Source organism: Gemmobacter nectariphilus DSM 15620, assembly GCF_000429765.1.
Lineage (GTDB): Bacteria > Pseudomonadota > Alphaproteobacteria > Rhodobacterales > Rhodobacteraceae > Wagnerdoeblera > Wagnerdoeblera nectariphila.
The window spans coordinates 386,815-500,388 of the sequence record NZ_KE386949.1; the positions used below are offsets into that span (position 1 = coordinate 386,815).

Consider the following 113,574-nt stretch of genomic DNA (forward strand, 5'->3'; position numbering starts at 1 on the left):
GAGCCGACTGACCCGACGACTCCGACCGAACCCACGGAGCCGACTGACCCGACGTGTCCGACCCATCCGACGGAGCCGACCGAACCCACAACTCCGACCGAACCGACGGAGCCAACAACACCGACCGAGCCCACCTGCCCGACGACCCCGACCGAGCCGACGGAGCCCACGCATCCGACGGAACCCACCTGCCCGACCGAGCCGACCTGCCCGGTGGCGGATGTGGACCCTTCGGTCGACAATGCGGGGTCGACCTGGCTGATCACCGGCAATGATGCGGTTCAGCGCATCGGTGTGACCGGCTGGGCGCCGGCGGGCTCTGCGGTGGTCGTGGTGCTGGGCGGCAAGGCCGTTGCGGCGACGGCCGGGACCAATGGCCGCTGGGAAGTCGATTTCGAAGGCAGCACGCTGCCTGCGGATGGCACCTGGCGCGCCTCGGTCACGGTCACCGAACCCTCGGGCGAGGTCACGCATCTGGCCGGGCCGCGGGCGATCATCGACGTGACCCCGCCGGATCTGGACCTGACCGAAGGCACCGAAAGCGTCGGCCATGTGTTCGACAGCGCCGACCGCGCCGATGGCGTCGAAATCGGCGGCACCTCCGAGCCGGGCGCCAGGATCACCGTCACCATCGACGGGGTGCCGGGGGCGACGGCGACGGTCTGGGCCGGGGCGGACGGGCACTGGGACGTCACCTTCCCGCCCGCCACCTTCCCGCAAGGCGATTATGAACAGCCGATCACCGTGACCGCCGAGGATGCCTTTGGCAACGCGGTCACCACCCATGACGCGGTGGTGATCGACGCCCACGGCTGCGGCTGCGCCCATATCGCCATCGACCCGGTGACCGCCGACAACACGGTCAACGCGGTCGAGGACCAGGCCGGCGTCACGCTGAGCGGCTCTGCCATGGCGGGGGCCACCGTCAGCCTGGTGCTGCACCTTGAAGGCGGCGAGACGCTCGAGGCCACGACCACCGCGAATGCGGCGGGCGTCTGGTCGGCCCGGCTGGCCAAGGACCTGCTGCCCGACGGCGAATACGGCGCCACGCTGATCGCGACCGCCAAGGGCGCGAACGGTGTCGAAGTGCGCGACGTGCACGAGTTCCGGGTGGATACGCTGGTCAACACGGCAGAGATCCACGCCGATACCGTGACGGGCGATGGTGTGGTCAATGCGGCGGAACTGCTGGGCGGGTTCATCCTGACCGGCAAGACCGAAGCCGGCGCCACCTTGGTCGAGGTGCATTTCGAGGGCGTGCGCCGTGCAGCGACCGTCGCCGCCGATGGCAGCTGGAGCGTGACCTTCGGCCCCGGCGAGATCGAGGGCGGCGCGTTCACCTCGGCCGTCACGGTGCGGGCGGAAGATGCGGCCGGCAATGTGCGGATCGAGACGGCGATGATCACCGTCGACAGCATCGGCCCCGAAGCCGCCCATGTCTCGGGCGCGCTGCATGGGGCGGACGGGGTGCTGGGCGTTGGCACCATGGGCGGCGAGGGCGATCTGGAGATCAGCCTGATCGGCGCGGATGGCAGCCATGCCTCGCTGGACACGACCGGGTGCGAACACCCGCTGGCCGGCCAGATGCACTTTTTCGACGCGCCCCTGCCCGATGGCAGCGCGCTGGTGATCGGCAGCATGGACGATGCGGGCAACCGCACAGACACGCTGGTCGTGCTGGGCGATGACGGATCGACCCAGCTGGACCTGTCGCGGATGGATCTGAACGGCTTCCAGATTGCCGAGATCGACCTGAACTTTGCCCCCGAGGCGAACCTCGTGATCACCGAGGCGCAGCTGCGCGATCTGTCAGGCAGCACCGATGCGCTGGTGGTGCATGGCGACGCGCAGGACACCGTCACCGCGATCGGCGCCCAGGCGACCGGCGAGAACGTCCAGATCGAGGGCCACACCTACCACGTCTACACGCTGGGCGACGCAGGCGCGACGCTGATCGTGGGCGAGGACGTCAACGTCCATACCTCTGTCATCTGACGGGGTCTGACCGGCAGGGCCGCCCGCCCTGCCGGTGCTTTCCATGTGATGGATCGGGAAAGGGGATCGTGGCCATGGTCGATACGACATACCGCGCCCTGACACGGGGTGTATCTGCGGCGGTTCTGGCGCTGGCTCTTGCGGGCTGCAATGGCGGCCTGATCCGCGGTGCGGTCTCGAAATCCCCGCAATCCCCGGGGCAGGACGCGCTGGCCGCCCGCCCCGAACGCAAGGTCGACGGCTCGGCGGTGATTGCCGATCTGGCTGCGCGGCACAGCGTCATTCCCCCCGGATCGGGCTATGACCGCATCGCCCGCGCGGTGCTGGCGGCCGATGCCGGCACCGCGCGCGCCGATCTGCGCGTCAAGAAGCTGACCGCCGAGGCGCGCGCGCGCAACTGGTTGCCCTCGCTGGGTCCGTCGGTCAGCCTGACCTCGCTGAGTTCGGTCGCCACATCCTTGCTGCTGAACCAGACGCTGTTCGATTTCGGCCGCCGCAAGGCGGAACGCGAATATGCCGTTGCCGATGTCGAGGTGGCGGCGGTCAACCTGTCGGTCGATGCCAACAAGCGCGTCTATCAGGCGCTCAGCCTCTATGTCGATGCCGAAGCCGCGCGGGCCCGCGCGGGTGTTGCCCGCGATGCGCTGGCCCGGCTGGCCGAGTTCGACCGCATCATGGCGCTGCGCGTGCGGGGCGGCGTGTCGAACATGTCGGAACAGACGGTTCTGAAGCAGAAACTGAACGAGATGCAGGCGACCTTGCAGGCCGACCGCGATGCCGAAATGCTGGCCGCATCGGAACTGGACGCCATGGCGCAGGCGCCGGTTTCGGCATCGGCCGGGCTGACGGACCTGCCGGGCGCCATGCCGGGCGTGACGCCCCTGGCCGTGCATCTGGCCGAGGCGCAGAAGGAACGCACCTTGGCCGAACTGAAGGTCGGCCGCGCCGACTATCTGCCGGGGCTGGGCGCCAGCATCAATATCGGCAAGGGCGGCATCGGCGTTTCAGGCGGGATCGAGAACGGTCTTGGCCTTGGCAACAAGGCCGCGCTCGAGGCTGTGACCGCCGGGGCCGACGCGGCGACGGCGCGGGTCGCCCAGGCCGCACGGGACGCTGCCCGCAACAAGCAGGCGCTGGAGCTGAAGATCGCCAATCTGGACCGGCAGGAAGCGGCGCAGGCCGATGTCGCGCGCCAGATGCGGGCAAACCTCAAGCGGTTCGAGGAACAATACAAGGCCGGGGTCCGCCCGCTGATGGATCTGGTGACCCAGCACGAGAACCTCGCGGCGATGGAACGCGATCTGGTCAACATGCGGCACGAACGTGCCCGCGCCCGGCTGGAGATCGCACGCGATCTGGGCGTTCTGGCAGATGGGGCAGGCATATGACGAACAAGATCATTCCGTTCGACATGGAAGCCGGCCGCCGCGCCGGGCAAACCCTGATGACCCCGCTGGCGCGCGGCACCGCCCGTATCCAGCGCGCCCCGGCACCGCCCGAACCGCTGGACAGCCTGCAAGCGCCACCTGCCCCGCAACCCGTCCAGCCCCCGGCCCCGCGCATCTCGCGCACCAGGGCGCGGGCAGAGCTGCTGGCGGTCTATGCCGGATGGCTGGGCTGCGATGTGCCGCTGGCCGAGCTGACCGAATCCCTGACCCGCGATCATGGCGACACGCCGGTCGGGCTGGCGGAACTGGCCGCCGCGCTGCGGCCCTATGGGCTGGCCGCCGGGGTGCAGACCGTCCGCGCCCCCGATGCCGCGCTGTGGCCCGCGCTGGCGCAGATGACCAACGGGCAGCTGGTGCTGGTGCTGGCGCAGGACCGTGACACCCTGACGATCTATGACCCCACCCAGACCGACCTGCGGGCCGAGGTTCCGGTTGCCGATTTTGCCCCGGTGTTTGCCGGCAGCCTGCTGCGCGCGCGCCCGACCGTCAGCCAGCTGACCAGGACACACGCAGGCACCGGCAAGCCCCCGCACTGGTTCTGGGGCGAATTCCGCCATCACAAGCGCGCCTTTGCCGAGGTGGCGCTGGGATCCTTTGTCGCCAATCTGCTGGCCGTCGGCATCGCGCTGTTCTCGCTGCAGGTCTATGACCGGGTGATCCCGCACCAGTCGCAGGCCACGCTGTGGGTGCTGGCCATCGGCGCGGGGCTGGCGCTGGTGATGGAAGCCTCGCTGAAACTGGCCCGCGCACGGCTGATGGACACCGCCGGGCGGCGGATCGAGCTGTCGATCCAGACCCGGCTGATGGACCGCCTGCTGGGCATGAAGCGCGAGCCGGGCGGCGCAAGCCCATCCTCGCTGTTCCAGTCGATGCGCGAATTCGGATCGGTGCGCGAATTCTTCACGGCCTCGACGGTGGGAACGGTGGCGGATCTGCCCTTCCTGGTCCTGTTCCTGGCGCTGATCTGGTCGATCGGCGGGCCGATTGTCGCGGTTGTCGTGCTGGGCGGCATTCTGATGGTGATCCCCGGCTTTCTGGCGCAACGGCGCATGGTGCAGCTGACGCAGGAAACCCACGGCGCCGGCGCCCGCGCCGCCCGCCTGCTGCACGAGGCGATCTTCGAGGCCGAAACCGTCCGCACCCAGCGGGGCGAGGCCCGGGTGCGCCGCCTGTGGGCGGAACTGTCGGCGCTGACCTCGCTCAAATCCTCGGATCAGCGGCGGCTGGCCGCCCGGCTGACCCACTGGGCGCAAGGGGTCCAGCAGGCGACCTATATCACCACGGTGGTGATCGGCGCCTATATGGTCTTTGCCGGCGAATATACCGTGGGCAGCATCATCGCGATCGGCATCCTGACCGGCCGCACCCTGGCGCCGCTGTCGCAGCTGTCGGCCACCTTCGCCCGCTGGTCCAATGTCAAGACCGCGCTGGAGGGTCTGGAAACCATCGCCAGCGCCGAACAGGTCGAGGCAGACGACCGCAGCTACCTGCGCCGCGAGCGTATCGGCGGCGCGTGGGAGCTGAAGAACATCGCCTTCCGCTATGACAAGGACGGCAGCGCCACCATCGACATTCCGGCCCTGGCGATCACCGCAGGCCAGCGCATCGCGGTGCTGGGCCCGAACGGATCGGGCAAATCGACCCTGCTGCGGCTGCTGGCGGGGCTTTACGCGCCAACCGAAGGGCGGCTGATGCTGGACGGGGTGGAAATGTCCCAGCTTCACCCGCGCGATCTGCGCCGATCTGTCGGCTATCTGGGTCAAGAGGTGCGGCTGTTCGCCGGCACCCTGCGCGACAACCTGAACCTGAGCCAGCTGGAACGCGACGATACCCGCCTGTTTGCCGCGCTGGAATTCGCGGGGCTGGCGCCCTTTGTCAAAGGCCATCCCAAGGGCCTCGACATGGAAATCCGCGATGGCGGCGAAGGGCTGTCGGTCGGCCAGCGCCAAAGCATCGGCTGGGCGCGCATCTGGCTGCAAGACCCCCGGGTCGTCTTGCTGGACGAACCCACCGCAGCGCTGGACCAGACGCTCGAGGCCACCATCGTCTCGCGCCTTGGCCAGTGGCTGGAGGGGCGAACGGCCGTGATCGCCACCCACCGCGTGCCGATCCTTGCGCTGACCGACCGGGTGCTGATCTTGCAAAACGGCAAGCTGTCGGTCGATGGCCCGCGCGAGGCGGTGCTGACCCACCTGATGAACGGCAAGGGCAACGCCCCCCGCCCGCAAACCGAGGTGCGCGCCGGATGACCGCCATTTTCGAACAGGATCTCGAAGACCGCTCGCGGATGCCCAGCCTGACCATCCGGCTGGTGGCCGCCACCGTCGCGCTTTTCATCGGCTGGGCCGCCTTTGCCACCGTGGACGAGATCGTCCGCGGCACCGGCGAGATCATCCCGACCTCGCGCCCGCAGATCATCCAGAACCTCGAAGGCGGGATCCTGGCCGAACTGATGGTCCGCCAAGGCGATGTGGTGAACCCCGGCGATGTTCTGGCCCGCCTCTACGGCACCCAGTTTCAAAGCCAGGTCGATGATCTGACCGCGCAGATCGACACGCTGGAAGTGCGGCGCCTGCGCCTCGAGGCCGAGATCGAGGGCCAGCGCAGCTTTGACGTGCCCCCCAGCCTGCAACGCCGCGTCCCCGCGATCATCGCGTCGGAACGCGCGCTGCTGGCCGCCCGGCAGGCCGATTACCAAAGCCGCCGCGACGGGGCGAAAAAAGTGCTGGATCAGGCCGCCAAGGAACGCAGCCTGCTGGAAGACCTCTACAAGAAAGAGGTCGTCTCGCTGATCGAGGTGACACGCGCGCGCAAGGCCCATTCCGATGCCGAGAACCGCCACCAGGAGACGATCACCCAGACCCGGCTGGACCGCGCAAGGGAACTGTCGGACACGCTCAAGGAACTCGCCTCATTGCGCCAGACGCTGAAGGCCGCGCAGGACCAGCTGGACCGCACGGTCCTGACCTCGCCCATGAAGGGGATCGTCAACAACCTTTCCGTCACCACCATCGGCGGCGTCGTGCGGCCGGGCGAGGAGATCTTGCAGATCATCCCGCTGGACGAAGAGCTGTTCATCGAGGCCCGCGTCAAGCCGCAGGACATCGCGAACGTCAAGCCAGGACAAAAGGCCACGATCAAGCTGTCGGCTTACGATTACACCATCTACGGCGCCATGCATGGCGAGGTGACCTTCGTCTCGGCCGACACCTTCAAGGACGAACGCGCGCGTGACGACCAGACCTATTACCGCGTCACCGTCTCGGTCGACATGAAGCACCTGACCGAACGCCAAAGCGCGCTGGAGATTCGCCCCGGCATGCAGGCGACGGTCGAGCTGCACACCGGGTCCAAGACTGTCCTGCACTACCTGACCAAGCCGCTTTACAAATCGCGCGAGGCGCTGCGGGAAAAGTAGCGTGGCAACGCCGGCTTGCCGTGTAACCCGCGCGCCCGTGGCAGGCTGCGGGAGCCTCCGGCGGGGGTATTTGGAAAAAGGCAAAGCAAAAACGCGCCCCGCCCGCACGGGAGACACTGCAAGCCGTGCGACCGGGGCGACTTTGCCTTTTGCGGTCATCGGCTCCCCAGCCTGTACCGCATGCCCGGTCTAGCAGCTGTTGGTTAAGGGTAAGTTACCAGGCGCCGCGCTTTGCTGCTTTGCCTTTTTCCAAATACCCAAATCCGCACGCGCCACACGCGCCTCGGCCCCATCAAAGGCACACTGGCGGATGCCCTGCCAACGATGAGGCGCCAAGGTGGTGACCGGGACGCGCCGAACATCACATTCCAACACTTGAATTTGAATGCAGGAACGCGTATGTTGACCGGGATCGGCAGGCACCGGGCCTGCCCCAACTTTCGGATTTGCCATGACCCTCGATCGCGCCGTCCTGATGTTTGCCGGTTTCGTTGTCCTGATCAGCGTAAGCCTTGGCTATTTCGTCTCGCCCTACTGGTTCCTGCTGACCGCCTTTGCCGGGTTCAACATGGTCCAGTCCTCGTTCACCGGGTTCTGCCCGGCGGCCATCGTGTTCAAGCTGCTTGGCATCAAGGAAGGCTGCGCCTTCCGCTGATCCTGCGCCAGCACGCCCGGCAAGGGGTCGTCCGTTCCACGGGCGGCCCCTTTTCCTTTCCGGCCTTGCGCGCTAAGCGATGGGCATGAGCACCCTGCCCCAGATCTACGATGCCCGCGTCGCCGATGGCACCCTGCGCCCCGATCCTGCGCAACATGCGGTGTTGCCCCGGCTGGAAGACCTGCGCCACTGGCTGGAGACAACCGACGCGCGGCCCAAGGGCCTGCTGGGCGGGCTGTTCCGCAAGCCGCCAGCGCCCCCCAAGGGCCTCTATCTGTGGGGAGGCGTCGGGCGCGGCAAATCCATGCTGATGGACCTGTTCACCAAAAACACCGCCATCACCGCCAAGCGGCGGGTGCACTTCCATGCCTTCATGCAGGAAATCCACCACGGGATGCACGCCGCGCGCAAGACGGGGGTGGATGACGCGCTGGCCCCGGTTGCTGCCGCCGTCGCCAAGGATCTGCGCCTGCTGGCCTTTGACGAGATGCAGATCACCGACATCACCGATGCGATGATCGTGGGGCGGCTGTTCCAGATGCTGATGGATGCCGGGGTGGTCATCGTCACCACCTCGAACCGCCCGCCCGAGGATCTCTACAAGAACGGGTTGAACCGGGCGCTGTTTTTGCCCTTCATCGACTTCCTCAAGCAGCGGATGGAAATCCACCATCTCGAAAGCCCGAACGATTACCGTCAGCACCGGCTGGAGGGCGCGCAGGTCTATTTCTCGCCTGCCGATGCTGCGGCCGGCGCGGCGATTGCCACGATGTGGGACGACCTGACCGGCGGCGGCAAGGGCGCGCCCGTGAAGCTGGTGGTCAACGGCCGCGATCTGGTGCTGGAGCAGGTGCAGAACGGTGTCGCGCGGGCCAGCTTCTGGGATCTGTGCGGCCGCCCCAACGGTGCTGCCGATTTCCTGGCGATTGCCGAGGCCGTGCGGGTGCTGATCCTGGAAAACATCCCCCGCCTCTCCGCTGCCAATTACAACGAGGCGAAGCGGTTCGTCACGCTGGTCGATGCGCTCTATGAGGCCAAGGTCCGCCTGATTGCCTCGGCCGCCGACATTCCCGAACGGCTCTATATGGAGGGCACCGGGGCGTTCGAATTCGAGCGGACGGCCAGCCGGTTGCGGGAAATGCAGGGGGCGGATTGGGGCAAGGAATAAGGGGCGATCTGCAGCAATGGCGGGCTGTGCAAACAGCGTCGCCGCTTGGGTCCCATGGCAATCGCGGCACGCGCCCATGTGCCCGGGGACCGCAAGTCTGACCCTGACAGCACCTTGGCCGTGGTTGAGCGCCGCTCACGATGCGCGGCCCCATGCCCCCGCCATGCGGGTCCGGGACCGGGGGCAGAACTGACGGGCGCTTACTCTGACGCTTTCAGGGCTTGGCGGGCAAAGTTATCCAGGATGGACTGCCACCCGTCGCGCTGTTGATCCAGCGGATGCTCGGTTTCAGGATCAAAGGACACCCGGACGATGACAGCGTCTGACTGAGGCACGAATTCGACGACCGCATGCCGGCCACCAAAATCGTATTCGATCCGCTGGTTCGGCACGATCTTCGTATAGGTGCCCTCGAAGTCGAAGCCCATGCTTGCGTCCTTCGCCTCCATCCGGAACGAGAACGTGCCGCCCTCCCGAAGATCGCAGCTCGCACTCGGACAGCACCAGTCGTCCGATGCGAAGTTCCATTTTCTGATGTCCTCGGGGGAGGTGTAAGCCTGCCAAACCCTCTCGATCGGGGCATTTACGGCGGTCTCGACGGTGATCTGTTCTTGCGCCATCCGAATTCTCTCCGTCTCAGGGTGCGAGAGGGTCGTGCCAGCCTGCCCGCTTGACAGATGCCGGCCAAGGCAGTGTTCCGCAAAACCGTCGTTCGGCCAAGCGCGAACTCACGCGCGTTGCCAAACGCCCTCACACATGCTGCGCCCCGTTCACCTCGATCTCGGCGCCCGAGATGTAGCTGGATTGGTCCGAGCACAGGAACCAGATCGCATCGGCCACCTCGCGTGGCTGGCCAAGACGGCGCATCGGCAGGGCCTCGACGATTTTCTCCGTCCCCGGTGACAGGATGGATGTTTCGACCTCGCCCGGCGCGATGGCGTTCACCCGCACGCCCAGGGGGCCGAAATCATGCGCCATCTCGCGGGTCAGGGCGGCCAGCGCGGCCTTGGAGGTGGCGTAGGCGGCGCCGGCAAAGGGATGCACCCGGCTGCCGGCGATCGAGGTCACGTTGACGACCGATCCCTTGGCGGCCGACAGTTCATCCCTCAGCCCGCGCGCCAGCACCACCGAGGCGAAGAAGTTGACGTGGAACACCTGCCCCCAGGTGCGCAGGTCGGTATCCAGCGCGCCAAGGCGGCTGCCGCCCGGCCCCTTGGGGGAAATCCCGGCATTGTTCACCAGCGCATGGACCTTGCCATCCACCTTGGCCTTGATCGTCTCGATCGCGGCAATGGTCTTTTCGGGGTCCACCAGATCGAGCTGGATGTGATTCTCCTCGCCGCCCGGCCAGGGGCAGCGGGGGTCGAACGGCTGGCGCGAGCAGGTCAGAACCCGCCACCCTTCGGCCGAGAAACGCTTGACGGTGGCATGACCGATCCCGCGCGATGCGCCGGTCAGGACAAGGGTTTTCTGTTCGGCCATGATGCTCTCCGCTGATCGGGTCCAACCTAGGCCCCGGCGGGGAAAAGACAAGATGCCGGGCGGCGCTTGCCCTTGGCATACGGGCCGCAAGCCGTTACGAAAACCGCATCTGTCCACCGCGCCCCAGACGGAGGCCCCATGAAGAAGCAGCTTGCCATGACGCGCGACCCCGCCGCCACCGCCAAGACCTTGTCCGAGGCGCTGCCCTATCTGCAACGCTATGCCGGCGCCATCGTGGTGGTGAAATTCGGCGGCAACGCGATGGGCGATCAGGCCGCGATGGCCGAATTCGCCCGTGATATCGTGCTGATGCGGCAGGTGGGCGTGAACCCGGTTGTCGTGCATGGCGGCGGGCCGATGATCAATGATCTTCTGGCCCGCCTTGGCATCAAGTCGGAATTCGTGCGCGGCAAGCGCGTGACCGACAAGGCCACCGTCGAGGTGGTGGAAATGGTGCTGACCGGCCTTGTGAACAAGCGCATCGTGCAGGCCATCATGGACGAGGGCGGGCGCGCCGTCGGCCTGTCGGGCAAGGATGACGACATGATGGTCTGCGAACCCGACGACCCGGAACTGGGTTTCGTCGGCAAGCCGGTGGAAATGAACGTGCAGGTGCTGCGCGATCTGTTCAGCGCCGGAATCATCCCGGTTGTCGCACCGGTCGCCACCGGCATGAACGAGAACGAGACCTTCAACGTCAATGGCGATACCGCCGCCGGGGCGATTGCGGGGGCGCTGAAGGCCGATCGCCTGCTGCTGTTGACCGACGTTGCAGGCGTCAAGAACGCGGCGGGCGAGGTGATGACCCAGCTCACCCCCGAAGAGGTCCGCCAGATGACGGACGAAGGCGTGATCGCAGGCGGCATGATCCCCAAGACCGAAACCGCGCTGGCCGCGCTGGATCAGGGCGTGCGGGCGGTGGTCATTCTGGATGGACGCGTGCCGAATGCCTGCCTGCTGGAGCTGTTCACCGACCAGGGCGCGGGCAGCATGATCCGCACCACCGAACCGCGGGTGAAACCGCGCGAGGCATGAGCCTTGACGACATTGCCGCACGGCTGGCCGAACATCGGCTGGCCGTGTTCGGCGGCTTTCATCCTGGCGCGCAGGATGGTGCGCCGCCGGGCACCCGGACGCTGCTGCTGATCGGCCCGGACGAGCCCGGCTATTGGGCGCATCTGACCGCACAGCCGGAATGGCTGGACGGTCGGCCCGATCCGGTCGATCGCTGGTCGCGCCGGGTCATTGGCCGGATCGCCTGCGATCTGGGCGCCAAGGCGGTTTTTCCCTTTGGCGGACCACCCTTTGCCCCGTTCTATCGTTGGGCGCTGGCCAGCGGCCGCGCCTGGGCCAGCCCGGTTCGCCTGCTGGTGCATGACCGCGCGGGGCTGATGGTCAGCTATCGCGGCGCGCTGGCGTTGAAACAGCAGCTGGATCTGCCGCCTGCCGGGACGACCCCGTGTGATGCCTGCGCGCGACCCTGCCTGACCGCCTGCCCGGTCGGCGCGCTGACCGGGGCCGGCTATGACGTCCCCACCTGCCACGCCTTTCTGAACCGCGATGGCGCCGACTGTCTTGCCGCAGGGTGCCGTGTACGTCGGGCCTGTCCAGTTGCCCAAAGCTATGGCAGGCTGGCAGAACAATCCGCCTATCACATGAGCATGTTTCATAAATGAGCAACCTTCGTCTGATTCTGACCCGCCACGCCAAATCCAGCTGGGATGACCCCACCATGGCCGACCATGACCGGCCACTGAACCCGCGGGGCATCCGCGCCGCCGGGTTGGTCGGGGGCTGGCTGGCCTCGCGCGGGGATGTGCCGGGCGAGGTGCTGTGCTCGGACGCCACCCGCACCCGCGAGACATGGGAACGCATCGCGCCCCATCTGCCGGGCGCGCCCGAGGCGACGCTGAAATCCGCGCTGTATCATGCCGGCCCCGATGTGATGCTGGCGGTGCTGCGCGGCGCGACCGCGCCGGTGGTGATGATGCTGGGCCACAATCCCGGCATTGCGGAATTCGCCGAACGCCTGCTGGCCCGCGCGCCGGCCGACCCGGAATTCCGCCGCTTTCCCAGCGGGGCCACCATGGTTGCCACCTTCGAGGCGGAACGCTGGCAGGACGTGACCCTTGGCACCGGCGCCCTGCTGGATTTTGTTGCGCCGCGCAATCTGGAAGCGTGACGCCACTGACCTCGCGCTTCCGTGAGGTTTCCTCTGGACACTTCCGCCCCGGCCCCACAAACAGAGGGCTTGGGGATCACGGAGCAAGTCGAGGGGGCAGCAGATGGCGGGCGATCCGGGCCAGGCCAGCGCAGGCGGCGCACTGCTGCGCCTGTCGCTATTTGGCGGGTGCGAGATTGCAGGGCCCGACGGGCAGCCGGTGCAACTGGCCTCGCGCAAGGCGCGGGCGGTGCTGGCGGTGCTGGCGCTGTCCGATGGCATGGCGCTGGGGCGCGATCGGCTGTGCGGCCTGCTGTGGGCCGAGGCGGGGGAAGATCAGGCCCGCGCCTCGCTGCGCCAATGCCTCAAGCTGATCCGCCAGGCGCTGGGGCCTGCGGCAGACCCCGTTCTGCGGGCCGACCGGCTGACCATGGCGCTGGACCGCGCCGGGGTCGATCTGGATGTGACGCGGCTGACCGACCGGCTGGCGCGCGGCGATCTGGCCGATCCGGCGCTGTTGCGTCCAATGCTGCACGAAAGCCTGCTGGCCGGGTTCGACGGTATTGATCCCGGCTTTGACGCCTGGCTGGCGGTCTTGCGCGAGACGCTGCGCCGCCGCGTGCAGACCGTGCTGGAAACCGCGATGGCCCCCGGCCAGCCTGCCGACCGGCAGGAACAGGCGGCTCTGGCCCTGCTGGCACTGGACCCGGCGCATGAACCCGCGCTGCGCGGGCTGATGGCGCTGCGCATGGCGAGGGGCGACCGCGCCGGGGCGCTGCGCGAGTTTGAAACCTTTCGCACCCGGCTGATGGCCGACTATGACGCCGAACCCGATGCGGAAACGGCAGCGCTGTATGCCGCCCTGAAGGACGAGGCGACGCGCCCGCTTCAGGTGCCCCCTACCGCACCCGCAGCGCCCGTCACCGAGGGCAGCGTGACCGTGATCGCCGTGGTCGAGGAACCTTCGGGCGATGCGGCGGCCGATGCGGCCTGCCGGTCCTTCGGGCTGTCCTTGCGCGGGATGCTGGCGCGGTTTCGCCACTGGACGGTGATCGCCGCCATGCCTGGCAGCGATCCGGTGCTGCCAGCGGGGGGCCATGTGCTGCGCCTGACCCCCCTGCCCAGCGGCGCGGACCTGTCGCTGTCGGTCGTTCTGTCCGGCGCCGGTCCGCAGGGCGCGACGATCTGGACGCAGGTGGCCGACATCACCACGGCCCGCACCATGGCCAGCCAGGAAACCGTGCTGCGCGGCATTTGCGGCGCGCTGGATGTCTATCTGTCGCAAGCCCGCCTGTCGCAGCTGCGCCTGCGCGAGCCGCACAGCCTGAACGCGCTGGAAAAGTGGATGCGCGGCCAGCAGTTGATGGACCAGTGGGATCCGATGGCCGACAGCCGGGCCGAGACGATGTTCCTTGAAGCGATCCACGCCTGGCCCGATCATCCGACCCTTCTGGCCAACCTGGCCGATCTCTACAACTCGCGCCACCTGATCTATCCTGGCATCCATCGCAAGCCCGAGCTGGAGCGCAAGGCAATGCAGCTGGCGCGCCGGGCCGTGGCGCTGGACCCGCTGGACCCGCGCTGCCATGTAACGCTGGGCTGGTCGCTGGCGATGGCGGGGCGGTTCGAACAGGCCGGCCACAGCTTTTTGCGCGGACATGAGCTGAACCCGGCCGACCCTGCGATCGCCATGTCTGCCGCGCATGGCATGGGGGTTCTGGACCGCATGGACGAGGCAACCGCCCTGTGCAAGGCCGCGTTCGATTGCCACCCCTCGCCGCCCTGGACCTTCTGGGGGTTCGATTCCAACCTGCGGTTCCTGGCCCGCGACTATGCGGGCGCCGTCGCCTCGGCCGACCGCTCGGGCGAGGTCAAGACCAATATCCTTGGCTGGAAATGCGCGGCCCTGGGCATGCTGGGCGATCCCCGCGGGGCCGAGGATGCGCAGGAATTCCTGATCCGCATCCGCGAGGCCTGGGTGCCCGACACCCCGCCCACCGATGCCGAGGCGGTGGCCTGGTTCGTCAACATCTTTCCCTTTGCCCGCCCCGCGCAGCGCGCCCATCTGTGCGAAGGCCTGTCGCGGGCCGGGCTGCCCGTGGATCTGGTCGCGCAGCGCTGACAGCACCGCGAAACGGATGATCCGGCGGCACGGCCAAAGCTGATGCCACGGCGCCCGATGGCCCGGTCCAGCCGCCTGCCCCGAAAACGGAACCGCCCGGCGATCCCGCAGGATGCCGGGCGGCTGCCCTGGTCCGGGGTGGGGAGCCACACCCTTGCCCAAGGCGGTGGCCTAGGGGCGCGCCTGCCCTTCGGCCTAATGAATGGATGAAAATTTCTGCCTCAAAAGTCTCTCTGCCGCTGGGGACGGCAGAGCACCGGGACCGACTAGCGGCAATAGCTGAGCGTGTAATCGCCCACCCGGAATTCGTAGAACTGTTCCTCGGTCATGCCCGAGCTGCCCGACAGCCAGTCGCCATACTGCGGCGGCATCGGGTAATCGCCGCCCGGCTGGCGGAACCGGCAGATCGCGGCCAGCGCCATGTCGGCGCCCGGGTACATCGCGATGAAGGTCTTGGGCGGGCGCGGCTGAAACCGGATCGCCCAGTCGGCGGGGATCGGGATGCCGATATCGTCCAGAACCTCGCGCATCACCGGCTCGGGCACCCTGGCGGGGTCCAGCTCGCCCAGCGCCATCTTCAGGATCAGCCGGCCAAAGCGGGCAAAAGCGGCGGAATCGGGCACCTGCATCAGCAGGCTGGGGTCGGATTGCGTGCAGTCCAGCGCATAATCCTGCGACAGGATCGCGATGACCTCGTCCTTGGTCAGGCTGCCCGTCATATCGGGCGCATCGTTCGTCTGGCTGTCATTCATGGATCTGTCCTTCTGTCCTCGCGCCTTGTTTTTCGGCGACCACCGGGCGGCGCGTGCCCGATGGACCTGTTCTGTCACCCGGCCGCAAAGGCCACGAGTTCGGCCATGGTCGCGGGCATCGCCGGACCGGACGGGTATAGCTCTTGCCACAGGGCCGTGGCCGCGGTCCTCAGACTGACCTCGCCCCCGAACCCCGGATCGACAAGGCCCGAGGCAAAGGTCTCGGCCACGATCAGCCCGCCGACCGGGCCCAGCTTGTCGCCATCCGTAAAATGCCGCGCCTCGGCCAGGATGTAGAAGAAAAGCGGGCTGCGCTGCGCCAGAAAGGCAATGTCGGCCTCGGTCAGGCAGCGCTCGCCAATGCAGCCCGCGGTGCGGCCGGCGCGCAGCATCCGCTCCAGCGCATCCGTGGGAACCACGTCGCCCGCATTGATCCGCCCGGCCTGCACCAGCCGGCGCGCCAGCGCCTGGCCGGTGGGCAGACGCGCCATCACGCCCTTGGCCATCGTGCGCCAGCCAAGGCCAAGCCGATGGCCTGCCAGCGCAGGCAATTCGGCGGGCGGTGCGATGCGGGTCGCCGCATGGGTGCGCAGCGGCTCGGCAATCGTGGGACCAAAGGGGCGGGCGCGGTTCATCCGCACTGGCCGATCAGCCCCCGGCAGCGGGTCAAGGAACATCGACCAGTCGATCACCCAGGTATCGTCGGCCGGCAGATCGCGGGTCGGGTGCATCCCGAAGAAATCCATCAGCCGCTCCAGCCGGGCCTGGCCCGAAGGACCGCCCGCCGAATGCACCGCGCTGAAGTCGTAGACCGGCTGCACCATGGCATGGCCAAAGCGCAGCACGGCCAGTGCCGCCTCCAGCCGCACACCGGCTGCGGGCGCGGGGGTGTCCAGCACCGGCAGCGCAGCATCGGGCAGGATGCGCGGCAGGAAATCCTCGCGCAGGATGCGATGATAGATCGCGGTCAGGATGCAGCGCGCAGCCTCGAAGGGGCGGGCGAACAAGCGGCTGTGCGCCCGCCCGTCAGCCGCCAGACGATGCGCCGCATCGTAAAGCCGGTTGTGCGTCTTCATCATCAGCACGACGAGCTGGCTGATCATCAGGTTGTCCGCATTGCGGGTATCGGCCAGCAGCGGGTCGAACCGCTTGTCGCCGGGCGCCGCCCCCACATCGGGCCCAAGGGCCAGCCGGGGGATATCCTCTTGCCTGGTTGGCTGGCCAAGCCGCGCCGGATCACCACTGCTGTCGCGCATCCAGCCCAGGCGGAACCGGGCGCGGTGCTCGGTCTCGTCGGTGGGCTCGAAGAAGGCGGGGCTGCCGGCCGGGCCGCCCCCATACAGCGAGGCCAGATCCAGCGCCGCGCTCTGGATGCTGCCGAACTGGCGGCGCGGCAGGTTGCGGTCCAGCGTGGTGCGGAAGCTGGCAGTATTCACCAGATCGTGGATGGCGAACTGGCCAAGGTAGGTATAGCCCGCCGGCACCCGCCCGACACTGCCTGCCACCTTCAGCGCGCCGACATGCATCTGCGTCGCCAGCCGCGCCAGCATTGCCAGCAGATCGGGCAGCGCAACGCCGCTGGCCGGATCGTCCAGCAGTTCAGAGGGCTGATAGTCGAACATCGGCTCATACCGGTCGAACCCCGGCGCCGGCTCGGCGCGGTCGGGCGCGGGCTGGGCCGCAATCCGCAGCCATTCCTGAAAGACCAGATCGAACCCCTGACCGTGTCGCATGGTGCCCTCAGGTTCCCTTACATGCCGCGAAGCGCCGGCTCGGCCGGCTCGGGGCGATCAAGCAATGCCAGCGGCGTGGCCTTGGCGACAAGCGGTGGCAGATCGGTCGGCGGAAGCCCCAGAACCATATGACGCAGGCGCGCCCAGTCCAGTTGCGATACCGGCGTGTTGCGATCAATTTCCGAACGACACACCACATGGTGGAGTGAAGGGTAGCGCGCCCAGACATGGCGGATCAACTGGGCGAGTGCGGCAACCTGCCACGGCGACGGGGCGCCCCCCGGTGCCTGCGGGTCCGCCGCCAGCAGCACCGACAGCGTGACATGGTTCAGCCGGGGGCGCCCCGCAGCGATGGCGGGATGGGTCAGGCGGGCCGGCAGATGACGCGCCGCGCGGCCTTCGGGGGCAATCGCCCAGATAAAGCGGCCGTGCTGGTCTTCGGCCGCGGCAGGCACGATCCAGTGCCAGCTGGCGCGGCCCGCCTGCATCAGCGACAGGGCCTGATCGGTTCCCGCCTTGCGCGCGCAATGCACCACCAGCGCCTCGACCCCGAACACCGGATCCCCGGCCGAACGCAGGGTCGAGCGTTCCCATATCGTGCGGATCCCCGGATACGGCTCGACCGCAAGCGGCGCCGACAGCGGGCGCTGTGCGGCCGGCAGCGAAAACTGGGAGATACTCACACGGCTCATGTACATTGCAGGCCTTTCGAAGGGCGGGGCGCCGCGGCACCATCTTGCGGCAGGGACATGATTCGCACAGGGCGCGTGATCGCAGCGTGATTGCGCCGGCGCGGCAGGAGACAACGGTGAGGCCAGAGGATTTCGCAGCTGCTGCCATGGCGTTGCAGGCCGGCGCGGCCCAGGTGGCCATCGCGGGGTTTCCCGGCGGACTGGGCGCGGCAATGGCGGCTCATGCGGCCCTGGCCGGTGGCTGCACCGGGCTGTTCCTTGCCCGCCCGCCGCTGGCCCCTGGCGCGGTGATCTGCGGTGCCAGTCACGCGCCACTGCCCGGCCAGCGCGCCCATGCCGCCGGGATTGGCCCGACCCCGCAGGCCGCCTTTGCCCGCGCCATGGGCGAGGTGGCCGAGGCGCGGGCGCTGTATCGCCGCCCGGACGATCCGCGCCTTGCCGCAGATGGCCGCCTGCCCGTGATGGATGCGCAGTTGCGTCCGGCCGGGCGGATCGCCCCCGATGGCCTGCTGCGCGGGCCGGTCGGGGCTGCCGATGGCACGGGGCTTGGCGCCGGTCCCGACACGGCCACCGCCGCGCGATCCGCCCGGCACGAGGCCATCGAGCGCCACGCGATCGCCCTGTGGTTTGCAGCCAGGGCCCCTGCCCGCCCCCTGCCCGCGCCGCCCGCGGCCCTTGCGCTTGAAGCCGCGCTGCGGGGCGCCAGCCCGGCGCCTCGGCTGCGCTATCTGCTCTTGCCAGGTGCCTCGGCGGGGCTGGTGGTGATTGCGGCGCTGTCCGCAGGTCCCTGGGGGGTGATTCCAGGATATGGCTGCGCCGCCAGCCTCGCCGAGGCAGCCTGCAAGGCCGCGACCGAGGCCGTGATGGGCGAATTCGCCCTGCATCTGGAACAGCGCGCCTTGCACGAACAGGGCATTACACCGCCGCCGGGCGGGTTCGGCGCACGCGCCGCGCTGCTGGCGCGCCGGCCTGACCTGACCGACCCGGACCAGGGCCCTGGCCCCGTGCCGGGCCCCGATTGCCAGCCACGCTTTGCCGTCCTGTCGTTGCCCGGCGACGGGCTGGTCGTGCTGCGCGCGCTGGCACCAGGGCTGCTGGTGCCCATGGGGACCCCCGGCCCGGTGTGACCGCTCGGGCCGCGCGCGCAAGGGTCCGGCCCAGAGGCGGGCATTGCGCGAACCACGCGGGGGACGCGTCGGTCCCCTGCGATCCAGACCCGGATCCGGGGCAAAGCCCTGCCGCGCGATCGCGCCGCGCATCAGCCGTGCCACAAGGATCGTGCGCCGGTCACTGGAATCCCCCCCCCGCTTCGCCCCGATGCTGCCGTGCGCCCGAACCAATGATCCCGACAACATCTTGTGGGTGCCGCGCGGCCTTTGCCGCGTGACATCATCCTCTGGATCGTCCCCCGGCCGATCTGCCCCCCGTTCGGGGGGGGATGCGCCCCCGGATTTTCACGCTACCTTGGGAGGACGCGATTCTTGGATTCATTGACACCCCCATGCCCCGTTGGCTGACCTCTCCGATTTTTCTGCTCATGGCCGCCGTGGCCCCTGGCCTGCTGGCCGTCGCGGCAACGCTGGTGATCGCGCTTGGCCAACCCTGGCTTGGCGTGACACTTGGGCCCGATCCGGATGGAGGGGCGGTCAGGATCATCGAGGTTGACCCCACCGGCCCGGCCGGCCTTGCGGGACTGACGCCCGGAACACGGCTGATCAGTGTGGCGGCGGTGCCGCTCGATGGCGGGGATCTGATCGAAGAGCCCGACATGCTGGCCAGTTTCGCGGCCTATGATCGCTTCATCGCGCGTCAGGGCCAGCTGGCCGGTGCGCTGCGCGATCCGGCCGGGGTGCGGCTGACCACCGGCGCGGGGCCCCATGACTTGCCCGGCCCGCTGCCAACCCGTCCGTTCTGGACGCTGCCCGCCGTGTTCTGGATCCAGCTGTTTGTCGGCCTGTTCGGCTATTGCGCCGGAAGCTGGGTGCTGGGCCTGCGCCATAGCTGGGCCGAGCGGTTCCTGTGGCTGGCGGGGGTGGGGCTGATGCTGTCCGCCCATGCCGCAGCCGTCTATTCCACGCGCGAGCTGGCGCTGCCGGCGGCGGAATTCCGGATCCTGTCGGGGCTGAACCATCTGGGCGCCCTGATCTTCGGGGCCGGGATGATCGGGCTGTTCCTGTCCTACCCTGCCCGCCTGGTGCCCTCGCACTGGCTATGGACACCATCGGCGGGGCTGGGGCTGTGGTGGCTGGCGAACCAGATGCGGCTGCTGCCGGACCCGGCTTTGGGGTTCCAGTTGCCGGTTGTCATCGCGCTTGGCGCGATCGCGGTCTGCGTGGCGTTGCAGTATCGCGCCGCACGCGGCGATCCACGGGGCCGCGCGGCCTTGCGGTGGTTCGGGCTGGCAGTGCTGATCGGGGCCGGGGCCTTTGTCATCACCGTGATCTTTCCGATCCTGCTGCATCTGGATGCCCCGCTTTCGCAGGGCTTTGCCTTCCTGTTCTTCCTGCCGATCTACGGGGGCCTTGCGCTGGGGGTCGCGCGCTATCGGCTGTTCGAGCTGGAGGACTGGGCCTTTCGCATCCTGTTCTACCTTGGCGGCATGATGCTGCTGCTGATACTGGATGCCGCGCTGATCGTCATGATCGCGATGGAACGCGCGCCGGCCTTTGGCCTGTCGCTTCTGGCCGTTTCACTGCTGTATCTGCCCATGCGCGACGGCCTTGCGCGGCGGTTCATGCGCCGCCGGACCGAGGTTTCGGGCACGCTGTTCCGCCAGATCACCGATGTGGCCCTGACCCCGCCCGGCGCCTCGCGGCTGGAGAGGTGGCAGGCGCTGCTGACCGGGGTGTTCGACCCGCTGCACATCCGCCCGCTGACCCGCTCGCCCCAGGCCGCCACGCTGGCCGAAGATGGCGCCATGCTGGACATTCCGGCGGTCGACTCGTTGCCGGCCCTGCGACTGGAATGGGCGCGGCACGGGCGGGCGCTGTATTCGTCGCACGATCAGGCGCTGGCGTCGGAAATGGTCTCGATGCTGGATCAGGCCGCCGCCAGCCGCCGCGCCTATGAAACCGGCGTCACCGAGGAACGCGCCCGCATCGCGCAGGACATGCACGACAACATCGGCATCCAGCTGATGGGCGCGCTGCATTCGGCCTCGGCCGAGCGCAAGGATGCGCTGATCCGCGAGACGCTCAGCGATCTGCGCGACATCATCTCGAATGCCAACCGCGCCGATCTGGGGCTGGACGAGCTGCTGGCCGATCTGCGGGCCACCCTGGGCGAGCATCTGTCGGCGGTCGGCATCGCGCTGGACTGGTCGGTGCAAGGCGATGGGCCGGCCCGGCTGGCCCCCCGTCAGGCCCATGCGCTGCGCTCGATCCTGCGCGAAGGTGTCAGCAACGCCCTGCGCCATTCCGGCGCCGCGCGGGTGGCGGTGACGGTGCGGGCGGCCCCCGACCGGCTGCATGTGACGATCGAGGATGATGGCCGGGGCATGGCCGGCGCCTCGCCTGCGCCGGGGGGCGGCAACGGGCTGTCCAACATGCGCTCGCGCGCCGCCGGTCTGGGCGGCGAGATCAGCCTTGAGACAACAGCGCAGGGCGGAACCCGCGTGCGCGCAACCCTGCCCGTCACCCGCGTGGAGACCCCGGCATGAGATCGGTCCTGATTGTCGAGGATGTTGCCGAAACCCGCCGCTGGCTGGGCGCGATCGTGCATGCCGCCTATCCCGGCGCCCGCCTGACCGAGGCCGCGACCCTGCGCGCGGCCCAAGGCCACCTGCGCGACAGCTTCGATCTGGCGCTGATCGACCTTGGCCTGCCGGACGGTAGCGGGCTGGATGTGCTGCGCGCGCTGCGCAACCAGCAAAGCGGGGCGCTGTGTGTCGTGACCACCGCGATGGGCGACGATGCCAGCATCGTGGCGGCCCTGTCCTCGGGGGCCGATGGCTATCTGCTCAAGGAACAGCCCGCCGAGGTTCTGTCGCGCCAGTTGCTGCAACTGGCCACCGGGGTGCCCGCCCTGTCGCCTGCGGTCGCCCGGCGCATCATGGAACATTTCCGCCTGACCGGCCCTGCCGCCGCCCCCGACGCCAACCTGACCCAGCGCGAGACCGAGGTTCTGGGCCTGATCGGGCGCGGGATGCGCAATACCGAGGTCGCAGCGGCCCTTGGTCTGGCCGAAACCACGGTCGCCGGCTATATCAAGGCAATCTATCGCAAGCTGGGGATTTCCTCGCGCGCCGAAGCCTCGTGGCATGCGACCCGCATGGGCCTTGCCGCCCGCCCGGCGGGCGAGGGATAGATCAGGTGCCGCAACGGATTCCCTTTTTGGTCCGCCCGGCATAAGGTGCGCGCATGAATGCGCTGCCCGCCGTCACCTTTTCCGACGACCAGGCCGAAGCCCATGACCGGGTTTCGGCCCTTTTGCAGTCGGCGGGGGTCGATCTGGACAACGGGCTTTTGCTGCCTGCGGACGGGCCGGGGGGCGGGGTGCTGGCCGTCACCGGCAAGGCCGGATCGGGCAAGACGATGCTGCTGGCCACGCTGGTCAAGGCACTGACCGAGGCCGGGCTGGAGCTGGTCTCGGGCGATTACGAAGGGCGGCGCAAGAAAGACCGGCGCACGCTGGCCGTGCTGGCCCCCACCAACAAGGCCGCCAGCGTGCTGCGCTCGCGCGGGGTGCCGGCGACCACCATTCACCGCATCCTCTATACCCCGATCTACGCGCCGGAATATGAACGACTGGCCGAATGGCTGGCCGGCACGGGCGAGCGGCCGGTGATGGAGGAGCTGACCGATCTTGCGCTGGACCGCGCCAAGGCGTTCTACGAGACGGTCAAGTCGATCCCCGGCGCGCTGGCGGCCGCCGGCCTGCGCGGCAGCGATTTCATCAAGGGCTGGAAGCGGCGGGAAGAGCCGCTGGACATCGGCTTTGTCGATGAAAGTTCCATGCTGGACGAGCGGCAGTTCGAAGACCTGAAAGAGATCTTCCCCACCCTGGTGCTGTTTGGCGACCCGGCGCAGCTGGCCCCGGTCGGCCTGTCGGGCGAGATGGTGTTTGACCGCCTGAAACCCGAGCGGCGCATTCACCTCAATCGCATCCACCGCCAGCAGGACGGCAACCCGATCCTTGATCTGGCCCATGCGCTGGCCGATCCCGATCTTGGGTTCGAGGATTTCGAGCGCATGGTCGAACGCGCTGCGCGCAATGACGATCGGGTGCATCTGGCCCAGCGCGTGGACAGCGACCTGATGGCCCGCTCGCCCGTGCTGGTCTGGCGCAATGCGACGCGGATCCGGCTGATCACCGCCTTTCGCGCGGCGCATGGCGCACCGGAGACCGAACTGCTGCCCGGCGAGCCGCTGATATGCGACGGGATCGAGCTGCCGCTGAAGCATCGCAAGAAGCGCATCGACCTGGAGGCACGCGGGCTGATCAAGGGGGCGCAGGTCATCTATCTGGGCCCCGGCAAGCGCGACGGCTTTGCCCGCCTGCATGTATTTGGTGCCGAAGAGCCGCAGATCTCGGCCGCCTCGATCATCAAGATCGAAAAGCCGGACGAGGAAGAGCCCTTCATCCCGTCGGCCGCGCGGATGGGGGCGGCGTTCCTGCATGGCGCTGCGGTGACGATTCACAAGGCGCAGGGCAGCCAGTGGCCCGAGGTGCAGGTCTTTGCCCCCGACCTGTGGGCTGCTGCGGCGGCCGGGCGGTCCGAGGCCGGGATCCCGCTGTGGAAGCGGCTGGCCTATGTGGCGATCACCCGGGCGGAAACCCGGCTGCACTGGGTGGTCCGCAACCGGCTGGCCCGCCCGCAGCATCCCCTGTCGGTCGACGATCTGCGTGGCCCGGCGGCACCCTTTGCGCTGGAGGCGACAACCGAAGACCAGGAGTGATCGGGCGGTGCCGTGCGGCTGGTTGTCACCCTCGCAGGGGGCATTCTGCCCCCTCTTGGCCTTGCAGCCAATTCACCCCCGGAGGGTATTTGAAAAAAGGCAAAGAGTGGCGGTCGTTTCCCGGTCCTGCGATGCCGATTGGCGCTGGCGCCGATTGACCTGCAGGGCCGATTGATTCAGCATGATCCCGCGCGCGCGGCCGGGCACGGAAGGTTTCAGCCATGGAATTCAGCATCAACATTACCCGCCCCGAGGGCGATCCGAAATCGGGGCCGATCACTGTTGGGTGGTTCCTGAGCGAGGACAAGGGCGCGGTGATGTATTACCCGCCCGAGCGGGTCAGCTTTCGCCAGACCAACCGCACGCATTCCAAGTCGGCCGCCCGCTGCCCTGGGGTGATCCAGCTGGAAAGCCGCTATTTCATGGTGCGCTGCCCGTTCGATCTGCACATCGGCTTTGGCCGCGATGCCAAGGGGGTGCCGCATCTGATCAACCGCGCCGGGCCAGCGGGGGCTGTGCGGTCGAACAAGCTGGGGCAGGTGCTGACCCTGGTGAACGAGGTCGAATGGCGCTATCCCGACCGGCCGACGGTGCAACTGTCGCTGCCCTACTGCTTCGTGGCCGAGGAGATGTGCTATATCACCCAGCTGGACGCTTTTGCCCATTACCGTCCCGTGCCGCTGCCGGGCACCATCTTTGGCGGGCGCTTTCCGATTCATGCCTGGGTGCGGCCGCTGATGTGGGCGTTCGAATGGCACGACACCAGCAAGGATCTGGTGATCAAGCGCGGCGATCCGCTGTTCTATTGCCAGTTCGAGGGCGACGGCCCCGACCGCCCGATCCAGGTGGTCGAGGTCGAGCGCACGCCCGAGATCGAGACCTGGGTTCAGCAGATGTCGGGCGTGGTGAACTATGTCAACCAGACCTTCGGCCTGTTCAAGGCGGCCGAGGCGCTGCGGCCGGCAGAGCTGTTGAAGCCGAAGAAATAGCAACCCGCCGCCCGTGCCATTGAACGCGCGCCCGATCAGGCGCATATCCTGACGCCTGATGCGGAGCATGGAATGACACTCACCAGCCAGGACGATCTGGACGGTCTGCAAGAGGTCGGCCGGATCGTGGCCAACACCTTGCACGGCATGGCCAAGGCCATCGAGCCGGGGATGACCACGCGCGAGCTGGACGATATCGGCCGTGCCATGCTGGAGTCGGCGGGCGCCATCAGCGCCCCGGAACAGACCTATGGCTTTCCAGGAGCCACCTGCATCAGCGTCAACGAGGAAATTGCCCACGGCATCCCAGGCGATCGGATCATCCGGACCGGAGATCTGGTGAATATCGACGTCTCGGCATCCAGGAACGGGTATTTCGCCGATACGGGCGCGACATTCCGGTCGGGCCCGGTTCCCCTCGCGCTGGACAAATTGTGCCGCGATGGCAAGCGCGCCATGCAGATCGGCATCGCCCAGGTTGGCGCTGACAAGCCGCTGGCTGGAATTGGCGCCGCCATCGGGCGCTTTGCCTCGGCGCGCGGCTATACGCTGATCCGGAACCTGGCCAGCCACGGGGTGGGCCGGGCACTGCATGAATATCCCGAAGAGATCGCCACCTGGCCGAACCGCCGTGACCGGCGGCGCATTCACAAGGGGTTGGTCCTGACGGTTGAGCCATTACTGTCGATGGGCGGACTTTGGGCAACGCAGGGCGACGACGACTGGACGCTTTACGCCGAGCCGCGCGCCCCGGCGGTGCAATACGAACATACCGTCGTTGCGACGGATCGGGGCGCCATCATCGTCACCCTGCCCCATTGAAACGGGCTGGCGGCGACACGGCACGGATGGCAACCACGCCTCGGCCTTGGGCCGGGGTCTCGACTGCACCGCTGGGCCAGGTCGGGGGCCGATTGACCCGATCTGGCAAAATCGCCTCTGGCACACTGTCCGGGGTGTTGCATTTCCGCCGCGCCCTCCCCACTTGAGCCTTGAGGCCGACAGGCCCCGTGCCGGAGATCCGGGCGGGCGGGGGCGGCGCTTGAGAAAGGGAGATACCGATGAATTTGGAAAAGTTCACGGAGCGTTCGCGCGGGTTTCTGCAAGCCGCGCAGACCATTGCCATGCGGGAAGGCCATCAGCGGCTGGCCCCCGAACATCTGCTCAAAGCCCTGATGGATGACGATCAGGGCCTTGCTGCCAATCTGATCCGCCGTGCCGGCGGCGCCCCCGAACGGGTGGGCGAGGCTGTGGAGCTTGCCGTGAACAAGCTGCCCAAGGTCTCGGGTGGATCGGGCGAAGTCTATACCGATCAATCGCTTGTGCGCATCCTGACCGAGGCCGAGACGCTGGCCAAGAAGGCCGGTGACAGCTTTGTCCCGGTGGAACGCATCCTGATGGCGCTGACCATGGTGCCCAGCAAGGCCAAGGACGCGCTGGATGCCGGGGCCGTCACGGCGCAAAAGCTGAACGGCGCGATCAACGACATCCGCAAGGGCCGCACCGCCGACAGCGCCAGCGCCGAACAGGGCTATGACGCGCTGAAGAAATATGCGCGCGACCTGACCGAAGCCGCTGCCGAAGGCAAGATCGACCCGATCATCGGCCGCGACGAGGAAATCCGCCGCGCCATGCAGGTGCTGAGCCGCCGGACCAAGAACAACCCGGTGCTGATCGGCGAGCCGGGCGTGGGGAAAACCGCGATCGCCGAGGGCCTCGCGCTGCGCATCGTCAATGGCGATGTGCCGGAATCCTTGCGCAACAAGAAGCTGCTGGCGCTGGACATGGGCGCGCTGATCGCCGGGGCGAAATACCGCGGCGAGTTCGAGGAACGGCTGAAATCCATCCTGTCCGAAGTCACCGCCGCAGCGGGCGAGATCATCCTGTTCATCGACGAGATGCACACGCTGGTCGGCGCCGGCAAGGCCGATGGCGCGATGGATGCGGCGAACCTGCTGAAACCTGCCCTTGCGCGGGGGGAATTGCACTGCGTCGGCGCGACCACGCTGGATGAATACCGCAAGCACGTCGAAAAGGACGCAGCCCTTGCCCGCCGGTTCCAGCCGGTCATGGTCAGCGAGCCGACCGTCGAGGATACCGTGTCGATCCTGCGCGGCATCAAGGAGAAATACGAACTTCACCACGGGGTGAAGATCGCCGACTCGGCCCTGGTCGCGGCTGCCACGCTGTCGCACCGCTACATCACCGACCGCTTCCTGCCCGACAAGGCCATCGACCTGGTGGACGAGGCCGCCAGCCGTCTGCGGATGGAGGTCGACAGCAAGCCCGAGGAACTGGACGCGCTGGACCGCGAGATCCTGCAAAAGACCATCGAGGCCGAGGCGCTCAAGCGCGAGGACGACATGGCCAGCAAGGACCGGCTGGAGAAGCTGGACAAGGAACTGTCCGAGCTGCAACAGAAATCGGCCGAGCTGACCGCCCAGTGGCAGGCCGAGCGCGACCGGCTGGAAGGCAACCGCGAGCTCAAGGAGCAGCTGGACAAGGCCCGGGCCGAGCTGGACATCGCCAAGCGCGACGGCAACTTTGCCAAGGCCGGCGAGCTGCAATACGGCCGCATCCCCGAGCTGGAACGCAAGCTGGCCGAGGCTGACAGCCACGAGAACGCCAAGCTGGTGTCCGATGCCGTGCGCCCGGAACAGATCGCTGAAGTCATCGAACGCTGGACCGGCATTCCGACAGCCAAGATGCTGGAAGGCGAGCGCGAGAAGCTGCTCAAGATGGAAGAGGAGCTGGGCAAGCGCGTGATCGGCCAGCGCGAGGCGGTGGTCGCCGTGTCGAACGCGGTGCGCCGTGCGCGGGCCGGCCTGAACGACGAGGGGCGCCCGCTGGGCAGCTTCCTGTTCCTGGGGCCGACGGGCGTGGGCAAGACCGAGCTGACCAAGGCGGTTGCGGAATATCTCTTTGATGACGACAGCGCGATGGTGCGCATCGACATGTCGGAATTCATGGAGAAACACGCCGTTGCCCGGCTGATCGGCGCGCCTCCCGGCTATGTCGGCTATGACGAAGGCGGTGTGCTGACCGAAGCCGTGCGGCGCCGGCCCTATCAGGTCGTGCTGTTCGACGAGGTGGAAAAGGCCCACCCCGACGTGTTCAACGTGCTGCTGCAGGTGCTGGACGATGGCGTTCTGACCGATGGTCAGGGCCGGACGGTGGACTTCAAGCAGACGCTGATCGTGCTGACCTCGAACCTTGGCAGCCAGGCGCTGAGCGTCCTGCCCGAGGGGACCGACAGCAAGGCCGCGCGGGCCGAGGTGATGGAGGCAGTGCGGGGGCATTTCCGCCCCGAATTCCTGAACCGTCTGGACGAGACGATCATCTTCGACCGGCTGACCCGCGACAACATGGACGGCATCGTCGAAATCCAGTTGCGCCGGCTGGCGAAGCGGCTGGAAGGGCGCAAGATCGTGCTGGACCTGGATCAGGGGGCCAAGGACTGGCTGGCCGATGCAGGCTATGACCCGGTCTTTGGTGCCCGCCCGCTGAAGCGGGTGATCCAGCGCCATGTGCAGGATCCTCTGGCCGAGCTGCTGCTGTCGGGCGAGGTGCTGGACGGGGCAACCGTTCAGGTCACCGCCGGGCCCGAAGGGCTGTTGATCAACGGCCATGTCGGTGGTCGCCCGCCCCAGCCCCCGCGCGAAGGCGTGATGCTGCACTGACTGCAGAACGGGGGCCTTCGGGCCCCCGTTTACGTTTCAGCCCCGGCGCAGGGCGCTGCGGAAATCTGACAACCGGAAGGCGCCGATCACGAAGCCGATGCCGAAATAGGCGACAATGCCTGTGCCGCACAACACCGCCAGCGCCGCATAGCGCAGCCCCGCCATGCCCAGCATCGGCCCCAGCGCCACCTGCCCCAGCCACAGCACCCCGCCCATGGCAACCGAGGCCAGCGCGATCCGCCACACCCGCCCACGCAGCCGCGCATCGGCCCGCGCCTCGTCGCCCATGCCGCGGGTGCCCAGCCACAGCTGCACCAGCATGAACCAGCCCGAAACCGTGGTGGCCAGCGCGGCAGCAGCAAAGCCGATCAGCGGCATCATCCCCACGGCAAAGGTGACATTCACCACCATCGACACGACGGCATAGCGGAACGGGCGGCGCGTATCCTCGCGCGCGTAATACAGCGGTTGCAGCGTCTTTTGCAAAACAAAGGCCGGCAAGCCCAGACCATAGATCGCCAGCGCCAGCGCGGTGTTGGCCACATCGTCGGCGCCAAACTCGCCGCGCCCGAACAGCACCGAGATCAGCGGCATGGCCAGCACCACCAGCGCGACCGCCGCCGGCAGCGTCAGCGCCATCACGAATTCCGTCGCCCGGTTCAGCGAGGCACGCCCGCCATCGGCATCCCCCGCGCGCAGGCGGCGCGACAGGTCGGGCAACAGCACGGTGCCCACCGCAATCCCGACCACGCCCAGCGGCAGCTGATAGAGGCGGTCGGCATAGGACAGCCAGGCAACGGCGCCTTCGGTAAAGCTGGCCACTTGCCGGCCGACCAGCAGGTTGATCTGCACCACCCCGCCTGCCAGCACCGCAGGGGCGGCGATCACCAGCAGGCGCCTCAGCTCTGGCGTCAGGCGCGGACGGCCCGGCACCAGCGTGAACCCCGCGCGCGAGGCAGAGATCCAGGTAAAGGCGAACTGGGCCACCCCCGTCACCGGCACCGTCCAGGCCAGCGTCAGCCCCATGTCCCAGCCTGCCCGTTCGGCCAGCAGCATGGCGGCGATGAACATCAGGTTCATCAGCACCGGCACGAACGAGGCCTCGGTGAAGCGGCCAAAGGCGTTCAGAACGCCCGATAGCAGCGCAACAAGGCTGATGAACAGGATGTAGCAAAACCCGATCCGGCCATACAGCACGGCCAAGGTGAACCGCTCGTCCCCGGCAAAGCCGGCGGCCATGGCCCAGACCAGCCAGGGCATGGCCAGCGTGCCAAGGATGGAAAACACCGTCAGCAGCCAGGTCATGCCGCTGAACGCATCGCGCGCAAAGCCCGCCGCATCCTCGCCCGCTTCAAGCTTCTTGGCGAACATCGGCACAAAGGCCATGTTGAACGCCCCTTCGGCAAAGAAGCGGCGGAACATGTTGGGCAGCGAAAAGGCGACAAAGAACGCCTCGGCCGCCGGGCCGGCGCCCAGATAGGCGGCCATCATCACATCGCGCGCAAAGCCTGCGCCGCGTGACACCAGCGTCCATGATCCCACGACCATGGCGGAGCGGATCAGACGGATCGGCTTCATCCCTGTTTCGCGCGTTCCGCGCCTTCGGCGATGGCCTGACGCAGTTTCTTTTCCAGCGAATCCTGCCGGGCCTTCTGGTGCAGTTTCAGCCCGAAGGCATCCTTGACATAGAAGCTGTCGACCACCTGCGCCCCGAAGGTCGCGATCACCGCGCTGGCAATGTAGATGTTGTTCGCCGCAAGGGTCCGGGTCAGATCATACAGCAGGCCCGGCCGGTCGCGGGTATCGACCTCGATGATCGTGTAGATGTCGGACCCTTCGTTGTCGAAGGTGATCGTGGTGGGAAAGCGAAAGGCGCGTTCGCGCTTTTTCACCTTGTCGCGGTCCTTCAGCGCCTCGCGCGCCACGACCTCGCCGCGCAGGGTCTTTTCGATCATCTGGCGCAGGCGCGGCAGGCGGCTGACCTCATAGGGATGGCCATCGGCGTCCTGGACCCAGAACACGGCCGTGGCATAGCCATCCTTGGACGTATAGGTCCGCGCATCGACGACATTCGCCCCGACCAGCGCCAGCGCGCCGGCCAGACGGCTGAAGATGCCGGGATGATCCTCCAGCACAAAGGCGGCGCGGGTGGCGTCGTGGCCTTCCTCGGGGTGCAGGTCGATGCGCACCTCGCCCGCCCCGATCCCGCGCAGCAGCCGGGCAAAGGCGACATGCGTTTCGGTCGGCAGGCCTTGCCAATAGGGGCCATAATGCCGGTCGGTTTCCGCCTTGAGATCGGCGCGCGGCCAATCGGCCAGCGCATCGCGCAGCGCGCGCTTGGCCTCGTTCTCGCGCATGGACCGGCTGACCGCCTCGAGCCCGTTTTCCAGCGCATCGGCCGTGGCGCCGTGCAGCTGGCGCAGCAACGTGGCCTTCCAGTTGTTCCAGGTGTTGGGCCCCACCCCGCGGATGTCGCACACCGTCAGCACAGTCAGCAAATCCAGCCGCTTGCGCGTGCCCACCATGCGGGCAAAGCTGCGCACCGTGCGCGGGTCGGAAATGTCGCGCTTTTGCGCCGTGTCCGACATCAGCAGATGATAGCGGACCAGCCATTCGACCGTTTCGCAGTCGTCGGCGCTTAGCCCCAGCCGGGGCGCGACACGCCGGGCAATCTGGGCGCCAAGAATGGCGTGATCCTCGGGGCGGCCCTTGCCGATGTCATGCAGCAGCAGCGCGACATACAGCACCTTGCGGTTCACCCCGGCCTTGAGGATGCCCGAAGACAGCGGGTGTTCCTCGACCAGCTCGCCGCGCTCGATCCGGTCAAGGATGCTGATGCACTGGATGATGTGCTCGTCCACCGTGTAATGGTGGTAGACGTTGAACTGCATCATCGCGACGATCGGCTCGAATTCCGGCAAGAACGCCGACAGCGCCCCCAGCTCGTTCATGCGGCGCAGCGCCCGTTCCGGGTTGCCATGCTTGAGCATCAGGTCCAGGAAGATGTGCTGCGCCTCGGGGTCCTGGCGCATATCTTCGTCGATCAGATGCAGGTTCGCGGTGACCAGCCGCATGGCGTCCGGGTGGATCAGCAGGCCGGTGCGCAACCCTTCGTCGAAAAGCCGCAGCAGGTTCAGCTTGTCGGCGATGAATTCGGCAGGTTCCGCCACCGTCAGCCGGCCATGCAGCACCTTGTAGCCCGGCCGCACCTTGCGGCGCCGTTTCAGCAGCCCTTCGAGCAGCGGGGCCTTCTTGACGTGGCGCGCTTCAAGAGCGGTCAGGAAGATGCGGGTCAGCTCGCCGACGCGGGTGGCGTGGCGGAAATAGTCCTGCATGAAATGCTCGACAGCCCGGCGCCCGCCGGTGTCTTCATAGCCCATCCGCTCGGCCACCTCGACCTGCATGTCGAAGGTCAGCTGGTCCATCGCCCGGCCGGCGATGTAATGCAGATGGCAGCGCACCGACCACAGGAAGGTTTCGGCCGCACGAAAGCGGTAATATTCCTCGGGCGTGAACAGACCATGCTGCACCAGCCCTGCGGCGCTTTCCGATCCGTGCAGGTATTTGCCGATCCAGTAGAGCGTCTGCAGATCGCGCAGCCCGCCCTTGCCTTCCTTGACGTTGGGCTCCAGCACATAGCGCTGGCCGCCTTGCTTGCGGTGGCGCTCGGCGCGCTCGGACAGTTTCGCCTCGATGAATTGCGGGGCGGTCGAGGCGAACAGCTCTTTTTGCAGCAGCAGGTGAAGCTCTTGCGAAAGCCCCTTGTCGCCGGTGATATAGCGCCGCTCCAGCAAGGCGGTGCGGATCGTCATGTCCTCATGCGCAAGGCGCAGGCAGTCCTTGATGGTGCGGCTGGCATGGCCGACCTTGAGCCGCAGATCCCACAGCATGTACAGCATGGATTCGATCACGCTTTCCGCCCATGGCGTGATCTTCCAGGGGGTCAGGAACAGCAGATCCACATCGGAATGCGGGGCCATTTCGGCCCGGCCATAGCCGCCCACGGCCAGGACCGACAGGCGCTCGGCCATGGTGGGCACCGGCACCGGGTGCAGCTGGGTGGTTGCCATCTCGAAGGCGGCGCTGACCAGCAGATCGGTCAGCAGCGATTGCGCGCCGACCAGCCCCCGCGCCGCGCGCGGGGCGGCGGCAAAGGCCTCGGCCAGCCGGGCATTGCCCTGGGCCTGGGCCTGCGCCAGATGGCGCACCACGACCGCACGGCGCGCCGGGGCATCGGCCCCCGCAGTGCCGGCCAGATCGGACAGGATCGCGGCACGCAGCGCTGCCGAATCGATCAGATCTTCGGCAGCGCAGGGATTGCGGTTGTCATCGGACAGGATCAGCGGCAGGCGGGGTTCAGAACCCGGCGCCGCCGAAGCTTCTTGGGGCAGGATCAATCACGACCACCTGTCTGTTGCGGACCTCGGCCACCGCCAGCGCCCGTTCGTTGGTGCCGTCGGATTTGAGGCGGAATACCCCGCTGACCCCGGCAAAGCCAGAGGATTGCGTCAGCGAAGCGCCCGACAGCGCATCGCTGCGCCCCGACCGCACCAGCGCCCCGACAGCCGCGATCCCGTCATAGGCAAGGCCCGCGATCGGATGCGGTGCCGCGCCGTAAGCCGCCTGATAGCGCGCCTGGAAGGCCTGATACAGCGCCGGGTCCGGCAGCGCGAACCAGCCGCCCTGCACCCCCGGCAGCGCCAGCGTGGCCTGCGGGATGTCCCAGCGGGTCAGGCCGAGATAGCGCGCCTGTTCCGGCGAAAGCCCCTGATCGCGCAGCATCTGCGTCATCAAGGGCAGCGATCCGGCAGTGTCGGCGGTAAAGAACAGCGCATCCGCACCCGTCGCACGGGCATTGGCCACGATCTGCGGCGCGGCCTGGATCACCTCGTTCTGACCGAAGGCATAGCCCATGGTGGACACCAGCGTCGCCCCCGAGCCCGAGATGGCACGGGTGATGGCGGCGCGGCCGATCTCGCCGGCCGGGGTCTGCTCGTGGACGATCATCACCCGGCGCTGGCCCTGACGCGCCGAATAGCGCACAAGACGATTGGCCGTGTTTTCAAAGGTCGGGCCAAGGACGAAGACATTCGCCCCGGCAATGTCCGTGTTGTTCGAGAAGCTGAGCACGTTCACGCCCTGCGCGGCAACCGCGACGCCAGCCGCGTTCGCCTCTTGCGCAAAGACCGGCCCGAGGATGATCTTGGCCCCGTCGGCAACGGCACGCTGAGCGATCGCCCCGGCTTCGGACGCCTGACCCGACGTATGGTAGACCCGCAAGTCGATGCGCACGCCGCCCAGATCGGAAATCGCCAGCCGCGCGGCATTTTCCAGCGACTGGGCAAGCAGCTGATCGGTCTGCTGCCCGGACCCGCCGGGCACCATCAGGGCAACCGGCACCGGCGCACCCGTGTCGATCGCCGGACCCGTCGCCGACATCCCGACAGGTTCGCAGGCGGCAAGCGCAAGGGCGGTCAGGGCAAACCCTACTCGGCCCAGCGACTTGCGGGCACGGTGCAAAACGGCGATCATCTATACTCCCCCGGGGTAATGCGGTCGGTACCCGGAGCCTAGGCGCTTCCGGCTGCGAAGTAAACTTGCCACGACCGGAAGGACAGCATGACTGACGACATTCCGCCCAGCCGCGCCGGAGCGCGAAAGCCCGAACCCGGCCTGCATCTGGTGGCAACGCCCATTGGCGCGGCCCGGGATATCACGCTGCGCGCGCTGGATATTCTGGCCGGTGCCGACGTTCTGGCCGCCGAAGATACCCGCACGCTGCGCCATCTGATGGAAATCCACGGCATCCCGGTCGCCGGCCGTCCGCTGATCGCCTATCACGACCACAACGGCGATGTTGCGCGGCCTCGGATTCTGGCGGCGCTGGCCGAAGGGAAATCGGTTGCCTATGCCTCCGAGGCCGGAACCCCGCTGGTTGCCGACCCCGGCATGAAACTGGCGCGCGAGACCATCGCCGCAGGGCACCGTGTTCTTGCCGCCCCCGGCCCCTCGGCCGTGCTGGCCGCCCTCAGCGTTGCCGGCCTGCCCACCGACCGCTTCCTGTTCGCCGGCTTCCCGCCTGCAAGCGCAGGGGCGCGGCGCAGCTGGATGACCGAGCTGGCCGCAATCCCCGCAACGCTGGTGATCTACGAAAGCCCGAAACGCGTTAGCCGAACATTAGGGGAATTGCGCGAGATTATGGGGGGATCACGCATGGCTGCGGTGTGCCGGGAACTGACCAAACGATTCGAGGATGTAACCCGGGGGACGCTGGCAGACCTTGCTGATCGCTTTGCAGGGCAAGAACCCAAGGGGGAAATCGTCCTGGTGATCGACCGAGGCGCCGAAATCGTGGCGACCGAGGCGGATGTGGAACTGGCGCTGGCAGGCGCGCTTGCAGCGCCTGGTGCCCGGATCAAGGAGGTCGCGGCAGAGGTTGCGACGCGCTTTGGCCTGGCACGGCGCGATGTCTATCAGATGGCCTTGCGGGTGGCCGAGCGGGAGTAGACGGAATGGGCGGACTTGTCGGGTATCTTTCGGGTGTCGCTGCCGAAGGTGCGGTGGAACAGCATTACGAACGCGCGGGCCGCGCCATTGCCGCCCGGCGCTGGCGCGGCCGCTGGGGTGAAATCGACCTGATCGCGCGGGATGGCGAAACGGTGGTCTTCATCGAGGTCAAGAAGGCCTCGACCCATGCCCGCGCGGCGGAACGGCTTGGCCCCCGGCAGGTGCGGCGCATCTGGGCTGCGGCGACGGAATTTCTGGACGGTGAGCCGCGCGGCGGGCTGACCGACGTGCGGTTTGACGTGGCCTTGGTCGATTCGCTTGGCCGCGTCGAAATACGCGAGAATGCTTATGCTGCATGAGGCTTCCTTGCATCGCCCCGCAGGCTGGACCATCTAGGTGCAGGCGCATTGCGGAGGGAACGATGAAGGTAGCCTTGCAGATGGACCCGATCGGGTCGGTCAACATTGATGCGGACAGCACGTTCCGCATCGGCCTGGAGGCTCAGGCGCGGGGGCATTCCCTGTTCTATTACACGCCCGACCGGCTGGCGTTTTCCGAAGGGCGCGTCATCGCGCGTGGCTGGCCGATCGAGTTGCGCAAGGTCAAGGGCGATCATGTGACCTTTGGCCCCGAGACCGAGGTCGATCTGGGCGAGTTCGATGTGGTCTGGCTGCGGCAGGACCCGCCTTTTGACATGGGCTACATCACCACGACCCATATCCTCGAGATGATCCATCCGCGGACGCTGGTGGTGAACGATCCGTTCTGGGTCCGCAACAGCCCCGAAAAGCTGCTGGTGCTGCGCTTTGCCGACCTGACACCGCCCACCACGATCGCGCGCGATCTGGCGACGATCCGGGCCTTCAAGCAAAAGCATGGCGATATCATCCTCAAGCCGCTTTATGGCAATGGCGGCGCGGGCGTGTTCCGTCTGGACGAGAACGACCGCAACCTCTCGTCGCTCTATGAGCTGTTCACCAGCATGAGCCGCGAGCCGATGATCGTGCAGAAATTCCTGCCGGCGGTGTCCAAGGGGGACAAGCGGGTGATTCTGGTCGATGGCGAGCCGGTGGGCGCGATCAACCGGGTGCCTCAGGCGGGCGAGACGCGGTCCAACATGCATGTCGGTGGCCGGCCCGAGCCGGTGGGCCTGACCGATCGTGACCGCGAGATCTGCGCCCGTATCGGGCCGGTCCTGCGCGACAAGGGGCAGGTCTTCGTTGGCATCGACGTGATCGGCGACTGGCTGACCGAGATCAACGTGACCTCGCCCACGGGCATCCAGGAATTGGAACGGTTCGACGGCACCAACACCGCCGCGCTGATCTGGCAGGCGATCGAGGCGAAGCGGGCCGCGCAAGCGTGAGCCGCCGGCTGGAGCTGCTGCGCCTGGTCCTGCGGCGGCTTGCCCGGCCCCGCATGGCGCGTGTGGCAACTCCGGCTGAAGCGCGCCGCCAATTTCGGCGGGGGGCGCGGCTTTTCGCGGCGCCGCCCTTCCTGCTGCATCAGACCGCCGGTGCGCCCTTGCACCGGATCACCGCCGGGCCAGTATCAGAGGCGGCGGTGATCTTGTGGTTCCATGGCGGGGCCTACATGGTTGGCGGCCCCGAAACCCATGCCGCCATGCTGGGCCGACTGTCCCGGCTTTCCCGGCTGGCGGTGGTGGCCGTGGACTATGCCAAGGCGCCCGAGCACCCTGCCCCCGCCGCGTTCGAGGAGGCAAGGGCCGCCCATGCCGCCTTGATGGATCAGGGCTGGCAGCCATCGCAGATCGTGCTGGGGGGCGACAGTGCCGGGGGCGGTCTGGCGCTGGCGCTGCTGGCCGATCTGTGCGCGCGCGATCTGCAACCGGCCTGTTGCATCGCGTTTTCCCCATGGACCGACATGACGCTGTCGGGCGCCAGCCTGCGCACGAATGCCGCGCGCGACCCGCTGCTGCCTGTCAGCCGGATCGAGGAGGCGCGCGCCTATGTCCTGGGCGCTCTGGCCCCGGACGATCCGCGCATCTCACCGCTGCACGCGCAATTCCATGCCCCGCCCCCGGTGCTGATCCAGGTTGGCAGCGACGAGATCCTGCTGGACGACTCGCGGCGCATGGCCGAGCGGCTGCGCGCCGCTGGCGGCGAGGTCACGCTGGAGGAATGGCCCCGCGCCCCGCATGTCTGGCAGATGTTCGACGGCTGGATCCCCGAGGCGCGGGCCGCGCTGAAGATCGCCGCAGGCTTTGCCGCCCGTCACGCCGGCACCCCGATTGCCAGCCGGTAGCCGACCGCCTCGGCCACATGCGGCAGCCGAACGTCGGCTGATCCGTCCAGATCAGCAATGGTGCGCGCCACCCGCAGGACACGGTGATAGCCGCGCGCCGACAGGTGGAACCGCTCGGCCACCCGCACCAGCAGGGCCTTGCCTTCGGCATCCGGGGTGGCGATCTGTTCCAGCAGCGCGCCTTCGGCATCGGCATTCACCCGAACCGCCGGATGATCGGCAAAACGGGCCGCCTGCACCGCGCGCGCGGCCTCGACACGGGCCGCCACAACGGCCGAGCTGTCGCCCGAGGGCGGCAGGTCCAGATCGGCAAAGGCGACTGGCGGCACCTCGAGCCGCAGATCGAAACGGTCGATCAGCGGGCCCGAGATGCGGCCAAGATAATCCTCGCCGCAACCCGGGGCGCGGGAACAGGCGCGGGCGGCATCGGCCAGATGGCCGCAGCGGCAGGGATTGGCCGCCGCCACCAGCAGGAAACGGCAGGGATAGCGCACATGGGCATTCGCGCGCGACACCATGACATCGCCGGTTTCGATTGGCTGGCGCAGGGTTTCCAGCACCGGGCGGGGGAATTCCGGCAGCTCGTCCAGGAAGAGCACCCCGTTATGGGCCAGCGACACCTCGCCCGGTTTCGCCCCCCGACCGCCCCCGATGATTGCCGCCATCGAGGCGGTGTGATGCGGCTCGCGGTAGGGACGTGCGCGGCTGATCCCGCCATCCGAGAGCAGCCCGGCCAGCGAATGAATCATCGAGGTTTCCAGCGCCTCGACCGGCGAGAGCGGCGGCAAGATACCCGGCAGCCGCGCCGCCAGCATCGACTTGCCCGAACCGGGCGAGCCGACCATCATCAGGTGATGCCGCCCCGCCGCCGCAATTTCCAGCGCGCGCTTGGCCCGCTCCTGCCCCTTGACGTCGCGCAGATCGCGATGCGAGGGCGGGCGCGCAACCTCGCCGGCCGTGGCGGCGGGCAAGGCGATCTGGCCCGTGAAATGGCGCAGCACCTCGGCCAGCGTGCCGGCGCCCAGCACATGGGCCGCGCCAACCCAGGCCGCCTCGGCCCCGCAGGCGCGCGGGCAGATCAGGGTCTTCTCGGCCTCGGCCGCCGCCAGCGCGGCGGGCAGCGCCCCCAGCACCGGCACAAGCCGGCCATCCAGCGCCAGCTCGCCTAGCGCAACTGCCCCCTCGGCAGCCTCTTTCGGCACGATGTCCAGCTCGGCCAGCAGCGCAAGCGCAATGGCAAGGTCGAAATGCGAGCCCTCCTTCGGCAGGTCTGCCGGAGACAGGTTGATCGTCACCCGTTTGGACGGCAGCGCGATGGACAGCGCATTCAGCGCCGCCTTGACCCGTTCGCGCGCCTCGGACACCGCCTTGTCGGGCAGGCCGACGACCGCAAATCCCGGCATCCCCGGCACGGCGGCGCATTGCACCTCGACCAGACGCGCCTCGACCCCTTCGAAGGCCACCGTAAAGGTCTTGGCCACCATCTTGCGCCCCATACCCAATGGTTAACGGGTAAGCCGGAATGGTTGACGAAAGGTTAACCCCTTCTGTTGCAATAACTTCATACAGACTTAGCAGAACCGCCACACAGCCCCCCTAGCACTGGCCCCAGACGCCTGACCGTTCCGGCCGGGCGATCCGCCATTCGCTATGGAGCACGACATGAAACAACAGCTGATCGGCGCCCTTCTGGCCAGCGCCGCAATGACCGCCCCGGCCCTTGCGCAAACCGAGGTGCAATGGTGGCACGCCATGGGCGGCGAGCTGGGCACAAAGCTGGAGCAGATCGCTGCCGGCTTCAATGAAACCCAGAAGGATTTCAAGATCGTCCCGGTCTACAAGGGGAGCTACCCCGAGACGCTGACCGCCGCCATCGCCGCGTTCCGCGCCAAGGAACAGCCGGCCATCGTGCAGGTGTTCGAGGTTGGCACCGGCACCATGATGGCCGCCAAGGGCGCGGTCTATCCGGTCTACAAGCTGATGGCCGATCAGGGCAAAACCTTTGACAAGGCCGATTATCTGGCGCCGGTCGTCGGCTATTATTCGGACCCCGAAGGCAACATCCTGTCGCTGCCGTTCAACTCGTCCACACCGATCATGTATTACAACAAGGACGTGTTCGCCAAAGCCGGGCTTGACCCCGAAGTCGCCCCGAAAACCTGGGCCGAGGTCGAAAGCTTCTCGAAGAAGATCGTCGACTCGGGCGCTGCGAGATGCGGGTTCACCTCGGGCTGGATCAGCTGGGTTCAGCTGGAAAACCTGTCGGCCCTGCATGACGCGCCCTATGGCACCAAGGAAAACGGCTTTGCCGGGCCGGACACGGCATTCACCTTCAACGGTGACGTGCAGGTCAAGCACTGGGGGAACCTGAAGAAATGGGCCGATGCGGGCCTGTTCCAGTATGGCGGCCCGGTGGGCGGCAACGATGCCCCGCCGAAGTTCTACACGCAGGAATGCGCGATCTACATGAACTCCTCGGCCAGCCGCGCGGGCGTGATCAACAACGCCAAGGACTTCAAGGTCGGCTTTGCCCCGCTGCCCTATTATGACGATGTGATCGCGGAACCGAAGAACTCGATCATCGGCGGCGCGACGCTGTGGGTGCTGAACGGCCGCCCGGCGGCTGAATACAAGGGCGTGGCTGCCTTCTTCGACTATCTGTCGAAGGCCGAGGTGCAGGCGGACTGGCATCAGTTCACCGGCTATCTGCCGATCACCCACGCGGCTTATGACCTGGGCGTCAGCACGGGCTATTATGCCAAGACCCCCGGCGCCGACGTCGCGATCAAGCAGATCACCCGCGGCACCCCCAGCGCCCATTCCAAGGGTCTGCGCTTTGGCAACCTGACCCAGGTGCGCGACGTGATCGACAGCGAATTCGAAGCCCTGCTGGCCAGCAAGAAGACGGCCAAGGAGGCGCTGGACAGCGCGGTTGCCCGTGGCAACACCATCCTGCGCGACTTCGAAGCCGCCAACAAGTGATCTGATCACGCTCTTCCGGGGCACGCGCCAGCCGCGCGTGCCCCGGTTGCATTGCCGGAACCTGCCATGCAGACAAAACGCACGATCTTTCCGAACAAGGGCCTGCCCTGGCTGCTGATCGGGCCGCAGATGATCGTTACAGCGGTCTTCTTCCTGTGGCCCTCGGCGCAGGCGATCTGGACATCCTTCCGGCGCGAGGATCCCTTTGGGCTGAACACCACCTTCGTCGGCCTGTCGAACTATGCCCGCCTGTTCGAAAGCGGCGAATGGCTGGAGGCCGCAGGGCGCACGGCGGTGTTCGCCGTCTCTGTCACGGCGCTGTCCATGCTGGCCGCGCTGACGCTGGCACTGGCGGCCAACCGGGTGCTGCGCGGATCGCGCATCTATACGACGCTGCTGGTCTGGCCCTATGCCGTGGCGCCGGTCGTGGCTGGCGTGCTGTGGTGGTTTCTGTTCAACCCGACCATCGGCATCCTGCCACTGGCGCTGTCCGCGCTGGGGATCGACTGGAACCACCGCATCAACGGCGATCAGGCGATGATCCTGATCGTGATCGCCGCCGCATGGAAGCAGGTGTCCTATGATTTCCTGTTCTTCCTGGCCGCGCTGCAATCGGTGCCCAAATCCCTGATCGAGGCCGCAGCCATCGACGGTGCCGGCCCGTTCCGGCGGATGCGCGACATCGTGCTGCCGCTGATTTCCCCGACCACGTTCTTCCTGCTGATCGTCAACATCAACTACGCGATGTTCGACACCTTCGCGATCATCGACGCGACCACATCGGGTGGGCCGGCGGGGGCGACAAACATTCTGGTCTACAAGGTCTATGCCGACGGGTTCCTGGGGCTGAACCTGGGCTCGTCCTCGGCACAGTCGGTGGTGCTGATGCTGATCGTGGTGGCGCTGACCTTCGTGCAGTTCCGCTATGTCGAACGCAAGGTGCAATACTGATGATCGAGAACCGTCGCTGGCTGGATTTCCTGACCCATGCCATCCTGATCCTAGGGGTTGCCATCGTCGCCTTTCCGGTCTGGGTCGCGCTGGTTGCCTCGACCCATCCGGCGGGCACCTTTGCCACCGGACACATGCCCCTGCTGCCTGGCGGCGCGGCGTGGGAGAATTACAGCACCGTCCTTGGGTCGGGCATGCGCGGCGCGGGATCCGAGCCGCTATGGCGGATGCTGGTCAATTCGGCCGTCATGGCCGTGCTGATCACGGTCGGCAAGATCGCCATCTCGCTGACCTCTGCCTATGCGATAGTGTGGTTCCGCTTTCCGCTGCGGGTGGTGTGCTTCTGGCTGATCTTCATCACCCTGATGCTGCCGGTCGAGGTGCGGATCCTGCCGACGTTCAAGGTGGTGGCAGATTTCGGGCTGCTCAACAGCTGGGTCGGCCTGACCCTGCCGCTGATCGCCTCGGCCACGGCAACCTTCCTGTTCCGGCAGTTCTTCATGACCGTGCCCGAAGAGCTGGTCGAGGCCGCGCGCATCGACGGCGCGGGACCGATGAAGTTCTTCCGCGACATCCTGCTGCCCCTGTCGCGCACCAACATTGCCGCGCTGTCGGTGATCCTGTTCATCTATGGCTGGGTACAATACCTGTGGCCCACCCTCGTGACCACCGATCCGAAATTCTACACCATCGTCATGGGCATCAAGCGCATGGTCGCGGTGGCCGAGGCAGACCCCCAGTGGAATTTCGTCATGGCCGCCGTGGTGCTGGCCATGCTGCCCCCCGTTCTGGTGGTGATCTTCATGCAAAGGCTCTTTGTGAAGGGTCTGATCGAGACGGAGAAATAACATGGCCCGCATCCAGATCGGCGCCCTGCGCAAGACCTATCCGGGCGCGAAAACCGACACGCTGCACGGCATTGACCTGACCATCGAGGATGGCGAGATGGCCGTTCTGGTCGGCCCGTCGGGCTGCGGCAAATCCACCCTGCTGCGGATGATCGCGGGGCTGGAAAGCGTCACGTCCGGCGACATCCGCATCGGCGAGCGGGTGGTCAACCAGCTGGAACCGGCCGAGCGTGACATTGCCATGGTGTTCCAGAACTACGCGCTTTACCCGCACATGACGGTGCGTGGAAACCTGGAATACGGGCTGAAGAACCGCCGCACCCCGCGGGCCGAAATCGACGCCCGCGTGACCGAGGCCGCCCGCGTGCTGGAGATCGAGCCCTTCCTGGACCGTAAACCCCAGGCCCTGTCGGGCGGTCAGCGCCAGCGCGTTGCCATGGGCCGCGCCATCGTGCGCAAACCGCAGGCCTTTCTGTTCGACGAGCCGCTCTCGAACCTTGATGCCCGGTTGCGCGGGCAGATGCGGGTGGAAATCCGCCGCCTGCAGCGCCGCTTTGCCACCACGTCGATCTATGTGACGCATGATCAGCTGGAAGCGATGACGATGGCCGACAAGCTGGTGGTGATGAACGCAGGCCGCATCGAACAGGTCGGCAGCCCGATGGATCTGTTCGATGCGCCGCGCAGCCTGTTCATGGCCAGCTTCATCGGCGCGCCGGGCATGAACCTGCTGCCGGTCGATGACCTGCGCGGGGCGGGCGTCGATCTGGGCGGGCTGCCGGGCAACACCTCGGTCATCGGGATCCGGCCCGAACACCTGACGACCGATACCGTCGGGGCGGGCATCGTGCTGGACCTGACAGTCGAGGCGGTAGAGCTGGTCGGGTCGGAAACGCTGGTGCATCTGGGCGCGGCCGGTCTGTCGGCCCCGCTGGTGCTGCGCCGGCCCGGGGCGCTGTCTGTCGCGCCCGGCACGCCGCTGCGCGTGGCGCTGCCCGCCGGACACCTGCATGGCTTTGACGGTCATGGCCTGCGCATTGGCGCGGCCAGCCGACAGGGACAGCCGCAGACAGCTGCCATGTCCTGATGTGGCGGCGGGGGGACAGAGGCGCAGCCCCCGCCCCCCTGCATGTCATGCCGCGACAAACCCGGCCAGACGGCCGCGGATGATCGCCTCGGCGTCGCGGACCATGCGGCCGATCAGGTCTGCGCAGGTCGGAATGTCGTGGATCAGGCCCTGGATCTGGCCAGCCCAGATCAGCCCGGCATCCAGATCGCCGGTCGTCAGCGCCTGACGCCCCCTGGCCCCCGACACCAGCGGCTGCACATCGGCAAACACCGCACCCGGGCGCGCGCCGATCTCGGCCACCTGTTCAGACACCGAATTGCGCGCGACGCGGCCGGTGTTCTTGAAGCCGCGGAAGATCAGTTTCGTATCCCGCTCGGTGTTCTTGACCAGGAATTCCTTGACCGCCGGATGGATCGGCGCCTCGACCGTGGCGCAAAAGCGGGTGCCCATGTTCACCCCTTCGGCCCCCAGCGCCAGCGCCGCCGCAAGGCCACGCCCGTCGCCAATCCCGCCCGAGGCAAGCATCGGCACCTTGATCTGATCGGCCGCCGCCGGGATCAGCACCAGACCGGGCACGTCATCCTCGCCCGGGTGGCCGGCGCATTCGAACCCGTCGATGGAAATGATGTCGGCGCCCATCTTCGCGGCCGAGACCGCATGACGCACGGCGGTGCATTTGTGCAAGACGGTGATGCCATGGGACTTGAAGTCGTCGACATGTTCTTGCGGCTTGGCCCCGGCGGTTTCGACGATGCGGATGCCGCTGTCGATGATCGCCTTGCGGTATTCGGCATAGGGCGGCGGGCTGACCGACGGCAGGATGGTCAGGTTCACGCCAAAGGGCTTGTCGGTCATGCTGCGGCAGCGGTCGATCTCGCGGCGCAGATCGTCGGGGGTCGGTTGCGTCAGCGCGGTCAGGATGCCCAGCCCGCCCGCATTGGAAACGGCTGAAGCCATCTCGGCCGTGCCCACCCACATCATGCCGCCCTGCACGATCGGATGTTCGATCCCCAGCATCTCGGTGATGCGTGTCTTGATTGCCATGTCCTGCAAACCTTCCTCAATGTGCAGGCGGGGCCCTGCGGCCCCGCCCTGTCGCGCCGGGCCTCAGCCCTGCTGCGCCTTTTTCCAGTCGCGCTTGACCTTCTTGGCCAGCGACCATTTGTGCACCTCGGTCGGGCCGTCATAGATGCGGAAGGCGCGGATTTCGCGGAACACCTGTTCCACGATGGTATCGGCCGTCACGCCCTGCCCGCCCATCATCTGCACGCAGCGATCCGCCACCCGCATCAGCGCCTCGGACACCGCGACCTTGGCCATCGAGCTTTCGACCGTGCCCAGAACGCCGGTGTCCAGCACATCGGCGCACCAATAGGTCATCAGCTCGGCCTGTTTCAGGTCGATGAGGTTGTCGGCCAGCATGAAGCCGACGCCCTCGTGATCCACCAGCGGCTTGCCGAACGCCATGCGGCGGTTGGCATAATCGCCCGCGATCTCGTTGGCGCGCACACAGGCGCCCAGCCAGCGCATGCAATGCGACAGCCGCGCCGGCGACAGACGGATCTGCGCATAGCGGAAGCCCTCGCCGCTCTGGCCCAGCATCTGATCGGCCGGAACGCGCAGGTCCGTGATGGAAATCACCGCATGGCCGCCAGGCATCGAGCTGTCGATGGTGTCCATGACACGTTCGATGCGGATCGCCGGATTGGGCAGATCCACCAGGAACATGCACGCCCCTTCGTCGGACTTGGCCATGACAATGCCGACACCCGCGCCATCCGCCCCGGTGATATAGGTCTTGCGACCGTTGATCACCCAGTGGTTGCCATCAGGCCGGCAGGTGGTCAGCATCATCGACGGATCGGACCCGGCCCCGCCATCTTCGGCCGGCTCGGTCATGAAAAAGGCCGACCGCTTCTCGCCCGAAACCATCGGGGCAAGGAACCGCTTCTTCAGCTCGGGGCTGCCGACATGACCCAGCAGATACATGTTCCCCTCGTCCGGGGCGGCCGTGTTGCACGCCAGCGGGCCCAGCGGCGACAGGCCGCTGCGGATCAGCACCGCGGCGGTTTCGCGCTGGGTCAGGTGGCTGCCATCGGGCAGGATATGCGGCGTCAGCACACCGGCCGCGCGGGCCAGGCCGCGCAGCTCCTGCACCATCTCGTCCGTCGGGCCATGGCTGGTGCGGCGCGGGTCCTTTTCATAGGGCACGACCACCGTGCGCACGAACGCCTCGACCTTGTCCGCAAGATCGAGGGCGCGGGCGGAAATGCCCGCCCGTTCCAGAAGCACGCTCATTTCGGGGCCATGCGGATGGCGCCGTCCAGGCGGATGACTTCGCCGTTCAGCATCGGGTTGGCGACGATCGCCTGCACAAGGTTCGCATATTCCGCCGGATCGCCCAGACGCGAGGGGAACGGCACCTGACGGCCCAGGCTGTCCTGCGCGTCCTGCGGCAGGCTGGCCAGCAGCGGGGTCAGGAACAGGCCCGGCGCAATGGTCATCACGCGGATGCCATAGCGGGCGAATTCGCGCGCGATCGGCAGGGTCATGCCCACAACGCCCCCCTTGGAGGCCGCATAGGCCGGCTGGCCGATCTGCCCGTCGAACGCCGCGACCGAAGCGGTGTTGATGATGACGCCGCGTTCCTCGCCCACCGGGTCGGCGGTGTGCAGGGCGGCCGCGAACTTGGACAGCACGTTGAAGGTGCCGAACAGGTTCACGTTGACGATGTTGGTGAATTCCTTGAGCGGAATCGCCTTGCCGTCGCGGCCGATCACCTTGCCGGGCGGCCCGATGCCGGCGCAGTTGACCAGGATGCGCGCCTTGCCGTGCAGCCCTTCGGCCTCGGCGATGGCTTCCTCGACCGCCGTTTCGTCGGTGACGTTCACCTTGATGAACTTGCCGCCGATGGCCGCCGCATGCTGCGTGCCCAGCGTCTCGTTCATGTCAAAGATCGTGACCTTTGCCCCGGCCTTGGCCAGCATCTCGGCCGTCGCGCCACCAAGGCCCGAGGCCCCGCCCGTCACGATGGCTGCCTGTCCTGCGATCTGCATCTGTCGTCTCTCCTCCTTGGAAGTCGTTGAAATCAAATGGCGGGCGCGATCACGGATCGGCCCTGCCGCGCATCCCGTCGATCAGCACGGACACGGTCATCCGCGCGGTTTCCGCAGCCCCCACCGGGCCATCGGGCCGGAACCAGGTGCCCAGCCCGTTCAGCGCCGATCCGGCCGTAAAGGCGGCCACGCGCACATCTGGCACCGACAAGGATCCATCGGCCACACCTTCGGCGATCATCTGCCGCACCAGCCCGTCAATGTCACGCTTGAGCGCGCGAAAGCCCTTGCGGCTTTCCGGCGACAGCAGATGATCCTGGGTGCGCGCAACGCAGATCCCGAAATCATCCATCATGGTCATCGCATAGGCGATCAGCATGGCGCGCAGCCGGTCGGCCGCCGTGCCGCCCTGTTCGGCCGGCCTTCGGGCAGCCTCGGCAATCTCGTTCAGGCCGCGCCGGGTGCATTCGTACAGGATCTCGTCCTTGTTCGCGAAGTAATGGTAGATCGTCGGCTTGGTCACGTTCAGCGCCGCTGCCACATCATCCAGCGACGTGGCATGATACCCGCGTTCGTTGAAGAAACGCGCTGCCGTGCGCAGGACCGCCTCGCGCTTGGCCTCGCGTTCCTTTTCGCGCTCGTCAGGGCTGGACCAGGGCGAGGCCGCCCGGCGGGTCGTTCGCGGCATTGTGGCGTGGCCGGCATTACTGTTGCGTCCCGTCTATACTGGCAAGTATATTACCTACTCACAAGACCTTTCGTTGACGGAGCGCCGCATGTCCCTTGTCCTGACCGAATTCGACCCATCCAGCGGCATCGGCCGGCTGACCCTGAACCGACCCGAGGTGCTGAACGCCCTCGATGCCCCGACCGCGCGGGCCTTTCTGGCCGCCGTGCGCCAGCTGACCACGACGCCCGGCCTGCGTGTGATCGTGCTGACCGGCGCGGGCCGCGCCTTTGCCGCCGGCGGCGATGTGGCCAGCTTTCTTGCCAACGGGATCGAGGGCGCCCCGGCGGTCATCAACGAGCTGCTCGATGCGCTGAACCCCGCCATCGTCGCCCTGCGCCAGCATCCGGCGCCGGTCATCACCGCCGTGCGCGGTGCGGCGGCCGGGGCGGGCCTTGCGCTGGCGATTGCCGGAGACATGGTGATCGCCGAAGAACGCGCCCGCTTCGTGATCGCTTATGACAAGATCGGTGCCCCGCCGGATTGCGGGCTCAGCTGGTTCCTGCCCCGCCGCGTCGGGCGCGGGCTGGCCTTCGAGATGATGCTGACCAGCCGCACCCTGACCGCGCCCGAGGCGCTGGCCTGCCGCCTTGTGGACCGGGTGGAGCCCGAGGCCAGCTTTGACGCCGCCGTCAACGAGCTGGCAGCGCGCATCGCCAGCGGCCCGACCCTGGCCTATGGCCAGTTCAAGCGCCTGCTGGACAGCGACACCGACCTTGCCAGCCAGCTGGAGGCGGAACGCCTGGGCTTTGCCACCACGACCGCGACGGCCGATTTCGCCGAAGGCGTCGCCGCCTTTGTCGCCAAGCGCCCGGCGGTGTTCACAGGGCGCTAGGCCCGGCTGTCAGGCGGCAACAGGGGCGCGGGCGCCATATCCAAGCGTCAGCGCCCCGTCCGACGGCTCCAGCCGGGCCAGCCCCGGCCCGCGCAGCAAAGCCTCGCGCAGCAGTCCGAACTGGACCTGCGGCGGTGTCAGATCGTGTCGGGCGGCCGGATCGGTCAGCAGATCGAACGGCAGCCCCTCCAGCCGCAGGCGGCGCCCGGTGGCAGCAAAGGCCCACCCCTCGCCCCCAAGGGTCACGACGATAGAGCCACCCAATGGCAAGGCCGGTTCCAGGCACATCAGCGCCAGAAAGGCGCGCTGCACATCGGCCCGTGCATGATCGCCCGCCGCGCGCCAATCCACCGACAGCCGCCCCCCGGCGGTCCAGTCGGTCAGCAGCCCCGTGATCTCGGGCGAGCCCAGCCGCTGATCGGTGCTTGCAACGCCAAAGGCCACCCGCAGAAAGCGGATGCGCGCATTCGCACTGGCCACGCTTTGCGCGATCAGCGCGACTTCTGGCCGGTCGGCGGCGCCGTCCAGCATCAGCAATTCGACCCCGTTGCCGATTGCCCCCAGAGGGCTGATAAGGTCATGGCACAGGCGCGAGCCAAGCAGGGCTGCAAGGTCTGTCTGGTCGGTCATCACGCCCCTTTCGGCACAGGAGCCTCGAACATGCGAAGCCTGAACGACATGCTGGAACCCGGAATGCTGGTCCGCCACCCGCACCAGCCAGACTGGGGGCTGGGACAGGTGCAGTCGAACATCGCCGGTCGTGTCACCGTGAACTTCGAGAACGCTGGCAAGGTGGTTCTGATGTCGACCCATGTCATGCTGGAACTCGTGCACCGTTAAGTCATCGCAAGATAGCACCGCAAATCTCTTGCGCAACCTTGACGTGTTCAGGTTCGGGATTCAGTTGCAAAGTGGCCCGGCGTTGGTAAAAGCCGCTCACACCGCCGGAACCACCCGGCCCCGCCCGGACCCGCCTGCCGCGATGACCCCGACCGAGCCTGACTTCACCATCCGCCTTGCGCGCGACGACCGCGATCTGCGCGCAGCGCAGCGCCTGCGCTACAAGGTCTTTGTCGAGGAACTGGGGGGCAGCGGCCCGCTGGTCGATCATGCCGCCCGGCTGGAGGCGGACGAGTTCGACCCATGGTTCGACCATCTGCTGCTGATCGACACCCGGCGCGATGCGGCAGCGCTGGAGGATGTGGTCGGCGTCTATCGGCTGCTGACCAGTGACCGGGCCGCCAGGCTGGGGCGGTTCTATTCCGAAGGCGAATACGATCTGACCCCGCTGAAGGCGACGGGCCGCAAGCTGCTGGAACTGGGCCGGTCCTGCGTTCACCGCGACTATCGCGGCGGCACGGCGATGTTCCATCTGTGGAATGCACTGGCCGATTATGTGCTGGAGCGCGAGATCGAGATCCTGTTCGGCGTTGCCAGCTTTCACGGCACCGATACGGCACCGCTGCGCCAGCCGCTGGCCTATCTTTACCACAATCACCTGGCCCCTGCGGATATCCGCGTCAGCGCGCGCCCCGAACACCGGCAGGACATGAACCTGCTGCCCGCCGATCAGGTCGACCGCCGCGCGGCGATGGCGGCGACGCCGGCCCTGATAAAGGCCTATCTGCGGCTGGGCGGCTTTGTCGGTGATGGCGCCTGGATCGACCATGACTTCAACACCACCGATGTCTGTCTGCTGATGGACACCGGGCGCATGTCCGCCAAGCATCGCGACTTCTATGTGCGCAAGCAAGGAGCGCCGGGGTGACGACCTTCTGGCAGGGTGCGGCAGACGAACCCGATCCGCCGCAGATCGGCCCGATGGGCTGGCTGCGGGTCGTCGTGCGGGGGATGCTGCTGGGCGGCGTGACCTATGGCTGCCTTGTGCTGCTTTTGCTGCTGCGGCTGGTGGAACGGCCCTTGTTCGGCCTGCAACGCCCGCTGACCCCCTGGATCACCCAGTTCGTCTGCCGCACGGCCTTTGTGATCCTTGGGATCCGTTTTTCCACCCGCGGCACGCCCATGAAGGACCGCGGCGCCGTGGTCGCAAACCATGTCAGCTGGCTGGACATCTTCACCCTGAACGCCCCGCAGCGGATCTATTTCGTGTCGAAATCCGAAGTGGCGGGCTGGCCTGCCATCGGCTGGCTGGCCCGCGCCACCGGCACCGTGTTCATCCAGCGCAAGGGATCCGAGGCGCTGGCCCAGAAGAACCTGTTCGAGGCCCGCCTGCGCGCCGGGCACAAGCTGCTGTTCTTCCCCGAAGGCACCTCGACCGACGGGCTGCGGGTGCTGCCCTTCAAATCCACCCTGTTCGCCGCCTTCTTTGCCGACGGGCTGGACCAGATCCTGTCGGTGCAACCCGTCTCGCTGGTCTATACCGGCCCCGATGGTGAAGACCCCCGCTTTTACGGCTGGTGGGGCGAGATGGGCTTTGCCCCGCATCTGCTCAAGGTGCTGGCCGCGCGCCGGCAAGGCCGTGTCGAGGTGGTGTTCCACCCGCCCGTGCGCGTGGCAGACTTTCCCGACCGCAAATCGCTGTCGGCCCATTGCGAAGCCGCCGTCCGGTCCGCCTTTCGGGCCTGAGACCGCGCGCCGCGCCTGTCTGCTTCGGCCCTGCCGTTTTCGTGTCACCGGCTGAATTTTCCGGTCGAAATTTTGGGCATTTCACACAAGCCGCGCGATTCTGCAGCGCGGCGCTTGCTCCATGTCCGTCTCCTCCTTTCGATGGAGAACAGTCAGATCGCCGGACCAAATGGCGGCAACAGGGAGCGTTTGAAGACATGAACAAGGCAAGTATCGCGTTCGCCGCAATCGTCGCAGTCGCCACGCTGCCCGCTGCCGCGATGGCGCTGGACAAGGTCAGCTTCGGCACCAACTGGCTCGCTCAGGCCGAACATGGCGGCTATTATCAGGCCGTCGCGGATGGCACCTATGCAAAATACGGGCTGGAGGTCACGATCCGTCAGGGCGGCCCGCAGGGCGCCAACCGCTCGTTGCTGGTGGGCGGGCAGATCGACTTCTACATGGGCGGCACCGCCCTTGCGCTGGATGCGGTGCCCGCCGGCATTCCCACGCTGACGCTGGCGTCGATCTTCCAGAAGGATCCGCAAATCCTGATGGCGCATCCCGATCAGGGCTTCGACACCTTTGCCGATCTGGCCAAGGCGTCGAAATACATCCTGTCGAAGGATGGCTATACCTCTTACTTCCCGTGGATGCAGAAGGCCTATGAGGGCTTCGTCGATGAAAAATACGAACCCTACACCTTCAACCCTGCCCCGTTCATCGCCAACAAGACCGCGATCCAGCAAGGCTATCTGACCTCGGAACCCTTTGCGATCCAGCGCGAGACGGGCTGGGAGCCCAAGGTCTTCCTGCTGGCCGATGCGGGGTATGAGCCCTATTCGACCACCATCGAGGTGATGAAGCCCTGGTATGACAAGAACCCCGATGTGGCCAAACGCTTTGTCGAGGCAACGATCATCGGCTGGTACAATTATCTTTACGGCGACAATGCCGCCGCGAACGCGCTGATCAAGAAAGACAACCCCGAGATGACGGACGATCAGATCGTCTATGGCATCTCGAAGATGAAGGAATACGGCATCGTCATTTCCGGCGACGCCGAAGACAAGGGCATCGGCTGCATGACCGATGAGCGCTGGAAGACCTATTACGAATCGATGGTCGCGGTCGGCCGCTTTGCGCCCGGCATCGACTATACGCAGGCCTATACGACCGATCTGGTCTGCAAGGGGCTGGGCAAAGATCTGGTGAAATGACCTGCCGGGCCGGGCGGCGGTGCCGTCCGGCCCCCAAGGCCGGAAGTCGGAACGATGGATCTGAACGCCCCCTCCCCCGCCGATCTTGCGGCACGTCCTGTGGTGCGGATGCAGCACGTCACCAAGGTGTTTTCCAACGGCACGCTGGCGCTGTCGGACATGACGCTCGAGGTGCGGGCCGGCGAGTTCGTGTCGCTGCTGGGCCCTTCGGGCTGCGGCAAATCCACCGCGCTGCGCATCGTCGCGGGGCTGGGCGATACCACCACCGGCAGCATCGACTGGCCGTCCTCGCGCATCCGGCCGAACGGCCTGCCCGAAGATGACATCGGCTTCGTGTTTCAAGAACCGACTCTGATGCCGTGGGCCACCGTGTTTGCCAATGTCTGGCTGCCGCTCAAGCTCAAGGGTGTCAGCAAGCGCGATGCGCGCCCCCGGGTGATGGAGGTGCTGGACTCGGTCGGGCTGGCCGATTTCGCCACTGCCTATCCGCGCGAGCTGTCGGGCGGGATGAAGATGCGGGTTTCCATCGCCCGCGCGCTGGCCACGCAGCCCAAGCTGCTCTTGATGGACGAACCCTTTGCCGCGCTGGATGAGATCACCCGGCAAAAGCTGAACGACGACGTGCTGTGGCTGTGGCGTGAAACCGGGATCACGGTGATCTTCGTGACGCATTCGGTGTTCGAATCCGTCTATCTGTCGAACCGCATCGTGGTGATGAAGGCGCGTCCCGGTCAGGTCTTTCTGGACATGCCGCTGGAGGTCCTGACCAAGCGCGATGCCGATTACCGCCTGTCGGACGAATATGCCGCCAATACGCGCAAGGTCAGCCAGGCGCTGCAACAGGCGATCCAGAAGGGGGCCGAGGCATGACCGACCAGACGGCAAGCGCCCTTGGCACCGACGAGGCCACAGTGATCCCGCGCGCGCGCAGCTCGGGTATGGAAAAGCTGCTGCGCATCGCCATCCCCGTTTCCATGCTGGTGCTGGCGGTGCTGGCCTGGCACATCATCATCGTGGTGAACGAAATCCCCCGCTATATCCTGCCAACGCCGGTGGATGTGGCGAAGTCGCTGTATACCGACTGGCCGACGCTGTTCCCCGCCCTGCTGGTCACGCTGCGGATCACCTTTACCGCGCTGTTCCTGGCGGTTGTCGGGGGCGTGACCATCGCCATCATCCTGGTGCAAAGCCGCTGGATAGAACTGGCGCTGACCCCCTATGTCGTCATCTTGCAGGTCACGCCGATCATCGCGATCGCGCCCTTGCTGCTGATCTACACCTCGGCCAGCACGACGCTGCTGATCTGCGCCTTTCTGGTCGCCTTTTTCCCGATCCTGTCGAACATGGTCACCGGGCTGAAATCGGTCGATCACAACCTGCTGAACTTGTTCGAGCTTTACGGCACCTCGCGGTGGGAGACGCTGATCAACCTGAAACTGCCCGCCTCGATGCCCTATTTCCTGACCGGGCTGCGCATCGGGGGCGGGCTGGCGCTGATTGCGGCGGTGGTGGCCGAGTTCACGGCAGGAACCGCCGGGGCCGGGTCGGGGCTGGCGTTCCGGCTGCTGGAATCGGGCTTCCGGCTGAACATACCGCGCCTGTTTGCCTGTCTCGTGCTGCTCTCGGCCACCGGGGTCGCGATGTTCGGGCTGACCTCGTTCATTTCGTGGTTCATCCTGCACCGCTGGCACGAAAGCGCCTTGAAGCGGGAGAATTGAATGTTCAACGGCATCTTTACCCTTCGCAACGTCTCGGTCCCGGCGTCGGCCCTTGGCCGGGTCGATGGCAGCGTTGCGCGCCATGACATCTCGGTCACGGACGGGATCATCACGGCCATCGGCCCGGCCACGACCGGTGCGGGCGATCTGGGCGGGCGGCTGGTGCTGCCCTGCTTCACCGACATTCACACCCATCTGGACAAGGGCCATATCTGGCCGCGCAAGGAAAACCCCGACGGGACGTGGACAGGCGCCTTGCAGGCGGTGCTGTCCGACCGAACCGGACGGTGGGTGGCCGACGATGTGGCGCGGCGGATGGATTTCTCGCTGCGCTGCGCCTGGGCGCATGGCACGGCGGCGATCCGCACCCATCTCGATTCCAACCCGCCGCAGCACGATATCAGCTTTGCCGTGTTCGAAGAGATGCGCGCCCGCTGGGCCGGGCGGATCGAGCTGCAGGCGGTGGCCCTGTTCGGCCCCGATGTCATGCAGGACCGGGCCGCGCTGAATGCCGTCGCTGCCCGCGCCAAGGCGGCCGGCGGGTTGCTGGGCGGATCGCTTGCGGTGTTCGAACAGTCGAAACAGGCCATGCTGGCGCTGGTCGAGACGGCGGGCAATCACGGGCTGGATCTGGATCTGCACACCGATGAAACCGGCGATCCTGGCGCCCATGCCCTGCGGCACCTGGCCGAGGCGGTGCTGGAAACCGGCTACACCGGCCGGGTGATGGCCGGGCATTGCTGCGTGCTGACAGTGCAGGATGGCGAAACCGTCGCCCGCACCATCGACACGGCGGCGCGGGCGGGCATCGCCGTCGTCTCGCTGCCGATGTGCAACATCTACCTGCAGGACCGCGCGCCGGGCCGCACCCCGATCCGCCGCGGCGCCACGCTGCTGCAGGAAATGAAGGCCGCCGGCATGACCGTCGCCGTTGCCTCGGACAACACGCGCGACCCGTTCTATGCCTATGGCGATCTGGACGGGATCGAGGTGCTGCGCGAATCCGTGCGCATCCTGCATCTGGACCACCCGCAGGACATGGCCTGGGACTGGCTGCGCGCCATCACCTCGGCCCCGGCCGCCCATGGCGGCTTTGCCCATACCGGCACGCTGCGGGTGGGCGGGCCGGCCGACATGATCGTGACCCGCGCGCGCAGCTGGACGGAACTGATGTCGCGCCCGCAGACCGACCGCGTGGTGATCCGCGCCGGGCAGCAGATCGACACCACGCCCCCCGATTACGCCGAACTTGACGACCTGATGGGGGCGGGCGCCCCCGAATGAAAAGGCACTGACGATGGACATCAAGGGTTTTCGCGCCGCACTGGGCGATATTCCGGTGATCGACGACCCAAAGGCCGTGCAACTGCGCAGCCGCGATTATTACTGGTATTCCCCGATCCTGAAACGCCAGCTGGATCACGTGACGGCCGATCTTGTCGTCTCGCCCCGCACCCAGGACGAGGTGGCCGAGGTTCTGGCCGCCGCGTTTCACCACAAGGTGCCGCTGACGCCGCGCGGGGCGGGCACCGGCAATTATGGCCAGGCGATGCCGCTGTCGGGCGGGGCGCTGCTGGATCTGATGTCGCTGAACCGCGTGCTGCACCTGCAATCCGACCGCGTGCGGGCCGAGGCCGGGATCCGGCTGGAACGGCTGGACCGCCATCTGCGCGCCGAGGTGGGATCCGAGCTGCGGTTCTTTCCGTCCACGAACAAACTCGCCTCGCTGGGCGGGTTCATCGCGGGCGGATCGGGCGGGGTGGGGTCGGTGCGTTGGGGCGGCCTGAGGAACATCGGCAACATCCTTGGCCTCAAGGTCATCACCTGCGAGGCATCGCCGCGCGTTCTGGAACTGGAAGGCGCCGACATCCTGAAAGTCGCCCATGCCTATGGCACCAACGGCGTCATCGTCGAGGCGGAAATGCCGCTGGCCCCGGCCTATGACTGGGTGGACATGATCGTCGGCTTTGACGATTTTCTTGATGCCTGCCGGTTTGCCCAGGTGGTGGCGCAACAAGATGGTCTGCTGGTCAAGGAGGTGGCGCCAGTCGCCGCCCCGGTCCCGACGCAGTATTTCACCCATCACAAGCCCTGGCTCAAGGATGGGCAGTCGGTCGTGCTGCTGATGGTGGCGCCCGTCGCCGTGCCCTCGGTCGAGGTGCTGATCGCCCACCATGGCGGCGATCTGCGCCTGCGCTATGACAAGCTGGACGAGGCAGAGCGCAAGGGCCTGCCCCCGGTCTATGAACTTGCCTGGAACCACACCACGCTGCGCGCGATCAAGATCGACCCCACGATCACCTATCTTCAGACGCAGTATCCCACCTTCGAGCATCTGGAAAAGATGTGGCGGATGCTGGGCGATGAAATGCCGATGCATCTGGAAATGGGCCGCTTCGATGGCACCGTGGTGTTTTCCGGCCTGCCGCTGGTGCGCTTTACCACCGAGGAACGGCTGGAAGAGATCATGCGCCTGCATGAGGAAAACGGCTGCCTGGTCTTCAACCCGCACCGCTATACGCTGGAAGAAGGCGGGATGAAGAAATCCGATCAGGTGCAACTGGCCTTCAAGAAAGAGGCCGACCCGTCGGGTATCCTGAACCCCGGCAAGATGATCGCCTGGGACGATCCCGATTTCGATTTCGACGCGGGGCATGTCTACACCTTTGCCGGGCTCGACAATGTGGGGCGGCGGTAAGATGCGCGTTCATGTCGTCCATGCCCATCCGGTTGAAAGCAGTTTCAACCGCGCGCTGTTTCATACCGTTACCGAAACGCTGGCGGCTGCGGGGCACGAGGTTGATGCGCTGAACCTTTACGACGACGGGTTCGATGCTGTCCTGAGCCGCGAGGAACGGCTGAACTACCACGAGATTCCGGGCAACCTGACCCCGGCCGTTGCCCCCTATGTGGACCGGCTGCGCCAGGCCGAGGGGATCGTCTATGTGTTCCCGATCTGGAACTATGGCTTTCCCGCGATCCTCAAGGGCTATTTCGACCGGGTCTTCCTTCCGGGCGTCAGTTTCAGGATGTCCGAGGGCGGCGATCGGGGCAGGCTGGAACCTGCGCTGACCAATATCCGCAAGGCGGCCTATGTGACGACCTATGGCGGGACGTGGTTTCGCACCATGCTGATGGGCGATCCGCCCCGCAAGGTGGCGACGCGCTGGGGCTGGGCCACCTATCGCACGCCCAAGGCGCCGGAGTATCTGGCGCTTTACGATATGAACAACCAGTCGCCGGAAAAGCTGGCAGCCTTCAGCGACCGGGTGAAACGATCCATGCAGCGGTTCTAGCGCGGATCTGAAACGGGCGGCCGGCGCGCCTGGCCCCGGCCCGGGATGGGTATTTGGAAAAAGGCAAAAGCTGCGGGGCAAGGCGCGGGGCCAGGGCCGATGCCGCAGGGAGTGGTCCGCCCCAGAACCCCCGCCCCCTTCACCCTTTCGACTTGACCCAAATATCCTCGGGGTGAATTGGCGCGGCACGCGCCAAGAGGGGCAGACAGCCCCTCTTTCGCAACATCGGCCCGAGAAGACGACGCCCATGGCAGCCGAACCCGGCCGGCCCCATGGGCATGGCGGGGCGGACCCGCCCCTGCCCCGGATCGTTCAGGCCGTGCCGAACTTGGCCTTGACATCCTTCTTGTGCATCAGGAACTCGGCATCGCTGCGCGAGATCAGCGTGTAGAACATCGGCACGACGAACAGGGTGAAGAAGGTGCCGATGATCAGCCCGGTAAAGATCACGAGCCCCATCGCCTGACGCGCCGCAGCCCCCGCGCCTTCGGCGATGATCAGCGGCACCACTGCCAGCGCCATGGCCGCCGTGGTCATCAGGATCGGCCGAAGCCGCGTCTTGGCGGCGGCGACGATGGCCTGCCGGCGCGACATGGCGTGATCCTCGCGCTGCTGGTTGGCGAATTCCACCATCAGGATGCCGTGCTTGGTGATCAGCCCGATCAGCGTGATCAGCCCCACCTGGGTATAGATGTTCAGCGTGCTGGCCCCGACATAAAGCGGCAGCAACGCGCCGAAGATCGACAGCGGCACCGACATCATGATGATGAACGGATCGCGGAAGCTTTCGAACTGCGCGGCGAGCACCAGATAGATCACGATCAGCGCCGCACCAAAGGCCAGAAGGATGGTGTTGCCCTCGGACTTTTCCAGCCGCGACTGGCCGGAATAGTCGATGAAGAACCCGTCGGGCAGCACCTCGGCCGCGATCCGGTCCAGTTCTGCGAGCGCAACGCCAGTGGACAGGCCGGGCATCGGCATCGCCGACAGCGTGGCCGAGTTCAGCTGGTTGAACTGTTCGATCGCCGCCGCCGCCACGCCGGGATTGAGCGACACTACCGACAACAGCGGCACCATTTCCCCCGAGCGCGAGCGCACGAAGAATTCGGACAGCTTTTCCGGGTTGTCGCGCCATTCCTGCGGCACCTGGGTGATGACGTCATAGCTGTTGGAATCGCGGTCGAACTGGGCGATGGCCGCCCCCCCGACCAACAGGCCCAGCGTATTGCCGATTTCAGCGACCGACACGCCCAGCTGCGCCGCGCGGTCGCGGTCGATGGTCACCCGCACTTGCGGGGCATCAAAGGCCAGGCTGTTCTGCACCACGATGAACATGCCGCTGGCCATGGCCTTGGCCTTGATCTCGTCGGCAATCTCGACCACGCGTTCGGGGGCGTGGATCGACTGGATCACCATGGAAATCGGCAGCCCGCCCCCGGCACCAGGCAGCGAGGGCGGCGCAAAGACATAGCCTTGCAGCCCAGGCGCGCCGTCCAGAATGCTCTGAATCTCGGTCTGGATTTCCTTTTGGCTGCGGTCGCGTTCCGACCAGTCCTTCAGCGGCCAGATGTAAAAGCCGGTGTTGGTCGCCCCGCCCATGCCGGCCACCGAGAACGAGGTCTGCACCTCGGGGATGTCGGCGGTGCGGCGGGCGATCTCGCGGGTAAAAGTGTCGGTATAGTCCAGCGTTGCATAGCGCGGCCCGTTCAGGATGGCGAACAGACCGCCGCTGTCCTCCTCGGGCGCCAGCTCGGACGAGGTGTTCACGAACATGAACCCGGTCGCCCCAAGCAGCGAGACCACCATCAGCAATGTCACCGGCCGGTAATCCAGCGACGAGGAGACGCGCCGCTCATACCAGTTCGCGACGCCGTTGAGCGTGCGGTCCACGATGCGCTGGAACCGCCCCGGCGCACCATGGCTGAGCAGGCGCGCCGACATTGTGGGCGTGATGACCAGCGCGACGACGCCCGAAATGATCACCGACCCGGCCAGGGTCAGCGCGAATTCGGTGAACAGCGACCCGGTCAGTCCGCCGGTAAAGGCCAGCGGTGCCAGCACGGCGGCCAACGTGATGGTCATGGCGATCACCGGGCCGGTGATTTCCTTCATCCCGATGATGGCGGCGCGGGCGGGGGACTGGCCTTCGTCGATGTGGCGGTGAATGTTTTCCACCACCACGATGGCATCGTCCACCACAAGCCCGATGGCCAGCACCATGGCCAGCAGGGTCAGCAGGTTGATCGAATAGCCCAGCGCCAGCATGATCGCACAGACGCCGACCAGCGACAGCGGGATCGTCACGATGGGCATGATGACCGACCGGAACGAGCCCAGGAACAACAGGATCACGACGACCACGATGGCCACGGCCTCGGCGATGGTCTTGAACACCTCGTTGATCGAGGCGCCGATGGTTTCGGTGGAATCGTAGACCAGCGTGATCGACATGCCTTGTGGCAGCGTCTCGTTCAGCCGGGGCAGCTCGTTCAGCACATTCGCCGCCACGTCCAGCTGGTTTTCGCCCGGCGCGGGCACGATGCCGATGAAGATCCCCGGCTTGCCACCGAAGGTCACGATGGCATCCTGCGCGCCCGAGGCCAGTTCGATCCGCGCAACATCCTTGAGCCGGACAACCCCGTTCGCTCCCTGCGCCAACGGCAGGGCGCCAAAGGCCTCGGGCGATTGCACGGTGGATTCCAGTGTCAGGTTGTAGACGAAATAGTCGTTTTCCGTCTTGCCCGGCGCCGACAGGAAGTTCGATGACCGGATCGCCGCCAGCACCTCCGAGGCCGTGACCCCGCGCGCCGACAGTTGCAGCGGATCCAGCCAGATCCGCATCGCATATTCGGCCGCGCCCATGATTTCCATCTGGGCGACGCCGTCGATATTGGTCACGCGCGGGCTGACCACCCGTTCCAGGTATTCGGTCAGCTGCTCGGGCGTCATGTTGGGGTTCTGGACCGCCAGATACATCAGCGCAAAGGTCATCCCGGTGCCCTTGACGATCACCGGATCCTCGGCATCGGCAGGCAGCTTGCCGCGCACCTGCTGGACCTTGGACATCACCTCGGTCAGCGCGATGTCGGGGTCTGCCCCCAGCTTCATCTGCACGGTCACCACCGAGGCCGAGGGCCGCGACTGGCTGGAGACGTAATCGACATTCTCGGTCGTCGCCACCGCCGCCGCGATGGGCGAGGTCACGAAACCCTGGATCAGTTCGGGCGCCGCGCCGGGATAGACCGTGGTGACGGTGATCACCGTCTCCTCGACTTCCGGGTATTGCCGGACCGGCAGGTTGACCGCCGCAGCCAGCCCCAGGAACAGGATCAGCGCGGCAACGACCGTCGACAGGACGGGGCGGCGGATGAAGATTTCCGAGAAATGCATCGCGCGCCCCTAGTTGCCGGTCTTGTCGTCGAGTTTAACCGAATCGTCGATCCGCACCCGCGCGCCCGAGGTCAGGCGGTTCTGGCCCGAGGTGACGATGCGGTCCCCGGCCTCCAGCCCCTTCACCACCTCGATCCGCGTGCCCGAGCGGCGGCCAAGGGTGACGAACACCTGTTCGACCTTCAGCTCATCGGCCTGTTCGCCGTTGCGGATCACATAGATCGAATCGCCATACAGCGACGAGCTGACCGCCGTCTGTGCCACCGCGATCACGCCTGCCTCGTCGGGCAGGATGATCCTCACGCGCAGGAACTGGCCCGGCACCAGCGCGCCGTTGGGGTTTTCCACCTCGGCCCGGACCGAGACAAGGCGCGAATTCGGATCGACGCGCGGCTCGATACCGATGATGCTGCCCTCGGCGCTGAAGCCGCCGACCTCGGAGGCGACAGAAACCTTGCCGCCCAGCGCCAGCTTGCCGATCTGCTGTTCCGGGACCGAGAAATCCACCCGCATCCGCGACAGATCCTGCAAGGTCGCATAGATCGTGCCGGGGGTCACATACTGGCCGATCTCGACCCGCGGAATCCCGATCACGCCAGCAAAGGGGGCGGACAGTTTCTTGGCGTCCAGCGCGGTCTGCACCTGCGCCATCTGGGCGCGGGCGCTTTCGACCTGCGCCGTCGCGCTTTCGACCGTGCTTGCCGCCCCGACACCGCGTTCCGACAAGGTGCGCGCGCGGTTCGCCTCGGCCTCGGCCACGGTCAGTGCGGCCTGAGCGGCCACCAGCGAGGCGCGCTCGCTGTCGTCGTCGATCTGCAGCAGGACCTGACCTTCGGTGACCTTGTCGTTGGCCTTGAACTTGACCTCGCGCACCAGGCCGCCGGATTCGATCGCCAGATCGACACCGCGCGCCGAAAGCGAAGTGCCGACCGCGTCGATCCCCGGCGTCCAGGTCAGCGGCTCGACCAGCTCGGTGGTCACGGGGACCGGCGCAGGCGTCATGCCCGACAGGAATTGCGCGATCATCTGCTCGCGGAAGAACTTGAACCAGACGATCCCCCCGACGACCAGCCCCAGCAAAATAATGGCGATGAACAGCCGTTTGAACATGGGGCACTCCTGCAAGTCGTTGATGGCAAAGGGTCACGCAGACCTGCGTTAACTGGGCCGACAGGTCGGCTTAGTCAACTGCGAGACTCGACTTTACCCCAGAGTGACCAAACGTCAAAGACCCCGGCGCCAGAAGCGCCGGGGTATCGGATCGCCTGCCCGGCAAGGCTCAGGTGCGGAACACCCGGTAGATCGCCGGAATGACCAGCACCGTCAGCAGCGTCGAGCTGAGCAGCCCGAACAGCAGCGAAATCGCCAGCCCCTGAAAGATCGGATCCGCCAGGATCACCACCGCCCCGATCATCGCCGCCACCGCCGTCAGGAAGATCGGCTTGAACCGGATGGTGCCCGCGCGGATCAGGCTTTCGACCGTCACATCGCCCTCGCCCCGGATGAAATCGACCAGCAGGATCGAGTTGCGCACGATGATCCCTGCCAGCGCGATGAACCCGATCATCGATGTGGCCGAGAACGGCGCGCCGAACAGCCAGTGCCCGACCATGATGCCCAGGAAGGTCAGCGGAACCGGCGTCAGCACCACCAGCGGCAGCCGGAACGAGCCGAACTGTGCGACGACCAGAATGTAGATCCCCAGCAGCGCCACGGCAAAGGCGGCCCCCATGTCGCGGAAGGTGACCCAGGTCACTTCCCATTCGCCATCCCACAGCAGGGTCAGCTTGCTTTCATCATCGGGCTGGCCATGCAGGGCAATCTGGGGTGCGCCATCGACGCCGTTCAGCGCCTCGCCCACCGCCAGCATTCCGTAAAGCGGCGCTTCGAAGGCCCCGGCAAGTTCGGCCTGCACCATCTCGGCCGCGCGGCCATTGTGGCGGAAGATCGGATACGAGGCCCGTTCTTCGGACAGCGTGACCACATCGCCCAGCTCGACCACACCGCGCGCACCGGGCAGGGTGTTGGCCGGGATCGGCGTTGTCAGCATCCGCTCGTCCAGCACCCGCTCGCCCTTGGGCCGCTGGATCATCAGCGGGATCGGATAGCGCCCGTCGCCGCGATGCGAATAGCCGACCGTCTGGCCCGCGTTCAGCAGGGCGATGGTGTCGAACACATCCGATTCCTGCACCCCGTAGAATTCCAGATCATCGCTGGAAATCCGCGCGCGGATGCGCGGCGCCTGGGTGCCATAGCTGTTGTCCACATCGACGATATAGGGCACCGAGCGGAATGCGGCCTCGACCTGCGCGGCGGCCGCACGGCGGCTTTCGGGATCGGGGCCATAGATTTCCGCCAGCAGCGTGGCAATGACCGGCGGACCCGGCGGGGGTTCCACCACCTTGAGGCTGGATCCTTCGGGCACCTTCACCGCCTGAATCCGCTGGCGAATGTCCAGCGCGATGGCGTGGCTGGTGCGGTCCCGCTCGCCCTTGGGGGTCAGGTTGATGGCCACTTCGCCCAGCTGCGGTTCCTCGCGCAGATAGGTGTGGCGGACCAGACCGTTGAAGTTGAACGGCGCCGAGGTCGCGGCATGGGTCTGGACCGAGGTCACCTCGAGCAGATCCAGCACGATGGCGGCCACGTCCTGCGCCACGCGGTCGGTGGTTTCGGTCGCCGCGCCTTCGGGCAGGTCGATCATCACCGCCAGTTCGGACTTGTTGTCAAAGGGCAGCAGCTTGACCGTCACATCCTTGGTATACAGCGCCCCCAGCGAGCCAAAGGACAGCACGACCGTCACCGCGATGAACAGCCAGCTGCGCGCCTTGCTGCGCAGGACGGGCCGCGCGATGGCCTGATAGGCGCGTTCCATGATGCCGTTGGAATGGCCATGCGCATCGCCATGCCCGCCCAACGGGGCCTTGCCCGCCACCTTCACCATCAGCCAGGGCGTGATGATGACAGCGACGAAGAACGAAAAGATCATCGCCGCGCTGGCATTGGCCGGAATGGGCGACATGTAGGGGCCCATCAGCCCCGAAACAAACAGCATGGGCAGCAGCGCCGCCACCACGGTCAGCGTGGCGACGATGGTGGGGTTGCCCACCTCGGCCACCGCGTCCACTGCCGCCTCGGCGCGGCCGCGCCCGTCGCGCATGGCCCAGTGGCGGGCGATGTTTTCGATCACCACGATGGCATCGTCGACCAGGATCCCGATGGAAAAGATCAGCGCGAACAGCGACACCCGGTTCAGCGTGTAGCCCATGACCCAGGCGGCAAACAGCGTCAGCAGGATCGTCACCGGAATGACGATGGCCACCACGATGCTTTCACGCCAGCCGATCGCCAGCAGCACCAGCGCGATGATGGATACCGTTGCAAGGCCCAGGTGGAACAGCAGCTCGTTGGCCTTTTCGTTGGCCGTCTCGCCATAGTCGCGGGTGATGGTCACCCGCACGCTGTCCGGGATCATCTGGCCTTCCAGCGACTCGATCCGGTGCAGCGCGGCTTCGGCCACCACAACGGCATTGGCCCCCGCCCGCTTGGCCACCGCCAGCGTAACCGCCGGGCTGCGGTGAATGGTGCCGTCCGCGTCCTTGACCAGATGCGAGACGATACGCTCGCCCGTATCGCCGACAAAGCTGATGTCGGCCACATCGGCCACATAGACCGGGCGCCCGTCGCGGGCGGTCAGCAGCAGGTTGGCGATTTCGGCCGGGGCGGTCAGCGTCTCGCCCGCCACCAGATCGACGGCCGCGCCCTGATGGCGCAGCTTGCCAGCGTTGAAGGTGCGGTTGGCCTGCTGCACCTTGCCGACCAGCTGTTGCAGCGTGATGCCATACAGCGCCAGCCGGTCCGGATCAGGGGCGATGCGGATCGCCTCGGTCGTGTCGCCGACCAGATAGGTCAGGCCGACGTTTTCGGTCTTGGCGACCTCGGCCTGCACGGCACGGGCGATGCGGGTCAGATCGTTGCCGGCCAGATCCTGCCCCGGCGCGGCCGAAAAGGTGACCGACAGGATCGCCACATCGTCGATGCCGCGCCCCACGACCAGCGGTTCGGGAATGCCGACCGGGATACGGTCCAGATTGGCGCGCAGCTTGTCATGCACGCGCAAGATGGCGTCTTCGGGCTTGGTGCCCACCTCGAACCGCGCCATGACCAGAACGCCATCGTCGCGGGTGTTGGAATAGACATGTTCGACGCCGTTGATGCCCTTGACCAGCACCTCCAGCGGCTCTGTCACCAGCTTGACGGCGTCTTCGGCCTTCAGCCCCTGCGCCTGGACATGGATGTCCACCATGGGAACCGAGATCTGCGGCTCTTCCTCGCGCGGCAGCGCCCCCAGCGCCACAAGGCCCGCCGCCAGCGCCGCCAGAATGAACAGCGGCGTCAGGGACGAGGCGATGAATGCCTTGGTCAGCCGGCCGGCAAGGCCCAGACCGGAATGGCGTGCGTCACTCATGGCCCGCCCCTTTGAGCTGCGAGGCATCCGACAGGATCGCATCGCCCGCCTTCAGGCCCGAAAGCACCTCGATCCGGCCGCCCTCGGCCTCGGTCTCGCGCAGGCCCGGAACGATGGCGCGCAGCACGGCGCCCCGATCCCCTTGCACGGCCACGAAATCCAGCCCGCCGCGGGTGACAATCGCGCTGGCAGGCACCATCAGCGCCTGACGTTCCGCCACCGGCAGACGCACAAGGATGCGGGCATCCTCGAACCTGTCGGACAGGCCAGGCACCTCGACATCGGCAATGACGCGGCCATTTTCGATCAGCGGATACAGGCGGACCAGCCGCCCTTCGGCCGGGCCATCGGTGCCTTCGATGCGGATCGGATCGCCCTCGTTCAGCCGTGCGGCATGGCGTTCCGGCAGCGCAAGGCGCAAGAAGATCCCGCCGCCCGACACGGTGGCGACCGTCTCACCCGGCATGATGACCGCACCTGCGGCCACCGGCACCGTCAGCACGCGGCCAGCAGCCGGGGCCAGAACCTGCCCCTCGGTCTGGCTTTGCACGATGACTTCGGCCTGAGCTTCCAGCGCGGTGATCTGGCCGGCCAGCACATCGACCTGCGTGCGCAGCGCGTCCAGTCGCTGGGCGGTGGTCACGCCCTGTTTCAGCAGCTCTTCGCCCCGGCGCAGTTCGGCCTGGGCATTGGCCAGCTGGGCCGCCGCCGAATCGCGCTGCGCTCGCAAGGCCGACAGCTGGAAGCCCAGCTTTTCATCGACGACCCGGGCCAGCGGCTGGCCCATGGTGACGACATCGCCTTCGGTGACCAGCAGTTCGGTCAGCGTGCCACCGATCCGGGCGCGGGCGGGCAGGCGGTCCTTGGCCTCGACGCGGCCATAGACAGCTTTCCATTCGGTGACGTCGACAGGGGAAAGGGTGACGGTTTGCGCCGTGGCGGCGCCGGTCAGCGCGAGCACGCACAGCAGGGGGGCAATAAGGCGGGGCATGACGAATCCTCCGTGAGTTGGCACTTCATATATGGATTCTTGAATGTGATTGAAAGGCCAATATGCAACTCGTCACGGACGGATCGAAGCGCCGGGGCAGATCGCCCGCCCCGGCCACGCAAGGCTGGTGTTACTTGCCCGTCCACACCGGGGCGCGGCGTTCCAGAAACGCCCGCGCACCTTCAAGTGCATCTTGGCTGTCCAGGCACACCTGGAGCAACCGGCTATTTTCCTGCCAGACCGCATCGGCCGGAATATCCCGCAGCAGTTTCGAGGTGGCAAGCGTGCCGCGCACGGCCAGCGGGGCGTTGGCGGCAATCTCGCGTGCCAGCTGCATCGCGGCCTCGCGCGCGCCGCCCTCGGCGCAGCGGCGGCTGAGCAGGCCCAGATCCCAGGCCTCGGCGGTGTCGAACAGCCGGCCCGTCAGCAGGATTTCCCGCGCACGGGCCTGCGGCACCAGCTCGGCCAGCCGCAGCGCGCCCCCTGCCCCGGCGATCAGGCCACGGATCACCTCGGGCACGCCGAAACGGGCGCCTTCCTCGGCCACGATCAGGTCGCAGGCGATGGCCAGCTCGAACCCGCCCGCCAGCGCGGCGCCATGAACGGCCGCGATCAGCGGCTTGGTGCGCGCCCGTTCGGTCAGCCCACCAAAGCCGCCCTTGCGGTTCAGGATGGCATCTTGCTGCCCGTCGGCAAAGGCGGCCAGATCCATGCCGGCGCAGAACACCTTGCCGTTGCCGGCCAGCACGCCGACATCCAGCGCAGGGTCGCTTTCCAGCCGGTCGATGGCTGCCGTCAGCGCATCGGCCAGATCGGCGTTCACGGCATTGCGCCGGTCGGGGCGGTTGAGCGTGATGACGGCGATATTGCCGACGGTCTCGAACAGAACGGTTTCGGTCATGCGGTTCCTCCCTTGGAAAACGTCTCGCGCAGGCGCGCGCGGATGATCTTGCCGGTGGTCGTGACCGGCATGTCGTCGATGAAATAGATCGCGCGCGGGAATTCATAGGCCGCGAGCCGCTTGCGCACATGGTCGGCAATGCTGGCGCGCAGATCATCCGAAGGCGCGTGCCCGGCGGCCAGCGTGATGAAGGCGGCGACGATCTCGCCCCGCACGGGGTCGGGCTGACCGACCACGCCCGCCATCTGCACGGCCGGATGACCCAGCAGGCAATCCTCGATCTCGGCCGGGCCAATGCGATAGCCGCCCGAGGAAATCACATCGTCATCCCGCCCGACGAACCGCAGCCGCCCGTCGGGGCGCCGCACGCCCCGATCGCCCGTGACCAGCCAGCGCCCGTCGGGGCCGGTGACGAATTTTTCCTCGGTGGCCTTGGGGTTGTTCCAATAGCCCAGGAACATCACCGGATCGGGGGCCAGCACGGCAATGGCGCCTTCCTGATCGTCGGGCAGCACCTCGCCCGCAGGTCCGATCACCGCGACCCGGTGACCGGGAACCGGGCGGCCCATGATGCCGGGCACCGGGGGTTCCAGCGCGCCGCAGCTGCTGACGATCATGTTGCATTCGGTCTGGCCGTAGAATTCGTTGATCGTCACGCCCAGCGCCTTGCGGCCCCAGTCCAGCAGTTCGGTGCCCAGCGTCTCGCCCCCGCTGGCGACGGATCGCATCTTCAGTGCCCAGTCGCGGCTGGCGGGGTCGGCCTTCATCAGCTTCATCGCGGTGGGCGGCAAGAACGCGTTGCGCACCCCGAACCGCTGGATCAGGTCATGCGCAGCCGTGGCCGAGAACTTGGAAAACCGGCAGGCCACCACCGGGATGCCATGGTGCAGCGCGGGCAGCAGCACGTCGAACAACCCGCCGATCCAGGCCCAGTCGGCCGGGGTCCAGAACAGATCGCCCGGCGCGGGCAGGAAATCGTGGCTGATCTCGACCCCCGGCAGATGGCCCAGCAGCACGCGGTGGGCATGCAGCGCGCCCTTGGGATTGCCCGTGGTGCCCGAGGTATAGATGATCACCGCCGGATCCTCGGCCCGCGTCACCACGGGCGTAAAGTCGGGCGAGGCAGCAGCAAGTTCGGCGTGAAAGTCATGCAGGCCCGGCATCGGCGGCACATCCGCCAGACCATCGACCAGAAAGACATGCTCCAGCGCTGGCAGTTCGCCCCGAATCCCGGCGATCAGCGGCAGGCTGGCCCGATCCGTCACCAGCACCCGCGCGCCGCTGTCGCGCAGCCGGTGCAGCAGCGCCTCGGGCCCGAACAGGGTGAACAGCGGCAAGGACACATGCCCGCCCTTGAAGGCCGCGATATGCGCGACCGCCGTTTCCAGCCGTTGCGACAGCAAGATCGCCACCCGGTCCCCCGCAGCGCCCTCCACGGTCCGCGCCAGCCCCAGCCCCGCCAGCACATTGGCAAAACGGTCGGACAGATCCTTCAACTGGCCAAAGGTCGTGCGCTGTTCGGCGCCATAGCCGTTGTCGGCCACCTCGATCAGCGCGACGCGCCCCGGATCGGCGGCGGCCCAGCGGTCACAGACATCGGTGCCGATGTTGTAGAGCCGCGGCACGGACCAGCGAAACCCTTCGGCCACCTCGCGAAAGTCTTGTCCTGGCGTCAGCATCTGTCCCCCCGTGAAAGCCTGCGGCGCGGAGATTGCCGCGATTGGCGGGCGGTGACCAGCCGGGAAACGGTCACAGCCCGTGATTGCGGCCCATGGCGTTGACACTCCCGGCACAAACATGAATAGTCCGTCATGTTGGTGGGTGGCAGAGGAGTGCCGCCCCGACTGGAGGTGTCATGCTGCTGATCCGTCTGATCGACGGCCTCAACGAGGTTGTCGGCAAGATCGTCTCATGGGTGGCCGTGCTGTTCGCAGGGCTGATCATCTATGACGTGGTCCTGCGCTATGTGTTCAACGCCCCGACCCTTTGGGCATTCGATCTGACCAAAAGCCTGTTCGGCTTTTACTTCATCCTGCTGGGCGGCTATGCGCTGCGCCATCAGTCGCATGTGCGGGTCGATCTGGTGACCTCGGCGCTGGCACCGATGCCGCGCCGGATCATCGAGATTCTGGGCTATCCGATCTTCTTCTTTCCCTTTGCCTGGGTGTTCGTGCAGCAAAGCTACCTGTTTGCGCTGCGCTCGTGGAACCAGGGCGAAACCACCTATGGCGCGATCCAGATGCCGGTCTATCCGGTCAAGATTGCCATGGCGGTGGCGGCTGTCCTGTTGCTGCTGCAAGGCATTTCCGAATTCATCAAGCTGCTGCTGAACAAGACCGGGGAGAGCCGCGATGTCGGGTGAAATGATTGCCCTGATCATGGCGGGCCTGCTGGTGGTCGGCCTGTTCATGGGCCACCCTCTGGCCTTCGTGCTGGGCGGTACGGCGATCCTTGGCGCGCTCATCGCGGGCAAGACCCAGGTGCTGGGCATCGTCATCAACCGCATCTTCGGCGACGTGCTGGACAACTATGTCCTGATCGCGATTCCGCTGTTCGTGCTGATGGCAAGGTTCCTGTCGGACAGTGGCGTCACCGACCGCATGTTCGAGGCCCTGCGCCTGCTTTTGGCCCGCGTCACCGGCGGCCTTGGCCTTGCGGTCGTCGTCATCTCGATCCTGCTGGCGGCAACCACCGGCATCATCGGCGCCTCGATCACCGTGATGGGCGTGATGGCGCTGAAGCCCATGCTGCAATACGGCTATTCGAAACGCCTGAGCACCGGGCTGATTGCCGCCTCGGGGTGTCTGGGGATCCTGATCCCGCCGTCGATCATGCTGATCCTGATGTCCTCGAACTCGGGCCTGTCGGTGGGCGAATTGTTTGCCGGCGCCATGGTGCCGGGCGTGCTGCTGGGGCTGCTCTATGGCCTTTATGTCGCGGGTGTGGCGCTGTTCCGCCCCGACCTTGCCCCGGCGGTCAAATCCGAGGAACGTATCCCCGGGGGCGAGCTGGCCAAGATGCTGGTGCTGGAAGCGCTGCCGCCGCTGGTGCTGATCTTTGGCATCCTGGGCACCATGCTGGCCGGGATCGCCACCGCGACCGAAGCCTCGGCCGTGGGTGTGCTGCTGTCGCTGCTGATCGTGATCTTCCGCGGCCGGTTCGACTGGCCGACCTTCCGCAGCGCGCTTTATGAAACCGCGCGCACCTCGGCGATGATCCTGTTCATCGTGGTCGGCGCCACCGCCTTTACCGGCGTGTTCAACATCACGGGCGGGCTGCGCGCCACGCAGAACCTGATGCGCGCGCTGGACATGGAACCCTGGATGCTGATCACGGTGATGATGCTGATCGTGTTCATCCTGGGCATGTTCCTGGACTGGACCGGCATCGTGCTGCTGTCGTTCCCGATCTTCCTGCCGGTGGTGAAGGAAATGGGCGTCGACCAGCTGTGGTTCGTCGTGCTGATGGCGGTCGTGCTGCAAACCAGCTTCCTGACACCCCCCTTTGGCTATGCGCTGTTCTACATGCGCGCCATTGCACCGCCGGATGTGAAGATATCCGACATCATCATCGGGGTTCTGCCGTTCATCGCGCTGATCGTGCTGATGGCGATCCTGATGGCGGTGTTCCCCGATCTGGTCACCTGGCTGCCAGAGACGCTTTACAAGACGAAATGAGACATTTGGGAGGAGTATCCACGATGACCATCAAGACCACGACCCTTGCCGCGATTGGCGCGCTTGCGGTTTCCGCCGCGACCACCCCGGCCATGGCCGAGAACTGGACGATGACCACCGTCTGGCCCGCCTCGCTGGAGCTGATCGAGATCGACCGCAAGTTCGTCGAGCTGGCCAACAAGCTGACCGGCGACGATCTGTCGATCGAGCTGTTCGATGGTGGCACGCTGGTCCCGGCGGGCGAAGTGTTCGGCGCGGTGGAATCGGGCACGGTGCAGGCCGGCGCCGACTGGCCGGGCTATTGGGCGGGCCGCAACACCGCCTTTTCGCCGCTGGCCACCCATGCCAGCCTGTTCAACGCCGTCGACTATGTGAACTGGATCCAGCAGTGGGGCGGCGCCGACATCTACAACGAGGTCTATGGCCAGTTCGGCATGGTCTACCTGCCCTATGGCGTGACCAACAACGAATCGGGCTTCCGCACCAAGAAACCGATCCGCACCACCGATGACCTTCAGGGCATGCGCCTGCGTCTGTCGGGTCTGGAACAGGGCCGTCTGCTGACCCAGCTGGGCGGCAGCCAGGTGTCCATGGCCGGCGGCGAGATTTATCAGGCGCTGGAACGCGGCGTGATCGACGGGGCCGAATTCTCGACCCCGAACGTCGACTGGTCGGGCGGCTTCCAGCAGGTGACCACCAACTGGGCCACGCCCGGCTGGCACCAGTCGTCCTCGGTCTTTGGCGTGATGATCAACAAGGCCGCCTGGGACGCGCTGTCGCCCGAGACCCAGGAAAAGCTGAAGATCGCTGCCGATGCCACGATGCTGTGGTCGCTCTCCTTCACCGAGCGCCGCTCGAACGAGGCCTATCAGCAGTTCAAGGACGCCGGCATCGAGATCACCCGCATGGATGACCCGACGCTGGCCAAGATCCAGGAGATGGCCAACTCGGTGATCGAGACCGTCGCCTGCGAAAACCCGCTGTCGGCCAAGGTCTATCTCAGCCAGGTCAGCTATCTGCACGATTACGCCAACTGGCGTGATGCCTCGGCCCCGTTCAACCTGGGCCGCACGCCCAACGGGCCGAGCGTCGACAAGCTGAAGGAATGCGCGGCAAAGTAAGCCACGCCCCCTGATCCCTGGCCCCGCCCGATCCTGTCGGGCGGGGCTTTGCTTTGCGCAGACTGCAACGCAACTTTCGCAGGACTGTCAGAAAACCGTGCCACAGGCATGGCACTTGGAAATCAGGATCGTTCAAGACCGGGTTTCCCATGCACAGCCTTCGCGACGAGACCGCCGATGCCCGCCTTGCCGTTCGGGCGCTGTTCGTGTCCGATCTGCATTTGGGGGCGCTGACCAGCCGCGCCGATGCCTTTCTGGATTTCCTGCGCCGGGTCGAGGCCGACCAGATCTTTCTTGTCGGCGACATCTTCGAGATGTGGAGCGGCGCCCGCCTGCGCTGGAGCGATGCCCAGGCCCGCGTGCTGCGCGAGCTTGGCGCGCGCCGGGCCGCCGGGGCGCGCGTGACCTATCTGCCGGGCAATCACGATGGCAGCCCGCAGGCGGTGGATTTCGCGGCCCACATGGGGTTTGAACACAAGCCGCATCACCTGCACGAAACGCTGACCGGCGCGCGCTATCTGGTGCTGCATGGCGATCAGTTCGACGCACGGGCCTTGCGGTCACGGACCATGACGCGTGTCGGCGTGCGCATCGAAGGGGTGTTGCACGGTGTCGACCGGTCGGTCGGGCGCTGGCGCAAGCGGCCGGTTCGGCTGGCCGAACGTGTGGTGCCGCGCTTTCACCGGCTGATGCTGGTGGGCAACCGCTATGAACAGCGCCTGACCCGCGCCGCGCGCGGGCATGGTTGCCAGGGGGTGATCTGCGGCCATTTCCATCTTGCCGCCCTGCACCGCCGCGACGGGATCACCTATGGCAATTGCGGCGACTGGATCGACAGCCTGACCGCGCTGGCCGAGGGCACCGATGGCGTCATGCGCCTGATGCGCTGGTGCCCCCAGTCGCGCCAGATGACGGTCGAGGCACAGGCATGACGCTTGCCGCCCTGCTGTTCGCCTTTCCCGCCGCGCTGCATGTCGGCTCGGCCGCGCTGTGCCTGATCCGGCTTGCGCGGCCCGAACGCCTGCCAGCCGAGCGCCCCTTTGTCACCCTGCTGCGTCCGGTCTGCGGGCTGGATCCGTTCGATGCCGAAACGCTGGGGGCCAGCTTTGGGCTGGACTATCCGGGGTTCGAGGTGCTGTTCTGCGCCGCCCGGGCCGACGATCCCGCCGTGCCCGTGGTGCAGGGCCTGATCGCCCGGCACCCGCATGTCAACGCGCGCCTGCTGATCGGGGATGATCGCCCCACGACCAACCCCAAGCTGAACAATCTGGCCAAGGGCTGGGATGCGGCGCAGGGCGATCTGGTGGTGATGACCGATGCCAACCTGCTGTTGCCGCCCGATTATCTGGACCGCCTGCTTGCCGAGTTGCAGGGCGATACTGGCCTTGTCAGCTCTCCCCCTGCGGGGATCCGGCCCGAAGGGCTGTGGGGCGCGGTCGAGGCTGCGTTCCTCAACGGCTTTCAGGCCCGCTGGCAGTTGGCGGCCGATACGCTGGGCCTTGGCTTTGCGCAAGGCAAGACGCTGATGTGGCGCCGCAGGGTGCTGGACGGGGCGGGCGGCTTGCCTGCGCTGGGACATGATCTGGCCGAGGATGTGGCCGCCACGAAAACCGTTCGCGCCCAGGGCCTGAAGGTGCGCCTGGCGCGCCGCCCCTTTGGCCAGCCGATTGGCCGGCGCAGCCTGCGCGCGGTCTGGGACCGGCAGTTGCGCTGGTCGCGCGTGCGGCGCGACGGGTTTGCAGGGCTGTTCGTGCTGGAAATCCTGCTGGGGCCATGGGCGCCCGCGCTGGGGCTGATGCTGCTGGGCGGGGCCGCGTGGCTGCCGCTGTTCGCACTGCTGTGGTATGGCACCGAATGGGCCATGACGCGCGCGTTCGGCTGGCCCTCTCGGCCGCTGGATCTGCTGGCGGCGGTGCTGCGCGATCTGTGCCTGCCGGTGCTGTGGGTCGCCACCTGGGCGCGGCGCGGCATCTCGTGGCGCGGCACGGCGATGGAACCTGCGGGCGCATGATCTCCCCCGATCAGATGATGGCGCTGGTCACGGCGCATGGTCTGCCGGTCATCGGCCTTGTGGCTGTGGTCGAGGGGCCGGTGGTCACGGTGCTGGCGGGCTGGGCCGTGGCGTCGAGCGCCTTGCCGCTTGGGCCGCTGGTGCTGGTGCTGATCGCGGCGGATCTGGTCGGGGATCTGGGGTTTTATGCCCTTGGCCGCCGGGGCCTTGGCTGGCTGCCGCAAAGGCTGCGCCGCCGCCTCGGCCTTCATCCCGACCGGCTGGACCGGCTGACCGACCACTTCCGCCATCGGGGCGGGCGGCTTCTGGTGCTGGGCAAGCTGACCCATTCGGCCGGGGCGCTGGTGCTGACCGCCGCAGGCGCGGCGCGCATGCCGGTTGCGCCGTTTCTTTTCTTCAACCTTGTGGCGACGGTGCCCAAAAGCCTTGCGCTGCTGGCGCTTGGGGTCTGGGCCGGCCACGCCTGGGAACGGATCGACACATGGATCGCCAACGGATCATGGATCGCACTGGCGCTGGCACTGGCCGCGCTGCTGGCATGGCGGCTGCGCCCGGCACCGGCATCTGCTGCCTCATCGCCGCCTGGAACGAGGCGCCCCGAATAGCCGCCGTCCTTGCCGCCGTGTCGGGCCATCCGATGCTGGCCGAGGTGATCGTGGTGGATGATGGCTCGACCGATGGCACCGCCGAGGTGGCGGCAGGCTTTGCCGGTGTGCGGGTGCTGCGCCTGCCGCGCAATGGTGGCAAGACTGCCGCCGTTCTGGCCGGCGTTGCCGCAACCGGCTGCCCGATGGTGCTGTTGCTGGATGCCGATCTGACCGGGCTGGACGCTGCCGCCATCACCCGCCTGATCACCCCGGTGATCGTGGGCCGCGCCGATGTGGCGATCAGCCTGCGCGGCAACGCGCCGCGCCTGTGGCGAGCGATCGGGCTGGATTACATTTCCGGCGAACGGCTGGTGCCGCGCGCCATGCTGGCCGAGATCGGGGCCAGGGGCCTGCCCCGCTTTGGCCTTGAGGTCGCGATGAACCGCCTGTGGCTGGCCCGGCGTGCCCGCATCGCCGTGATCCGCTGGCCCGGGGTGGCCAGCCCGGCCAAATCGGCAAAACAGGGGCACTGGCGCGGCCTGCGCGCCGATCTGGCGATGCTGCGCGATCTGTGTGCCACCGTGCCCGCCCATCGGCTGGCCGCCCAGATCCACGGGATGCGGCGCCAACGCATTCCGGCGCGGCCGTCACCGGCCCGTCACACATCCGACGTAAGCCCCGCGCATGGCCAGTCTTGATCTTCAGTCCGTCTCGCGCCGCTTTGGTGCCACCCGCGCCGTCGATGGTGTCTCGTTCTCGGTGCCCTCGGGGGCCTTTCTTGCGCTGCTGGGCCCGTCGGGCTGCGGCAAGACCACACTGCTGCGGCTGCTGGCCGGGCTGGAGCGCCCCGATGCCGGGTGCATCGAGATCGGCGGGCATGCCGTCGCCGGCCCCGGTGGGTTCGTCCCGCCCGAGGCGCGCGGGCTGGGCATGGTGTTCCAGTCCTACGCGCTCTGGCCACATATGACGGTGGCCGGCAACATCCGCTTTGGCCTGCGCCTGCGGGGGCTGTCGCGCACCGAGGAACAGGCCCGCATCCGCGAGGCGCTGGAATTGGTCGGCCTTGCCGGGCTGGACCAGCGCCGCCCGCACGAATTGTCGGGCGGACAACGCCAGCGCGTGGCCCTTGCGCGCTCGCTCGCGACGCGCCCGGCGCTCTTGCTGCTGGACGAGCCGCTGGCCAATCTTGACGCCCATCTGCGCAGCGTGATGCTGGCCGAGTTCCGCCGCATCCATGCCGCGCTTGGCACCACCTTCGTCTTTGTCACCCACGATCAGGACGAGGCGATGGCGGTCGCCAGCCATGTCGGCGTGATGAACGCCGGGCGGCTGGAACAGCTGGCCGCCCCTGAAACGCTGTATCGCCAACCGGCAACGCCGATGGTGGCGCGGTTTGTCGGCGCGGGCCGCACCGTGCCGGTCGAGGTGCTGGGCCGCCATGGCCCCGACTGCAAGGTGATGGTGCAAGGGCATGTCCTGACCGTTCCGGGGGCCGCGCCCAAGGGGCAGGGCTGGCTGTGCCTGCGGCCGCGCGATCTGGTCCCGGCCGCCGATGGCCCGATCCTGGTGCGCGTGCTGGACGCCCAGTTCCGCGGCGGGCAATGGTCGGTCAGTGCGCTGCTGGACGATGGCGGCGCGGCGCAGGTGGACCTGACCTTGCCCCATGCCCCGCACCCGGGCGAGGCTTTGGCGCTGCGCCTGACCGGCGGCTGGGTGCTGCCCAGGGACAGCATGGCCTTGGCCCCTGCCATGGCAGGGGGCGTTCCGGCATGAAGCTGACCGCGATTTCCGGCCTTGGCTGCAAGGGTCCGGCCTGCTTTCTTTTTGAGACCGCCGGGCGGCGCATCTTGCTGGATCTGGGCCGGGGGCCGGATGGCGACACGCTGCCCGATCTGACCGGGGTGCCCCCTGTCGACGCCATCGTCTTTTCGCATGGCCATGTGGATCATACGGGCGGGCTGCATCTGGCGGCCCTGCTGGGCAACCCGCCGCTGTTCGCGCCAGAACCGACGATTGCCCTGTCGCCCGACCCCGCCCTGCACCGGGCCACCCCGCTGGAGCCCCTGACCCAGATTGCCGGCATCCCCTTTGCCTCGGGCCCGGCAGGCCATGCGCCCGGCGCGCGCTGGCTGCGGCTGGGGGGCGAAGGGGGGCTGCTCTATACCGGCGACATGTCGCGGGAAAGCGTGCTCTATCGCTGGGCTCTGCCGCTGCCTGCGGCGGTGATGGTGTTCGATGCCTCCTACGGCACCGCAGATCAGCCGCTTTCGGATCAGATGGCAGACCTGATGCCACTGGCCGACCGGCCCTTGCTGCTGCCCGTGCCGGCCGGCGGGCGCGGGCTGGAAATGGCGCTGGCCTTCCGGGCCGCCGGGCACCCGGTGGCGCTGTGCCCGACGCACCGCGAGGTGGCGCGGGTTCTGGCCACGCACCCCAAGGCCCTTCAGCCCCAGGGCGCCGCGCGGCTGCGCAGGCTGCTGGACACAACCAAAGAGCTGACCGGCCAAAGTCCGGCCCATGGCGTGATGATCGCCGCCGGCCCGAATGCCGAGCGCGGGGTCGCCGGCGCCCTGGCACCGCGCTTTGCGGCCGATGGATCGGCCCGCATCGTCTTTACCGGCCATCTGGCCGAAGGCGCGCCTTCGGGTGCCATGGTCGCGCAGGGGCAGGCCCGGTTCCTGCGCTGGAACGTGCACCCGACCCTGACCGAAACCCGGCTTCTGATGCAATCCGTGACCCCCACCCATGCGATGCCCGCCTTCTGCAAGCCAGGCGCGGCTGCCGCGCTGGCGGTGGCGCTGGACCGGCCGCTGATCATGACGCGCGAGGTGATCTGGTGATCGCGCTTTTGCAACGGCCCTTCCTGTTCCTGCGCCATGGCGAGACCGATGCCAATGTGGACGACCGCATCAGCGGGGCGACCGACGATCCGCTGAACGCGCGCGGCCGCGCGCAGGCCGCTGCCGCAGCGCGGTTGCTGGCCGGGCGCGGGATCGCCGCGATCTGGCATTCGCCGCTGACCCGTGCGGCAGACACCGCGCGCGCCGTTGCCGCCACCACGGGCGCGCCGCTGATCGCGCTGCCGGGCCTTGCCGAACGCAACTGGGGCATCTGGGAAGGCCAGCCCCGCAGCGCCCTGATCCGCGAGGCAACGCCAGAGGGCGGCGAAGGCCCCGCCGAATTCGCCGCCCGCATCCGGGCCGCGCTGGCCGCCATCACCGGCCCGTTTCCGGTGCTGATCGTCGGCCATTCCGGGACTGCGCGGGAAATCCATGCCGTCCTGTCAGGCGCGCCCTTCATCCGGCCAGCGAATGCCGCGCCGATCGAATGGCGCCATGACGGGTGTCACTGGAACTCCACCGAACTGTCACCCGGCCGTTAACTGCGGCCGTTACCCGGACGCCAGTCAACTGATGAGGGTCCGAATGACCACGTTCCGCCTTGCCACCCTGTCCACCCTTGGCGCGCTGCTGCTGTCTGGCGCCGCCATGGCGCAGCAGACCATCACGCTTTACACCTCGCAGCCGCAGGCCCAGATCGCCGAGGTGATCGCCGCCTTCAACAAGGATCACCCCGAAATCACCGTCGAGGTGTTCCGGTCCGGCACGACCGAGGTGATGGCCAAGCTGGCTGCGGAATTCGCCGCCGGCAAATCCCCGGCCGATGTGATGATGATCGCCGACGCCGTGGCGATGACCAGCCTGAAGAACGATGGCCGGCTGATGGCGCTGGACATTCCGATGGACGGCATTCCTGCCGCGCTGATCGACAAGGACAAGACCTTTGTCGGCACCCGGATGATCACCACCGGCATCGTCTACAACACCAATCTGGTGAAAGAGGCGCCGAAAAGCTGGGCCGACCTGACCGCCGCCGACCGCGCCAGCAGCCTGATCATGCCCAGCCCGCTCTATTCCGGCGCCACCGTGATCCATGTCGGCACCATGGTGCAACAGCCCGAATTCGGCTGGAAATGGTATGAGACGCTGGCCGACAATGGCGCGGTGGCCGGCCAGGGCAACGGCACCGTGATCGAGGCCGTGGCCCGGGGCGAGAAAGCCTATGGCATCATCATCGAATACATGGCGCTGAACGCCAGGGCCAAGGGATCGCCCGTCGACTTCGTGTTCCCGGCCGAGGGCGTTTCGGTGATCGACCAGCCCATCGGCATCCTGAAGGATTCGGATGCGGTCGAGGCGGCGAAAACCTTTGTCAGCTGGCAGCTGGGCCAGACCGCCCAGGCGCAGGCCGTGGCGCAGGGCTATTTCCCGGCTCTGGAAGGTGTCGCGCCCCCTGCGGGCTACCCCGATCCGGCGACGGTCAAGCTGCTGCCTGCCGATCCGGGCAAGATGCTGGCCGAGGACAAGGCCACCAAGGAAAAGTTCGCCGACATCTATGGCGGCTGAGCTGACCCTGTCGCGTCACCATCGGGGCGGCGAGGTGATCCTTGCCGCCCTCATCGGTTTGTGGGTGCTGGCCGTATCGGTCTGGCCACTGGCCCGCCTGTTCCTTGAGGCGCTGGCGCCGGGCAAGGACGGCGCGCCGCTGGGCCTGATGGCCGAGGTTCTGGCCAGCCGGTCCACCGGCCGGGCGGTCTGGAACACGCTGACGGTATCGGCCGGGTCGGTGGTGATTTCATCCGTGCTGGGCGTGGTGCTGGCACTGTTGACTGGGCTGTTCGCGCTGCGCGGGCGGGTGGCGATGACCTTCCTGATCCTGTCGCCGCTGCTGATCCCGTCGCAGACCATGGCGCTGGCCTGGATCGAGCTGATGGGGCCGACCTCGCCCATCCTGGGCCCGCTGGGGCTGGCGCCGCCACCCGGCACGACAAACCCGATCTATTCCGGCTGGGGCATCGCCCTGTTGCTGGGGATCGAGCATATGCCGCTGGTCTTTGTCGCGACCCGCGCGGCGCTGGTCGCGCTGCCCGGCGATCTGGTCGAGGCCGCGCAGGTCGTCGGCGCCCGGCGCGGGCGGATCATCGCACGGGTGTTGCTGCCGCTGGTGCTGCCCGGTGCGCTGGCCGGCGCGATCCTGGCCTTTGCGGCGGCGGTCGGCAATTTCGGGGTGCCGGCGCTGCTGGGAATTCCGGGGCGGTTTCCCATGCTGACCACGCTGATCTATCAGCGGCTGAACGGCTTTGGCCCCTCGGTCGCCGGGCAGGTCGCGGTGCTGGCGATGATCCTGGTGCTGATGGCGGTGGTGGCGCTGGGGCTGCGGTCGCTGCTGCTGCGCTGGCTGGCGGTGCCGCTGCCGCGTGCGGCCGGGCTGGTGCCGTTTGATGCCGGGCGGGTTCGGCCCGTGCTGGAGGCCGGGGTGTGGCTGGTGCTGGCAGCCATCGCAGTGCTGCCGATGCTGGCCTTGCTGGGCACGGCGCTGTCCCCCACGCTGGGGGTCGCGCTGAGCGCCGAGACGGTGACGCTGCGCAACTTTGCCGATGTGCTGGGCAATCCGATGGTGCTGCGGGCCTTTGGCAATTCGCTGGCGCTGTCCTTTGCTGCGGCCGCGATCTGTGCCGCCATCGCGCTGCCCTTTGCCTTTTTGCGCGTGCAGGCGCGGGTTGCGCTGGTGCGCTGGCTGGACTGGCTGGTCGATGGGCCCTGGGTGGTGCCGGGCACGGTGGTGGCGCTGGCGATGATCCTGGCCTTCCTGCGGCCGCTGCCGATCATCGGGTCGCTCTATGGCACGTTCTGGATTCTGCTGGTGGCCTATCTGGCGCGGTTCCTGCCGCTGGTGCTGCGCCCGGTGATCGCGGCGGCCGAGGCGATGGAACCTGCGCTGGACGAGGCTGCGCGGATCGTCGGGGCCGGGGCCTTGCGGCGGATCGGGCTGATCGTGACGCCCATCGTCTTGCCCGCCGCGACTGCCGGGGCCTTGCTGCTGGTGATGACGGCGCTGAACGAGCTGACGCTGTCCGCGCTTTTGTGGTCAAGCGGGAACGAGACGCTGGGCGTCATGGTCTTTGCGCTGCAATACGAGGGGAATTCGGCCGCCGCAGCCGCCGTTTCGGTGCTGTCGGTCGTGCTGGTGCTGGGGATCGCGCTGGGGCTGGACCGGCTGGCGCGGCATCTGCCGGCAGGAACGCTGCCCTGGCGCAACTGACCCGCCACCTGCGCGGGGCGGCAGATGTCGGCCGCCTCCGGCGGGGGTATTTGGAAAAAGGCAAAGCGGGGCGGTTGTGCGCACCGGCAATGGGCCTATAGTCCGCCCAGACGAAAAGGGGGTGGCCATGAAACCCGTCGAAATCTACACCACGCCGCTGTGCGGATATTGCCATGCGGCCAAGCGCCTGCTGACGCAAAAGGGCGTGGCCTTTACCGAAATCGACGTCAGCCGCGACCCCGACCTGCGGGCGGCGATGGTGCAGCGTGCCGGCGGGCGGCGCACCGTGCCGCAGATCTTCATCGGGGACACCCATGTCGGCGGGTGCGACGATCTTTATGCACTGGACGGGGCAGGCAAGCTGACCCCGCTGCTGGAGGGTTAGGCGATGCGCGCGGGTCTGGTCCAGCTGAACGTCACCGACGATGTGACGGCGAACATTCCTGTCACCGTCGCGCTGGTGCGCAGGGCGGTCGAAGGGGGCGCGGGTTTCGTGCTGACGCCCGAGGTGACGGGCCTCCTGACTGCCGACAAGGAACGTCAGCGTGCCCAGATCGTGCCCGAGGACGAGGACCGCACCCTGGCTGCCCTGCGGGACGAGGCCGCGCGGGCCGGGGTCTGGATGCTGATCGGATCCTTGGGGATCAAGGTGCGCGACGATGCCGACGGGCGCTTTGCCAACCGCAGCTTTCTGATCGGGCCCGATGGCGGCATCGTCGCGCGCTATGACAAGATCCACATGTTCGACGTGAATGTCTCGGACACCGAGGTGTTCCGCGAATCCGCCGAATATCGCCCCGGATCGCAGGCGGTGGTGGCCGAGACGCCCTTTGGCACGATCGGCATGTCGGTCTGTTATGATCTGCGCTTTCCGCATCTTTTCCGCCGCCTGGCGCAGGCGGGGGCCCAGATTCTGACGGTTCCCGCCGCCTTCAACAGCACGACCGGGCAGGCCCATTGGGAGGTGCTGCTGCGCGCCCGCGCCATCGAATCGGGGGCCTGGGTGCTGGCGCCGGCGCAGACCGGCGTTCACCTGCAGGACGGCGCGCCGGGCAAGCGGCGCACCCATGGCCATTCGCTGGTGGTCGCCCCCTGGGGCGAGGTGGTGTCGGATGCTGGAACCGAGCCGGGCGTGACCTTTGCCGAGATCGACCTGGATCAGGTGGCGCGCGCCCGGCACCGGGTGCCCTCGCTGTCGCATGACCGGCCCTTTGACGGCCCCTGATCCATGGCCGAGCGCACCGAGGATCTGGCCGTCGCCCTGTTCGGCGAATTGTTCATGGCCGACCAGCTGGCGCGGGCGCGGCTGAGCCGTGCGCTGCCCAAGGGGATGGAGCTGTCGCATTTCGGTGTGCTGAACCTGCTCGCCCGGATCGGGGACGAACGCACGCCCGCCCAGTTGGCACGCGCCTTTCACGTCACACGCGGGGCGATGACCAACACGCTGGCGCGGCTGGAATGGGCAGGGCACGTCCATATCCGCCCCGATTGGGACGATGCCCGCCGCAAATTCGTCTCGATCAGCCCGGCGGGTCGTGCCGCCCGCGACGCCGCCTTGCAGGCCATCGTACCGATGATCGCGCATACGGTGTCTGACCTGGGCGAGGACCGCATCCGCGCTGCTCTGCCGGTGCTGCGCGATCTGCGCCTGCGCTTCGAGGAAGACGAAGTCTAGCGCCGTCCCGCCCAGCGGCGCCACAGCCAGATCAGCAGCATGGCGCCCATCACGGCGCCGACAAACCCCGCGGCCCAGCTGGCCATGGTGATCAGCGCCCGCAAGATCAACCCGCCGACCAGCGCACCGAAGATGCCGATGGCGACGGTGGTGGGCACATCGGCGTCCAGCTTCATGAACCGGGTGGCCAGAAACCCCGCCGCCGCCCCGACGATCACCAGCAACAGTATCGGCATCCGTGCCCCCTGCCCGACGCATTGCAATCACTATGCCTGCGCCGCAACGATCTGTGAAGCGCATCGGCGCCCTTGACATTTCTCATTGAAAACACGGGGGCAGGGGCCTATTTCGATAGCCATGTATGACGCACTTGCCCCCATGACACCCGAAACGCTTGATCGCGGCGTTGCCTGGCTGGCACGGGCCGGCCTGCGCCCGACGCGTCAGCGCCAGACCCTTGCCGCCCTGCTGGTCGGTGATGGCCATGACCGGCATGTCACCGCCGAAAGCCTGTTTGCCGCCACGCTTGACACCGCTGAAAAGGTCTCGCTCGCGACGGTCTACAATACGCTGCGTGCGTTTTGCGATGCCGGGCTGATGCAGGAAGTGACCGTCGATGGCGCCCGCAGCTATTTCGATACAAGGATCGACGATCACCCCCATTTCTTCTGGGAGGACACGGCCGAGCTGACCGATGCCCCGGCCGAGGGGCTCAAGATCGTCAGCCTGCCCAACGCCCCCGACGGGACCGAAGTGTCGCGCGTCGATGTGGTGATCCGTCTGCGCCGCAAGGCCTGATCGGGGGTTTCCCCGAAGGCGGCTCTGTGCCAGCTTGGCACCATACTGGCATTCCGCCGATCGCAAGAGCCCCGCATGACCACGAAACATCACTTCATTGCCTCTGATGGCGCCCGCATCGCCTTTGCCGACCAGGGCGAAGGACTGCCGCTGCTGTGCCTCTCGGGCCTGACCCGCAACGCCAGCGATTTCGACTACATGCTGCCGCACCTGCCCCGGGATGTCCGGGTGATCCGCATGGATTACCGCGGCCGGGGCGATTCGGACTGGACGGGGGCCGCCAGCTATACCGTGCCGCGCGAGGGGAAGGATGCCGTCGAGCTGCTCGATCACCTGGGGATCGCGCGCGCGGCCGTGCTTGGCACCTCGCGCGGGGGGATGATCGGCATGTTCCTGGGCGCCACGGCCAAGAACCGGATGGCGGGGCTGTGCCTCAACGATGTCGGCCCGCAGCTGGAATGGGACGGGCTGGCGCGGATCAAGGATTATGTCGGCCACAACCCGGCCGCCAAAACCATCGAGGCCTATGCCGCCGCCCTGCCCGCAGGCAACCCCGGCATGGACAACGTGCCTGCCAGCCGCTGGCTGGAAGAAGCGCAGCGCCACGCCCTGCCCGATGATCGCGGCGGGCTGAAGGTCAACTATGACCCCGCGCTGCGCGAGGCGTTCATGGATGCGTTCAAGGGCGGCTCGCCCGATCTGTGGCCGCTGTTCGATGCCTGCGCCGGCCTGCCGCTGGCGCTGCTGCGCGGGGCGAATTCGGATCTGCTGGGCACCGAGGCCACCGCCGAGATGCGCCGCCGCCGCCCCGACATGATCTATGCAGAAGTGCCGGACCGCGCCCATATCCCCTTCCTCGACGAGGCGGAATCGGTGCAGGTGCTGACCGAATGGCTGGCAGCGGTCCGCAAATCGGGCCTGCTGGCCTGAATTTCGCCTTGACCTAAATATCCTCGGGGGTTTCCCAAGGGGGCAGACAGCCCCCTTGGGGCGGGGGTGCGGGGGCGGCAGCCCCCGCTTCCTCCCCCAGTTCAGCGATCAGGAACCGCTCGAACCCGTCCAGATCCACCGGATCGAACTGCCCGAAGCCCTGCATCCAGACCGAGGCGGCGCGCAACCCGTCGGGCTCCAGCTTGCACCACTTCAGCCGTCCGCGCTTTTCCTGACTGATCAGCCCTGCCTCGGCCAGGATCTGCAAATGCTTGGAAATCGCGGCCAGCGACATGGCAAAGGGCTCGGCCACATCGGTGACGGCCATGTCATCCTCCAGCAGCAGCGCAAGGATGGCGCGGCGGGTCGGGTCGGCCAGCGCCGCGAAGGTCGCGGAAAGCGGATCGTCCGTCATGGGCCTCCGGCCGGGTCAGGGGGCCCTGCCCCCTCGGCCTTCGGCCTCACCCCCGGGATATTTGGGTCAAGGCGAAAGGGGGGCGGGGCGGTGCAGTATCTCGCCCGGTGCCTATCGGGCTAGCCTTGCTGCGCCAAAAGGTCAACCGGACGGTTGAATGTGCCCCGCGCCGCAGCGCGGCAGATGTTAGCGCCAGAAAGAATCGCGCGCGCATGATTTTCAAGCAATATCAATAATATAACGCCATCTCAAAACCCTCCCTCTGCGCTTGACTCACGAAGCGGTGACACTTAGGTTGCGCCGGACTGCAAAGGGGGCCCCTGAACCATGGCGGAAGACCCGGATCCTGCACGCCTGAAGGCACTGGAAGACCGGATCGAGGCGCTGAAGGCAAAGGACAAGCCCGCTTCGCGCGGCATGGGCGGGATCGGCCACGGTGAGGCTGCCTGGCGCATGGTACTTGAGCTGGTCACGGGCATGGGCCTTGGGCTGGCGGTCGGATACGGGCTGGATACACTGTTCGGCTCCAAGCCGATCTTCATGGTGATCTTCGTCCTTCTGGGCTTTGCGGCCGGGATCAGGACGATGCTCCGCACGGCGGCGGAGCTTGGGAAACAGGCCGGGCAAACCCCCGGCAACGAGAAGAGGGACTAGACGTGGCGGCTGAAGGCGGTCTTCCGATCCATCCGATGGACCAGTTCATCGTGAAGCCCCTGTTCGGGGATGGTCCGGTATACTGGTATACCCCGACCAACGTCACGCTGTGGCTGATGCTGGCCGTGCTGGCCGTGGGCGCGCTGATGATCCTTGGCACCCGCCGCCGCGCGATCGTGCCGACCCGCAGCCAGTCGATTGCCGAAGTGCTCTATGGCTTCGTGCACAACATGGTCGAGGAAGTGGCGGGCCACGATGGGGTGAAATACTTCCCCTATGTGCTGACCCTGTTCCTGTTCATCCTGTGCGCCAACGTGCTTGGCCTGATCCCGATGAGCTTCACCACCACCAGCCACGTCGCCGTGACGGTCGTGCTGGCGCTGGGTGTGTTCCTGGGCGTGACGCTGATCGGCTTTGCCCGCAAGGGTGCCGGCTTCCTGTCGATGTTCTGGATTTCCTCGGCCCCGCTGGCCCTGCGCCCGGTTCTGGCCATCATCGAGATCATCTCGTACTTCGTGCGTCCCGTCTCGCACTCCATTCGTCTTGCAGGCAACCTGATGGCCGGTCACGCCGTGCTGAAAGTGTTTGCCGGCTTCGCCTCGGTCGCCCTGATCTCGCCGGTTGCCATCGGTGCGATGACCGCGATCTACGCGCTTGAACTGCTCGTGGCCTTCGTTCAGGCCTACGTCTTCACCATCCTGACCTGCGTCTATCTGAAGGACGCGGTGGGCGACGCCCACCACTAAGGTCCGGTCCCTATCTCAGCCATTCCAACCCAAGGAGACACCACATGGAAGGCGAACTCGCTCTGCTGGGCAAATACATCGGTGCTGGCCTCGCGGCTTTCGGTCTGGGCGGCGCCGGCATCGGCGTGGGCAACATTGCTGGCAACTTCCTCGCCGGCGCCCTGCGCAACCCGTCGGCGGCTGCCAGCCAGACCGCGACCCTGTTCGTCGGCATCGCTTTCGCCGAAGCTCTGGGGATCTTCGCGTTCCTCATCGCTCTGCTGCTGATGTTTGCCGTCTGATCCAGGGCACCTTCCGAACGGACAAGGCGCCGGGCAGATAACCCGGCGCCCTTTCCGATCAAGAACGGTTCCGATGGAGGACTGACATGGCAACTCAACCGATCCCCGTCCTCGAAGAGGCCGCAGGAGCCTGCGTGGATGCCCATGGTGGCGCCATCGGGATGCCGCAGCTCTGCGTGGAATGGGTTCCCAACCAGATTTTCTGGCTCCTCGTCGCGCTGGTGCTGATCTACCTGCTGCTGACCCGCATCGCCATGCCCCGCATCGGCGCCGTGCTGGCCGAACGCAAGGGCACGATCACCAACGATCTGGCCGCTGCCGAGGAACTGAAGCAAAAGGCCAAGGAAGCCGAGGCCGCCTATATCCAGGCGCTGGCCGATGCCCGCGCCGAAGCTGCCCGCATCGTTGCGGCGGCCAAGGCCGACATCCAGGCTGACCTTGATGCCGCGACCGCCAAGGCGGATGCCGAGATCGCCGCACGTTCGGCGGAATCGGAACGCCGGATCGGCGAAATCCGGGCTTCGGCGCTGGAAAGCGTCACCGAAGTCGCCAAGGACACCGCGAAGGAACTCGTCGCCGCTCTTGGTGGCAAGGCCGACGCACGCAGCGTGACCGCTGCGGTCACTGCCCGGCTGAAAGGGTGAGACAGATGCGCATCATCCTTCCCGCCCTGATGGTGGCAGCAGCAGCCCCGGCCCATGCGGCTTCGGGCCCGTTCTTCTCGCTGCACAACACCAACTTCACCGTCCTGATCGCCTTCCTGATCTTTGTCGGCATCCTGCTCTACTTCAAGATCCCGGCCCTGCTCTCGAGCCTGCTCGACAAGCGCGCCGCCCGCATCCAGGAAGAGCTGGAAACCGCCCGCAAGCTGCGCGACGAAGCCAAGGCCCTGCTGGCCAGCTACGATCGCAAGCTCAAGGAGGCCAAGGACCAGGTGGAACGCATCGTCGCCAACGCCCAGTCCGACGCGGCCAATGCCGCAGCGGCGGCCAAGACCGATCTGGCCAATTCGATCGCCCGCAAGATTCAGGCGGCCGAAGAACAGATCGCTGCGGCCGAAACCTCGGCGGTGCGCGAAGTGCGCGAACGTGCCATCTCGGTTGCCATTGCTGCCGCCAGCGACGTGCTGGCCAAGCAGATGGCGGGCGAAAACGCTGCTGCACTGATCGACACGTCGATCAGCGAAGTCGGCCAGCGCCTGAACTGAGGCACATTGAAACCAATGCAAAAGCCCGGCCCCTTGCGGCCGGGCTTTTTCGTTGCGGCCCGCGTCAATACAACGGCGCGCCCCTTCATCTGTCCGAAAATATCCCGGGGGGAAGGCCGCCCGGAACGGGTGGCCTTGGGGGGCTGGCCCCCCTGCCCCGGCCGGTCTTAGCGCGACGCCAGTTCGATCAGCACGGCCTGCGCCTCGGGACTGTTCCAATGCGCCTCGCCGATCATCCGGGCAACCTCTTGCCCCTCGCGGTTCAGGATCACCGTGACCGGCAGCCCGGCAACCCCCATCTGACGCGCCAGCGCCGATTTCGGATCCAGCAGCACCGGCAGACGGGTGATCTGGGCATCCTCGAAGAACTTCTCGATCCCCGGCATCGAGTTGCGCCCGGTTGCCACGGTCACCACCGCCACCCGATCGCCCATCTCGCCCTGAAGCGCATCCAGCGCCGGCATCTCGGCCCGGCAGGGCGCGCACCATGTAGCCCAGAAGTTCAGCACCACCACCTGACCTTGCCAGTCGGCCAGCCGCAACTTGCCGCCATCGCGGTCAAAGAACACCGCATCGCCAGCGGCAGCGGGGTCAGAATGCACCACCAGCTTGCGCATCTCGCCTTGCCGCAGCGCCTCCAGCGCCGGATCGGCCGCCACCGGGTTTGCACCAAGGGCCAAGGCCGTATAGACAGCGGCTAGCATTCCCGTTCTTCGCAGACCCGACAGGTTCCCCATGACGCGCACTCCCTCCGATGCAACCCCTGCTGCCAACGCCATGTGGGGCGGGCGCTTCGCCTCCGGTGTGGACGCGATCATGGAGGCGATCAACGCCTCGATCGGGTTCGACCGGCGGCTCTACGCCCAGGACATCGCGGGCAGCCGCGCCCACGCCGCGATGTTGGCCGCGCAGGGCATCATCAGCACTAAAGATGCCGAAGCGATCCGGGAAGGGCTTCTCACGGTCTTGTCAGAGATCGAAGGCGGCAACTTTCCGTTCCGCACCGCGCTGGAAGACATTCACATGAACGTCGAGGCGCGGCTGAAGGAAATCATCGGTGAACCCGCCGGCCGCCTGCACACCGCCCGCAGCCGCAACGATCAGGTGGCCGTCGATTTCCGCCTGTGGGTGCGCGATCAGTGTGATCAGGCCATCGAGGCGATCGAGGCGCTGATCCGCGCGCTGGTCGCGCAGGCCGAGGCGGGCGCCGACTGGGTGATGCCGGGCTTCACCCATCTGCAGACCGCCCAACCGGTGACCTGGGGCCATCACATGCTGGCCTATGCGGAAATGCTGGGCCGCGACATGGGCCGGTTCCGCGACGCCCGCGCGCGGATGAACGAATGCCCGCTGGGCGCGGCGGCCCTGGCCGGCACCAGCTTCCCCATTGACCGGCACGCCACGGCGGCCGCGCTGGGGTTTGACCGGCCGACGGCGAACAGCCTTGATTCCGTGTCGGACCGTGACTTTGCGCTGGAATTCCTGGGCGCGGCCTCGATCTGTGCGATGCACCTGTCGCGCTTTGCCGAAGAATTGGTGATCTGGTCCTCGGCCCAGTTCCGCTTTGTCCGCCTGCCCGACCAGTGGACGACCGGATCGTCCATCATGCCGCAAAAGAAGAACCCCGATGCGGCAGAACTGATCCGCGCCAAGATCGGCCGGATCCTGGGCGCCAATGTTGCGCTGTTCACGGTGATGAAGGGCCTGGCGCTGACCTATTCCAAGGACATGCAGGAAGACAAGGAACAGGTCTTTGACGCGGCCGACAGCCTGATGCTGGCCCTGGCCGCGATGACCGGCATGGTCGACAAGATGACCGCCAACCGCGAGGTTCTGGCCGTGGCCGCCGCCAGCGGCTTTTCCACCGCCACCGATCTGGCCGACTGGCTGGTCCGCACGCTGGGCCTGCCGTTCCGCGATGCGCATCATGTCACCGGCTCGCTGGTCAAGATGGCCGAGGACAAGGGCTGCGATCTGCCCGATCTGTCGCTGGCCGAAATGCAGTCGGTTCATGCCGGCATCACCGAAGACGTGTTCACGGTGTTGGGGGTGGAAAATTCCGTCCGTTCGCGGCAATCCTATGGTGGGACTGCGCCCGATCAGGTGCGGGCCCAGATCGCCCGCTGGAAGGAACGCCTTGCGTGAAATGGCCGCTGCCCGCCCTTGTCGTTCTGGCCTTGCTGGCAGGATGCACGGACGGGCCAAGCCTGAGCGCGGGGGTCCGTATCGCCGCAGGCGGTGTTTCGGTGCATCCGGCCATTTCCGGCCGGGTGGGCGGGGTGCGCGTGGCCGTGTCGCCCTGACAGAATTTTGATGACCGGAGGTTTCATGTTCAGACGTCTTGCACTGATGGCCTGCGTGGCCCTGCTGTCCGCCTGCGGCGCCGATGGCCCGCCCGAACCGCCCAGCCGCTCGGCGCAAAAGGACGGGCTGAGGGTTTCGGGCGAGGCCCGCATCGGCATCGTTACCAGCCCCTACTGACGGCCCGGGCTTGCGGCAAGAAAACCACCCGGAACGGCGCGGCGATTTCCGCCCCCCGTTGCCGCCCCGTGGTGCATCTGCCATACCGTTCCGGCACTGGAACGGGGGCAAGGCGCATGGACCATTTCCTTTATCATAACGGCATCCTGCACGCCGAAGACGTGGCAATCCCCGAGATTGCCGCCGCGGTCGGCACGCCGTTCTATGTCTATTCCGCAGCCACGCTGACCCGGCACTATCGCCTGTTCACCGAGGCGCTGTCGCCGCTGCCGCATCTGGTCTGCTTTGCCATCAAGTCGCTGTCGAATGTCGCGGTGCTCAAGCTGCTGGGTGATCTGGGCGCGGGCATGGATGTGGTTTCGGGCGGCGAATACCTGCGCGCCAAGGCCGCCGGGGTTCCCGGGGATCGCATCGTCTTTTCCGGCGTCGGCAAGACGCGCGAGGAAATGAAACTGGCGCTGGAAGGCGGCATCCGCCAGTTCAACCTGGAATCCGAACCCGAGATGCGCGCCCTGTCCGAGGTGGCGACAGCCTTGGGCGTGGTCGCCCCCGTGACGGTGCGGGTCAACCCCGACGTCGATGCCAAGACCCATGCCAAGATCGCGACCGGCAAGTCCGAAAACAAGTTCGGCATCCCGATCGCCCGCGCCCGCGAGGTTTATGCCGAGATCGCCCGCCTTCCGGGCCTGAAGGCCATCGGGATCGACGTGCATATCGGCAGCCAGCTGACCGAACTTGCGCCATTCGAGGCCGCCTTTGCCAAGGTGCGCGAGCTGACGCTGGCCCTGCGCGCCGACGGGCATGATATCCAGCGCCTCGATCTGGGGGGCGGGCTGGGCATTCCCTATACCCGCTCGAACGAGGCGCCGCCCCTGCCCACCGATTACGGCGCCATGGTCAAGCGCACCCTGGGCGATCTGGGCTGCGAGATCGAGATTGAACCGGGCCGCCTGATTTCCGGCAATGCCGGGCTGCTGGTCTCCGGCGTCGTCTATGTCAAGAACGGCGAGGGGCGGGATTTCCTGATCCTCGATGCGGCGATGAACGATCTGGTGCGCCCCTCGATGTATGATGCCCATCACGACATCATCCCGGTGATCGAGGCGCCCGCCGGCAGCCCGACCCAGCCCTTTGACGTGGTCGGCCCGGTCTGCGAGACGGGAGATACCTTTGCCAAGGCGCGCGAGCTGCCGCTGGTCGCCCCCGGCGATCTGGTCGCCTTCCGCTCGGCCGGGGCCTATGGCGCGGTGATGGCCAGCGAATACAACACCCGCCCGCTGATCCCCGAGGTTCTGGTGCAGGGCGATCACTTTGCGGTCATCCGGCGTCGTCCGACGTTTGACGAAATCCTTGCGCGCGATACCATCCCCGAATGGCTGTGATCCCCACGGCCCGGAATCGGGGCGTATGACAAGCACCGAACAGACCCGCACCCTGACGCTGTGGCGCCTGCGCTGGCAGGTTCGCCTGACTTGGGCCGGCCTGTTGGCCGAACGGGTGGTGCGCGGGTTCTGGCCCCTCTGGGTGGTGCTGCTGACGGTCTATGCCATGCTGGCGCTGGGGCTGGCGGAGCGTCTGCCGCAGGTCTGGTTCAACGGTCTGGGCGCAGCCGCCGCCGTTCTGGCGCTGGGGTTCGCGCTGCGCGGTCTGCGCGGGTTCCGCATGCCGACGCGGGCGCAGGCCATGGCGCGGCTGGATGCGACCATGCCCGGCCGTCCGCTGGCCGCGCTGAGCGACACGCAGGCGATTGGCTCGGGCGAAGTCTGGCAGGCCCATATCGCCCGCATGTCCGCCCGTGCGGCGCAGGCCCGCGCCCCGGCCCCCGACGTGCGGCTGACCACGCGCGATCCCTATGCCCTGCGCTATACCGCCTTGCTGCTGGCGCTGGTGGCGCTTGGCTTTGGATCGGCCGGGCGCATGGCCGGACTGGGCGCCATGGGGCCGCAAGGCGCGCAGGCGCTGGCGGCGGGGCCGGTGTGGGAAGGCTGGATCCGCCCGCCGGCCTATACCGGCAAGCCCGCGCTGTACCTGAACGACATCACCGATGAGGCGCTGGAGCTGCCACAGGGCAGCCGCGTCGTGCTGCGGTTCTATGGCGATCCGGGGGCGCTGGGGGTCGAGGAAACTGTCTCGGGCGCCCCCCTGGATCAGGGCGCGGTGCAGGGCGCCGAGTTCACCGTGGAACATCATGGGCGCATTGCCATCACCGGCCCTGGCGGGCGCGGCTGGGATATCGGCGTGCTGCGCGATCTGCCCCCGACCATCGCCGCCACCGCCAGCCCGGAGCGCGAATCGGACGGCAAGATGAGGCTGCCGTTCGAGGCCGCCGACGATTATGGCGTGGTGGCAGGCAAGGCGCAGATCGCGCTGGATCTGCCCTCGGTCGATCGCCGCCATGGCCTTGGCCCGGACCCGGAACCGCGCGATCCGGTGGTGCTGGATCTGCCGCTGCCCTTTACCGGCAAGCGCACCGAAATTGCCGAGACCTTGCAGGACGATCTGTCCAAGCACCCCTTTGCCAACCTGCCCGTGCTGATCCGGCTAAGCGCCGAAGACGGGCCAGGCCAGACCGGCCTGTCCGAGCCACTGGCGACCATCCTGCCCGGCAAGCGGTTCTTTGACCCGCTGGCGGCCGCAGTGGCCGAGGTGCGGCGCGACATCCTGTGGACCGCCGCGAATGCTGCGCGCGCGGCCCAGGTGCTGCGCGCGGTCACCAACCGGCCCGAGAATTTCGTGCGCAATGAACGCGCCTTTCTGCGCCTGCGCGTGGCGATCCGGCAGATGGAAGGCCCGCTATCCCCCGAGCTGCGCGATCAGGTCGCAGAAGAGCTGTGGGAGATCGCGCTTCTGATGGAACAGGGCGATCTGGCCTCGGCGCTGGAGCGGCTCAAGCGCGCGCAGGACCGGCTGGACGAGGCAATGAAGAACGGCGCCTCTGACTCGGAAATCGCTGAACTGATGCAGGAATTCCGCGACGCGCTGGACAATTACATGAACCAGCTGGCGCAAGAGGCCGACCGTGCGCCAAGCGAGCAGATGTCCGACATGGAAGGCATGCGGATGACCGGCGATCAGCTGCAAGAGCTGCTCGACAAGCTGCAAGAGCTGATGGAACAGGGCCGCATGGCCGAGGCGCAAGAGCTGATGGAAATGCTGCGCCAGCTGATGCAGAACATGCAGGTCACGCAAGGCCAGGGCGGGCAAGGCGACGGACAGGGGCGGATGCGCGATCTGGCCGATACCCTGCGCGACCAGCAGGGCCTGTCGGACGAGGCCTTCCGCGGGATGCAGGACGGGATGGGCCGCCAGCCCGGCCAGCAGGGCGAGGATGGCCAGCAGGGCGATCAGGGTCAGCGCGGCGAAGGCGGGCAGCAAGGCGAAGGCGCCGATGGTCAGGGCGGCGAGCGCAGTCTGGCCGAACGCCAGCGCGATCTGCGCAACCGCCTGCGCGCGCTGGGTCAGTCGGAAATGCCGGGCGAGGGGTCGGAGCGGGGCGAGGCCGGACGCCGGGCACTGGACCGCGCCGGCCGCGCGATGGAGCGCGCCGAAGAGGCGCTGCGCGAGGGCGACACGCCGCGCGCGCTGGACCGGCAAGCCGAAGCGATGGAGGCCCTGCGCGAGGGGATGCGCGAGTTCGGCGAGGCCATGGCCGAGGAACGCCGCCAGCAGGGCGGCGAAGGCGAGCGGTTCGGCGAGGCCGACCCGCGCGGCCAGCGCGACCCGCTGGGACGACAGCCCGGCGAGATGGGCCGGCTGTCCACCGACGAGGAAATGTTGCCCGGCGAAGACCCCTATCGCCGCGCGCTGGATCTGCTGCAAGAGCTGCGCCGCCGCTCGGGCGATCTGGGACGCAGCGAGGAAGAGCGGGAGTATCTGCGCCGGTTGCTGGACCAGTTCTGACCAAGTGCGGGGGGATACCCGGCTCTGATCCGGTCACCCGTGTTGCCAGGATCGTTCTGACCGCGCGCGTGACGCACGGGCCAGCCGCAGCCCCGACCTTGCGCATGTCGCCAGGGAGAGAGGGGGCCCTGCCCCCTCGCCGCCAGGGCGGCTCACCCCCGGGATATTTATCGACAGATGAAGATCAGAACAGGCTGCCTTGTTCGGGTGGCTTGTCCTTGGACTTGCGGGCCGGTTTGCCGCCAAGGGTCAGGCGGCCATCGTGGAATTCCAGTTCCAGCGCCGAGGCGGTTTCTGCGGCGGCTTTCGAGGTCACGACATGGCCATCGCCGCGCACAACGGCATAGCCGCGCCGGAGCGTTTCCATATGGCCGAGCGTCTGGCGCAGCCGATCGCGCGAGTCCAGCCGCTCGCGCAGGGCGGCGATGCGGGCCTGCGGGGCGGCGTCCAGGCGGGCGGCAAGGTCGGCCAGCTTGGCGCGATTCTGCAGGGTCAGGCGCTGATGATCGGCCAAGGTGCGGGCAAGGGCCGGGGCAAGGCGGGCCGCGGTCTGGGTCAGGCGGGTCTGCGCCTCGGCCAGCCTGCGGCCGGGGGCGGCGTCCAGCCGGACGGTACGGTCGGCGAGGCGGGCGCGGCCCTCGGCGGTCAGGCGGGCAAGGGCAGTGGGCCGCACGGTGGCCGCAAGTTCGGCCAGCCGCGCGCGGCGGCGGGTCACACCCAGCCCGAGCGCACGGGGCAGCCGGTCGGCCCAGAGGTCAAGCCGCTGGCGGGCCGGGCCGGTCAGGCTGTCAGGGCGCGGCAAGGCGCGGGACAGATCGGTCGCGCGCTGGCGGCGCAGGGTGAAGCCATGCGCCAGCGCCCGCGACAACCGGGCGCCGCTGGTTTCCAGCGCGGCCAGCAGCTCGATGCGCACCGGGACGGCCATTTCGGCCGCCGCTGTCGGGGTGGGGGCGCGTCGGTCGGCGGCATGGTCGATCAGCGTGGTATCGGTTTCATGCCCCACGGCAGAAATCAGCGGGATCCGGCTGTCGGCCGCGGCCCTGACCACGATTTCCTCGTTGAAGCCCCAGAGGTCTTCGAGCGAGCCGCCACCACGCGCCACGATGATCAGATCGGGGCGCGGGACCGGCCCGCCCGGCGCGATGGCGTTGAAGCCGCGGATCGCGGCGGCGACCTCGGGGGCGCATTTCTCGCCCTGAACGGCCACCGGCCAGATCAGCACATGGCGGGGAAAGCGGTCGCGCAGGCGGTGGAGAATATCGCGGATCACGGCGCCCGAGGGCGAGGTGACGACGCCGATCACCCGTGGCAGATAGGGGATGGGCCGCTTGCGCGACGCGTCGAACAGCCCTTCGGCGGCCAGCGCGGCCTTGCGTTTTTCCAGCATGACCATCAGGGCGCCAAGACCGGCAGGCGCCACATCCTCGACGATCAGCTGATATTTCGACTGGCCGGGAAAGGTGGTCAGGCGGCCGGTGGCGACGACCTCCATCCCCTCTTCGGGGCGGATCTGCATGCGGGCGACCTGGCCCTTCCAGCTGACGGCCGCCAGAACGGCATTCGAATCCTTGAGGTCGAAATAGAGATGCCCCGACGACGGTCGGCTGACCCGGCCGATTTCACCGCGCACACGGACGCGGCCGAATTCGCCCTCGAGGACGCGTTTGACGGCGCCCGAGATCTCGGACACCGAGAATTCGGGGGAATTTCCGCCAGGAGCGGGGTCTTCGAACAGATCCGACATCGTGCCTCGCTTGTGATCGCGCGGGCTGGACCTTAGAACGCCGGGCAGGAAAGTCCAAGCGGAGGCGGCGATGAACATTCTGGTGCTGGGCGGCGGCGGTCGGGAACATGCGCTGGCCTGGGCGATCCGGCAGAACCCGAAATGCGACCGGCTGATCGTGGCGCCGGGCAATGCGGGCACGGCCAGCTTTGCGCGCAATGCGGCGCTGGACATTCTGGACCCGGCGGCGGTGGTGGAATTCGTGGCCAGCGCGGCGGTGGATTTCGTGGTGATCGGGCCCGAGGCGCCGCTGGCGGCCGGCGTGGCGGATGCGCTGGAGGCCGCGGGGATCGCGCATTTCGGCCCCTCGGCCGCCGCGGCGCGGCTGGAGGCCTCGAAGGCGTTCACCAAGGAAATCTGTGATGCCTGCGGCGCGCCGACGGCGGCCTATGCGCGGTTCACCGAGGCTGAGCCTGCCAAGGACTATATCCGCGCCCAGGGCGCGCCGATTGTCGTCAAGGCTGACGGGCTGGCCGCTGGCAAGGGCGTCGTGGTGGCGATGACGCTGGGCGAGGCGCTGGAGGCCGTGGACGAGATGTTCGGCGGCGCCTTTGGTGCGGCAGGCGCCGAGGTGGTGATCGAGGAGTTCATGCAAGGGGAAGAAGCCAGCTTCTTCATCCTGTGCGATGGCGAGTCGGTTCTGCCGATTGGCACGGCGCAGGACCACAAGCGGGTGGGCGATGGCGATACCGGACCGAACACCGGCGGGATGGGCGCCTATTCCCCGGCCCCGGTGCTGACCGATGCGATCGCGCAGCAGGCGCTGGACGAGATCGTCAAGCCGACGGTCGCGGAAATGGCACGGCGCGGCACGCCCTTCAAGGGCGTCCTGTATGCCGGGCTGATGATCGAGAATGGCCGCGCCCGGCTGGTGGAATACAATGTGCGCTTTGGCGATCCCGAATGTCAGGTGCTGATGATGCGGCTGGGGGCGCAGGTGCTGGACCTGCTGCTGGCCTGTGCCGAGGGGCGGCTGGCGGAGACCTCGGTCAACTGGGCGGATGATCATGCGCTGACGGTGGTGATGGCGGCCAATGGCTATCCGGGCGACTATGCCAAGGGCACCGAGATCCGGGGGCTGGACGCGCTGCCTGCGGACAGTCTGCGCATGGTGTTCCATGCCGGCACGGTCGAGAAGGATGGCAAGGTGCTGGCCAATGGCGGGCGGGTGCTGAATGTCACCGCGCGCGGCGCCAGTCTGGCCGAGGCGCAGGCTGCCGCCTATGCGATGGTCGATGCGATCGACTGGCCCGAAGGGTTCTGCCGGCGCGACATCGGCTGGCGAGCGCTGTGACCCGGCGCTGCGCGAGCTGAGAGATTGGCAGCGGGGGTTTCACACCCCCGCACCCCCGTGGGGTATTTGGAAAAAGGCAAAGAGCAGGCCTGAGGGGGCCGGGCCCGGCAGCGATGTTGCTGCCGGGGGCGTATCAGGCCCGGATCGTGCCGTTGCCGTTCACCAGATATTTGAAGCTGGTCAGCTGTTCCGCCCCCACCGGGCCGCGCGCATGCAGCTTGCCGGTGGCGATGCCGATTTCCGCCCCCATGCCGAATTCGCCGCCATCCGCGAACTGGGTCGAGGCGTTGCGCATCAGGATCGCGCTGTCGAGCCGCTGGAAAAAGCGATCGGCGGCGGCGTCATCCTCGGTCAGGATGCTTTCGGTGTGCTGCGAGCCATAACGGCGGATATGGGCAATCGCCCCGTCCACGTCGTCGACCACGGCCGCAGCGATGATCATATCGAGGAACTCGCGCCCGAAATCGTCGGCGGAGGCAGGTTTGACACCGGGCAGATGGTGCAGCCCCTCGCCTGCGCGGACCTCGACACCGGCGGCGACCAGATCGGCGATCACCTGCGCGCCAAGGCCGTCCACCAGATCGCGGTGGATCAGCAGGCATTCGGCAGCGCCGCAGATGCCGGTGCGGCGCGTCTTGGCGTTCAGCACCACGCGGCGGGCGTTCGCGGGGTCGGCGGCCTTGTCCAGATAGACGTGGCAGATCCCCTCAAGGTGGGCAAAGACCGGCACGCGCGCCTCGGCCTGCACCAGCCCGACCAGCCCCTTGCCGCCACGCGGGACGATCACGTCGATATGGTCCACCATGCGCAGCATTTCCGACACCGCCGCCCGATCGCGCGAGGGGACAAGCTGGATGGCGTCTTCCGGCAAGCCGGCCGCCCTGAGGCCCTTGACCATGGCCGCGTGAATGGCGGTCGAGGAATGGAAGCTTTCCGACCCGCCCCGCAGGATGACCGCATTCCCGGCCTTGAGGCACAGCGCACCGGCATCGGCGGTGACATTGGGGCGCGATTCGTAGATCACCCCGATCACCCCCAGGGGCGTGCGGACACGGCGGATATGCAGCCCCGAAGGCATGTCCCATTCCGCCATCACCTGCCCGACCGGGTCGGCCTGAGCGGCAACCGCGCGCAGCCCTTCGGCAATGGCGCGGATGCGGCCATCGTCCAGCTTCAGCCGGTCCATCATCGCAGGGCTCAGGCCCTTGTCGCGGCCATAGGCAAGGTCGGCCTCGTTCGCGGCCAGCAGGGCGGGGATGTCGGCCAGCAGCGCATCGGCAGCCGCCTCCAGCGCGGCGGCCTTTTGCGGGGCCGGGGCAGAGGCCAGATCTGCGGCAGCCGCGCGTGCGCGGCGGCCCATGGACTGCATCAGTTCGGCGATTTGGTCGGCCATGTCCTGCCCCTTTGCATCCCCGGCCTGTGGTCGCGGCACCGCCGCCGGCCGGGAAAAGGCGGGGCGCGAGACTCAGATCTGGCGTTCTGGCAGGTTGACGACCAGCCCATCAAGGGCATCGGTCACCTTGAGCTGGCACGTCAGGCGCGAGCGCACCGGATCGGGCTGCCAGGCGAAATCCAGCATGTCGGCTTCCATAGCGTCCTTGGGCGGCAGCTTGTCCACCCAGTCGGCCGCGACATAGACATGACAGGTCGAACACGCACAAGCGCCACCGCAATCGGCCTCGATCCCCGGAACGCCGTTGTCGCGCGCACCTTCCATGACCGTCAGGCCAGTGGCCACGTCGATCTCGTGCCGGGTTCCGTTATGCTCGATATAGGTGATGCGTGCCATGCGCCGCTGCCCCGTTTCTGGCTTCCGGCGCATGACATATGACAGAACGCCGCGCTTGGCCAGAGGGTGCGGCTTTGCTCGCCGGATCAATGCCGCTATGCTGCCACCAACGAAAGGACGGGGCATGAGGCGCGAACATCTGGCAGGCGGTCTGGCCGCCCTTTGGCTTGCGGCCTGCGTGCCCGCGCCGCCCCTGGTCGAAGCGCCGCAGACCGCGCCCGGGTTCGAGGCCGCCCTTGTCACCACAGTGCCCTCCCCTTCAGACGGCGCCTGCTGGCACGAAAGCCAGCGCCCTGCCCTGTTCGAGACGGTCACCGAACATGTCCTCACCACCCCCGAAGAGCGTGACAGCACCGGCGCGCTGATCCGCCCCGCGACCTTTCGCAGCGAGACCCATCAACGCGAGTTGCGCCCGCGCCAGACGATCTGGTTCCGCATCCCCTGCCGCACCGATGTCGGGTCCGAAACGGTCTTCGTCGCCTCGCTGCAACGCGCGCTCAAGGCGCGGGGGCTTTACGGCGGCGCCGTGACCGGCGCCATGGACGATGCGACGGAAACCGCCGTGCGGCGCTATCAGGCCGGCAACGGGCTGGACAGCCCTGTCCTGTCGCTGGCCGCCGCCCGGGCACTGGGGCTGATCGCGGTCGGCGGCTGACCCCTTTTCGCCTTGATCCAAATATCCTCGGGGGGTGAGGACCGGCTTGCCGGTCCGAGGGGGGCAGACAGCCCCCCTTGCCCGCCCAGCCATGCGCGCAACGCGGCCCCTGAAATGCCGATGCGCCCGCCAGATGGCAGGCGCATCAGCCGGTTTCAAAGCGGTCAGTTCACCGACAGCGCGACAAAGCGCGGATCGCCGCCCCGGCGGACCAGCAACAGCAGCGACTTGCGCCCGGCATCCTTGGCCTCGGTGATGCGGGCGGTCAGGTCGGCGGCCGTGGTCACCGGCTTTTGCCCGGCCTCGGTGATCACATCGCCTTCGGCAAGGCCCTTGGTATCGGCCTCGGACCCGGCGGTCACACCGACGACCAGCAGACCATCGGTGCCCGCAGGCAGACCGGCGGCCTGACGTTCGTCCTCGGTCGGAACGCGCAAGGTCATGCCCAGCAGCGATTCTTCCTTCGGCGCGGCCTGACCGTTCTGGCCGGCGTCCGGGGTCGATTCGCCTTCGGCAGTCTCGCGCCGGCCCAGCGTCACGCTCAGCGTCTCGGTCTTGCCATCGCGCAGCACCACCACGCGGACGGCCTTGCCGACCTCGGCATCGGCGACGCGGCGGACCAGCTCGCGGGTGTTGGCCACATCGGCACCGTCAAAGCTGACGATCACGTCGTTCGGCAGCAGCCCTGCATCCTTGGCCGGACCATCCGGCACATCCGTCACCAGGGCGCCGGCGGCCTTGGGCAGGCCCATCGCCTCGGCAATATCGCCCGTCACGTCCTGGATGCGCACGCCCAGCCAGCCGCGGCGGGTTTCGCCAAAGTCGCGCAGCTGCTTGACCACCTTGTCCGCGACATTCGAGGCCATGGCAAAGCCGATGCCGATGGACCCGCCGTTCGGCGACAGGATCGCGGTGTTGATGCCGATCACATCGCCATCCATGTTGAACAGCGGCCCGCCCGAGTTGCCACGGTTGATGGCCGCATCGGTCTGGATGTAATCGTCATAGGTGCCTTGCAGGCTGCGCCCCCGGGCCGACACGATCCCGGCCGAGACCGAGAAGCCCTGACCCAGCGGGTTGCCCATGGCCATCACCCAATCCCCCACGCGCATCGCGTTGGAATCGCCAAAGCGCACGAAGGGCAGCGGCTTGTCGCTTTCGACCTTGAGCACGGCAAGGTCGGTCTTGGGGTCGGTGCCGACGACCTTTGCCTTCAGCCGGTCGCCCGAGAAGAATTCGATCTCGATATCGTCGGCGCCTTCGATGACGTGGTTGTTGGTGACGATATAGCCGTCCTCGGACACCACAAAGCCCGACCCCAGCGCCTGACCGCGCCGCGGCGGGGCCTGTTCGCCGCCCCGGTTGCCCCGGTCCATGAAGTCGCGGAAGAAATCCTCGAAGGGCGAGCCTTCGGGCAGTTGCGGGCGACGGTCGGCCGCCTGAGCGATGACGGTGGACGTGGTGATGTTGACCACCGCCGGGCTGACCTTGTCGGCCAGATCGGCAAAGCTTTCCGGGGCGCCGCGCGCCTCGACGGCCAGCGACTGGGCCATTGCGAACGCCAGCGCCAGAATCCCTAGCCACATGGCGCGCAGTGTCAGCTGCGGCATGGGCCGGGTCAGAACCCGTGAATGCATGGGCATATCCTCCATTCCTGAAAACCGGGGCTCGCCCGGCCTTGGGCGAACAATGGGCAAGTGCCCCGGCGAAAGCAAACCACGTTGCAAATGTCTCAATCGGTTGTGAAGCGGCGCGACGGCGCCGCGATCAGAATGCCCCCAGGCGCCGCGCCAGCCAGACCAGCAGAACGCCAGCCCCCAGCATGGCCAGCCCGATCAGCCGCCGCACCTCGGGCGGGATGCGGGCGATCAGGGCGACCAGATCCTCCATGCGCGAAGGGGCCAGCGCGAACGCCAGCCCCTCCACCACAAGCACAAGCCCAAGGGCCAGCGCGACGATCTTCATTCGCCCGTCCGCGCCGCCGGTGCCTTGTCCGACCGCAGATAGTCAAAGAAGGTGCTGTCCGGCTGCATGACGATCGACGAATTGCCGCCCTGCAGCGCCTTTTCATACGAGGTCAGCGAGCGGGTAAAGGCGAAGAACTCGGGATCCTTGCCAAAGGCCTCGGCATAGATGCGGTTCCGTTCGGCATCCGCCTCGCCGCGCGTGACTTCAGCCTGACGGCGCGCGTCCGAGGTCAGCTCGATCACCGTGCGGTCGGCGGCAGCGCGCACGCGCTGCGCGGCCTCTTCGCCGCGGGCGCGTTCATCGGCCGCCTCGCGTTCACGTTCGGCCCGCATCCGGGCGAAGGTGGCGGCAAGGTTCTGTTCCGGCAGATCGGTGCGGGTCAGCCGCACGTCCACCACATCGACGCCCAGGGACAGCGCCTGACGGCGCGCATTGTCGCGGATCTGGTTCATCAGCGAGGTGCGGTCTTCGGACAGCACGCGGTTCGAGGGCACACCGCCCAGAACCTCGCGGATGGCGGCGGTGATGATCCGCTCCAGCCGGACCTGTGCCGCATCCTCGCCGCCTGCACCGACGGCCTCGCGGAAGTCGATCAGGTTGACGATGCGCCAGCGGGCAAAGGCATCGACCACAAGGCGGCGGTCATCCAGCGGGGTGACCTCCAGCGGCTGGGTCTGAAGGCCGAGGATGCGGTCCTCGTACTTCACCACCTCCTGGATCAGGGGGATCTTGAATCCCAGACCGGGGGTTTCCTTGACCTGTTTCACCTGGCCGAATTGCAGCACCAGCGCCTTTTCGCGTTCATCGACGATGAACAGCGACGACAGGACGCCAGCCACGATCACGGCCAGGGCCGGCAGGATCAGCGCGGAACGGTTCATTGCCCAGCCCCCCGGTTCAGATCATTGAGCGGCAGATAGGGCACCACGCCCTGCGCGCCTTCGCCCGACACGCCATCAAGGATGACCTTGTTCATGTCGCCCAGAACCTTTTCCATCGTCTCCAGATACATCCGGCGGCGGGTGACCTCGGGCGCCTTGACGTATTCCTCGTAGACGGCGCTGAAGCGGCTGGCCTCGCCCTGGGCGGCGTTCACCACCTCGGCGCGGTAGCCTTCGGCCTGTTCCAGCAGCCGCGCGGCTTCACCCCGTGCCCCTGCGGTCACGCGGTTGGCGTAGGCGTCGGCCTCTTTCTCCAGCCGGTCACGTTCCTGCTGGGCGGCCTGCACCTCACGGAAGCTGTCGATGACCTCGCGCGGCGGGTCGGCACGGTCAAAGTTGATCCGCACGACGTTGATGCCGGCCTGATAGCTGTCCAGCGTGTCCTGGACCGCCTGCCGCAGATCCGAGGCAATGGCACCGCGATCCCGGTTGAGGATGGGCGCCAGTTCCGAGCGCGCGATGATGTCGCGCATCGCCGATTCCGACACCGCGCGGATCGTCTCGGTCGGGTCTTTCAGGTTGAACAGAAAGGCCGCCGGATCCGACACGTTCCAGACCACCTGGAATTCGATATCGACGATGTTCTGATCGCGCGTCAGCATCAAGCCGCTGTCCAGAACGCCTGCCCGGCCGGTGCCGATGTCAGTCACCCGCTCGCCCGTCACCTGAACGATCTCGGCCGTGACAAAGGGCCAGGGCGCAAAGTTCAGGCCCGGGCCGCCGATGCCGCGAAACTCACCCAGGAACAGCTCGACCGAGCGTTCTTCGGGCTTGACGGTGTAAAAGGACGCCATGCCCCACAGGACCGCCGCCGCCGCAAGGCCCAGCAGAACGCCGCCGCGCGAGAACATCGGCGAGGGGCCGCGCCCCGGACCGCCCGTGCCACGCCCGCCGCCCTGACCGCCGCGCCCGCCCATCAGGACGCGCAGCTGTTCCTGACCCTTTTTCATCAGCTCGTCGATTTCCGGGATCTGCGGGCCGTCCGGGCCCTTGCGGCCACCGCCGCCGCCCTGTCCCCGGTTGTCGCCGCCCCCGCCGCCGGAGCCGCCGCCCCAAGGTCCTCCGCTACCCGCCATGGGATCCTTTCCTTCTGTAAACCGTTTTGGTCTAACTGGTCATTCCTGCGCGAAAATCAAGCGTTTCCGACCCGCCGGGCCGGGGATTTCATGGTCACCAGTTCCTCGGCCATCGTCGGATGCACCGCGCAGGTGCGGTCAAAGTCCTCTTTGGTGGCGCCCATCTTGATCGCAATGGCCGCCAGCTGGATCATCTCTCCGGCAGCAGGTGCGACGATATGGCACCCCAGAACGCGGCGCGTGGTCTGGCAGACGATCAGCTTGAACAGCGCCTTGTCCTGGCGCCCGGCAAACAGCGTCTGCATGGGGCGGAAGGTGGCAACATACACCTCGACCGGGCCCTGTGCCGCCGCCTCGGCCTCGGTCAGGCCGACGGTGCCCAGTTCGGGCTGGGTGAAGACGGCGGCTGCCACCAGATCATGGTCGGCCTTGCGCGGCTGGCCCTTGAAGACGGTATCGGCAAAGGCGTGACCTTCGCGGATCGCCACCGGCGTCAGCGCGATACGGTCGGTCACATCGCCCACCGCATAGATCGAGGGAACGGCGGTCTGGCTATAGCCATCCACCACGATCTGACCGTTCGCGCCAAACCGGACGCCCAAGGGTTCCAGCCCCAGCCCTTCGGTGTTCGGCTTGCGCCCGGTCGCATACAGCACGGCGTCATAGCTGCCGCCTGCCGTGCCGGTTGCGCTGGCGCGGATCGTCGTGCCATCCCGTTCCAGCGCGGTGACGTCGCTGTTGCAGTGAATGTCGATCCCGCGCGCGCGCATCGCATCGGCGACATGGCCGCGCGCCTCGTCGTCAAAGCCGCGCAAGACCTGATCGCCGCGATAGGCCAGTGTCACCTTGACCCCAAGCCCATGCAGGATGCAGGCGAATTCGCAGGCGATGAAGCCGCCACCGACGATCAGCACCGAGGCAGGCAGCGCATCCAGCAAGAACACCTCGTTCGAGGTGATGGCCAGATCGGCGCCCGGAATGTCGGGCACAAAGGGACGGCCCCCCGTGGCGATCAGGATATGTTTCGCGCGGATCCGCCGGCCATCGGCCAGCTTGACGGTATGGGCATCTTCAACCGTGGCGCGGCAATCGTGGATGGTCACACCCGCATTCACCAGGCCCGAGCGATAGGCGCCTTCCAGACGGATCAGTTCCTTGTCCAGCGCGGCGCGAAACTGCGGCCAGCTGAAATCGCCCGCCGTCACATCCCAGCCATAGGCGCGGGCATCCTCGATCTGGCCGGGAAAGGCGCTGGCAAAGACCATCAGTTTCTTGGGCACGCAGCCGCGGATCACACAGGTGCCGCCCATGCGGTATTCCTCGGCCAGCGCAACGCGCGCCCCACCTTCCGAGGCGGCGATGCGCGCCGCACGCACACCACCCGAGCCACCGCCGATGACAAAAAGATCCACGTCGAACGTCATGCAGCCTCCTTGCGGCGTTTGTCGCCGGTCCTGACAGGGCAGATGCCGCCAGACCTGATGGCGCGCAAGGGCCGCAGCTCAATCGGCGCCGAAAACGTTGTCCGTCTCGGCAAATTCCACAGTTTCATGCGCGATAGTCCCGGCGTTGATGTCGCGCACGTCGACCCGCCCGTCGCCGTGCCCGATGATCACCACATCGCAGATGTCGATGAACAGCCCGTTTTCCACCACGCCGGGGATCTGGTTCAGGATCAGCGCCAGCTGGCGCGGATGGTCGATCCGGCCCAGATGCAGATCGACGATGTAATTGCCCTCGTCGGTCACAAAGGCCCGGTCGCCATTCATCCGCAACGTGACCTCGCGCCCCATCAGCTCCAGGCTGCCAAGGGTTTCGACGATCAGCGCGCGGGTGGTCTGCCAGCCAAAGGGGATCACCTCGACCGGCAGGGGAAAGGCGCCCAGATGCGCGACTTCCTTGGCGGCATCGGCAATGACGACCATCTGGTCCGAGGCCGTCGCCACGATCTTTTCCTGCAGCAGCGCCCCGCCGCCACCCTTGATCAGCGCAAGGTTGGCATCAAACTCGTCGGCGCCGTCGATGGTCAGATCCAGCCACTTCGCCTCGTCCAGCGAGGTGATGCGCAGCCCCAGTTGCCGCGCCAGTTCCGCCGTGCGGCTCGAGGTTGGCACCCCCGTGATCCGCAATCCTTCGGTCTTCACCCGCTCGGCCAGACAGCGCACCATCCAGGCTGCGGTGGATCCGGTGCCCAGCCCGACCCGCATGCCATCCTCGACAAAGGCGACGGCGCGGCGGGCGGCTACGAACTTGGCCTTGTCGATGGGCGAAAGATCGGCTGGCATGGGCGTCTCCGGGCGGCAGTCTGGCCGGTTATAGGCAATGGACGCCCCGCGGGCGAGTGGGAATCGGCCAAGCCCGCGCCCGGCCGCTGCATTCCGCGTCAGCTTTGACGTGGGTGCTCGTCGCGCATCAGCTGATTGCGACTGGCCCACCGGCCTGCAAATTCATCGAAATAATGACGCATCTCCGGCCCCATGCGGCCGCGCCGCCCGGAACCCGGCGAGCCTGTCGGCCCGAGCCGCCAGACTGGAAGATGTGATCGCGCGACAGGCAACAGCGCAGGTGGAAAGACTGGTCAAACCGGTGGGGCCCGGCGCCTTCGGCGCATTCCTGGCCGGCTGACGCATATGCCCGCCCAACAGGGCGGGCATGTCGATGTCAGCTCAGATCGACTTCAGATCCGCGATCAACGCGTTCAAATCGCCCCGGCGACGGTCCAGCATGGACCCGATCTCGGTGCGCTCTGCCGCCAGCATGTTCACGCCTTCGATGATGATGTTGAAGAACATCTGCCGGCCCGAGCGGTCCGAGACATGCCAGCGCAGATCAAAGGGCGCCTGCCCGCGCAGCTTGGCAACCGAACTGACCTCGAAATAGCTTTTCAAGGGCTGCGCGCCTGTCACCTCGATCTGCCCGCCGATGAATTCGCGGAACCGGCGGCCGTATTTGCGGGCGATATAGCCGCGAAACGCCTCGGTAAAGGCGGCCATCTGGGCGCTGCTGGCGCTGCGCGCCGCAGGGCCAAGCGCAGAGCGGGCAATGGTCGGCACATCGGCATAGCGCGTGAAGATGCCTTCGAAATCGTTCAGCATCGCGGCCTCGGACTTGCCCGAGTTGATGGTCGCGTTCACCTCGCCAATGGCGCGGTCGATCAGGTTGCGCGCCTGATCCACGTTCAGCGCAAAGGCAGGCGCTCCGGCCAGCAGAAACCCGGCATAGACCGCCCCGCCCGCCAGAAGTGCGCGGCGGCGCGGATCAGTCGCCGTAAGGGTTTGCATACGGATCGATGAACGCGTCATCGCCAACCTCCTGTCCCAACTCGAACCGACGGTTCTGCAGATACAGCAACCGCGTCTGGGCATAACTATCGGCGCTTTCGTGCATGATCGAGTCCACCGTGCCGCCAAACCGCGCCCGATCACCCAGTTTTGACACGACCTTGATCCCGCGCGCATACCCGCTCTGGGGCGAATGCAGTGCCACACCGACCGGGTCGATCACGGCATCGACAACCTTGCCAAGGGCGTCCCGTTCGGTCGACGGGCCAAGCACCGGCAGCATCAGGAACGCCCCTTCGCCGGCGCCCCAGGCATGCAGCGTGCCGCCGAAATCCGCGTCCCGTTCGGTCAGGCCCATGGCGCTGGCAGGATCGAACAGCCCGCCGATACCCAGCGTGGTGTTCAGCGCGAACCGCCATGTGTTGTGAACGGCATCCTCGAACTTGCCTTGCAAGGTCTTGTTCAGGATCGCCGAGGGCATCGACAGGTTGCCCGCCACATTGTTGATCACGGACCCCACCGGCCCGTTGGTCACCGGCTCTACCCCCCGCGCAAGCGGGCGTATCAGATTGGTGTCGAGCGCCTGGTTGAACGCATGAGTCCTGCGGTTCGAGCTTTCATACGGGTCATTGTCCGCAACCGGCGGTGGTGCGGCACAGGCCGCAAGCAGGCCCAATCCGAGAATCGGAGCGACACGACGAAAGTGCGTAAGGCGGCGGCAAAAAAGCAATGGAAATCCCACGGTTTACTTTCTATGGTCGGCCCACGGCGCGACACGCCCCCGTGTCCGCTACCAGAACGAGGATTATCAGGCTGGTCAGCAGAGGCAACGCGCATGGCCGCTTTTTTTCGGTGAAAGCCGTTTTCCGCCTCGGGCAGACCCGCAATAATGACCAAGCGTTCACGAAAGAGTTAGGGAATGAGCAACCTCGAAACCGCCCGCGGCCGTGCCGAGCTTCGGGCCGCTAGAGCAGAGAATCGCAAGCTCTTCTGGGCGGTTTTCCTGTTCAGCGCCGTAGTCAACGTGCTGATGCTGACCGGGCCCATGTATATGCTTCAGGTCTATGACCGCGTTCTGGGGTCGCATTCGGAACCGACACTGGTCGCGCTGACGGCGCTGATCGTGTTCCTGTTCCTGGCGATGGGTCTGCTGGACCATGCGCGCTCGCGCGTCGCCGCAAGGATCGGTGCCCGCTTCATGGACAAGCTGGACCGGCGCGTGTTTTCCGCCGCGATCCGCATGTCGGCCGTGGCCCCGAACGAGCCCAGCGCCCAGGCCGCGCAGCGCGATCTTGAATCGATCCAGCGCCTTCTGGTCTCGCCGGTGCTGATGGCAGTGTTCGATCTGCCCTGGACCCCGCTGTTTCTGGTCGCGATCTTCATGTTCCACCCGATGCTGGGCTGGATGGCGATCATCGGCGGCGGCATCCTGATCGCGGTGACCTTGCTCAACCAGTCGGCCACCAAGCGGCCCACCGCCGAGGCAAACGGCACCACGGCGGCCGCCGAGCGTCTGTCCGAACAGATCAAGGCGGAATCCGAACTCATCCAAAGCCTGGGGATGCGCGGCGCCGCCTTTGCCCGCTGGGCCCGCGCCCGCGAGGCGCAGACCAGCGCGGTGATGAAGGCTTCGGACCTGACGGGCGGCTTCAGCGCACTGACCAAGACCTTCCGGCTGTTCCTGCAATCGGCCATGCTGGGCCTGGGCGCCTGGCTGGTGCTCAAGGGCCAGATGACGCCGGGCGCGATGATTGCCGGCTCGATCCTGCTGGGCCGGGCTCTGGCGCCGATTGAAATGGCGGTCGGTCAATGGGCCGTCGTGCAGCGCGCACAGGAAGGCTGGGGGCGCCTTGCCTCGCTGCTTTCGCGTGTGCCGCAAGAGGCCGAGATGACCGCCCTGCCCAAGCCCCGCGCCATTCTTGAAGCGCAGGGCATTTCGGTCGCGCCTCCGGGCGAACATGCGGCGGTGATCAAGGGCGTGTCGTTCCGGCTGGACCAGGGGCAGGCCATGGGCGTCATCGGCGCCTCGGGGGCCGGCAAGTCCACGCTGGCCCGGGCGATCTGCGGCGTCTGGCGTCCCGCGGCCGGCAAGATCCGGCTGGACGGCGCCGCGCTGGACCAGTTCGACCCGGATACGCTGGGCAGCTATATCGGCTATCTGCCGCAGCGCGTCACGCTGTTCGATGGCACGATTGCGGAAAACATCGCCCGCCTGTCGCCCAACCCCGATGCCGCCGCCGTGGTCAAGGCCGCCCAAAAGGCCGCCGCGCATGAGATGATCCTGCAGTTCCCGCAAGGCTATGACACCAAGGTCTCGGCCATCGGCGGGCGTCTGTCGGGCGGTCAGCTTCAGCGCATCGGCCTTGCGCGGGCGATGTATGGCGATCCGGTGATCCTGGTGCTGGACGAGCCCAACTCGAACCTCGACAACGAAGGCTCGATGGCGCTGAACACCGCGATCCGCACCATGAAGTCCGAAGGCAAGGCGGTGATCATCATGGCGCACCGCCCTGCCGCCATTCAGGAATGCGATGTGCTGCTGGTGCTGGAAAACGGCGTGCGCACCGCCTTTGGCCCGCGCGACACCGTGCTGCGCGAAATGGTCAAGAACCATACCGAAATCATCCGCTCTGCCGGACCCGGAGGCGTGTCGTGACCCAATCCGCGAAACCCAAATGGTCGGTCGCCCGGCCGATGACGCTTGGCATGACCACCGTTGCCGTGCTGGTCGCCGGAACCATCGGCTGGGGCCTGATGACCACGATCACCGGGGCGATCGTCACCTCGGGTCAGCTCGAGGTCGACCAGAACCGCCAGATCGTTCAGCATGCCGATGGCGGCACGGTCCAGGAGATCCGCGTGACCGAAGGCGCCTTTGTTCAGGCCGGTGACGTGCTGATGGTGCTGGACGGCACCTTGCTGCAATCCGAGCTGACCATCGTCGAGACGCAGTTCTTTGAAATCCTGGCCCGCCGCGGCCGGCTGGAGGCCGAGAGGGACGATGGCGACACCATCGAGTTCCCGGCCGAACTGGTCGAGGCCGCGGCCCGCAGCCCCGAACTTTCCGATCTGATGACCGGGCAGGAACGGCTGTTCGCTGCGCGGCGCGAAACGCTGACCAAGCAGCTCGATCAGCTGGAAAAACGCAAGTCGCAGACCGTCAGCCTGATCGAGGGGATCGACTCGCAGCGCGAGGCGCTGAAGATCCAGCTGCGCCTGATCGCCGAGGAACTGTCCAGCCAGCGCGAGCTGCTGAACAAGGGCCTTGCCCAGGTCAGCCGCGTTCTGGCTCTGGAACGCGAAGAGGCCCGGCTGTCCGGCCAGGTGGGCGAGCTGACCGCCAACCGCGCCCAGTCCGAAGGCCGCATCACCGAAACCGAGATCGAGATCCTGCGCCTTTCGGCCGCCCGGCGCGAGGAAGCCAGCACCCAGCTGCGCGACATCGGCTATCGCGAGCTGGAACTGGCCGAACGCCGCCGCGCGCTGCATGAACGCATGGCCCGGCTGGACATCCGCGCGCCGGTGTCGGGCATCGTGCTTGGCCTGCGGGTGACGACGCCGCGCGCCGTGATCCGGGCCGCCGATCCGGTGATGTACATCATCCCGCAAGATCGCCCGCTGATCATCGCAACCCGCGTGCCCACCGTGCATGTCGATCAGGTCCACAGCGGGCAAGAGGCCAAGGTCGTGTTCTCGGCCTTTTCCTCGCGCACGACGCCCGAGGTGTTCGGCACCGTCACCACCGTGTCGCCGGATGTGCTGGTCGATGATACCACCCATGCCTCGTATTACCGCGCCGAGATTCAGCTGAATCCCGGCGAGATGGAAAAGCTGGGCGATGTGAAGCTGATCCCCGGCATGCCGGTCGAGGCCTTCATCCGCACCGAGGAACGCACCCCCATTCAGTTCCTGACCAAGCCTTTCACCGACTATTTCAACCGCGCCTTCCGCGAAAGCTGACGACAAGGGAAAGACCGCCATGACCGGAACCATCGACGCCCGCCTTGCTGAGCTTGGCCTTGCGCTGCCCGCCGCGCCGGCCCCTGCGGCGAACTATGTGCCCTTCGTGATCAGCGGCTCGATGCTTTATGTCTCGGGTCAGGTCAGCTCTGGCCCCGACGGGCTGATCAAGGGCCGGCTGGGCGACGGCATGGATGTCGAGGCTGGTGCCGCAGCGGCCCGCGCCTGCGCGCTGTCGCTGATCGCCCAAGCCAAGGCGGCCTGCGGCGGCGATCTGGACAAGATTGCCCGCGTGGTGAAGCTGGTGGGCTTCGTCAATTCGACCGCCGATTTCACAGACCAGCCCAAGGTGGTGAACGGGGCCTCGGATCTGATGGTTGCCGTGTTCGGCGATGCGGGCCGCCATGCCCGTTCGGCGGTTTCGGCGGCGTCCCTGCCGCTGGGCGTCGCGGTCGAGGTCGAGGCGATCTTCGAGCTGGCCTGAGCTGTCATCGCCCTGACATCTTCGCGCGGTATTGCCCCGGCCATCGCGCGAAGATCACGGCACACCCCCATGGCACAACGTCAGGCGAACCACGTTCCGGCCGGCATGATCGGCAGGGCCCGACGACCGCATGCCTGCCAAGGCTGTCCAGGCGGGCATTGCACGGGTGATCGCGCGGATCAGCCCCGTCTGTGAACGCCATGGCGCGATCCCCCGCGCCAGGCCAAAGCTGACGCAATATCTTATGCCATTGCAGGAGTCTTCCCCATGGCCCCCCGTCCCCGCCTGCCCGAAAGCCTGCGCCGCCTGCCGGTCGCGCACCGCGCCTATCACGACCGCGCCGCCGGGCGGATCGAGAACAGCCGCGCGGCGATCCGCGCGGCCGTCGAGGCCGGCTATGCCATCGAGATCGACCTGCAGCTGTCCTCGGATTGTCAGGCGATGGTGTTCCACGATGACGACCTTGACCGGCTGACCGCCGCCACCGGCCCCGTCCGCGCCCGCAGCGCGGCCGAGCTGGGCGGGATCGGTCTGACAGGCGGCAACGAGGGGATCCCGACCTTTGCCGAGGTGCTGGCGCTGGTGGCCGGCCAGGTGCCGCTGCTGGTGGAAATCAAGGATCAGGACCACGGCTTCGGCCCCGGCGTCGGCGTGCTCGAGGCGGTGACGGCGCAGCATCTGGCCGGATATTCGGGCGATGTGGCCGTCATGTCCTTCAACCCGCATTCGGTGGCCGAGATGGCCCGCCTGCTGCCGCGTGTGCCGCGCGGGCTGACCACCTGGGAGTGGAAGGGCGACGAGGCGGATACGATCGGCGAGGCGCGATGCGCGCCCCTGCGCGACATCGTCGATTATGATCGGGTGGGCGCCAGCTTCCTGTCGCATCACTGGCGCGATCTGGCACGGCCGCGGGTGGCCGAACTGGTGGCGCAAGGGGCCGATCTGCTGTGCTGGACCCTGCGGTCCGCTGCGGACGAGGCCGAGGCGCGCAAACATGCCTGCAATGTCACCTTTGAGGGCTATGCCGCCGCTTTCCCGCAAGCGTGATCACAAGGTGGCTGGCGTCCGATGCCTCCGGCGGGGATATTTGGGTCAAGGCGAAAGTCGATAGCCGGGGGCCTGATGGATGGATGCGCTGGACGAGCTTGAGGTAAGCCTGCTGAACGGCGTCGCCGACGTGGCGGCGCCCGATTGGGATGCCTGCGCCAATCCGGGCGGTGGCGTTCCGGTCGATCCGTTCACCACGCACCGCTTTCTGACTGCGTTGGAGCGGTCTGGGTCGGTCGGGCAGGGCACCGGCTGGGCGCCGCGCCCCATGGTGGTGCGGGCTGGCGGGCGGGTCGTCGCCGTGGCGCCGCTCTATGTAAAGACCCATAGTCAGGGCGAATACATCTTTGACCATTCCTGGGCCGATGCCTGGGAACGGGCGGGCGGGAACTATTATCCCAAGCTGCAGGTGGCCGTGCCCTTTACCCCCGCGACCGGGCGGCGGTTCCTGTGCGCGCCCGGCTGGGAGGGTGCAGGCCCCGCCGCCCTGCTGGCAGGGATGGAACGGGTGGTGGCGCAAAACGGCCTGTCCTCGGCCCATGTCACCTTTTGCACCGCTGACGAAGCAGGCGCCGCGCCCGGCTGGCTGCACCGGGTGACGCAGCAGTTCCACTGGGTGAACCGGGGCTTTGCCAGCTATGACGATTTCCTGGCGGCCCTGTCCTCGCGCAAGCGCAAGGCCTTGCGCAAGGAACGCGCCGTGGCGCAGGGCTTTGGCGGCACGATCCGCGCACTGACCGGCGATGAGTTACGGCCCGAGCATTGGGATGCCTTCTGGCAGTTCTACCAGGACACCGGCAGCCGCAAATGGGGGCGCCCCTATCTGACCCGCGCCTTCTTTGACGAGGTCCACGCCACAATGCGGGGCGATGTGCTGCTGGTGCTGGCCGAGCGAGGCGGGCAGCCGATTGCCGGGGCGCTGAACTTCATCGGGCGCGATACGCTGTTCGGCCGCTATTGGGGTTGCACCGAAGATCACCCGTTCCTGCATTTCGAACTGTGCTATCATCAGGCCATCGACTGGGCCATCGCGCAGGGCCTGGCGCGGGTCGAGGCCGGGGCGCAGGGCGAACACAAGCTGGCGCGCGGCTATCTGCCCAGCCCCGTGCATTCGCTGCACTGGATTGCCGACCACGGCTTTCGCGATGCGGTGGATCGCTATCTTCAGGCCGAGCGCGCCGCCGTGGGCGAAGAGATCGAGGTGATGACCGCCTATGGCCCCTTCCGCCGCAATCAGGGAGAGCATGATGAATGATCTGACCTTGTGGACCGGTCCGCGCCAGTCCGGGGCGGCGCCATGACCGCCCTGACACCCGAGGCGCGCACCAACGCCCTGCCCGGCCTGCTGGCCACCGGCTGGCAGGCGACCGAAGGGCGCGATGCGATCCGCAAGGTCTGGCGGTTTGACGATTTCGCCGCTGCCTGGGGGTTCATGTCGCGCGTCGCGCTGTTGGCGGAACGGATGGACCATCACCCCGAATGGACCAACCGTTACAACATCGTCGATGTCACGCTGACCACCCACGATTGCGGCGGGCTGTCGGAACTGGATATCGCCATGGCCCGGCAGATCGACCGCCTTGCGGGCAGCACGCCCGTGGCCAATGCCGGGGCGCCCACGACGTGCGAGGAACGCGCCGCGCGCCGCTAGCCCCGGCCGACCAGCGGCATGGTGGTGGCCATCAGCGTCATCCACTGGGCATTTGCCTCGAGCGGCAGGCCGGCCAGATGCACCACGGTATCGGCCACCGTCGCCACGTCGATCATGGGGGTGTCGGGCGCGTCGGGATCGGCGGCCTTGACGCGGGCGACATGCCCTTCCAGCAGCGGGGTGCGGGCATTGCCGATGTCGATCTGCCCGACCGCGATGCGAAAGGGGCGCCCGTCCAGCGACAGCTGCTTGGTCAGCCCGGTGACGCCATGCTTGGTGACCGTATAGCACACCGCGCCCTCGCGCGGCGCCTGGGCCGCGACCGAGCCGTTGTTGATGATGCGCCCGCCCTGCGGCGACTGGCGCCGCATCTGGCCAAAGGCCGCACGGGCGCACAGGAACATCCCGGTCAGGTTGACCGCCACCGATTGCGTCCAGTTCTCCAGCGGGATCTCGTCGATCAGCCCGGCCGGGGTGAAGACGCCGGCATTGTTGAACAGAAGGTCGATCCGGCCGAACCGCGCCACGACCGAATCGAAGGCCGCCTCGACCTGCGCAGGATCGGTCACATCGCAGGGCAGGACCAGCGCATCGGCGTGGCCGCCCGCCACGGCCGCCAGGGCCTGTTGCCGGCGGGCCAGCAGCGCGACCTTCCAGCCTGCCCCCAGCAGCGCGCGCGCAGTCGCCGCGCCGATCCCGTCCGAGGCGCCGGTGACGATGGCCACGCCGGCCATGTCAGAACGCCTTGAAGGTCATCGTGGTCAGGGTGCGCACAATGCCGGGAATCGCGAACAGCCGGTCGGACAGATAGTGCCCCACATCGGCATCGTCGGGGATGTAGACCTTGGCGATCAGGTCATATTCGCCCGAGGTCGAGTAAAGTTCCGACACCACCTCGGCATCCCAGATGGCATTGGCCACCTCATAGGTCTTGCCGGGCTGGCAACGGAACTGGACGAAAACGCAGGTCATGGGCGGCTCCTTTCAGGCTGGAAGCCACGATAGGCCGCCCCGCGCCGGGGCGAAAGGGGCAGCCGCTTACCGATTGTCAACCGATTGCCGTTAGCTTGCGAGAAAGTCAG

The 113,574-nt window shown here is 67.1% G+C and carries 106 protein-coding genes; 70 read left to right on the forward strand and 36 right to left on the reverse strand.

Annotation, left to right across the window (positions count from 1 at the left end; translation table 11 throughout):
* From G481_RS0120585 to zapE, 6 genes are all read left to right on the forward strand, one after another.
* Window positions 1–1,995: Ig-like domain-containing protein (locus G481_RS0120585; protein WP_161630552.1), on the forward strand; the 1,995-nt coding region annotated here is incomplete at its 5' end.
* 74 nt (window positions 1,996–2,069) lie between these two features.
* Window positions 2,070–3,383, forward strand: coding sequence for a TolC family protein (locus tag G481_RS0120590; protein WP_051294678.1), 1,314 nt, complete (start codon window positions 2,070–2,072; stop codon window positions 3,381–3,383).
* The gene (locus G481_RS24765) at window positions 3,380–5,692 is read left to right on the forward strand and encodes an ATP-binding cassette domain-containing protein (protein ID WP_051294679.1); all 2,313 of its coding nucleotides are present in this window, start codon (window positions 3,380–3,382) and stop codon (window positions 5,690–5,692) included. The genes G481_RS0120590 and G481_RS24765 overlap by 4 nt, the downstream gene beginning before the upstream one ends.
* Window positions 5,689–6,861 carry an HlyD family type I secretion periplasmic adaptor subunit gene (locus tag G481_RS0120600; protein WP_035026871.1) on the forward strand — a complete coding sequence of 391 codons (1,173 nt, stop codon included), beginning with the start codon at window positions 5,689–5,691 and terminating at the stop codon, window positions 6,859–6,861. The genes G481_RS24765 and G481_RS0120600 overlap by 4 nt, the downstream gene beginning before the upstream one ends.
* 451 nt (window positions 6,862–7,312) lie before the next feature.
* Window positions 7,313–7,516 carry a YgaP family membrane protein gene (locus G481_RS0120605; RefSeq protein WP_028031679.1) on the forward strand — a complete coding sequence of 68 codons (204 nt, stop codon included), beginning with the start codon at window positions 7,313–7,315 and terminating at the stop codon, window positions 7,514–7,516.
* A gap of 85 nt (window positions 7,517–7,601) precedes the next feature.
* Window positions 7,602–8,684, forward strand: coding sequence for a cell division protein ZapE (gene zapE, locus G481_RS0120610; RefSeq protein ID WP_028031680.1), 1,083 nt, complete (start codon window positions 7,602–7,604; stop codon window positions 8,682–8,684).
* A gap of 200 nt (window positions 8,685–8,884) precedes the next feature.
* Here zapE and G481_RS0120615 read toward each other — a convergent pair whose 3' ends face one another.
* Window positions 8,885–9,304, reverse strand: a complete 420-nt coding sequence (locus tag G481_RS0120615) for an SRPBCC family protein (RefSeq protein WP_028031681.1) — start codon at window positions 9,302–9,304, stop codon at window positions 8,885–8,887.
* A gap of 130 nt (window positions 9,305–9,434) precedes the next feature.
* Window positions 9,435–10,166 carry an SDR family oxidoreductase gene (locus G481_RS0120620; RefSeq protein ID WP_028031682.1) on the reverse strand — a complete coding sequence of 244 codons (732 nt, stop codon included), beginning with the start codon at window positions 10,164–10,166 and terminating at the stop codon, window positions 9,435–9,437.
* Window positions 10,167–10,322: 156 nt separating this feature from the next.
* On the opposite strand from G481_RS0120620, the gene argB reads away from it, so the two are divergent.
* From argB to G481_RS0120640, 4 genes are all read left to right on the forward strand, one after another.
* On the forward strand, window positions 10,323–11,201 hold the full coding sequence (gene argB, locus G481_RS0120625; RefSeq protein ID WP_028031683.1) for an acetylglutamate kinase: 879 nt from the start codon (window positions 10,323–10,325) through the stop codon (window positions 11,199–11,201).
* Window positions 11,198–11,842, forward strand: coding sequence for a hypothetical protein (locus G481_RS0120630; protein ID WP_028031684.1), 645 nt, complete (start codon window positions 11,198–11,200; stop codon window positions 11,840–11,842). The genes argB and G481_RS0120630 overlap by 4 nt, the downstream gene beginning before the upstream one ends.
* Complete coding sequence (locus tag G481_RS0120635) at window positions 11,839–12,348, forward strand: SixA phosphatase family protein (RefSeq protein ID WP_028031685.1); 510 nt, start codon at window positions 11,839–11,841, stop codon at window positions 12,346–12,348. The genes G481_RS0120630 and G481_RS0120635 overlap by 4 nt, the downstream gene beginning before the upstream one ends.
* Window positions 12,349–12,451: 103 nt before the next feature.
* Window positions 12,452–14,449: an AfsR/SARP family transcriptional regulator gene (locus G481_RS0120640; RefSeq protein ID WP_028031686.1), complete on the forward strand. Its 1,998-nt coding sequence runs from the start codon at window positions 12,452–12,454 to the stop codon at window positions 14,447–14,449.
* A gap of 266 nt (window positions 14,450–14,715) precedes the next feature.
* On the opposite strand, the gene G481_RS0120645 is transcribed toward G481_RS0120640, so the two are convergent.
* The 3 genes from G481_RS0120645 to G481_RS24770 form a co-directional block, all read right to left on the reverse strand.
* Window positions 14,716–15,201 (reverse strand): hypothetical protein, encoded by a 486-nt coding sequence (locus G481_RS0120645; RefSeq protein ID WP_028031687.1) that lies wholly within the window; start codon window positions 15,199–15,201, stop codon window positions 14,716–14,718.
* Window positions 15,202–15,275: 74 nt separating this feature from the next.
* Window positions 15,276–16,934 (reverse strand): peroxidase family protein, encoded by a 1,659-nt coding sequence (locus G481_RS0120650; RefSeq protein WP_028031688.1) that lies wholly within the window; start codon window positions 16,932–16,934, stop codon window positions 15,276–15,278.
* A 17-nt stretch (window positions 16,935–16,951) separates the two neighbouring features.
* Window positions 16,952–17,626 (reverse strand): N-acetylmuramoyl-L-alanine amidase, encoded by a 675-nt coding sequence (locus G481_RS24770; RefSeq protein WP_154664704.1) that lies wholly within the window; start codon window positions 17,624–17,626, stop codon window positions 16,952–16,954.
* Between the two features lie 116 nt (window positions 17,627–17,742).
* Between G481_RS24770 and G481_RS25295 the strand changes: the two genes are divergently transcribed.
* From G481_RS25295 to clpB, 7 genes are all read left to right on the forward strand, one after another.
* Window positions 17,743–18,753, forward strand: a complete 1,011-nt coding sequence (locus G481_RS25295) for a YcaO-like family protein (RefSeq protein ID WP_154664705.1) — start codon at window positions 17,743–17,745, stop codon at window positions 18,751–18,753.
* A 374-nt stretch (window positions 18,754–19,127) separates the two neighbouring features.
* Entirely contained in the window at window positions 19,128–21,284 is a 2,157-nt protein-coding gene (locus G481_RS0120665; RefSeq protein ID WP_028031690.1) for a sensor histidine kinase, read from the forward strand.
* A complete protein-coding gene (locus tag G481_RS0120670) occupies window positions 21,281–21,931 on the forward strand; it encodes a response regulator (RefSeq protein ID WP_028031691.1) in 651 nt (216 codons plus the stop codon). Before G481_RS0120665 ends, G481_RS0120670 begins: the two co-directional genes overlap by 4 nt.
* Before the next feature lie 53 nt (window positions 21,932–21,984).
* On the forward strand, window positions 21,985–23,523 hold the full coding sequence (locus G481_RS0120675) for an ATP-dependent DNA helicase (RefSeq protein ID WP_028031692.1): 1,539 nt from the start codon (window positions 21,985–21,987) through the stop codon (window positions 23,521–23,523).
* A gap of 221 nt (window positions 23,524–23,744) precedes the next feature.
* Window positions 23,745–24,512, forward strand: coding sequence for a hypothetical protein (locus tag G481_RS0120680; RefSeq protein WP_028031693.1), 768 nt, complete (start codon window positions 23,745–23,747; stop codon window positions 24,510–24,512).
* 72 nt (window positions 24,513–24,584) lie between these two features.
* Window positions 24,585–25,334, forward strand: a complete 750-nt coding sequence (gene map / locus G481_RS0120685; RefSeq protein ID WP_028031694.1) for a type I methionyl aminopeptidase — start codon at window positions 24,585–24,587, stop codon at window positions 25,332–25,334.
* 239 nt (window positions 25,335–25,573) lie between these two features.
* Window positions 25,574–28,192 carry an ATP-dependent chaperone ClpB gene (gene clpB / locus G481_RS0120690; RefSeq protein WP_028031695.1) on the forward strand — a complete coding sequence of 873 codons (2,619 nt, stop codon included), beginning with the start codon at window positions 25,574–25,576 and terminating at the stop codon, window positions 28,190–28,192.
* A gap of 36 nt (window positions 28,193–28,228) precedes the next feature.
* Here the strand turns inward: clpB and murJ are convergent, their stop codons facing one another.
* Genes murJ through G481_RS0120705 form a run of 3 tightly spaced genes read right to left on the reverse strand, consistent with a single transcriptional unit; the run spans window position 28,229 to window position 33,724 of the window.
* A complete protein-coding gene (gene murJ, locus G481_RS0120695; RefSeq protein ID WP_028031696.1) occupies window positions 28,229–29,770 on the reverse strand; it encodes a murein biosynthesis integral membrane protein MurJ in 1,542 nt (513 codons plus the stop codon).
* Window positions 29,767–32,583, reverse strand: a complete 2,817-nt coding sequence (locus G481_RS0120700; protein ID WP_425402488.1) for a [protein-PII] uridylyltransferase — start codon at window positions 32,581–32,583, stop codon at window positions 29,767–29,769. The genes murJ and G481_RS0120700 overlap by 4 nt, the downstream gene beginning before the upstream one ends.
* Window positions 32,549–33,724, reverse strand: coding sequence for a penicillin-binding protein activator (locus G481_RS0120705; protein ID WP_028031698.1), 1,176 nt, complete (start codon window positions 33,722–33,724; stop codon window positions 32,549–32,551). Before G481_RS0120705 ends, G481_RS0120700 begins: the two co-directional genes overlap by 35 nt.
* Before the next feature lie 87 nt (window positions 33,725–33,811).
* On the opposite strand from G481_RS0120705, the gene rsmI reads away from it, so the two are divergent.
* The 4 genes from rsmI (at window position 33,812) to G481_RS0120725 (ending at window position 36,964) form a co-directional block, all read left to right on the forward strand.
* The gene (rsmI, locus tag G481_RS0120710; protein ID WP_028031699.1) at window positions 33,812–34,699 is read left to right on the forward strand and encodes a 16S rRNA (cytidine(1402)-2'-O)-methyltransferase; all 888 of its coding nucleotides are present in this window, start codon (window positions 33,812–33,814) and stop codon (window positions 34,697–34,699) included.
* A 5-nt stretch (window positions 34,700–34,704) separates the two neighbouring features.
* Complete coding sequence (locus G481_RS0120715) at window positions 34,705–35,058, forward strand: YraN family protein (protein ID WP_028031700.1); 354 nt, start codon at window positions 34,705–34,707, stop codon at window positions 35,056–35,058.
* Window positions 35,059–35,120: 62 nt separating this feature from the next.
* Window positions 35,121–36,065 (forward strand): glutathione synthase, encoded by a 945-nt coding sequence (gshB, locus tag G481_RS0120720; protein WP_035026877.1) that lies wholly within the window; start codon window positions 35,121–35,123, stop codon window positions 36,063–36,065.
* The gene (locus tag G481_RS0120725) at window positions 36,062–36,964 is read left to right on the forward strand and encodes an alpha/beta hydrolase (protein WP_028031702.1); all 903 of its coding nucleotides are present in this window, start codon (window positions 36,062–36,064) and stop codon (window positions 36,962–36,964) included. Before gshB ends, G481_RS0120725 begins: the two co-directional genes overlap by 4 nt.
* Here the strand turns inward: G481_RS0120725 and G481_RS0120730 are convergent.
* Entirely contained in the window at window positions 36,934–38,448 is a 1,515-nt protein-coding gene (locus G481_RS0120730; protein WP_028031703.1) for a YifB family Mg chelatase-like AAA ATPase, read from the reverse strand. The genes G481_RS0120725 and G481_RS0120730 overlap by 31 nt on opposite strands.
* A gap of 178 nt (window positions 38,449–38,626) precedes the next feature.
* Between G481_RS0120730 and ugpB the strand changes: the two genes are divergently transcribed.
* From ugpB to ugpC, 4 genes are all read left to right on the forward strand, one after another.
* On the forward strand, window positions 38,627–39,946 hold the full coding sequence (ugpB, locus tag G481_RS0120735) for a sn-glycerol-3-phosphate ABC transporter substrate-binding protein UgpB (RefSeq protein ID WP_028031704.1): 1,320 nt from the start codon (window positions 38,627–38,629) through the stop codon (window positions 39,944–39,946).
* A gap of 66 nt (window positions 39,947–40,012) precedes the next feature.
* Entirely contained in the window at window positions 40,013–40,897 is an 885-nt protein-coding gene (ugpA, locus tag G481_RS0120740; RefSeq protein WP_028031705.1) for a sn-glycerol-3-phosphate ABC transporter permease UgpA, read from the forward strand.
* Window positions 40,897–41,745, forward strand: a complete 849-nt coding sequence (ugpE, locus tag G481_RS0120745; RefSeq protein WP_028031706.1) for a sn-glycerol-3-phosphate ABC transporter permease UgpE — start codon at window positions 40,897–40,899, stop codon at window positions 41,743–41,745. Before ugpA ends, ugpE begins: the two co-directional genes overlap by 1 nt.
* A gap of 1 nt (window position 41,746) precedes the next feature.
* Window positions 41,747–42,832 (forward strand): sn-glycerol-3-phosphate ABC transporter ATP-binding protein UgpC, encoded by a 1,086-nt coding sequence (gene ugpC, locus G481_RS24780; RefSeq protein WP_051294681.1) that lies wholly within the window; start codon window positions 41,747–41,749, stop codon window positions 42,830–42,832.
* 45 nt (window positions 42,833–42,877) lie between these two features.
* On the opposite strand, the gene G481_RS0120755 is transcribed toward ugpC, so the two are convergent.
* From G481_RS0120755 to G481_RS0120770, 4 genes are all read right to left on the reverse strand, one after another.
* Window positions 42,878–43,858: an NAD(P)H-dependent flavin oxidoreductase gene (locus tag G481_RS0120755; RefSeq protein ID WP_028031707.1), complete on the reverse strand. Its 981-nt coding sequence runs from the start codon at window positions 43,856–43,858 to the stop codon at window positions 42,878–42,880.
* Between the two features lie 63 nt (window positions 43,859–43,921).
* Window positions 43,922–45,112, reverse strand: coding sequence for an acyl-CoA dehydrogenase family protein (locus G481_RS0120760; RefSeq protein ID WP_035026880.1), 1,191 nt, complete (start codon window positions 45,110–45,112; stop codon window positions 43,922–43,924).
* Complete coding sequence (locus G481_RS0120765; protein ID WP_028031709.1) at window positions 45,109–45,870, reverse strand: SDR family NAD(P)-dependent oxidoreductase; 762 nt, start codon at window positions 45,868–45,870, stop codon at window positions 45,109–45,111. The genes G481_RS0120760 and G481_RS0120765 overlap by 4 nt, the downstream gene beginning before the upstream one ends.
* A gap of 49 nt (window positions 45,871–45,919) precedes the next feature.
* Entirely contained in the window at window positions 45,920–46,558 is a 639-nt protein-coding gene (locus G481_RS0120770) for a TetR/AcrR family transcriptional regulator (protein ID WP_028031710.1), read from the reverse strand.
* Between the two features lie 88 nt (window positions 46,559–46,646).
* On the opposite strand from G481_RS0120770, the gene G481_RS0120775 reads away from it, so the two are divergent.
* Window positions 46,647–47,432: an enoyl-CoA hydratase/isomerase family protein gene (locus G481_RS0120775; RefSeq protein ID WP_211235243.1), complete on the forward strand. Its 786-nt coding sequence runs from the start codon at window positions 46,647–46,649 to the stop codon at window positions 47,430–47,432.
* A gap of 9 nt (window positions 47,433–47,441) precedes the next feature.
* Here G481_RS0120775 and G481_RS24785 read toward each other — a convergent pair whose 3' ends face one another.
* The gene (locus G481_RS24785; protein WP_035026882.1) at window positions 47,442–48,062 is read right to left on the reverse strand and encodes a histidine phosphotransferase family protein; all 621 of its coding nucleotides are present in this window, start codon (window positions 48,060–48,062) and stop codon (window positions 47,442–47,444) included.
* Between the two features lie 30 nt (window positions 48,063–48,092).
* Between G481_RS24785 and G481_RS0120785 the strand changes: the two genes are divergently transcribed.
* The 9 genes from G481_RS0120785 (at window position 48,093) to G481_RS0120825 (ending at window position 56,231) form a co-directional block, all read left to right on the forward strand.
* The gene (locus G481_RS0120785; RefSeq protein ID WP_028031712.1) at window positions 48,093–48,272 is read left to right on the forward strand and encodes a DUF3553 domain-containing protein; all 180 of its coding nucleotides are present in this window, start codon (window positions 48,093–48,095) and stop codon (window positions 48,270–48,272) included.
* 142 nt (window positions 48,273–48,414) lie between these two features.
* Window positions 48,415–49,200 (forward strand): L-ornithine N(alpha)-acyltransferase, encoded by a 786-nt coding sequence (olsB, locus tag G481_RS0120790; RefSeq protein WP_028031713.1) that lies wholly within the window; start codon window positions 48,415–48,417, stop codon window positions 49,198–49,200.
* Window positions 49,197–50,018 (forward strand): lyso-ornithine lipid O-acyltransferase, encoded by an 822-nt coding sequence (gene olsA / locus G481_RS0120795; protein WP_028031714.1) that lies wholly within the window; start codon window positions 49,197–49,199, stop codon window positions 50,016–50,018. Before olsB ends, olsA begins: the two co-directional genes overlap by 4 nt.
* 197 nt (window positions 50,019–50,215) lie before the next feature.
* The gene (locus tag G481_RS0120800) at window positions 50,216–51,217 is read left to right on the forward strand and encodes an ABC transporter substrate-binding protein (RefSeq protein ID WP_028031715.1); all 1,002 of its coding nucleotides are present in this window, start codon (window positions 50,216–50,218) and stop codon (window positions 51,215–51,217) included.
* 54 nt (window positions 51,218–51,271) lie between these two features.
* Window positions 51,272–52,087 (forward strand): ABC transporter ATP-binding protein, encoded by an 816-nt coding sequence (locus tag G481_RS0120805; protein WP_035026884.1) that lies wholly within the window; start codon window positions 51,272–51,274, stop codon window positions 52,085–52,087.
* Complete coding sequence (locus tag G481_RS0120810; RefSeq protein WP_028031717.1) at window positions 52,084–52,935, forward strand: ABC transporter permease; 852 nt, start codon at window positions 52,084–52,086, stop codon at window positions 52,933–52,935. The genes G481_RS0120805 and G481_RS0120810 overlap by 4 nt, the downstream gene beginning before the upstream one ends.
* A complete protein-coding gene (locus G481_RS0120815; protein WP_028031718.1) occupies window positions 52,936–54,219 on the forward strand; it encodes a cytosine deaminase in 1,284 nt (427 codons plus the stop codon).
* 13 nt (window positions 54,220–54,232) lie between these two features.
* Entirely contained in the window at window positions 54,233–55,633 is a 1,401-nt protein-coding gene (locus G481_RS0120820; RefSeq protein ID WP_051294682.1) for an FAD-binding oxidoreductase, read from the forward strand.
* Window position 55,634: 1 nt separating this feature from the next.
* The gene (locus G481_RS0120825; RefSeq protein WP_028031720.1) at window positions 55,635–56,231 is read left to right on the forward strand and encodes an NAD(P)H-dependent oxidoreductase; all 597 of its coding nucleotides are present in this window, start codon (window positions 55,635–55,637) and stop codon (window positions 56,229–56,231) included.
* Window positions 56,232–56,543: 312 nt separating this feature from the next.
* Here G481_RS0120825 and G481_RS0120830 read toward each other — a convergent pair whose 3' ends face one another.
* The 6 genes from G481_RS0120830 to G481_RS0120855 form a co-directional block, all read right to left on the reverse strand.
* Entirely contained in the window at window positions 56,544–59,621 is a 3,078-nt protein-coding gene (locus G481_RS0120830) for an efflux RND transporter permease subunit (RefSeq protein ID WP_028031721.1), read from the reverse strand.
* 9 nt (window positions 59,622–59,630) lie between these two features.
* Window positions 59,631–60,731, reverse strand: a complete 1,101-nt coding sequence (locus G481_RS0120835; RefSeq protein ID WP_028031722.1) for an efflux RND transporter periplasmic adaptor subunit — start codon at window positions 60,729–60,731, stop codon at window positions 59,631–59,633.
* 169 nt (window positions 60,732–60,900) lie between these two features.
* Window positions 60,901–64,086 carry an efflux RND transporter permease subunit gene (locus tag G481_RS0120840; protein ID WP_028031723.1) on the reverse strand — a complete coding sequence of 1,062 codons (3,186 nt, stop codon included), beginning with the start codon at window positions 64,084–64,086 and terminating at the stop codon, window positions 60,901–60,903.
* Window positions 64,079–65,077: an efflux RND transporter periplasmic adaptor subunit gene (locus tag G481_RS0120845; RefSeq protein ID WP_028031724.1), complete on the reverse strand. Its 999-nt coding sequence runs from the start codon at window positions 65,075–65,077 to the stop codon at window positions 64,079–64,081. Before G481_RS0120845 ends, G481_RS0120840 begins: the two co-directional genes overlap by 8 nt.
* Before the next feature lie 130 nt (window positions 65,078–65,207).
* Window positions 65,208–65,978, reverse strand: a complete 771-nt coding sequence (locus G481_RS0120850; RefSeq protein ID WP_028031725.1) for a crotonase/enoyl-CoA hydratase family protein — start codon at window positions 65,976–65,978, stop codon at window positions 65,208–65,210.
* Window positions 65,975–67,657: an AMP-binding protein gene (locus G481_RS0120855; protein WP_028031726.1), complete on the reverse strand. Its 1,683-nt coding sequence runs from the start codon at window positions 67,655–67,657 to the stop codon at window positions 65,975–65,977. Before G481_RS0120855 ends, G481_RS0120850 begins: the two co-directional genes overlap by 4 nt.
* Before the next feature lie 176 nt (window positions 67,658–67,833).
* On the opposite strand from G481_RS0120855, the gene G481_RS0120860 reads away from it, so the two are divergent.
* The 15 genes from G481_RS0120860 (at window position 67,834) to G481_RS0120930 (ending at window position 81,151) form a co-directional block, all read left to right on the forward strand.
* Complete coding sequence (locus G481_RS0120860) at window positions 67,834–68,340, forward strand: TRAP transporter small permease subunit (protein ID WP_084451153.1); 507 nt, start codon at window positions 67,834–67,836, stop codon at window positions 68,338–68,340.
* Window positions 68,330–69,655, forward strand: a complete 1,326-nt coding sequence (locus G481_RS0120865) for a TRAP transporter large permease (protein WP_028031728.1) — start codon at window positions 68,330–68,332, stop codon at window positions 69,653–69,655. The genes G481_RS0120860 and G481_RS0120865 overlap by 11 nt, the downstream gene beginning before the upstream one ends.
* Before the next feature lie 23 nt (window positions 69,656–69,678).
* The gene (gene dctP / locus G481_RS0120870; protein WP_028031729.1) at window positions 69,679–70,776 is read left to right on the forward strand and encodes a TRAP transporter substrate-binding protein DctP; all 1,098 of its coding nucleotides are present in this window, start codon (window positions 69,679–69,681) and stop codon (window positions 70,774–70,776) included.
* A 149-nt stretch (window positions 70,777–70,925) separates the two neighbouring features.
* On the forward strand, window positions 70,926–71,708 hold the full coding sequence (locus tag G481_RS24790; protein WP_051294683.1) for a UDP-2,3-diacylglucosamine diphosphatase: 783 nt from the start codon (window positions 70,926–70,928) through the stop codon (window positions 71,706–71,708).
* A complete protein-coding gene (locus G481_RS0120880; protein ID WP_028031730.1) occupies window positions 71,705–72,787 on the forward strand; it encodes a ceramide glucosyltransferase in 1,083 nt (360 codons plus the stop codon). Before G481_RS24790 ends, G481_RS0120880 begins: the two co-directional genes overlap by 4 nt.
* A complete protein-coding gene (locus G481_RS24795) occupies window positions 72,784–73,392 on the forward strand; it encodes a DedA family protein (protein WP_051294684.1) in 609 nt (202 codons plus the stop codon). Before G481_RS0120880 ends, G481_RS24795 begins: the two co-directional genes overlap by 4 nt.
* Entirely contained in the window at window positions 73,326–74,072 is a 747-nt protein-coding gene (locus G481_RS24800) for a glycosyltransferase family 2 protein (RefSeq protein ID WP_084451155.1), read from the forward strand. The genes G481_RS24795 and G481_RS24800 overlap by 67 nt, the downstream gene beginning before the upstream one ends.
* Window positions 74,059–75,147 carry an ABC transporter ATP-binding protein gene (locus G481_RS24805; RefSeq protein ID WP_035026888.1) on the forward strand — a complete coding sequence of 363 codons (1,089 nt, stop codon included), beginning with the start codon at window positions 74,059–74,061 and terminating at the stop codon, window positions 75,145–75,147. The genes G481_RS24800 and G481_RS24805 overlap by 14 nt, the downstream gene beginning before the upstream one ends.
* On the forward strand, window positions 75,144–76,214 hold the full coding sequence (locus G481_RS24810; protein WP_051294685.1) for an MBL fold metallo-hydrolase: 1,071 nt from the start codon (window positions 75,144–75,146) through the stop codon (window positions 76,212–76,214). The genes G481_RS24805 and G481_RS24810 overlap by 4 nt, the downstream gene beginning before the upstream one ends.
* Entirely contained in the window at window positions 76,211–76,756 is a 546-nt protein-coding gene (locus G481_RS26320; protein ID WP_051294686.1) for a histidine phosphatase family protein, read from the forward strand. Before G481_RS24810 ends, G481_RS26320 begins: the two co-directional genes overlap by 4 nt.
* A 43-nt stretch (window positions 76,757–76,799) precedes the next feature.
* Window positions 76,800–77,780, forward strand: coding sequence for an ABC transporter substrate-binding protein (locus tag G481_RS0120910; protein ID WP_028031731.1), 981 nt, complete (start codon window positions 76,800–76,802; stop codon window positions 77,778–77,780).
* Window positions 77,770–79,476 carry an ABC transporter permease gene (locus G481_RS0120915; RefSeq protein WP_028031732.1) on the forward strand — a complete coding sequence of 569 codons (1,707 nt, stop codon included), beginning with the start codon at window positions 77,770–77,772 and terminating at the stop codon, window positions 79,474–79,476. The genes G481_RS0120910 and G481_RS0120915 overlap by 11 nt, the downstream gene beginning before the upstream one ends.
* A gap of 127 nt (window positions 79,477–79,603) precedes the next feature.
* Window positions 79,604–79,861, forward strand: a complete 258-nt coding sequence (gene grxC / locus G481_RS0120920) for a glutaredoxin 3 (RefSeq protein ID WP_028031733.1) — start codon at window positions 79,604–79,606, stop codon at window positions 79,859–79,861.
* A gap of 3 nt (window positions 79,862–79,864) precedes the next feature.
* Entirely contained in the window at window positions 79,865–80,701 is an 837-nt protein-coding gene (locus tag G481_RS0120925) for a carbon-nitrogen hydrolase family protein (RefSeq protein WP_028031734.1), read from the forward strand.
* A gap of 3 nt (window positions 80,702–80,704) precedes the next feature.
* Window positions 80,705–81,151 carry a MarR family winged helix-turn-helix transcriptional regulator gene (locus tag G481_RS0120930; protein WP_028031735.1) on the forward strand — a complete coding sequence of 149 codons (447 nt, stop codon included), beginning with the start codon at window positions 80,705–80,707 and terminating at the stop codon, window positions 81,149–81,151.
* Here the strand turns inward: G481_RS0120930 and G481_RS0120935 are convergent.
* Window positions 81,148–81,387, reverse strand: a complete 240-nt coding sequence (locus G481_RS0120935; RefSeq protein WP_028031736.1) for a GlsB/YeaQ/YmgE family stress response membrane protein — start codon at window positions 81,385–81,387, stop codon at window positions 81,148–81,150. The two genes, G481_RS0120930 and G481_RS0120935, sit on opposite strands and share 4 nt — an antisense overlap.
* A gap of 142 nt (window positions 81,388–81,529) precedes the next feature.
* On the opposite strand from G481_RS0120935, the gene irr reads away from it, so the two are divergent.
* A complete protein-coding gene (irr, locus tag G481_RS0120940) occupies window positions 81,530–81,949 on the forward strand; it encodes a Fur family transcriptional regulator Irr (RefSeq protein WP_028031737.1) in 420 nt (139 codons plus the stop codon).
* A gap of 75 nt (window positions 81,950–82,024) precedes the next feature.
* On the forward strand, window positions 82,025–82,879 hold the full coding sequence (locus tag G481_RS0120945; RefSeq protein ID WP_028031738.1) for an alpha/beta fold hydrolase: 855 nt from the start codon (window positions 82,025–82,027) through the stop codon (window positions 82,877–82,879).
* A 13-nt stretch (window positions 82,880–82,892) separates the two neighbouring features.
* On the opposite strand, the gene G481_RS24820 is transcribed toward G481_RS0120945, so the two are convergent.
* The gene (locus G481_RS24820; protein WP_051294687.1) at window positions 82,893–83,294 is read right to left on the reverse strand and encodes an ArsR/SmtB family transcription factor; all 402 of its coding nucleotides are present in this window, start codon (window positions 83,292–83,294) and stop codon (window positions 82,893–82,895) included.
* A gap of 327 nt (window positions 83,295–83,621) precedes the next feature.
* Here G481_RS24820 and G481_RS0120955 point away from each other — a divergent pair, with 327 nt between their 5' ends.
* The 5 genes from G481_RS0120955 to G481_RS0120975 all read left to right on the forward strand — a co-directional run bounded on the left by G481_RS0120955 (window position 83,622) and on the right by G481_RS0120975 (window position 86,182).
* Window positions 83,622–83,948, forward strand: coding sequence for an AtpZ/AtpI family protein (locus G481_RS0120955; protein ID WP_028031739.1), 327 nt, complete (start codon window positions 83,622–83,624; stop codon window positions 83,946–83,948).
* Window positions 83,949–83,983: 35 nt separating this feature from the next.
* Window positions 83,984–84,694: a F0F1 ATP synthase subunit A gene (locus tag G481_RS0120960; RefSeq protein ID WP_051294707.1), complete on the forward strand. Its 711-nt coding sequence runs from the start codon at window positions 83,984–83,986 to the stop codon at window positions 84,692–84,694.
* A gap of 44 nt (window positions 84,695–84,738) precedes the next feature.
* Window positions 84,739–84,975: a F0F1 ATP synthase subunit C gene (locus tag G481_RS0120965; protein ID WP_028031741.1), complete on the forward strand. Its 237-nt coding sequence runs from the start codon at window positions 84,739–84,741 to the stop codon at window positions 84,973–84,975.
* 86 nt (window positions 84,976–85,061) lie between these two features.
* Window positions 85,062–85,619 carry a F0F1 ATP synthase subunit B' gene (locus tag G481_RS0120970; RefSeq protein ID WP_028031742.1) on the forward strand — a complete coding sequence of 186 codons (558 nt, stop codon included), beginning with the start codon at window positions 85,062–85,064 and terminating at the stop codon, window positions 85,617–85,619.
* Window positions 85,620–85,624: 5 nt separating this feature from the next.
* On the forward strand, window positions 85,625–86,182 hold the full coding sequence (locus tag G481_RS0120975; protein WP_028031743.1) for a F0F1 ATP synthase subunit B family protein: 558 nt from the start codon (window positions 85,625–85,627) through the stop codon (window positions 86,180–86,182).
* A 167-nt stretch (window positions 86,183–86,349) separates the two neighbouring features.
* Here G481_RS0120975 and G481_RS0120980 read toward each other — a convergent pair whose 3' ends face one another.
* Window positions 86,350–86,886 carry a TlpA disulfide reductase family protein gene (locus G481_RS0120980; RefSeq protein ID WP_245595021.1) on the reverse strand — a complete coding sequence of 179 codons (537 nt, stop codon included), beginning with the start codon at window positions 86,884–86,886 and terminating at the stop codon, window positions 86,350–86,352.
* A 31-nt stretch (window positions 86,887–86,917) separates the two neighbouring features.
* Here G481_RS0120980 and argH point away from each other — a divergent pair, with 31 nt between their 5' ends.
* The 5 genes from argH to G481_RS0121005 all read left to right on the forward strand — a co-directional run bounded on the left by argH (window position 86,918) and on the right by G481_RS0121005 (window position 92,563).
* Window positions 86,918–88,327 (forward strand): argininosuccinate lyase, encoded by a 1,410-nt coding sequence (gene argH, locus G481_RS0120985; RefSeq protein WP_028031745.1) that lies wholly within the window; start codon window positions 86,918–86,920, stop codon window positions 88,325–88,327.
* On the forward strand, window positions 88,324–88,485 hold the full coding sequence (locus tag G481_RS26185) for a hypothetical protein (protein ID WP_154664709.1): 162 nt from the start codon (window positions 88,324–88,326) through the stop codon (window positions 88,483–88,485). The genes argH and G481_RS26185 overlap by 4 nt, the downstream gene beginning before the upstream one ends.
* Before the next feature lie 25 nt (window positions 88,486–88,510).
* The gene (locus tag G481_RS26435) at window positions 88,511–88,663 is read left to right on the forward strand and encodes a lipoprotein (RefSeq protein ID WP_169728726.1); all 153 of its coding nucleotides are present in this window, start codon (window positions 88,511–88,513) and stop codon (window positions 88,661–88,663) included.
* Between the two features lie 116 nt (window positions 88,664–88,779).
* A complete protein-coding gene (gene lysA / locus G481_RS0121000) occupies window positions 88,780–90,045 on the forward strand; it encodes a diaminopimelate decarboxylase (RefSeq protein ID WP_028031746.1) in 1,266 nt (421 codons plus the stop codon).
* A gap of 25 nt (window positions 90,046–90,070) precedes the next feature.
* Window positions 90,071–92,563, forward strand: coding sequence for a DUF4175 domain-containing protein (locus tag G481_RS0121005; RefSeq protein ID WP_028031747.1), 2,493 nt, complete (start codon window positions 90,071–90,073; stop codon window positions 92,561–92,563).
* Window positions 92,564–92,747: 184 nt separating this feature from the next.
* Here the strand turns inward: G481_RS0121005 and xseA are convergent, their stop codons facing one another.
* Complete coding sequence (gene xseA / locus G481_RS0121010; protein WP_028031748.1) at window positions 92,748–94,307, reverse strand: exodeoxyribonuclease VII large subunit; 1,560 nt, start codon at window positions 94,305–94,307, stop codon at window positions 92,748–92,750.
* Window positions 94,308–94,377: 70 nt separating this feature from the next.
* Here xseA and purD point away from each other — a divergent pair, with 70 nt between their 5' ends.
* The gene (purD, locus tag G481_RS0121015) at window positions 94,378–95,640 is read left to right on the forward strand and encodes a phosphoribosylamine--glycine ligase (protein WP_028031749.1); all 1,263 of its coding nucleotides are present in this window, start codon (window positions 94,378–94,380) and stop codon (window positions 95,638–95,640) included.
* Between the two features lie 133 nt (window positions 95,641–95,773).
* Here the strand turns inward: purD and G481_RS0121020 are convergent, their stop codons facing one another.
* Both G481_RS0121020 and G481_RS0121025 read right to left on the reverse strand, forming a co-directional pair.
* Window positions 95,774–97,033 (reverse strand): glutamate-5-semialdehyde dehydrogenase, encoded by a 1,260-nt coding sequence (locus tag G481_RS0121020; protein ID WP_028031750.1) that lies wholly within the window; start codon window positions 97,031–97,033, stop codon window positions 95,774–95,776.
* 72 nt (window positions 97,034–97,105) lie between these two features.
* Window positions 97,106–97,429, reverse strand: a complete 324-nt coding sequence (locus tag G481_RS0121025) for a 2Fe-2S iron-sulfur cluster-binding protein (RefSeq protein WP_028031751.1) — start codon at window positions 97,427–97,429, stop codon at window positions 97,106–97,108.
* Between the two features lie 124 nt (window positions 97,430–97,553).
* Between G481_RS0121025 and G481_RS0121030 the strand changes: the two genes are divergently transcribed.
* The gene (locus tag G481_RS0121030; protein ID WP_028031752.1) at window positions 97,554–98,084 is read left to right on the forward strand and encodes a peptidoglycan-binding domain-containing protein; all 531 of its coding nucleotides are present in this window, start codon (window positions 97,554–97,556) and stop codon (window positions 98,082–98,084) included.
* Between the two features lie 164 nt (window positions 98,085–98,248).
* Here the strand turns inward: G481_RS0121030 and G481_RS0121035 are convergent, their stop codons facing one another.
* The 8 genes from G481_RS0121035 to G481_RS24825 all read right to left on the reverse strand — a co-directional run bounded on the left by G481_RS0121035 (window position 98,249) and on the right by G481_RS24825 (window position 106,092).
* The gene (locus G481_RS0121035) at window positions 98,249–99,694 is read right to left on the reverse strand and encodes a DegQ family serine endoprotease (protein WP_245595030.1); all 1,446 of its coding nucleotides are present in this window, start codon (window positions 99,692–99,694) and stop codon (window positions 98,249–98,251) included.
* A 157-nt stretch (window positions 99,695–99,851) separates the two neighbouring features.
* Complete coding sequence (locus tag G481_RS0121040) at window positions 99,852–100,049, reverse strand: DUF2065 domain-containing protein (protein ID WP_028031754.1); 198 nt, start codon at window positions 100,047–100,049, stop codon at window positions 99,852–99,854.
* The gene (hflC, locus tag G481_RS0121045) at window positions 100,046–100,933 is read right to left on the reverse strand and encodes a protease modulator HflC (protein WP_028031755.1); all 888 of its coding nucleotides are present in this window, start codon (window positions 100,931–100,933) and stop codon (window positions 100,046–100,048) included. Before hflC ends, G481_RS0121040 begins: the two co-directional genes overlap by 4 nt.
* On the reverse strand, window positions 100,930–102,069 hold the full coding sequence (hflK, locus tag G481_RS0121050; protein ID WP_028031756.1) for an FtsH protease activity modulator HflK: 1,140 nt from the start codon (window positions 102,067–102,069) through the stop codon (window positions 100,930–100,932). The genes hflC and hflK overlap by 4 nt, the downstream gene beginning before the upstream one ends.
* 56 nt (window positions 102,070–102,125) lie before the next feature.
* A complete protein-coding gene (gor, locus tag G481_RS0121055) occupies window positions 102,126–103,493 on the reverse strand; it encodes a glutathione-disulfide reductase (protein WP_028031757.1) in 1,368 nt (455 codons plus the stop codon).
* A gap of 78 nt (window positions 103,494–103,571) precedes the next feature.
* Window positions 103,572–104,354: a ribose-5-phosphate isomerase RpiA gene (gene rpiA / locus G481_RS0121060; RefSeq protein ID WP_028031758.1), complete on the reverse strand. Its 783-nt coding sequence runs from the start codon at window positions 104,352–104,354 to the stop codon at window positions 103,572–103,574.
* A 381-nt stretch (window positions 104,355–104,735) separates the two neighbouring features.
* The gene (locus tag G481_RS0121065) at window positions 104,736–105,371 is read right to left on the reverse strand and encodes an MlaC/ttg2D family ABC transporter substrate-binding protein (RefSeq protein ID WP_245595022.1); all 636 of its coding nucleotides are present in this window, start codon (window positions 105,369–105,371) and stop codon (window positions 104,736–104,738) included.
* A complete protein-coding gene (locus G481_RS24825; protein WP_051294688.1) occupies window positions 105,328–106,092 on the reverse strand; it encodes an MlaA family lipoprotein in 765 nt (254 codons plus the stop codon). The genes G481_RS0121065 and G481_RS24825 overlap by 44 nt, the downstream gene beginning before the upstream one ends.
* A gap of 177 nt (window positions 106,093–106,269) precedes the next feature.
* Between G481_RS24825 and G481_RS0121075 the strand changes: the two genes are divergently transcribed.
* From G481_RS0121075 to G481_RS24830, 6 genes are all read left to right on the forward strand, one after another.
* Window positions 106,270–108,006 (forward strand): type I secretion system permease/ATPase, encoded by a 1,737-nt coding sequence (locus G481_RS0121075; protein WP_028031760.1) that lies wholly within the window; start codon window positions 106,270–106,272, stop codon window positions 108,004–108,006.
* A 38-nt stretch (window positions 108,007–108,044) separates the two neighbouring features.
* Window positions 108,045–109,310, forward strand: a complete 1,266-nt coding sequence (locus G481_RS0121080) for an HlyD family type I secretion periplasmic adaptor subunit (RefSeq protein ID WP_051294708.1) — start codon at window positions 108,045–108,047, stop codon at window positions 109,308–109,310.
* Between the two features lie 19 nt (window positions 109,311–109,329).
* Complete coding sequence (locus G481_RS0121085; protein ID WP_028031762.1) at window positions 109,330–109,794, forward strand: RidA family protein; 465 nt, start codon at window positions 109,330–109,332, stop codon at window positions 109,792–109,794.
* A gap of 267 nt (window positions 109,795–110,061) precedes the next feature.
* On the forward strand, window positions 110,062–110,841 hold the full coding sequence (locus tag G481_RS0121090; RefSeq protein WP_035026895.1) for a glycerophosphodiester phosphodiesterase family protein: 780 nt from the start codon (window positions 110,062–110,064) through the stop codon (window positions 110,839–110,841).
* A 79-nt stretch (window positions 110,842–110,920) separates the two neighbouring features.
* On the forward strand, window positions 110,921–112,096 hold the full coding sequence (locus G481_RS0121095) for a GNAT family N-acetyltransferase (protein WP_028031764.1): 1,176 nt from the start codon (window positions 110,921–110,923) through the stop codon (window positions 112,094–112,096).
* A 42-nt stretch (window positions 112,097–112,138) separates the two neighbouring features.
* Window positions 112,139–112,492, forward strand: a complete 354-nt coding sequence (locus G481_RS24830) for a 4a-hydroxytetrahydrobiopterin dehydratase (RefSeq protein WP_084451163.1) — start codon at window positions 112,139–112,141, stop codon at window positions 112,490–112,492.
* Here the strand turns inward: G481_RS24830 and G481_RS0121105 are convergent.
* Together G481_RS0121105 and G481_RS0121110 are read right to left on the reverse strand one after the other, a co-directional pair.
* Window positions 112,489–113,226, reverse strand: coding sequence for an SDR family oxidoreductase (locus tag G481_RS0121105; RefSeq protein WP_028031765.1), 738 nt, complete (start codon window positions 113,224–113,226; stop codon window positions 112,489–112,491). The two genes, G481_RS24830 and G481_RS0121105, sit on opposite strands and share 4 nt — an antisense overlap.
* Before the next feature lies 1 nt (window position 113,227).
* Complete coding sequence (locus G481_RS0121110) at window positions 113,228–113,464, reverse strand: Lrp/AsnC ligand binding domain-containing protein (protein WP_028031766.1); 237 nt, start codon at window positions 113,462–113,464, stop codon at window positions 113,228–113,230.
* Between the last annotated feature and the right edge of the window lie 110 nt (window positions 113,465–113,574).

Coding starts and splice junctions, on each gene's coding strand:
- G481_RS0120590 (WP_051294678.1), top strand. CDS start 2,070: ATGGTCGATACGACATACCGCGCCCTGACACGGGGTGTATCTGCGGCG.
- G481_RS24765 (WP_051294679.1), top strand. CDS start 3,380: ATGACGAACAAGATCATTCCGTTCGACATGGAAGCCGGCCGCCGCGCC.
- G481_RS0120600 (WP_035026871.1), top strand. CDS start 5,689: ATGACCGCCATTTTCGAACAGGATCTCGAAGACCGCTCGCGGATGCCC.
- G481_RS0120605 (WP_028031679.1), top strand. CDS start 7,313: ATGACCCTCGATCGCGCCGTCCTGATGTTTGCCGGTTTCGTTGTCCTG.
- zapE (WP_028031680.1), top strand. CDS start 7,602: ATGAGCACCCTGCCCCAGATCTACGATGCCCGCGTCGCCGATGGCACC.
- G481_RS0120615 (WP_028031681.1), bottom strand. CDS start 9,304: ATGGCGCAAGAACAGATCACCGTCGAGACCGCCGTAAATGCCCCGATC.
- G481_RS0120620 (WP_028031682.1), bottom strand. CDS start 10,166: ATGGCCGAACAGAAAACCCTTGTCCTGACCGGCGCATCGCGCGGGATC.
- argB (WP_028031683.1), top strand. CDS start 10,323: ATGACGCGCGACCCCGCCGCCACCGCCAAGACCTTGTCCGAGGCGCTG.
- G481_RS0120630 (WP_028031684.1), top strand. CDS start 11,198: ATGAGCCTTGACGACATTGCCGCACGGCTGGCCGAACATCGGCTGGCC.
- G481_RS0120635 (WP_028031685.1), top strand. CDS start 11,839: ATGAGCAACCTTCGTCTGATTCTGACCCGCCACGCCAAATCCAGCTGG.
- G481_RS0120640 (WP_028031686.1), top strand. CDS start 12,452: ATGGCGGGCGATCCGGGCCAGGCCAGCGCAGGCGGCGCACTGCTGCGC.
- G481_RS0120645 (WP_028031687.1), bottom strand. CDS start 15,201: ATGAATGACAGCCAGACGAACGATGCGCCCGATATGACGGGCAGCCTG.
- G481_RS0120650 (WP_028031688.1), bottom strand. CDS start 16,934: ATGCGACACGGTCAGGGGTTCGATCTGGTCTTTCAGGAATGGCTGCGG.
- G481_RS24770 (WP_154664704.1), bottom strand. CDS start 17,626: ATGAGCCGTGTGAGTATCTCCCAGTTTTCGCTGCCGGCCGCACAGCGC.
- G481_RS0120665 (WP_028031690.1), top strand. CDS start 19,128: ATGCCCCGTTGGCTGACCTCTCCGATTTTTCTGCTCATGGCCGCCGTG.
- G481_RS0120670 (WP_028031691.1), top strand. CDS start 21,281: ATGAGATCGGTCCTGATTGTCGAGGATGTTGCCGAAACCCGCCGCTGG.
- G481_RS0120675 (WP_028031692.1), top strand. CDS start 21,985: ATGAATGCGCTGCCCGCCGTCACCTTTTCCGACGACCAGGCCGAAGCC.
- G481_RS0120680 (WP_028031693.1), top strand. CDS start 23,745: ATGGAATTCAGCATCAACATTACCCGCCCCGAGGGCGATCCGAAATCG.
- map (WP_028031694.1), top strand. CDS start 24,585: ATGACACTCACCAGCCAGGACGATCTGGACGGTCTGCAAGAGGTCGGC.
- clpB (WP_028031695.1), top strand. CDS start 25,574: ATGAATTTGGAAAAGTTCACGGAGCGTTCGCGCGGGTTTCTGCAAGCC.
- murJ (WP_028031696.1), bottom strand. CDS start 29,770: ATGAAGCCGATCCGTCTGATCCGCTCCGCCATGGTCGTGGGATCATGG.
- G481_RS0120705 (WP_028031698.1), bottom strand. CDS start 33,724: ATGATCGCCGTTTTGCACCGTGCCCGCAAGTCGCTGGGCCGAGTAGGG.
- rsmI (WP_028031699.1), top strand. CDS start 33,812: ATGACTGACGACATTCCGCCCAGCCGCGCCGGAGCGCGAAAGCCCGAA.
- G481_RS0120715 (WP_028031700.1), top strand. CDS start 34,705: ATGGGCGGACTTGTCGGGTATCTTTCGGGTGTCGCTGCCGAAGGTGCG.
- gshB (WP_035026877.1), top strand. CDS start 35,121: ATGAAGGTAGCCTTGCAGATGGACCCGATCGGGTCGGTCAACATTGAT.
- G481_RS0120730 (WP_028031703.1), bottom strand. CDS start 38,448: ATGGTGGCCAAGACCTTTACGGTGGCCTTCGAAGGGGTCGAGGCGCGT.
- ugpB (WP_028031704.1), top strand. CDS start 38,627: ATGAAACAACAGCTGATCGGCGCCCTTCTGGCCAGCGCCGCAATGACC.
- ugpA (WP_028031705.1), top strand. CDS start 40,013: ATGCAGACAAAACGCACGATCTTTCCGAACAAGGGCCTGCCCTGGCTG.
- ugpE (WP_028031706.1), top strand. CDS start 40,897: ATGATCGAGAACCGTCGCTGGCTGGATTTCCTGACCCATGCCATCCTG.
- ugpC (WP_051294681.1), top strand. CDS start 41,747: ATGGCCCGCATCCAGATCGGCGCCCTGCGCAAGACCTATCCGGGCGCG.
- G481_RS0120755 (WP_028031707.1), bottom strand. CDS start 43,858: ATGGCAATCAAGACACGCATCACCGAGATGCTGGGGATCGAACATCCG.
- G481_RS0120760 (WP_035026880.1), bottom strand. CDS start 45,112: ATGAGCGTGCTTCTGGAACGGGCGGGCATTTCCGCCCGCGCCCTCGAT.
- G481_RS0120765 (WP_028031709.1), bottom strand. CDS start 45,870: ATGCAGATCGCAGGACAGGCAGCCATCGTGACGGGCGGGGCCTCGGGC.
- G481_RS0120770 (WP_028031710.1), bottom strand. CDS start 46,558: ATGCCGCGAACGACCCGCCGGGCGGCCTCGCCCTGGTCCAGCCCTGAC.
- G481_RS0120775 (WP_211235243.1), top strand. CDS start 46,647: ATGTCCCTTGTCCTGACCGAATTCGACCCATCCAGCGGCATCGGCCGG.
- G481_RS24785 (WP_035026882.1), bottom strand. CDS start 48,062: ATGACCGACCAGACAGACCTTGCAGCCCTGCTTGGCTCGCGCCTGTGC.
- G481_RS0120785 (WP_028031712.1), top strand. CDS start 48,093: ATGCGAAGCCTGAACGACATGCTGGAACCCGGAATGCTGGTCCGCCAC.
- olsB (WP_028031713.1), top strand. CDS start 48,415: ATGACCCCGACCGAGCCTGACTTCACCATCCGCCTTGCGCGCGACGAC.
- G481_RS0120800 (WP_028031715.1), top strand. CDS start 50,216: ATGAACAAGGCAAGTATCGCGTTCGCCGCAATCGTCGCAGTCGCCACG.
- G481_RS0120805 (WP_035026884.1), top strand. CDS start 51,272: ATGGATCTGAACGCCCCCTCCCCCGCCGATCTTGCGGCACGTCCTGTG.
- G481_RS0120810 (WP_028031717.1), top strand. CDS start 52,084: ATGACCGACCAGACGGCAAGCGCCCTTGGCACCGACGAGGCCACAGTG.
- G481_RS0120815 (WP_028031718.1), top strand. CDS start 52,936: ATGTTCAACGGCATCTTTACCCTTCGCAACGTCTCGGTCCCGGCGTCG.
- G481_RS0120820 (WP_051294682.1), top strand. CDS start 54,233: ATGGACATCAAGGGTTTTCGCGCCGCACTGGGCGATATTCCGGTGATC.
- G481_RS0120825 (WP_028031720.1), top strand. CDS start 55,635: ATGCGCGTTCATGTCGTCCATGCCCATCCGGTTGAAAGCAGTTTCAAC.
- G481_RS0120830 (WP_028031721.1), bottom strand. CDS start 59,621: ATGCATTTCTCGGAAATCTTCATCCGCCGCCCCGTCCTGTCGACGGTC.
- G481_RS0120835 (WP_028031722.1), bottom strand. CDS start 60,731: ATGTTCAAACGGCTGTTCATCGCCATTATTTTGCTGGGGCTGGTCGTC.
- G481_RS0120840 (WP_028031723.1), bottom strand. CDS start 64,086: ATGAGTGACGCACGCCATTCCGGTCTGGGCCTTGCCGGCCGGCTGACC.
- G481_RS0120845 (WP_028031724.1), bottom strand. CDS start 65,077: ATGCCCCGCCTTATTGCCCCCCTGCTGTGCGTGCTCGCGCTGACCGGC.
- G481_RS0120850 (WP_028031725.1), bottom strand. CDS start 65,978: ATGACCGAAACCGTTCTGTTCGAGACCGTCGGCAATATCGCCGTCATC.
- G481_RS0120855 (WP_028031726.1), bottom strand. CDS start 67,657: ATGCTGACGCCAGGACAAGACTTTCGCGAGGTGGCCGAAGGGTTTCGC.
- G481_RS0120860 (WP_084451153.1), top strand. CDS start 67,834: ATGCTGCTGATCCGTCTGATCGACGGCCTCAACGAGGTTGTCGGCAAG.
- G481_RS0120865 (WP_028031728.1), top strand. CDS start 68,330: ATGTCGGGTGAAATGATTGCCCTGATCATGGCGGGCCTGCTGGTGGTC.
- dctP (WP_028031729.1), top strand. CDS start 69,679: ATGACCATCAAGACCACGACCCTTGCCGCGATTGGCGCGCTTGCGGTT.
- G481_RS24790 (WP_051294683.1), top strand. CDS start 70,926: ATGCACAGCCTTCGCGACGAGACCGCCGATGCCCGCCTTGCCGTTCGG.
- G481_RS0120880 (WP_028031730.1), top strand. CDS start 71,705: ATGACGCTTGCCGCCCTGCTGTTCGCCTTTCCCGCCGCGCTGCATGTC.
- G481_RS24795 (WP_051294684.1), top strand. CDS start 72,784: ATGATCTCCCCCGATCAGATGATGGCGCTGGTCACGGCGCATGGTCTG.
- G481_RS24800 (WP_084451155.1), top strand. CDS start 73,326: ATGGCGGCTGCGCCCGGCACCGGCATCTGCTGCCTCATCGCCGCCTGG.
- G481_RS24805 (WP_035026888.1), top strand. CDS start 74,059: ATGGCCAGTCTTGATCTTCAGTCCGTCTCGCGCCGCTTTGGTGCCACC.
- G481_RS24810 (WP_051294685.1), top strand. CDS start 75,144: ATGAAGCTGACCGCGATTTCCGGCCTTGGCTGCAAGGGTCCGGCCTGC.
- G481_RS0120910 (WP_028031731.1), top strand. CDS start 76,800: ATGACCACGTTCCGCCTTGCCACCCTGTCCACCCTTGGCGCGCTGCTG.
- G481_RS0120915 (WP_028031732.1), top strand. CDS start 77,770: ATGGCGGCTGAGCTGACCCTGTCGCGTCACCATCGGGGCGGCGAGGTG.
- grxC (WP_028031733.1), top strand. CDS start 79,604: ATGAAACCCGTCGAAATCTACACCACGCCGCTGTGCGGATATTGCCAT.
- G481_RS0120925 (WP_028031734.1), top strand. CDS start 79,865: ATGCGCGCGGGTCTGGTCCAGCTGAACGTCACCGACGATGTGACGGCG.
- G481_RS0120930 (WP_028031735.1), top strand. CDS start 80,705: ATGGCCGAGCGCACCGAGGATCTGGCCGTCGCCCTGTTCGGCGAATTG.
- G481_RS0120935 (WP_028031736.1), bottom strand. CDS start 81,387: ATGCCGATACTGTTGCTGGTGATCGTCGGGGCGGCGGCGGGGTTTCTG.
- irr (WP_028031737.1), top strand. CDS start 81,530: ATGACACCCGAAACGCTTGATCGCGGCGTTGCCTGGCTGGCACGGGCC.
- G481_RS0120945 (WP_028031738.1), top strand. CDS start 82,025: ATGACCACGAAACATCACTTCATTGCCTCTGATGGCGCCCGCATCGCC.
- G481_RS24820 (WP_051294687.1), bottom strand. CDS start 83,294: ATGACGGACGATCCGCTTTCCGCGACCTTCGCGGCGCTGGCCGACCCG.
- G481_RS0120955 (WP_028031739.1), top strand. CDS start 83,622: ATGGCGGAAGACCCGGATCCTGCACGCCTGAAGGCACTGGAAGACCGG.
- G481_RS0120960 (WP_051294707.1), top strand. CDS start 83,984: ATGGACCAGTTCATCGTGAAGCCCCTGTTCGGGGATGGTCCGGTATAC.
- G481_RS0120965 (WP_028031741.1), top strand. CDS start 84,739: ATGGAAGGCGAACTCGCTCTGCTGGGCAAATACATCGGTGCTGGCCTC.
- G481_RS0120970 (WP_028031742.1), top strand. CDS start 85,062: ATGGCAACTCAACCGATCCCCGTCCTCGAAGAGGCCGCAGGAGCCTGC.
- G481_RS0120975 (WP_028031743.1), top strand. CDS start 85,625: ATGCGCATCATCCTTCCCGCCCTGATGGTGGCAGCAGCAGCCCCGGCC.
- G481_RS0120980 (WP_245595021.1), bottom strand. CDS start 86,886: ATGCTAGCCGCTGTCTATACGGCCTTGGCCCTTGGTGCAAACCCGGTG.
- argH (WP_028031745.1), top strand. CDS start 86,918: ATGACGCGCACTCCCTCCGATGCAACCCCTGCTGCCAACGCCATGTGG.
- G481_RS26435 (WP_169728726.1), top strand. CDS start 88,511: ATGTTCAGACGTCTTGCACTGATGGCCTGCGTGGCCCTGCTGTCCGCC.
- lysA (WP_028031746.1), top strand. CDS start 88,780: ATGGACCATTTCCTTTATCATAACGGCATCCTGCACGCCGAAGACGTG.
- G481_RS0121005 (WP_028031747.1), top strand. CDS start 90,071: ATGACAAGCACCGAACAGACCCGCACCCTGACGCTGTGGCGCCTGCGC.
- xseA (WP_028031748.1), bottom strand. CDS start 94,307: ATGTCGGATCTGTTCGAAGACCCCGCTCCTGGCGGAAATTCCCCCGAA.
- purD (WP_028031749.1), top strand. CDS start 94,378: ATGAACATTCTGGTGCTGGGCGGCGGCGGTCGGGAACATGCGCTGGCC.
- G481_RS0121020 (WP_028031750.1), bottom strand. CDS start 97,033: ATGGCCGACCAAATCGCCGAACTGATGCAGTCCATGGGCCGCCGCGCA.
- G481_RS0121025 (WP_028031751.1), bottom strand. CDS start 97,429: ATGGCACGCATCACCTATATCGAGCATAACGGAACCCGGCACGAGATC.
- G481_RS0121030 (WP_028031752.1), top strand. CDS start 97,554: ATGAGGCGCGAACATCTGGCAGGCGGTCTGGCCGCCCTTTGGCTTGCG.
- G481_RS0121035 (WP_245595030.1), bottom strand. CDS start 99,694: ATGCCGCAGCTGACACTGCGCGCCATGTGGCTAGGGATTCTGGCGCTG.
- G481_RS0121040 (WP_028031754.1), bottom strand. CDS start 100,049: ATGAAGATCGTCGCGCTGGCCCTTGGGCTTGTGCTTGTGGTGGAGGGG.
- hflC (WP_028031755.1), bottom strand. CDS start 100,933: ATGAACCGTTCCGCGCTGATCCTGCCGGCCCTGGCCGTGATCGTGGCT.
- hflK (WP_028031756.1), bottom strand. CDS start 102,069: ATGGCGGGTAGCGGAGGACCTTGGGGCGGCGGCTCCGGCGGCGGGGGC.
- gor (WP_028031757.1), bottom strand. CDS start 103,493: ATGACGTTCGACGTGGATCTTTTTGTCATCGGCGGTGGCTCGGGTGGT.
- rpiA (WP_028031758.1), bottom strand. CDS start 104,354: ATGCCAGCCGATCTTTCGCCCATCGACAAGGCCAAGTTCGTAGCCGCC.
- G481_RS0121065 (WP_245595022.1), bottom strand. CDS start 105,371: ATGACGCGTTCATCGATCCGTATGCAAACCCTTACGGCGACTGATCCG.
- G481_RS0121075 (WP_028031760.1), top strand. CDS start 106,270: ATGAGCAACCTCGAAACCGCCCGCGGCCGTGCCGAGCTTCGGGCCGCT.
- G481_RS0121080 (WP_051294708.1), top strand. CDS start 108,045: ATGACGCTTGGCATGACCACCGTTGCCGTGCTGGTCGCCGGAACCATC.
- G481_RS0121085 (WP_028031762.1), top strand. CDS start 109,330: ATGACCGGAACCATCGACGCCCGCCTTGCTGAGCTTGGCCTTGCGCTG.
- G481_RS0121090 (WP_035026895.1), top strand. CDS start 110,062: ATGGCCCCCCGTCCCCGCCTGCCCGAAAGCCTGCGCCGCCTGCCGGTC.
- G481_RS0121095 (WP_028031764.1), top strand. CDS start 110,921: ATGGATGCGCTGGACGAGCTTGAGGTAAGCCTGCTGAACGGCGTCGCC.
- G481_RS24830 (WP_084451163.1), top strand. CDS start 112,139: ATGACCGCCCTGACACCCGAGGCGCGCACCAACGCCCTGCCCGGCCTG.
- G481_RS0121105 (WP_028031765.1), bottom strand. CDS start 113,226: ATGGCCGGCGTGGCCATCGTCACCGGCGCCTCGGACGGGATCGGCGCG.
- G481_RS0121110 (WP_028031766.1), bottom strand. CDS start 113,464: ATGACCTGCGTTTTCGTCCAGTTCCGTTGCCAGCCCGGCAAGACCTAT.